This is a genomic window from Kribbella sp. CCNWLW201, assembly GCF_037203805.1.
Lineage (GTDB): Bacteria > Actinomycetota > Actinomycetes > Propionibacteriales > Kribbellaceae > Kribbella.
On sequence record NZ_JBBCBQ010000004.1, the window covers coordinates 225421 to 339015 of the forward strand.

The following is a 113595-nucleotide window of genomic DNA, read 5'->3' on the forward strand; positions in this document are numbered from 1 at the left end:
GTCGAACAGCCCGGTGCCGATCGAGGAGCCGGCCAACCCGTCGGACAGCTTCGACACCATGGTCGCGATCTTCGGTGGCGGCGAGCGCAAGGGCCGGTGGCGGGTCAAGCGCCGGACGAACGCGGTCGCGATCTTCGGCGGGCACGACCTGGACATGACGAACGCGGTCTTCGAGGGCCGTGAGGTGACGATCTGGGCGTTCGCCGTGTTCGGCGGGATCGACCTCACCGTGCCGGACGCGGTCACCGTCCGCAACGAGGGCGTCGGCATCTTCGGCGGCTTCGCGGCCCAGGGCGGCGACGACCCGGACCCGAACGCCCCGGTCGTGGTGGTCAAGGGCCTCGCCCTCTTCGGCGGCGTCGGCGGCCAAACCTCCTCCAAACGCCACAAGAAGAAAAACAAAGGCCACGGCCACCTCGGCCACTGACCCCCCCGTGTGGAGTAACTGGCCTCCGTCGGGGGTCGCCGGATGATCCGGCGGCGCGTGGTCAGATCCAGGATTTGAACCACATTCGGTTGAGCCAGTCGGGGTGGGGGAGGACCTGGTCGGTCAGGATCGGCCAGATGTAGGCGAAGTTCAGGACGACGAGTACGACGAACGCACCGACCACCGCGCTGCCGATCAGCCGGCGCGGGGTCGCCTGGCCGAGGGCCGTCCGGGCCGGGCCGAGGATCTTGCCGAGGACGAGGGCCACTGCCATCACCGTGAACGGGATCATCGTGACGGCGTAGAAGAAGAAGATCGGTCTGTCGTCGAACGCGAACCACGGCACCCAGCAGGTGACGTAGCCGACGATCGGGATGCCGAATCTCCAGTCGCGCTGACCTATCCAGAAGACCAGTGCGGCGATCAGCGCGAGTGCGCCACCCCACCACAGCAGGGGAGTCCCGAGCGCGGAGATGACCGACAGGCAGTTCGTCCCGGCCTGGGCGGTGCACCCCGCCGTGCCGGGCTTGATGTCGTTGACCGCGTCGAACCCGATCGGGCGGGCGATGATCGGCCAGCCGGCCGGGTTCGAGGAGTACGGGTGGGTGGCGTTCTTGATGTAGTCGCCGGTGTGGAAGGCGAGCACTTCCTGGTGGTAGTGGATCAGCGACCGGAAGTCGTCCGGGACGACCTTCATCACGCCGTGCGCCGGGTTCTTGGACGCGTAGTCGTGGTCGTAGGCGTTGTCGTGCAGCAGCCAGCCGGTCCAGGTCGCGGTGTAGGTGACCAGGGCGACCAGGACGATGCTGAAGAACGCCGGGATGCCGTCGATCAGCGCCGACTTGATGAACGGGCGGCGGACGCCGAGTGCGCGCCGGGCGCCGAAGTCCCAGGCGAAGACGAGGATGCCGAACCCGGCGATCACCCAAACCGCGGACCACTTGGTGCCGAGCGCCAGGCCGAAGCAGACGCCGGCCGCGATCCGCCACGGCCGGAAGAGCAGCCAGCGGCCGAAGGTACGGCGTTCGCCGTCCGGAGTCGGCTTGTCGAGGGAGTCGGCGTGCCGGCGGCGGGTCCAGTCGCGGTCGGCGACCAGGCAGGAGATCGCCGCGACCAGCCAGAACGCGAGGAAGATGTCGAGCAGCGCGACCCGGGACATGACGAAGTGCAGGCCGTCGACCGCGAGCATCAGGCCGGCGATGCACCCGATCAGGGTGGACCGGGTCATCCGCCGTACGGTCCGGATCACCAGCAGCACCGTCAGGGTGCCGAACAGGGCCGGCATGAACCGCCAGCCGAACGTGTTCATCCCGAACAGCTGCTCACCGGCCGCGATCATCCACTTGCCGACCTCGGGGTGCACGGTCAGGCTCGGGGTGTCCTTGAAGACGTCCAGGTTGCCGGCCAGGATCGCCTTGTCCGCGGCCCCCTCCGGCTGGTCGATGAACTGCCGCGCGTAGCCGAACTTGAGCAGGCTGAAGGCGTCCTTGGCGTAGTACGTCTCGTCGAAGACGAACTTCACCGGGTCGCCGAGGTTCCAGAACCGCAGGAACGCGGCCAGCCCGGTGATCAGCAGGGTCGCGATCCAGCCGCCCTCGAAGTCCTTCGGCATGGGCGGGTACAGCCGCTCTTTCAGCGGCGGCAGCCGTCTCCCGAGCACGTCCCGCCCGAGCGTTTCCCGCCCCTCGGCAGCGTCGGCCCGCCGAGCAGTCCCGTCCTCGATCACAGCAGTCACGCCCGCCATGGTACGGAGCCCCCAGTAGCACCGACCCCCGGCCGCCTGCCTGAGGCTGCGATGATGGGCCCCGTGACCGGGCGATTGGTGTTGGCGGGGACGCCTATTGGGGATGTGGGGGATGCGTCGGCCCGGTTGGGGAAGGTGCTGGGCGAGGCCGATGTGGTGGCGGCCGAGGACACGCGGCGCTTGCGACGGCTGACCGGTGAGCTCGGGATCGTGGTCGCGGGCCGGGTGGTCAGTTACTTCGAGGGGAACGAGCGGGAGCGGGCCCCGGAGCTGCTGGAGGCGTTGACCGCCGGGCAGACCGTGGTGGTGGTGACCGATGCGGGGATGCCGAGTGTTTCGGATCCCGGATATCGGTTGGTCGCGGCGGCGATCGAGGCCGGGGTGCACGTGACCGCGGTGCCGGGGCCCTCCGCCGTACTGACCGCGGTGGCGTTGAGTGGGCTGCCCGTGGACCGGTTCACCTTCGAGGGGTTCCTGCCGCGGAAGCCGGGGGAGCGGGCCCGGCGGCTGGCTGAGCTGGCCGACGAGCCGCGGACGATGGTGTTCTTCGAGGCGCCCCACCGGCTGGCCGCGTCGCTCGAGGCGATGGCGGAGGCCTTCGGTGCGGAGCGTCGTACGGCGGTCTGCCGCGAGCTCACCAAGACCTACGAAGAGGTCAAACGCGGCCCGATCGCGGAACTTGCGACGTGGGCTGCGGACGGCGTACGGGGCGAGATCACCGTGGTCGTCGCGGGCGCGGACCCGGACAAAGTGGTGACCCCGGAGGACCTCGCCCGCGAGGTCGCGACCGACGAGGAAGCCGGCACACCCCGCAAACAAGCCATCGCCGACGTCGCAAAACGCTTCAACGTCCCCAAACGGACGGTGTACGACGCCGTGCTCGCTGCCCGGGACCCTGGTAAATAGGACTGGCGCGCGGCACTACCCTTTTCCTATGTCCGAGAAGGCCTATTACGTCACCACCCCGATCTACTACGTCACGGCTCCGCCGCACATCGGCAGCGCCTACACGACGGTGGCCGGGGACGTCCTGACCCGTTGGCACGCCCAGCGCGGCGAGCAGAAGTGGTACCTGACCGGTACCGACGAGCACGGCGAGAAGGTGATGCGCAGCGCTGAGGCGCAGGGCATGTCCCCGCAGGCGTGGACGGACAAGCTGGTCGAGGAGTCCTGGAAGCCGGCCTGGGTCGACGTCGACATCGCGTACGACGACTTCATCCGGACCACCGAGCAGCGGCACACCGAGCGGGTCCGCGAGTTCTGGCAGACGCTCTACGACAAGGGCGACGTCTACAAGGGTGAGTACGAGGGCCTGTACTGCGTCGGCTGCGAGGAGTTCAAGCTCCCCGCGGACATCCGCACCGACGAGGACGGCACCCAGCGCTGCATGATCCACGGCACCGAGCTGGAGACGGTCTCGGAGACGAACTACTTCTTCCGGCTTTCGGCGTACGGCGACAAGCTGCTGGAACTGTACGAGTCGCAGCCGGACTTCGTCGCTCCCGCCAGCGCCCGGAACGAGGTGATCGCGTTCGTCAAGCAGGGCCTGCAGGACCTCTCGATCACCCGGTCGACCTTCGACTGGGGCATCCCGGTCCCGTGGGACGAGGACCACGTCCTCTACGTCTGGATCGACGCGTTGCTGAACTACGTGTCCGCGGCCGGCTACGGCACGGATCCGGAGCGGTTCGAGCAGCTGTGGCCGGTCGACGTACACCTGGTCGGCAAGGACATTCTCCGGTTTCATGCGGTGATCTGGCCGGCCATGCTGATGGCCGCGGAGGTCGCCGTACCCCGGCAGGTGTTCGCGCACGGCTGGCTGCTGGTCGGCGGCGAGAAGATGAGCAAGTCGAAGCTGACCGCGATCGCGCCGCACGAGATCACCGACCACTTCGGCTCGGACGCGTTCCGGTACTACTTCCTGCGCACGATCCAGTTCGGCTCGGACGGCTCCTTCTCCTGGGAGCACCTGAGCGCGGTCTACACCTCCGAGCTCGCCAACGGCCTGGGCAACCTGGCCAGCCGGATCGCGGCGATGGTCGGCAAGTACTACGACGGCGCCCTGCCCGAGCCGACCGACCACGGCCCGGCCGAGCAGGCGCTCGCGGACAAGCTGGCCCAGACCGTGGCGACCGCGGACAAGGCGATCGACACGCTCGCCTTCCACGACGCCCTGGCCGCGATCAACGACCTGGTCGGCGCGATCAACGGGTACGTCACCGAGCAGGAGCCGTGGAAGGTCGCGAAGGACGACTCCCAGCGCGACCGCCTCGCCACCATCCTCTACTCGTCCGCCGAGGCCCTCCGCGCGGTCGCCGTACTGCACAACCCGACGATGCCCAAGACGTCCGCCAAGCTCTGGACCCTCCTCGGCGCCGAAGAAAAGCTCGGCTCCCTCAAAGACCAGCGAATCCAAGACGCCGCCACCTGGGGCCAACTCCCCGCCGGCACCACCCTCACCAAGGGCGAAGCCTTGTTCCCCCGCCTCGAAGAGTCCTGAGGTTTGGTATCACTGAGGATAGTATCTTCGATGATACTATCCTCAGTGATACTTTCTTGGGAGGTGCCGGGTGCAGCGGTTCATCGGCCGGGTCCGCGAGTTGGATGTTCTGCGGGACGCACTGAACCGCATCTCGGCCGCGAACGCCGTGCAGCCAGGAGAGTGCATCCTGATCCGTGGCCGCCGCCGGGTCGGTAAGTCCAGCCTGGTCGAGGAGTTCCTTCGTACGGCGGAGGTGCCGTATGTCTTCTTCACGGCCGCCGGCCGGTCCGCCGCGGACGAGCTGACTGAGCTGGCGGAGGTGGTCGCCGCGTCGAGTCTGCCTGAACGCGGCCTCTTCGCCGAGGAGGCGCCAACCCAGTGGAGTGCCGCGCTGCGCCTGCTCGCCGAGTTGCTGCCGGATGATCAGCCCAGCGTCGTCGTGATCGACGAGGTTCCGTACCTGATGGATCGTGTGGACGCTTTCGAGGGGCTGCTGCAGCGGGCCTGGGACCGGTTGCTCAGCCGGAAGCCTGTCCTTCTGCTGCTCGTCGGCTCGGACCTGTCGATGATGGAGTCGCTGAACAGCTACGACCGGCCGTTCCATCAACGGGGCCGCGAGATGGTCGTCGGGCCGCTCACCCCGGCCGACCTGGCCGACATGCTCGGTCTCTCACCGGCTCTCGCGATCGACGCTGCCCTGGTCACCGGCGGGCTGCCGTTGATCTGTCGCGACTGGCGTCGGGGCGGAACGTTGCGTGAGTTCCTGAAGGCGTCGCTGGCCGATCCCACGTCTCCCTTGCTGGTGTCGGCTGAGCGTTCGCTGGCGGCGGAGTTTCCACCGCAAGCATTGAGCAGTCAAGTGCTGCGGGCGATCGGGAGCGGCGAGCGGACCTTCAGCAACATCGCCCGGGCGGCCGGCAGCGTCGCCCACACCAGCCTGACCAGAGCGATGCAGGTGCTGACGGACAAGGGGATCGTGGCGGCCGAATTGCCGGTCTCGCTCCGGTCGTCGAAGGAGCGCCGGTACCGGATCGCCGATCCTTACCTGAGGTTCTGGCTGACCTTCCTCGCCCCGCACATGGCGGAGATCGAGCGGATGCGCGGTGATCTGACGTTGCAGCGCATCCTGCAGAACTGGACCGGTTGGCGGGGCCGGGCAGTCGAGCCGCTCATCCGCGAGTCGCTGGCCCGGTTGCTGCCCGACGACCAACTGCCGGCGGCACCCGTCGTCGGCGGGTATTGGACCCGCAGCAACGACATCGAGATCGACCTGGTCGGTGCCGATCGAGGACCAGTGGCCAAGGAGTTGGTCTTCCTCGGGTCGATCAAGTGGCTGGAGAAGAGCAGCTTCGATGACCGTGACCTGGCCACTCTCCAGCGGCATCGTGCTGCCCTGACCGACGATACGGTCCGGCTGGTTGCTGTTTCCCGCAACGGGGTGACAGCCTCGGGCCTCGATGCCACCTACGGACCGGAGGAGTTGCTGCCCGCCTGGACCCGACCCTAGACCGCGGTTGCGTGGTAGAGGGCTGCGGCTTGGGTTCGGCTCGTGACTGCGAGTTTGGTGAGGATGTTGGCTACGTGGAACTTGACGGTGGATTCGCTGATGTGGAGGTCGTCGGCGATGGAGCGGTTGCGGGCGCCTTGGGCCAGGCGTTCGAGGACTTCGAGTTCGCGGGTGCCGAGGGCGGCCAGTGGGTCTGACGTGATGGTCTGAGGGGTCGAGGTCGCCTGGAGGGTGATCCGGGCGGTCAGGCCCCAGCCTGGTACGGCGTCCAGGTCGAGGTTGCCCTCGTGCAGGCGGAGACGTTCGGCCAGTTGACCGAGGTCGAGGACGTGCTCGAGCCGGCCGGGGCCGTCGTCGCGGACGGTGGCCTGGAGCTCCGTTCCGGTCCACTGCCAGCCGACGCGGATCCGCCGTACCTGGTCCTGGGTGAGCATCGCGAGTACGACGGACCGAACGGCGACCCGGGCTCGGTGGGCGACGCCGGCCGGGATCAGCCGGTCGTTGCCGGGGGCGTCCAGCTCGAGGTCGACCGGGCCGTGCCGGAGCAGCGCGCGGAGCGAGTCCGCGAGCCGGTCGAAGGCCTTGCCGGCCGGTTCCTCGCCGCTGCAGACCCGGTCGCGCTGGGTGTCGGTGCGGAGGTCCGCCAGGCCGTTCAGGGCCAGCTCCACCGCCATCGACCGAGCTGAGGCGTCGTCGATCCGCTGGTTCCGCAGTACGCCGAGAAGAGTGGCGAGTGTGGCCGCGTGGGCCTCGCCGAGCTCGGCGGAGACGTCTGCGCGGGCCTCCGCCACGGCCCGGTTCTGCGCGAGCGCACCGGGCTCCCGCTCGAGCGTGAGCCGGTACATGTGCGCGGTGACCAGGTCCCACAGCTGCTGGATCACCGCGTCGGCGGGTGTCGGCGTCTCGTCGTACCGGATGAAGACGACCACGGATCCGCGCGGCGCCCGGTCGCTGGAGACAGCCAGGACGGGGTGTTCCGAGCCCGCGATCGGTACGACGCCCTGCCACGGCTGACCGGCGGTGATGGTGCCGAGCAGTGCGGCCAGGTCGGCACCGGACACGGCCTCGGCTAGGGTCGGATCGCCGTACGCGGTGACCGGGGTCGACGCGCACTGGGAGGCGAGCTGGGCGACAGCTCGGTGCGGGACCAGTTCGGCGGTCGCGGTCGACAGTCGCTCGAGCAGCTCCGGCGTCGGTCCGTCGATGATCTGCGCCACCGACGCGAGCACCTCCGCCGCGTCGACGCTCTCGCCTGGCCTCAGCATGTCGACCAGGGTACGTCGGTTGACGCGTCCACCCGTGCCCGTCTTTCGGGCGGTGGACAACTGTCCTAACGGCCAGTCGGAGAACCGCCCGGCCGCGCCACCCTTGGTTGAAGCATCAATCAATCGATGGAGGCAGGATATGCAAGCGGTGGTATTCGAGGAATTCGGCGGTCCCGAGGTGTTGCAGACCCAAGACGTGACCGAGCCGCACGCCGGACCGGGCGAGGTGCGGGTCAGCGTCCGCGCCGCCGGGGTGAACCCGATCGACTTCAAGATCCGCCGCGGCTGGACCCAGGGCTTCATCGACGTCACGTTCCCGGCGACGCCCGGGATCGAGGTCGCGGGCGTGGTGGACGAGGTCGGCGAGGGTGCGGGGTTCGCGGTCGGCGACGAGGTCGTCGGCTGGTCCAAGACCGGCGCGTACGCCGAGCACGCGGTCGTCGCGAACGTCGTACCCAAGCCCGCCGGGGTGAGCTGGGACCAGGCGGTCGGGCTGCCGGTTGCCGGCGAGACGGCTCAGCGGGTCCTGGACGAGCTCGGGCTCAAGGCCGGCGAGACCCTGCTCCTGCACGGCGCCGCGGGTGGTGTCGGCTCGATCGCCGTCCAGCTCGCCAAGGCCGCGGGCGCCACGGTCATCGGTACGGCGTCGCCCGCGAACCACGACTTCCTGCGCGAGATCGGCGCGATCCCGGTCGCGTACGGCGAAGGGCTGCTGGACCGGGTTCGCGAGGCCGCACCGCAGGGCGTTGACGCCGTGTTCGACGCTGCCGGCCTGGGCGGGCTGCAGGAGTCGATCGAGCTCCGCGGCGGGACCGACCGCATCGTCACCATCGCCGACATGCAGGCCGCCGAGCTGGGCGTCGCGATGTCGATGGGCAGCTCGGCCTCGCCCGAGGAGATCGCCGCCGGACTGTCGAACCAGCTCCAGGCCGCGGCCGACGGCAACCTCCAGGTCCGCATCGCCGAGACCTTCGCCCTGGCCGACGCCGCCAAGGCCCAGGAACTGAGCGAATCCGGTCACGCCCCCGGCAAGGTCGTCGTACTGCTGTAAAGACATGGTCTTGCGGCCGGCCGGCTTCTACAGTCGGCCGCATGACCAGCATCTTGTCTGCCGTGGCGTGGCCGTATGCGAACGGTCCCAGGCATGTCGGCCATGTCTCCGGGTTCGGTGTGCCCTCCGATGTGTTCAGCCGGTACCTGCGGATGGCCGGTCATGACGTGCTGATGGTGTCGGGGACGGACGAGCACGGTACGCCGATCCTGGTCCAGGCCGAGCGGGAAGGCGTCAGCCCGCAGGAGCTCGCCGACCGCTACAACCGGGTGATTGTCGACGATCTCCAAGGGCTCGGGCTGTCGTACGACCTGTTCACCCGGACCACCACCCGCAACCACTACGCCGTCGCGCAGGAACTGTTCAAAACCGTTCACCGCAACGGATATCTCGTCCCCAGGACCACGATGGGCGCGATCTCCCCGTCGACCGGTCGCACCCTGCCGGACCGCTACATCGAGGGCACCTGCCCGATCTGCGGGTACGACGCCGCCCGCGGGGACCAATGTGACAACTGCGGCAACCAACTGGACGCGAACGACCTGCGCAACCCGCGCAGCCGGATCAACGGCGAGACTCCGGTCTTCGTCGAGACCGAGCACTTCTTCCTCGACCTCCCGGCCCTCGCCGACGCACTCGGCTCCTGGCTGCAGACCCGCACCGGCTGGCGGCCGAACGTGCTGAAGTTCGCCCTCAACCTCCTCGACGACGTCCGGCCGCGCGCGATGACCCGCGACATCGACTGGGGTATCCCGGTCCCGCTGCCGGGCTGGGACGACAACCCGAACAAACGGCTGTACGTGTGGTTCGACGCCGTCATCGGCTACCTGTCCGCCAGCATCGAGTGGGCCCGCCGGACCGGCGACCCGGATGCCTGGCGCAAGTGGTGGTGCGATCCCGAGGCGCAGTCGTACTACTTCATGGGCAAGGACAACATCACCTTCCACGCGCAGATCTGGCCGGCCGAGCTCCTCGGCTACAACAGTTCTCCCGGCCCGTACGGCGCTCTGAACCTGCCGACCGAGGTGGTGAGCAGCGAGTTCCTCACCATGGAGGGCCGGAAGTTCTCGTCGTCCCGGTCGGTGGTGATCTACGTCCGCGACGTACTCGAACGCTACGGACCGGACGCGCTGCGGTACTTCATCTCCGTCGCCGGACCGGAGACCCAGGACACCGACTTCACCTGGGCCGAGTTCGTCCGGCGCAACAACGACGAACTGGTCAGCACCTGGGGCAACCTGGTGAACCGGACCGCGTCGATGATCGCGAAGAACTTCGGCGCGATCCCGGCGGCCGGTCAGCTCACCCCGGCCGACCAGGCACTGCTTGCCGCCAGCAAGGAGGCGTTCAGCACGGTCGGCGATCATCTCCGGCACCAGCGACTCAAGCTCGGGATCGGTGCGGCGATGCACAACGCGGCCGAGGCCAACCAGTACCTCTCCCAGCAGGCGCCCTGGAAAGAGCCAGACCAGGAGCGAAAGGCAACGATCCTGCACGTCGCCGCGCAGGTGGTGGCCGACAGCAACCGACTCCTGGCGCCGTTCCTGCCGCACTCGGCCCAACGCGTGCACGAGGCACTCGGCGGGACTGGCACCTTCCTGCCGCAGCCGGAGATTCACGAGGTCGAGGATCTCGACGGCGGACCGGCGTACCCGATCATCACCGGCGACTACTCCGCGCAACCACGCTGGTCGCAGGAGTCCGTCGTACCAGGGACTCCGGTGCGGCCGCCGACGCCGATCTTCACGAAACTGCCGCCTGAAGTGGTCGACGAGGAGCTCGCGCGGCTCGGGTGACGCGTTTGTACAAGACGGTGAGGCGCGGTGGCCGTACGGTCGGGGTAGAGAGGAGTTGAGGGTCATGGCTGACTACCTGGCCACTGCGGAAACGGACATCAAGGCCTCACCCGAGCGGGTGTGGGACGTGCTGACCGATCCCGACGAGATCAAGAAGTTCATGTTCGGCGCCGACGTGAAGACGGACTGGAAGCAGGGGAGTCCGATCACGTGGAGCGGTGAGTACGAAGGCAAGGAGTACGAGGACAAGGGCGAGATCCTGGAGATCGACCCCGGCCGGATGCTGCGGGTGACGCACTACAGCCCGTTGAGCGGCCAGCCCGACGTACCGGAGAACTACCACACGCTCACCTATTCGCTGGACGGCAACGGTACGTCGACGCACCTGAAACTCACCCAGGACAACAACAACAGCGAGGAAGAGGCCGAGCACTCGAAGGGCATGTGGGAGATGCTCGTGACCAAGGTCAAGGAAGCCGCGGAGAAATAGTCAGTAACCTTGGCACTATGTCTGCTGACGGTGTGGAGGTTCACCGGCCCACTCGCGAGCGGGCCGCCATCGGGGAGGACGGTCGCTCGCGGGACCGGACCCGGCCGGCGGTGCCCGATCCGCTGCCGATGAGTGTGGTCGACGCGCACTGCCACCTCGACATCGCCGACGGCGAGGACGGTGCCTGGCTGAGCCCGGCCGACGCGATCAAGCTGGCGTCGTCGGTCGGGGTCACCCGGATCGTCCAGGTCGGCTGCGACCTGCCGGGTGCGATCTGGGCGGTCGAGGCCGCGGAGCAGTACAAGAGCGTGATCGCCGGCGTCGCGCTGCACCCGAACGAGGCCCCGAAGCTGAAGGCCGTCGGTGAGCTGGACAGCGCGCTGGCCGAGATCGAGCAGCTGGCGAAGAGTTCGGACAAGGTCCGGGTGATCGGTGAGACCGGGCTGGACTACTTCCGCACCGGTGAGGACGGTCGGGCCGCGCAGCACGAGTCGTTCGCCGCGCACATCGATATGGCCAAGCGGCTCGACAAGACGCTGATGATCCACGACCGGGACGCGCACGACGACATTCTGAAGATCCTGGACCGCGAGGGTGTGCCGGAGCGCCTGGTGATGCACTGTTTCTCCGGCGACACCGAGTTCGCCCGCGAGTGCGTGAACCGGGGCGCCTTCCTGAGCTTCGCCGGGGTGGTCACGTTCAAGAACGCCCAGTCGCTGCGGAACGCGCTGGCCGTGACTCCACTCGACCACGTGCTGGTCGAGACGGATGCGCCGTACCTGACGCCGTCGCCGCATCGCGGTCAGCCGAACGCGTCGTACCTGATCCCGCACACGGTCCGGAAGATGGCCGGCGTACTGAACATCTCGGTCGCGGAGCTCTGTGACGCCCTGAACACCAACGCGAACAGGGCGTTCGGCGGCGCATGGTGAGAGTCCTCACGGATGCCGACATAGCTGAGCAGTTGGCGCCGGCCGATGCAGTGAGATGGATCCGTGAGGCGGTCCTCGCCGCGCATGACGGGCGGTTGCACACGCCGCCGCGGGTCCACGCAGACCTGGGTGACGGCAACCTCGTCTTCACCACCGGCGCGTTGACCGGCGAGTGGTACGGCTACCGCTCGTACGACACCTTCGACACCGACCCGGGCAGCCAGCTCGTCGTCGTCCACGACTGGCACACCGGCGCCGTCCGTGGTGTTGCTGTGGGCAACGAGCTCGGCCCGCGCCGGGTCGGCGCGATCGGTGCGGTCGCGGTCGACGCACTGGCGAACCCGGATGCGACAACTGTCGGCCTGATCGGTACCGGCGCCCAGGCGTGGACCCAGCTGTGGGCGATCGCGACGGTCCGTCCGCTGGCGTCGGTCGCGGTCTTCAGTCGGGACCCGGTACGGCGGAACGCCTTTGCTGCAAGGGTTTCCGAGGAACTGGGGCTGAACGCGGTCCCGGTCGACTCGGCCCGGGCAGCCGTCGAAGGCCGCCACCTCGTGGTGCTGGCGACGAGTAGTCCGGAGCCGGTGATCGAGGCGGACTGGGTCGCACCTGGCGCCTATGTGACCACGCTCGGGCCGAAGCAGGTGGGGCGCGCCGAGTTCGGTCCGGACCTGGTTGCCCGTGCTGACGTCGCGGTGACGGACTCGGTCGCGCAGACGTCGGCGTACGATCCGCCGTTCATCCTGGCCGGGACACCGCAGCAGGCCCGGCTGACCAGCCTGGGCGCGGTGCTCGCCGGTGACGCGGCCGGCCGGACCAGCCCGGATCAGACCGTGATCTTCTGCTCGGTCGGGCTCGCGGGGACCGAGGCGTTCCTGCTGGCGCGGCTGATAGACAGTGCCTCATGGAGTTCAGTGAGGTAGTCCGGCGGCGCCGGATGGTCCGCAACTACGACCCCGACCGCCCGGTGCCGGCCGAGATCCGGGAACGCATCCTGGAGAACGGGCTGCACGCGCCGTCCGGCGGGTTCAGCCAGGGCTGGGCGTTCCTCACCCTCGAGGGCGACGACCGGGACCGGTACTGGGGAATCACGGCCGAAGACGTCGACGAGAAGTATGTGGAATGGATCACAGGACTGCGCCGGGCGCCGTTGCTGATCCTGGCCTTCGCGCACAAGGACGCGTACCTCGATCGCTACACCGAGCCGGACAAGGGCTGGACCGACCGCGACGAGTCCCGCTGGACCGCGCCGTACTGGTACGTCGACACCGGTATGGCGGTGTTGCTGATGCTGCAGACAGTCGTCGACGAAGGCCTGGGAGCCTGCTTTTTCGGGCCTCCCGCGGACAAGGTGGGCAAGCTCTACCAGGAGTTCGGGGTGCCGCCTGGGTTCGACCTGATCGGCCTGATGTCGGTCGGTTACCGGGCCCCGGACAAGCGGTCGCCGTCGCTCAAACGCGGCCGCCGGAGTACGGCGGAAGTGGTCCACCGGGGGCACTGGGGTCGTCACCAGGTGTGACGGCCTCATTACACCCTTTTGCGACTCGCCGACGAGAGGATTGGCGCTTCCGGGACATCTTCGTTACTGTCTCGTGATGTTGGCCGGGATCGGGGAAGATCCCGGGCAGCACGCCCCTCGGCGTAGACCGTGTTGACCAGGCCTCATTTCGCCCGGTCTGTGTGGCCTGCGCCTGTGCTGTCCGACCCCGTGCCCGGGTAGCCCTACCTGGGAGCGTTAGTGCGTAAGTCCATCATCGTGGCCGTCAGTTTGACGGCCGCGTTTGCTGTCGCGGGTGGCTCCGTGGCCTATGCCAGCAAGAGCAAAACCGTGAGTCTCTCCGTCGACGGCCAGGTGCAGAAGGTGCACACCTTCGGCTCCACCGTGGCAGACGCCCTGAAGGCCGAGAAAGTTCAGGTCGGCGAGCACGATGTCGTCGCCCCGTCGCTGGACACCAAGCTGAAGGACGGCCAGGAGATCGCGGTTCAGTACGGTCGCCAGTTGACCGTCACCACCGACGGCACCAAGAAGGCTTTCTGGACCACCGCCGACAGCGTCAACGAGGCGCTCGCGGATCTGGGCCTGCGCTACGACACCGCGGCTGTCTTCTCCACCAGCCGCAGCGCGCCGATCGGGCGCGAGGGCCTGGAGCTCATCGTCAAGACCCCGAAGACCGTGCAGATCGTGCGGCAGGGCAAGGTCGCGACCATCAAGTCGATGGCCTCGACCGTCGGCGAGGCGCTGACCGGCGCGAAGGTCGTCTGGGACAAGGACGACCGGATCACCCCGGCGGCGACGACCGTGCTGAAGCCCGGTGTGAACCGGATCGCCTACGTCAAGGTCGACCTGAAGCGGGTCACCAAGACCGAGGCGATCGCGTTCGGCACCGACGAGACCAAGTCGGCCACCCTGCTCGAGGGAACGAAGAAGACCACCGCCGCCGGTAAGGCCGGCGAGAAGTCGATCACGTACCTGTACACCTACCTGGACGGCAAGCTCGCCGCCACGAAGGTGGTCACGAGCAAGGTCGTCACCGCACCGGTCGACGCGAAGGTCACGGTCGGCACCAAGCCGAAGCCGGAGGCGCCGAGCACCGACACCGACCCGCCGGTCGGCGACACCAGCGTGTGGGACCGGATCGCCGAGTGCGAGTCGGGCGGCAACTGGGCGACCAACACCGGCAACGGGTACTACGGCGGCCTGCAGTTCAGCCACCAGACCTGGGTCGCGTACGGCGGCGACGCCTACGCGGAGAACGCCCACCTGGCCAGCAAGGCGCAGCAGATCGCGATCGCCGAGAAGGTCCGGGCGGCTCGCGGCGGCTACGGCGACTGGCCGGTCTGCGGCCAGCGCGCCTGACCGGGGCGGTGGGGTGGGATAAGCGGCCGCACTGCCACACTGACGAGGTGACCTCGTCTGATTCATCCACGTCCGCCGGACCGAGACTTCTCGGTCCGGCGGAAGTGCGTTCACTGGCCGCAGCCCTCGGGGTCCGCCCGACCAAGCAGCGCGGCCAGAACTTCGTCATCGACCCCAACACCGTCCGCCGGATCGTCCGGGCGGCCGACCTGTCCGCCGGTGGTGAGACGGTGCTGGAGGTCGGGCCGGGGCTGGGTTCGCTGACGCTGGCGTTGCTGGCCGAGGGGCATCGGGTCACCGCGGTCGAGATCGACCCGTTGCTGGCGTCCGCGCTGCCCTCGACGATCGCGTCGTACGCGCCGGATCAGGCCGATCGGCTGACTGTGGTCCAGGCGGACGCGATGGACGTCGGGCCGGCCGAGATCGGCGCGCCGACCGCGTGTGTGGCGAACCTGCCGTACAACGTCGCCGTACCGGTGCTGCTGCATCTGCTCCAGGTGTCCGACTCGCTGCGGCACGGGCTGGTGATGGTGCAGGCCGAGGTCGCCGACCGGCTCGCGGCCGGGCCGGGTTCGCGCACGTACGGCGTCCCGTCCGCGAAGGCCGCCTGGTACGCCGATGTCCGCCGGGCCGGTGCGATCGGGCGGAACGTCTTCTGGCCGGCTCCGAACGTCGACTCCGGGCTGGTCGCCTTCGAGCGGCGGGAGCCGCCGCCCACCGCGGCGAGTCGCGAGGAGGTCTTCGCGGTGATCGAGGCGGCCTTCTCGCAGCGGCGCAAGACCGTTCGGTCCGCCCTGGCCCGCTGGCTGCCGGACCGCGACCGGCTGGACGAGGTCTTCCGCCGTACGGGGATCGACCCGAAGTTGCGCGGCGAGATGCTCGGCATCACCGAGTTCGCCGCCCTCGCGGACGCCGCCAGGCACTAGCCTGTGCGGGTGCCACCTTCTGCTGAGGTCACGGTGCGGTCGCCGGCCAAGATCAATCTCGGTCTGTCGGTCGGCCCGCCGCGCCCCGACGGGTTCCACCCCGTCGCCACGGTCTACCAGGCCGTTGCCCTGTACGACGATGTCACCGCGGTCGTGCGGGACGACGACGCGTCGATCTCGGTCGAGGTGATCGGCGACTTCGCGGCCGACGTACCGACGGACGACACCAACCTTGCGGTGAAGGCGGCACGGCTGCTGCAGGCGGAGTACGACGTCGAGGAAGGCGTCGACCTGACCGTCCGGAAGACGATCCCGGTCGCGGGCGGGATGGCGGGTGGTTCGACTGACGCGGCAGCGACTCTGGTGGCGTGCAATCGGCTGTGGGGTCTGCAGCTGTCGCAGACCGAGTTGCAGCATCTCGCGGGGGAGCTGGGCAGCGACGTACCGTTCTGCCTGGTCGGGCACACGGCTCTCGGGCGGGGCCGGGGTGAGCAGGTCACTGAGGTGATGTCGCGCGGCACCTTCCACTGGGTGTTCGCGATCGCCGACGGAGGTCTGTCCACGCCGGCCGTGTACGGCGAGCTGGACCGACTGCGTCCGCTCCGCCGCGTCGAGGCCCCGCAGGTCCGGCCCGAACTCCTCTCCGCGCTCCTCACCGGCCAGCCCGGCGCCCTCGCGGTTGCCCTCAGCAACGATCTCCAGGCGGCCGCGCTGTCCCTGCGCCCCGAACTCGGCGACACCCTCCAGTTCGGCCTCGACCAAGGCGCCCTGGCCGCCCAGATCTCCGGCTCCGGCCCCACCTGCCTCTTCCTCGCCGCCGACAGCCGCAGCGCCGTCGACCTCGCCGTAGAACTCGCCGAATCCGGCCTCTGCCGAATGGTCCGCCAAGCCGAAGGCCCCGTCCCCGGCGCCCGAATCCTCCCCGCCACCGTCAACCGGTGAAAGCTGATGGACAGGCAGGCAGCACCTGACTCCGCGATGCGCCGATGCCTGCCCCCTCCGCCACGTCGGTCCCGCGACCGGGTCGGGGATCGCTCGCCGGACGGATCAACCGCACCGACGACTGGGATGCAGCCGACACCAGGGACGAGCTCGCCCAGGACTTCGGCCTTCTCCCGTAGCCCACACGCAGCGGACGCCCAGCACTCATTAAGGTCGTGGAGTGAGCTGGTGTCCGGCACCCCAAGCGTGGGTCTCCGGCAGCTGCGGGCGTTGGTGAGTGGTGGGCGTCCGGGATCAGCAGGTCTGCCCGGTCAGGATTGAGAGCAGTTGTCTGGCGCCGGGGGTGTTGGTGGGGAGGGCGGTCAGGGTTGAGCGGACGGCTAGGGGTGGGTCGAAGGCTTGGGGGCATAGGGCGGCGGTGCCTCGTCTGATCTCGGCCTCGGCCAGTACGGCGGGCAGCGTGGAGTGGGTCGCGCCGTTGAGGAGGGGGCGGACGTAGGACTCGAACTGGCGGTACGACGAGAGCGTGAAGTCGGTCGGGTGGCGGTCCGGGCGGTCCCAGGCGAGGTACAGCCGGACGATGTCGACGTCCTCGTCGTGCAGGAAGTCGTTCAGCCAGATCGCCGGGGCACGGCTGTCCGCGCCGAGGCTGGCGGACTCGTTGACCTGCGCGCCACCGATCGCCTCCGGCGGCACCCCGCAGGCGAGATACACCGCCGGCCAGAACAACGCGAAGGCGAACCCGTTGTCCATCCCGTTGAAATGCCACAGCGAGCCGACCTCGGACCACGCCTGTGCCGTCTCCTCCAGTCCGACGGCTCCCGGCCGGATCGACTGCGCAACGCCGTAGATTGTCGACAATCCGATCTCGGCGTCCACGTCCAGCCGTAGTCCCTCGTGCGGTCCGGTGCCGGCGAGTCCCCAGTCCGCCGGATACGCGATCGGTACGTCGGGCAGCCGTCGCTCGAGGTAGTACGTGACGAGCTGCCGCGCTCGATCCGGGAGCGCGGCCCGCAGCCAGATCTCGATCAGCTCCTGGCGATAGTCCTCCATCGAGAGCACCGGCACCTGCGCCTTCAACGGCCGCGGCCGACCACCGCACCGGTTGCACCTCGGATCGACCAGGTTCGCGGCCGAGGTATATCCGCCGCATCTCCCACAACCACCGCCCACGGCCTCCGAACCACAGCAGACGCAGGTGCCAACGACGTACGACTGATGCAACGTCCGACCGCAGTCCTCACAGGCGAGCAACGTCAACCTGCGCAGGGGGAACCGCCCGGCCTCGGTGAGGTCGGCGGCGAGGGTGGTGACGCCGTGCCGGTACGCCTCGCTCTGCGGGTCGAGGAAGACGTCGTACCGGATTCTGGCGGCATCCAGTGCGTCGACGAGCTCGTCCCGATACGCGGCGACCAACTTGTCGACGTCGACGCCCTCGCTGTCGGCGCGGGTCAGCACCGAGTTCTGATGGACGTCGACGCCGGCCGTCGTCACCACCCGCTCACCCCGTGCCCGCGCCGCCCGCGCCGCGATGTCCGCGGCCAGGTAGGGACCGGCCAGATGCCCCACATGCAACGGCCCGTTCGCCGTGGCGGGTGGAAGGATCACAGCGGTCACACCTGTCGACATGGGCACTCCTACCGTGGGCGGCGGTACGATGCCGACCCGGTAACTCTTCTCACCGAGTCGATCACAGGGCGCGACAATACTCTCTTGGCGGCCCGCCCACCAGCCCGAAAACCCTTCAAAACAAAGGGTTTCCGGCTGGCGGACCAAGCGATCGTTTGACTAGGCGGAACGGAAGAAGCAGCAGCTCCCGGTCGCCCCCATGGACATGTTGTGGATGCCGCCGTCGAGCTCCTGCGATCCGCGGACCCAGAACCCACCCAGGCCCTGCGTCACCAGGAAGGCTCCCCAGGTGAGCAGCCAGTCCTCCGCGCCGTCATCGGTCGGGAACGTCTCCGGCAGCGGCCGGACCCGGCGCTGCAGGACCCACGGGTTGTCCATCGCCTCGCCGAGCCGATCCGCCCAAGTCTCCGGATCAGTCCGCCAGCCGAGGAGCACTCCGTCGCCGCCATGCAGCGAGGTCGGCTTGAGGACCAGATCCTCGCGGGCGGCGACGGCGTACTCCAGCAAATCGACTTTGCGGCCGTCGACCGTCACCGGGCCGCCGCGGACCATCCGCGTCCAGGGCAGGATCCGATCCAGCGCCGCCAGCTCGTCGGCCGGGTAGAGATCCCGGTAGGCCTCGTCGGAGAGCAGTGCGAGTGAGCCCTTGCTGCCGTAGAGCTCGGCGTCGAGCGGCGTGAAGATCGCCACTTGGCCCCGCTCGGACGCTTGCAGAACCGGTTCGAGCATCTCGACCGCGCCGGGTTTGAGCAGGTCCTCGATCATGAACAGCCGGAACACGATGTCGATCGGCCGGTCGCCCAGCCACACGCGGTCGTCGGCGTAGCTCAGCGCGTCCACCGGGCAGGCGACCGCGTCGATCCCCATCGGCGCCAGCATCGCCGCGCTCTTGTGCAGCTGGCGTTCCAGCTCCGGATAGCTGTCCGGGAAGTCCGCGATGGCCATCGTCGGCCGTACGCCGGTCGGCACCTTGGCCTCGGCCAGGATCGTCCGGACGACCTCCTCCATCGTCTCGGTGTAGCTCAGCTCGTGCTGTCCGACGAAGTCCTGGATGAAGGGCAGCTCGAGCATCGCCCGGTTGAGGATCGGATTGTCGACACCACCGGCGGTGCTGCCCATGTTGATCTCGAGCAGCTGGAAGCCGTCTGCGTCCTTGTACAGGTCCGCCCGGGCGAACCGGCTGGGCGCCGTACCGCGGCCCCGGACGACCGCCGCGGCCTGCTGCTCGGTCAGGCCGACCGCCAGGGCGAACGCGGCCAGGTCGCCGCCGAACAGGCGCTCGGGAATGCGGGTCAGTGCAGAGTGCAGTAGCTCGAGGTCGTGCGTCAGTTGGTGGTACTCGGTCGCTTCCAGAAAGACCGGCCGGCTGAGGCAGCGGCCCATGTAGGCGGTGGCGTCGAGTTGCGGAGCCATGGCTGCGCGGATCGCGCTCGGCTTGGGACCCCGGGTGATGGCGGCGGCGAGATAATCGTCCGTCAATGACATGAGAACTCCTTGTCCTCCCCAACGGCCGCCCCAGATGTCTCGTTCCGCGAATGTACGAGACCCGGGCGGCCGTGGGCGGCAGGGTAATCGCCGCTGATCGGCTCCTGAAAGGGCTCAGGAAAAATCGGTCGCGGCAAACTCGCGGCGGCGTTAGCATCCAAGCGTTTGCCCTTGGAATCACTGACGAATGGGAGAACGGGATGCGCCGCGGTGTGATCGACCTCGATCGGACTGATCACTTCGACGCATTCGCGAGGACCCTTGAACTCATTGACGATGGGCATTGTGGCGCATGTCGACGCCGGTAAGACCAGCCTGACCGAGCGGCTGCTGCACGCCGCCGGTGTGATCGACCGGGTCGGCCGGGTCGACGACGGGAACACCCAGACCGACTCGATGGACCTCGAGCGGCGGCGGGGAATCACCATCCGCTCGGCGGTGGTCTCGTTCGAGCTGGGCGACCTGACCGTCAACCTGATCGACACCCCCGGACACTCGGACTTCATCGCCGAGGTCGAGCGCGCGCTGTCCGTGCTGGACGGCGCCGTCCTGGTGATCTCCGCCGTGGAGGGCGTCCAGGTCCAGACCCGCCTGCTGATGCGCACCCTCCAGCGCCTCCGCATCCCGACTCTGCTGTTCGTGAACAAGATCGACCGCCTCGGTGCCCGGTACGACGACCTGCTGGCTGATGTCGGACGCTTGCTGACCCCGGCCTGCGCGCCGATGGGTTCGGTGGCGGACCTCGGTACTCGGGCGGCACGTTTCGAGCCGTTCGACCTGCAGAACAAGGCCTTGTGCGAACTGCTTGCCGAACGCAACGACGACTTCCTGGCGCGCTACCTGGATGACTCGCTGGGGTCTTCCGAGGTTGAGGCCGAGCTGCGCCGGCAGGTCGATGGGGCGCAGGTGTATCCGGTGTACTTCGGGTCCGCGATGACCGGTGTCGGTGTGCCGGAGCTGATCACGGGCATCCGCACCTGGTTGCCACGCGCAACGGGGTCCGCTGCCGAAGCCTTGCAGGCAAGGGTTTTCAAGGTGGAGCGTGGTGCGGCCGGTCACAAGATCGCGTCCGCGCGGGTGTTCGCGGGATCACTCGCGGCACGTTCGTACGTCGACGTGCACCCTGCGTCAGGTCCGTCGTACCAGGCTCGTCCGAGTGGTGTCGAACTCTTCGAACGCGGATCCCGCCGTACCGTCGACCATGCCGAAGCCGGCCAGATCGTCGCGCTGCGGGGGTTGAAGGACGTCCGGATCGGAGACCATCTCGGCGTTCGGGTGGACGGCGTCGGACGGTTGTTCGCGCTGCCGACACTGGAGACGGTCGTCAGCGCGCGCGACCGGGTGAAGCTCTTCCAGGCGTTGACGCAACTCGCCGAGCAGGACCCGCTGATCCGGGTCCGCAAGGCCGACGACATCACAGTGTGTCTGTACGGCGAGGTGCAGAAAGAAGTCATCGCGTCGTTGCTGGAGAGCGAGTACGGGCTGGATGTCGCCTTCAGTGAGACGAGGCCGATCCATATCGAGCGGTTGAACGGCGTCGGTACGGCGTACCGGGAGATAGGTGCCCCCGACAACCTCTGGGCCGCGACGGTCGGCTTCCGTGTCGAGCCTGGCTTAGGTGTTGACTATCAAGTCGAGTCCGAAGTGGGCGCCCTTCCGCGAGCGTTCCACACCGCCATCGAGGAAACCGTCCACCTGACGTTGCAGCAGGGCCTCTACGGCTGGGAGATCCCGGACATTCAGGTCGCCGTCACCCACACGGGCTACAGCGCCCCGGTCACCGTCGCCGCCGACTTCCGCCGCCTCGTTCCGCTGGTCCTACTGCAGGCCATCGCCGCGGCTGGCACCACAGTCCACGAACCCGTTAACCACTTCGACCTGGACGTCCCACCCGACTCGCTCTCCAGGGTCCTGGCCCTGCTGGCCGAATCCCGAGCCTCGGTGGAACACACCGCCCTCCACCAAGACGTCGCGCACCTGGAGGGCACCATCCCCGCAGCCACCACCCACCCCTTCGAAACCCACCTCCCCAGCCAAACCCACGGCGAAGGCATCCTCACCACCACAACCACCACCTACACCCCAGCCCCGTCCCCCACCCCCACCCGCCCCCGCACCGACGGCAACCCCCTAGACCAAAAGCAATACCTCCTCCACCTCAACCAATCCTGATATGAGTGTGTGGTGATGAAACAAAGCATCTCGATCGAGAGTTTTGTGCGGGTCGGGGGCGGTGAGTTTGTGCCGATCCGTGAGGTACGGCGGTTTGCCGGGGACTGCTCGCATGTTCCGGGTGGGATCGTGCTGATCGTGGACGGTGTCGAGGTGTTGTCGCTCGATCTCTGGGACGACGTCAACTGGCTTTGGCCGTACGTCGTACAGGCTCTCGACGACTGCCGTCGTACTGGCACGGGGGAACGCTACTTTCCTGACCAGCCGATCCTGTTCCGCGCGAAGACCGTGGGCCGCCGGGGTGAGGTGCTGCTCTCGGTCACCGGCGAATCCATCACCCGAAAGGTTGTCGTCCCCGCCGACGAACTGTTTCCAGCGGTCGCCCTGGCCGGCCTGGAATTCTTTGCCGAGCTCGACCGACTCTGCGGGGCCGCCGCACCGGTCGAGCGCGCCGTTCTCGAAGCATGGAAGGATTTGTGAGGGTCGAGTGAAGTACGTGAGGATCGAGGCGATCGATGGTGGGTTCTTCCTCGATCCGTCCGCTTACATTGCTCAGCTCCCGGACCTCTCGGCGAGGTTGCCGGTTGGCGCTGCGGCGTTCGTGGGTGATCCGGAGCATTACGCCTTCTCCAGCCCTCGATGCGTCAAGGATCTCAAGGTCGGGTCGATGACTCTGACCGACCGCGACGGGTTGTCTCTGACGATGGTTCTGGAACCGAACCCGTTCAAGCATGAGGCCGGCCTGGTTGTCGAATACCTGAACGTGTCATCGGTCGGGCTCGAAGGCGCCGACCTCCGAGATCTGCAGCTGGATGAGATCCTTCCGCACGAGGACGGGTGCAGTCACGAGATCTCGTTCGTCGGCGGAAACCTGACTGTGGTCTGCGGGGACCTGTCCGCGAGATGGTTGGACCATGTTTGAGCGCATCTACGGGACGAGGCCGGACCTGCTGCCGCGGGCAATGGTTCGGGTGGTTCGAGCGGCCGAGACGGATGAGCGGCGGGTGCGTTGGAGTGGTCGAGCCGGCGTGGAGTTGCTGGAGCTGGACGAGCACCGCAGCCACGAACGTGACAGCCTCGGGCGTTTCCCGCGTTCTGGATCTATTCGCCTCGCGCGCAGATCCTGCTCGTGCAAACGTTCGCGGGTGTGGTGACCGTGGCACGGATCCCGGCACGTGCCTCGGAGGGATGAGCTGCGCCGACGGGTTCATGTCAGCTGCCCGGGCGGGTTAGGACGAAAGGGCTGATGAGAGTGCCTAGGGCGGCCATGAGTTTGGGGCCGGGTTTCATGGTGGTGGTTGGGACTTTGTAGCGGAGGAAGGTGTAGTTGAGGCGGTAGGCCAGGACGCCGTCGGTGGCCGTTTGGTCGCCGATCACCACGCCGGGGGTGGGGAGGTGGCGGAATGGCTTTGTGGAGAAGGGTTTCAGGGCTCGGGCGTGGTAGGTGACGCCTGGTCTGTCGGGCGACGTCGAGGGTTGCCGGAAGGAGTTGGTGGCGAAGGCGATGATCTCCAGCGACGGCAGGGACTCGACGTCCTGGAGGAATTGCGCGATGCCCTGGTCCAGGTCCTCGGTGCCGGTGTCCCAGTAGGCGATCAGGGGTTCGACGTCGACGATCGCCGTACGTGGGCCGATTGCTTCGAGGCAGGTGCGGATGTCGTCGAAGGTTCGGCACTCGTGGTGTGCGGCTCGCATCGGTGAACCCCTGTCAGTAGCGGCTGAGGGTGTCGTGGATCTTGGTCAGGGCGCTCTCGTCGGGTCCGAAGTGGGCGAGGACGGCGAGGTGTTCGCGGAGGTGGAGGAGGGGCATGCGGTCTCGCCAGCCCGGAGCCAGTGGGTGGAGTTCCTCGTAGGCGCTGAAGAAGTCGTCGGGGATGTTGCCGCAGCCGATGAGCATGGAGAGCTCGGCCTCGGGCCAGCCGTAGTAGACCGCCGGGTCGATCAGAGCCGGTCCCGGCAGGAGATTGCCGTGCCAGAGATCGCCGTGGACCAGCGCCGGGCCTTGCGAAGGGATCAGGTCGGGGAGGCGGGCGGCGACGCGCTCCAGCCGGCGGCGGTCCTCGGCGGGGACGGCGTCGTAGCAGCGCGGGACTTCCAGGAAGCGGAGGAGGCGGTGTTCGCCGAAGAATGTGTGACCGTCGTCCGTCCAGGGGTTTCGTTGCTGCACCAGGCCCAGGTAGTTGTCCTGGTGATAGCCGAACTTGTCCGACATTTGTTGGTGCTGAACGGCGAGCCGGCGCCCGGCGTCGCGCCAGAACTCCGCGGACTGGTCGGCAAGCTTGTCCGAGCCGAGGTCGGTGAGGACGAGGAAGCTCTCTGTCACCCGCAGCACCGAAGGTACGACGAACCCGCCCGGCACCTGCAGAGCGTTGAGGCCGTCCGCCTCCAACGCATACAGCCCGGGCGGCGGGTCGTCGTGGGTCTTCACGATCACCGACCGGCCCAGTGTCGTACGCACGCGGAAGGTCTTGTTGGCGACACCGCCTTCCAGCGGCGAAGCGGATTCGACGTCACCCAACTCGAGTCCGTCGAGCCATGGAGTAGTCAGCACATGGACGATCCTGGCACGCGGACGGTCGTCGGATACCCTGGTCCGCGATATGGCTGGTTCTCCTGCACCTAATCTGGTCAATCTGGAAGCCGTTTCCAAAGGCTTCGGGACCCGTACCCTGCTTGACTCGGTGAGCCTCGGCATCGGCCGGGGTGAACGCGTCGGCGTGGTCGGGCGCAATGGCGACGGCAAGTCGACGTTGCTGCGGCTCCTCGCGCGCCGCGAGGAGCCGGACAACGGCCGGATCACCCACAACCGCGACGTCCGGATCGGGTTCCTGGGGCAGACCGACGATCTCGACCCCGAGCACACCGTTCTGCACGCGGTGCTCGGCGATGTCGAGACCTACACCTGGGCGGCCGATCCACGCGCGCGTTCGGTGATGGAGCACCTGCTCGGCGGCGTGGACCACCAAGCCCTGGTCCGCACCCTGAGTGGTGGTGAACGCCGCCGGGCCTCACTAGCCAGGCTCCTGCTCACCGAGGTGGACCTGCTCATCCTCGACGAGCCGACGAACCACCTGGACATCGAGGCGGTCAACTGGCTGGCCGACCATGTGGTCGACCGGGCCAGCGCACTGCTCGTCGTCACCCACGACCGGTGGTTCCTCGACGCGGTGTGCACCGACACGTGGGAGGTGCAGGGCGGCAGCGTCACGTCGTACGACGGTGGGTACGCCGCCTACGTACTGGCCAAGGCGGAACGCGCCCGGAGCGCCCAGGTCAGCGAGGCCAAGCGGCAGAACCTGTTGAAGAAAGAGCTCGCCTGGCTGCGCCGCGGTGCGCCGGCCCGCACCAGCAAGCCGAAGTTCCGCATCGACGCCGCGAACGCCCTGATCGAGAACGAACCGCCGCCTCGCGACAAGCTCGCGCTGTCCCAGTTGGCGACCGCCCGGCTCGGCAAGGACGTGTTCGACGCCGAGGACGTGAGCCTCAGCTTCGGTGACCGGGTGATGCTCGACCACGTCACGTTCCGGCTCGGCCCGGCCGATCGGATCGGCCTGCTCGGTCCGAACGGTGCCGGCAAGACGACGTTCCTCCGAGTCCTCACCGGTCAGCTCCCGCCGGACCGCGGCCTGGTCAAGCAGGGCAAGACCGTCCGCGTGGCCAACCTGTCGCAGACCCTCGAGGAGATCGACGGTACGGCGACAGTGCTGCAGCACATCACCGACATCCGTCGTACAGCGGCACTCGCCGGCCGAGGCGGTGAGCTGACGTCGTCGCAGCTGCTGGAACGGTTCGGCTTCACCGGCGACAAGCTGACGACGCGGATCTCCGACCTGTCCGGTGGTGAACGCCGGCGGCTGCAGTTGCTGCGCATCCTGCTCGACGAGCCGAACGTGCTGATCCTCGACGAGCCGACCAACGACCTGGACGTCGAGACGCTGACTGTGCTCGAGGACTTCCTCGACAGCTGGCCGGGCGTCGTCGTCACCGTCACCCACGACCGGTACTTCCTCGAGCGCGTCAGCGACATGGTCTACGCGATCATGGGCGACGGCCGGGTCCGCCACCTGCCGCGCGGCGTCGACCAGTACATCGACGAGCTCAGCGGTGAGGCACCCCGCCGTCCAACGGTCAGCACTCCCGACGAAGGTACGGTGGAAGAGCCCGAAGTGCCGGTGGTTGACGCGGCAGCGGCCCGGGCGGCGAAGAAGGAGCTGAACCGGATCGAGCGCCAGCTCGCCAAGCTCACCGAGACCGAGGCCAAGTTGCACGACCAGCTGGCCGCCAACGCGAGCAACTACGAGCGGCTGGCAGAGCTCGACACCGAGCTGCGCAAGCTGGCCGAGGAACGGTCCGAACTGGAAACCGCCTGGTTCGACGCGGCCGAACGCGCCGAATGACGGCGAAATCCGCGCTGAATTGATCCCGCGGTTGTGAACAGCCGCACGATCAAAACCCGTCGGTAATATTGCATCGGCGCCTGTGGAAAACGTGTGGAAACAGAACTGAGTCGCGGCGCCCCCTCCGATCCCCTGTGATTCGGAGGGCGCGCCGCGACTACCGGGTGAGCGGGCCCCGTGCCGGCCGGCGTTGTTCGGGCCCCGAGCCCCGGACACCGCGCGGCCACTTTCGGCGGACCACCTCTTGCCGCCGAAGTCACCGTATTCTTGACGTTTCGTGGTCGGCCAAGCACCGACAGTGAGGACCCTAGTGTGCCCGCTCACTCAGTGTCGATAGTCGACCGCTACAGCAGTCTCACGATCTCGTTGCAACTAGCAACGATCGGAACCGGGTCGAAGTGACGGGTCGTCTTTTCGGATAATTCCGGCACAATTCCCGGGGTTTGTCCGGGGCCTGGAAAATGTCAGTGTTTTTCGAGGTCGAAGGGCCGGACCAGTTCGCGCAACACGCGCGCGATCTTCGCCTGGTCGCGATCGCTGATCGAGCCGAGCAGGGTGCGCTCGTGCGCCAGCAGGTCGGCCATCGCGGCGTCGACCGCGTCGCGCCCCGCGTCGGTGAGCTGGACCAGCACGCCGCGGCGGTCGGCCGGGTCCGGGAGGCGCTCGACCAGGCCGCGAGCGGCGAGGCGGTCGACCCGGTTCGTCATCGTGCCGGAGGTGACCAGGGTTTCCTTCAGCAGCTTGCCGGGGGAGAGCTGGTACGGCGCTCCGGCCCGGCGAAGGGCCGCGAGTACGTCGAACTCCCACGACTCCAGGCCGTGGGCCTCGAACGCCTGGCTGCGGGCGCGGTCCAGGTGCCGCGCCAGCCGGCTGACCCGGGACAGCACCTCCATCGGCGCCACGTCGAGGTCGGGGCGTTCTCTGCGCCAGGCCTCGAGCAGCCGGTCGACCTCGTCTTCCATGCCGTCGAGATTACGTCATCAAGACTCTTGACATCAAGACAACTCGCGTGCCTAGAGTATCTCGACATCAAGATAAATCCTCGGAGGAGGCGCAGCATGCGAAGGTCACCGGTCTGGAGCCCGAAGCAGTACGGCACCTACGCCGAGGAGCGTGGCCGCCCGTTCGCGGATCTGGTCCGCCAGGTGCGGGCGGACGACGTACGCACTGTGGTCGACCTCGGCTGCGGTCCGGGCAACCTGACCGTGACGCTGCGGGAGCTCTGGCCGGAGGCCACGATCCGCGGCATCGACAGCTCACCGCAGATGATCGAGGCAGCTCAGCAGTACGCCGACGACCGGTTGACCTTCGAGATCGGCGACCTGCTGGAGTGGACCGCCGAGCCGGGGTCGCTGGACGTGATCGTTACGAACGCAGTTCTGCAATGGATCCCGGAGCAGCTCGAACTGCTGCCCGGATTCGTTCGGGCACTGCGGCCGGGCGGGTGGCTGGCGATCCAGATCCCCGGCAACGGCAACGCGCCGTCGCACTCGATCCTGCGTGATCTGGCTGCGACCGAGCCCTATGCGCAGTACGCGAAGAACGCATCGCTGCGTGCCGAGGTGCCCGGCCCGGATACGTACGTCGATGCGCTCAGTGCGGAAGGTTGTGTCGTCGATGCGTGGGAGACGACGTACTTCCACCTCCTGCAGGGTGACAACGCCGTACTGGAGTGGGTGAAGGGCACGGGCGCGCGGCCGGTGTTGCAGTCCTTGCCGGACGATCTGCGGCAGCGGTTCGAGGACGAGTACGGCGCTCGGTTGGCTGAGGTCTACGAGCAGAAGGACTACGGGACGCTGCTGCCGTTCCGCCGGATCTTCGCCGTCGCGCAGAAGAAGGAGGCCTGAGGGTGCGGCTCGACCACGTGCAGGTGTCGTGTCCGCCTGGTGGTGAGGACATCGCGCGCGCGTTCTACCGCGATGCGCTCGGGATGACCGAGGTGGAGAAACCGCCTCTGCTGCAGGCTCGCGGCGGGTGCTGGTTCCGCGAGGGTACGGCGGAGGTCCACGTCGGGGTCGAGCAGGACTTCCAGCCCGCGCGGAAGGCGCATCCGGCGCTGGCCGTCGACGACCTGGACGCGCTGGCCGAGAAGCTCGAGAAACTGGGCTATCCGGTGACCTGGGACAACGAGACGATCCCGGGCCGCCGGCGATTCCACACCGCCGACGGCCACGGGAACAGGGTCGAGCTCGTCTGACCTACTCGGTCGCCAAGGCTCCGGCGGGTGCCACCTTGGCGGCCCGTCGAGCCGGGAGCACCGAGGCCAGCAGACCGGCCACGGCGGCGACCGCGGCGATCATCAGCAGCAGGCTCACCGGTACGGCGTACTCCACGCCGCCGTCGACCGTCTGGCCGCCCATCAACGCGCTGGTGCCGGTCCAGCCGTAGACCAGCCCGAGCGCGATCCCGAGGCCGGCGGCAACAAGTGCCATCAGCAACGATTCGACCGCGAGCATGCTGCGCAACTGACGTCGGGTCAGGCCCATTGCCCGCAGCAACGCGTTCTCCCGGGTCCGTTCGAGCACCGACAGACTGAGTGTGTTGCCGACCCCGACGAGGGCGATCAGGACCGATACGCCGAGCAGTCCGACACCGACGATCAGCAGGACATCGAAGATCTTGGTGTAGCTGCTCCGCTCGGCCAGACCACCGTCGACCGAGAGTTCCTTGACCGTCGGGATGGACTGCTCCACCGCGTCGATCACGGCCGAGCCGTCCGCCTTCGGATCCGACGCGAGCCAGAATCCGGTGGTCGGAGTGGTCGCGGACAGCTTGCGTAGGTCCGCCGAGGTGACCGTGATCGGATCCAGGCCCATCGCCCGGTGAGCCGTCAGCGTCAGCTTCTTCGCCCCGGCCACGACCGTCACCGGGTTGCCGTCCTCGAGACCGAGCATGTTCATCGTCGGCGAGTCCAGCAACGCGCTGCCCGGCTCGAGCTGCGCGGCCAGCGACGGGTTGTGGATGACGGACCCGGCCAAGGACGGGTCGATCCCGGTCACGGGTAGCGTCTGGCCACCCGTCTTCACGTTCACCTGGCTGACCGGAACAACCTGGGTGATGCCCTTGATGTCGCGCAGCTGCTGCTCGGCACCGGCAGGCATCTTCTCGTTGTAGGCGCCGACCTTGATGTCGACCGGGTACTGCCCGTCCATCGACACGTCGAACGTCTTCCGCACCGATGCGATCCCGACACACGTGAGGCTGATCAGCGTCACACCGATCAACAGTGCCGAAGTGGTGGCCGCCGTACGCTTCGGATTCCGAACCGCGTTCGCGACGGCGATCCGGGCCGGTACGCCGCCACCTCGCGCCGGCAACGCACCGAGCAGCCTGATCAACGCGGGCACCAGCAGCGAACCGACCGCCAATACGCCGAGGAACGAGAGAACCCCGCCGGCGACTCCGATGAGCACCTGATGCGACGACGCACCAGCGGCCAGGAGCAACCCGCCACCGGCCAGCAGCAGGAACCCGAGGATCAGTCGCACCACACCGGCCTTCGACGCAGCCGCCGGAGCAGCCTCGGGCCGCAGCGCGGCCAGCGGAGCCACCTTGGTCGCCCGACGAGCCGGTACGACGGCCGCCGCAATGGTGGCCACGGTGCCCAGGACCAACGGCAGGAACAGCGACAACAGATCCAGGTGCAGCGACACCCGCGGGAGGCCCCAGTCGAACTCGCGGGCCAATGCGAGCACCAGCGCGGACAACGCGACACCGAAGACCACCCCGATCGCCGAGGCGATCACCCCGACCACGGACGCTTCCGCGAGGACGGACGAGAACACCTGTTTGCGGGACGCCCCGACACAGCGCAGCAACGCCATCTCGCGGGTGCGCTGGGCGATCACGATGGTGAAGGTGTTGCCGATCACCAGGCACGCGACGAACAGCGCGATGACGGCGAACATGCCGAACACACCACCGAGTACGTCGATGCCGTTCGTGTAGTCCTCCACCTCGTGCTGGATCCACTCCTCGCCGGTGAAGACCTTCAGACCACCGGGGACGACGCCCTGGGCCGCGGCGGCGAGCGCTTGCTGATCGACGCCGGGCTTGGCAGCGATCGCGACTGCACGGATGAAGGCACCCGGTTCGAAGATCTTCAGCGCGGCCGGGGTCGCGACGGCCGACGCCGGTCCGACGCTCTTCGCGTCGTCGAGCAGGCCGACCACGGTGACGTTCCACGACTTGCCGGTGTACGCGTTCAGCCGCAGGGTCTGGCCAACGGAGACCTTGTGCTCGGCCGCGAGCTTGGCCGGCAGCGCGATCTCGTTCGTTGCGGTTGGCAACCGGCCGGACGACGTACCGGGGCCGGCGATCCGGGTGGTGTCGTAGAGCGCGTCGATGCCGAGCCCGGCCGGCCGGACCAGGTCGGGGAACGCGATCGTCAGGTAGGCGGTGGTGAGGGTGGCGACCGAGTCGGCCTGCGGGAGTTTCTGGAGCTTGGCGAGGGCGGCCGGGGTGATCTCCTCCCTCTCCGGGTAGACCACGGTGTCGACGCCGCGGTACTGCGCGCCGATCGTCTCGTCGATGCCGTTCGACGCGGAGGCGTGCGCGGTCAGTGCCAGGGTGCCGAAACCGACCCCGAGCACGATCGCCAGACAAGCGGCGATCAGGCGGCCCAGGTGGGCGCGCAGTGAGGACAGGACGGAGCGTCGCACCTCAGGCTCCCAGCTGCCGCAGGGCGTCGAGCACGGTCTCCGGGGTCGGCTCGAGCAGCTCACCGGCAAGCTTGCCGTCGGCAAGCATCACGACGCGGTCGGCGTACGACGCGGCGAGCGGGTCGTGGGTGACCATGACGACGGTCTGGCCGAACTCGCGGACCGAGCGGCGCAGGAAGCCGAGCACCTCCGCACCGGATCGGGAGTCCAGGTTGCCGGTCGGCTCGTCCGCGAACACGACCTCAGGCCGTCCGACGAGCGCCCGAGCCACCGCGACCCGCTGCTGCTGACCGCCGGACAGCTCCGACGGCCGGTGCGTGAGCCGGTCCTCCAGTCCGAGTACGTCGATCAGCGTCGAGAGCCACTGCTGATCAGGCTTGCGGTTGCCGAGCTCGAGCGGGAGCAGGATGTTGTCCTTCGCCGTCAGCATCGGCAGCAGGTTGAAGGACTGGAACACGAAACCGACCCGGTCCCGGCGGATCCTGGTCAGCCCGGCGTCGGGGAGCTGGGTGAGCTCGGTCTCGCCGAGCAGCACCTGACCGCTGGTCGGGGTGTCCAGGCCGGCGAGGCAATGCATCAGCGTCGACTTGCCCGAACCGGACGGGCCCATGATCGCGGTGAACCGGCCGACTCCGAAGTCGACCGACACGCCGTCGAGCGCGGCGACCGCGGTGTCGCCCTGTCCGTACACCTTGCGCAGTTCGTGCGCCCGGATCGCGGTCCGCGGCACGCCGTCCTGCGGCAGCCGCCCCACCGCAAGCTCACCGGTCTGCAAACTCATGTCACTCCTCAACTCAACGGAACGTCGTTGGTCAAGAAATTAGTGATGTCGCCCCGGGATCTCGTCGGACCGCAGACTGCAGTCGGTGTAGTACCTGGGTATTACTTGGTGGGTTTCACCAGGCCGGTCTCGTACCCCAGAACGACGAGCGCGACCCGGTCGCGGAGGCCGGTCTTGGCCAGGATCCGGCCGATGTGGGTCTTGACCGTTGCCTCGGACAACGTGAAGAGCCTGGCGATCTCGGTGTTCGACAGGCCGCGGGCGACCTCGACCAGGACCTCGCGTTCCCGGGCGGTCAGCTCGGCCAGGTCCGGGCGTTCCACCTCGCCGTCGGGCAGTGCTCCGGCGAAGTGCTCCAGCAGGCGCCTCGTCGTACTCGGGGAGACGACGGCATCACCGGAGTACACCTGCCGGATTGCTGACAGCAGGTCGGCCGGCGGCGTGTTCTTGAGCAGGAAGCCGGCCGCACCCGCCTTGATCGCGGCGAACGCGTACTCGTCCAGGTCGAAGGTGGTGAGCACGATCACCCTCGGTGCCTGGGGCAACGACTGCAGCCGGCGGGTTGCCTCCACGCCGTCCAGTCGCGGCATCCGGACGTCCATCAGTACGACGTCGCACGCGGTCACCTGGATCTTCTCGATCGCCTCGCCGCCGTCGCCGGCCTGACCGACCACCCGCATGTCCGGCTGCGAGTCCACCAGCATCGTGAAGCCGGCCCTGACCAGCTCCTGGTCGTCCACCAGGAAAACCCTGATCACGTCCGTCTCAGTCACTGTTGTCCTCCAGTCGGCAGGTGGTACGGGAGCTTGGCGATCACCTCGTAACCGCCGCCCGCCTTCGGTCCGGCGTTCACCGTACCGCCGGAGATCGAGGCGCGCTGCCGCATCCCCACCAGGCCGTGACCCGGATCCGGACTCGGCGCGACCCCGGCACCCCGGCCGTCGTCGGTGACCACCACGGTCAGCATCTCGCGCCCGAAGTCCAGCCGGACGGAGGTCCGCGCTCCCGGCCCGGCGTGTTTCAGCGTGTTGGTCAGCCCTTCCTGCACGATCCGGTACGCCGTCAGGCCGAGCAGCGCGGGCAGATCGCGCGGTGTGCCGGTCACCTGGTAGTCGACGGTGAGCCCGGCATCGCGGACGTTGTCGATCAGCTCGGGCAGGCTGGATACCCCGGGCTGGGGGCGAGGCTGGTTCGGGTCGAGGTCGAGTTGTTCGTCCTGCTTGAGCAGGCCGAGCATCTTGCGCATCTCAGTCAGACTCGCACGGCCTGTGTCGCCGATGGTGGCCAGCGCCTTCTTCGCCTGCTCGGGTGACTGGTCCGCGGCGTACAGACCGCCGTCGGCCTGGACGATCATGATCGACAGGCCGTGCGCGACCACGTCGTGGATCTCCCGGGCGATCCGGGTCCGCTCGTTGGACACGGCCAGCTTGGCCTCGCGGTCGCGGTCCCGCTCGAGCTGAGCGGCCCGCTCCTCGAGTTGAGCGACGTACAGGCGGCTGGTCCGGCGCCGTTCGCCGAACGCCCAGACGCCGAAGACCAATGCGCCGAGGGCAACCATCATGGTGACCTGCTGGCGCCAGTCCGAGTTCGACCAGTAGCGCGAGACCGCCATCAGGACGCCGAGGCCGCCGATCACCAGGGCGATGCGGCTGTAGCGGACCGCGCCGTACACGGAGATCGTGTAGAGGGCGACCAGCAGGCCGGCATTGGCCGGCATCAGGGCGGCGCCGCCGAGCCATTGGAGCGTGGCGACCGCGGAGACACCGAAGAGGACCAGTTCCGGATGGGTGCGGCGCCAGATCAGCGGCACCAGCATGCCGAAGCCCAGGACACCCACGAACCCGGCCTGCGCGATCGACAGGAGACCGAAGACCATGCAGAAACCGCCGGCGAGCAGCAGGTCGAACGCCTTGCTGCGGGCAGGCACGGGCCGCGCGGTCAGGATCCCCGTCATGCGGGCCAGGGTACGGCGAAGCGCGGCACGGGAGGTCATGCCACGGGCTGATGTCGCGGTACTACCGGAGTCTGGTGATCGCTTCGGCGGGTCGCCGTACCGGGGCTATTTGTGGGGGCGCGTGGACAGGACCGGCTTGGCCTCGAGGCCGGAGAGGCCGTTCCAGGCCAGGTTGACCAGGTGGGCGGCGACGTCCGGCTTCTTCGGCTTGCGGGCGTCCAGCCACCACTGACCGGTGAGCGCGACCATGCCGACCAGCATCTGCGCGTACATCGGCGCGTTCTTCGGGTCCAGGCCGCGGCGCTTGAACTCCTCGGCCAGGATGTGCTCGACCCGGGTGGCGACATCGCTGAGGATCGAGATGAACGAGCCGCTCGACGACCCGACCGGCGAGTCGCGCACCAGGATGCGGAAACCGTCGGAGTTGTTCTCGATGTAGTCCAGCAGTGCGAGCGCCGCCTGCTCGACCAGCTCGTGCGCACGCCCGGCCGTGAGCGACTGGGTGACGCCGTCGAGCAGAGCCCGGACCTCGCGGTCCACGACGACGGCGTACAGGCCTTCCTTGCCGCCGAAGTGCTCGTACACGACCGGCTTGGAGACCTCGGCGCGAGCCGCGATCTCCTCGACCGAGGTCGCCTCGTACCCCTTCTGGGCGAACAGGCCACGGGCGATGGTGATGAGTTGTTCGCGACGTTCGGCACTCGTCATCCGGATCCGGCCGGTCCGCCGCGGTTTGGGTTCCGTCACGTCGAGATCACGTCAGCATCATGCCGTACTCGGGTGTTGCCGGTGGGCGATTTACAGCTGATGATGCCTCAGGCCGCCGCTTTCAGCGGTGTCTTGGCTCCTGTGTCGGCCCGGCGGGCCTCCAGGCGCTCGCGGATCGGCCAGCGCACGTCGCTGACCCAGCCCATCTTCTCGAAGAACCAGATGCAGCGCGCCGACGTGTCGAGCTGGCCCTTGAGTACGCCGTGCCGCGCGCAGGTCGGGTCGGAGTGGTGCAGGTTGTGCCACGACTCGCCCTGGCTCAGGATCGCCAGCCACCACACGTTGCCGGACTTGTCCCGGCTCTTGAACGGCCGGTCGCCGATCGTGTGGCAGATCGAGTTGATCGACCAGGTGACGTGGTGGAGGAGCGCGATCCGGACCAGGCTGGCCCAGAAGAACGCGGTCAGCGCGCCCTCGATCGACCACGACCAGAGACCGCCGATGACGGCCGGCGCGAGCAGCGAGAACGTCACCAGCAGCGGGAACATCCGGGACACCTTGACGATGTCCTTGTCCTTCAGCAGGTCCGGCGCATACTGCCGCTGCGGGGTCTGCTCGGTGTCGAACAGCCAGCCGATGTGCGCGTGCAGGAAACCCTTGGTCAGCGCGCCGAGGCTGGTGCCGTACTTCCACGGGCTGTGCGGGTCGCCGTCGCGGTCGGAGAACTTGTGGTGCTTGCGGTGATCGGCCACCCAGCGGACCACCGGGCCCTCGATCGCCAGCGAGCCGGCGATGGCGAGCGCGTACTTCATCGGCCGGTTCGGCTTGAACGACTTGTGCGTGAACAGCCGGTGGAAACCGATCGAGATGCCGTGGCCGGCGATCGTGTAGAACACCACCGCGATGACGATGTCACGCCAGCCGAGGAACCCGCCCCAGGCGATCGGTACGGCGGCCAGCACGGCCAGGAATGGGATACCGATGAACAACGCCAGCGCCACCTGCTCCCACGGGCGCTTCTGCTCACCCCCGAGCGTTCCGGTGTCGACCTCGAGATCGTCGGCCTGGGCGCGGGTGGGCGCCTCCGGTGCGGCAACGGCGGGTGGAGTCATGGCGTGTTTCCCTCAGCTGGAAGACTGCTTACCTACGCTACCGTAACCTACGGAGGCGTAGGTAAGGAACCCCTCAGCGTGTTGTGCGCCCCACTCATGGCAAACTGTCCCGGCAACCACGATCCCCCGTGGGGTACTCGGCAGCCCGCGAGACTTTGAATCTCGAAGACCTGGATCGAAACCAGGCGGGGGAGCAAATGAGGACCCGCAGGCTCACCTGCGGGTCCTTCCCACGCACCGCTACGCTCGCCACCGGCCGCGTGCTATCGCCCGCGGTGTGCCCGCCATCATGGTTGCCATGCGACGGCGCGGACGGGTGAGGGTTCGAGACGTTGTGTGGTTCGACGGAACGCAGTCGCCACCCGCGAGGCGCCGAAGCCGCGAGGCTCCCGATCCGGCGTACGACGACAAGCTGTCCGCCTATCTGTACGTCATCTCCGTCGTGGCGACACCGGTCGCCCTCATCGCGGCGCTCCTTGACCCGTTCGACCTGCCCGAGGCCGTGTACGGCATCGCAATTGCGCTGGCGTCCCTCTTCCCCTGGGTCATGGTGTCGGAAGTCTGCGAGGAGCGCGGTCGACGGGCCTACAGCTGGTACGGGTTGAAGGCTCAGATCTGGCTTCAGCTAGGTGGCGCGCTAGCCCAGGCCATCCGCCACATCCGCCGCCCATCCGACCAAGCGAGCTGACCCGCGGGCTCCCGTTCATCCCACGCATTGCCAACTTTTTGCACGGTTCAGCCAACGAACGGCGCTCAAACTGGAAATCTGGTGCACGAACTACCCCGCCGCGAGCACTCCAACGGTCCGCCCCCAAAGGTGCGAGGCTCTTCGGGTGATTGATGAGTTCGCCAAGGGATGTCTGCACGATGTGTTGCGGTGGGGGCGGGCGGGTTTGGTGGGAAGGTGGAGGGGCTGTCCGAGTACGACGTACGACGGCCGCTCACCAGGACCGGGACCAATCTGCTCGGGCTGGTGAAGCACCTGACCTTGTCGGAGGCTCGGTATTTCGGGCTGATCTTCGATCGTCCGTATCCGGAACCGATCCCGAGCTTCGACGACCCGGGGTTCCAGAACCGGGACTCCCTGTGGGTCGGCGAAGGTGAGTCACGTGCGGACATCATCGACGCGTACAACAGGGCGTGCCGGCACGCGGACGCCACGGCGACACGACGATGCACACGACGGTCGGCCCTGTGACTCCGCGGGCTAGACGCAGGACCTCCGCCAACCACCACAACACGTGCCCCGCCAGATGCTCACCCCAGCCGAACGCGGCGGCCTCAGCTTCGATGAGCGCTCATTCGAGTAGCCGTGGCTCACTCGATGATGCAGAAGAGGGTGCCGTTGGGGTCGGCTAGTACTACGAAGTCGGCGTTGGGTGGGTAGGTCCATTCGACTCGGGTGGCGCCCAGGGCGAGGAGGCGTTCTACCTCGGTTTCGAGGGTGGAGGTGGTGCGGTCGACCCAGAGGTCGAGGTGGGTGCGGTCGGTTTCGTCGAGGTGGATGCGGGTGCCCGGGCCGTCCTTGGGGCCGAGGAACGCCGGGTTCTCCGGGCGGGCGTCGTACCCGAGGGCCTTGCTCCAGAACGATGCCGAGCGGTGGATGTCCGAGACGTTCAGTACGACGGCTCCGAGGGTGAGGGCCATGGGTTCTCCTTGGGTTATTCGCCGGTCCGGCCGTCTATTCGTTCGCGGATGAGGTCTGCGTGGCCGTTGTGGCGGGCGTATTCGCCGACGAGCTTGTTGAGGTTCCAGCGGACGCTCATGCCGCTGGCTGGTCCGATCGCGTCGAGCGTGGGGTGCTGACCGATTCGGTCGTCCGCCGCCTGCCGTTCACGCGCCCAGGCTGCCATCGAGTCGGCCATCATCGACGCGACTACGTCGAAGTCCCACTCCGGACCGTCGCTGGTGTATTGGCCCCAGACGAAGTGCAGTTCCGTCTCGGGTCCGAGCGCCCACGCCGCGTACACCCGCTCCATCTCCGCCATGTGCCGCACGATCCCGAGCAGCGACAACGCCGACGGTGCCACTGCCCGCATCACCAACTGGCCGGCATCCAACCCATCGCACTTGGCCGCCAGCGCGTCCCGATGAAACCGCAGCCACCCGAGCAGGATCTCCCGCTCATCCCCGTCCCCGGGCTGCGCCGCACGTTCCATTCCAATCGCTCCTCATTCCGCGGTGGATTGTTGCGCCGGTACGGCGTACTCCGGCTGGACGGTTTTGCGCATGACGGTGTGGTTTTTGCCTTTGGGGCGGGTGTGGGTGAGCCGGCTTGTTCGAAGAGGGTGCGGGTGCCCGCCCCTCGTTCACCAGCCGCTCCTTGATCGCGCGGTTCCCCTCGCTGGTCTGCCCGCGCTCGGCGCACGGCGGATGGAACCACGTACACCAGCACCCGTTCCACACCCGTTGTGCCGTTCCGCCAACCCCGCGAACGCCGCCCACGTCTCCGGCCCGAGCGGCTTGACCGTGTAGCTGCTCATACAGCCACCGTAGAACCCATTCCGGACGATCTACCTCCGGAACTTCCGAGCAGTACGACGATGGTTAGCGGAGCGGCGCTTGTTCGTCTGTGTGGTGGGTGGGCCTGCTGACGAGCGATGGGGCGATCGCCGGGCGGCGGGTTTCTGGATGATTGGTGTCACCCGGTGGCAGTGATCTTCCGGGAAGCGGCGTTCGGGGTGGGCGTGAGACCGGTCACGGTGTGGGGGTATGCGAGGGCGGTTGTGGGCGGGGATGGCGGGGTTGGGTGGGGACGGGGTGGGGGAGGTGGGTGGGGGAGCAAGTAGGCTTGCGCGGGCACCCCGGACGGTGAATACCGCGAGTGCCTGTGCTGATACTTGTTCCACCAACTCGCAGGGAACTCGAGGAGAAGACCGCGTGACTTCCCATCGTCCCGCGGCGGTCGTCATCATGGCCGCCGGTCTGGGAACCCGGATGAAATCGGCGACCCCGAAGGTGTTGCACGAGATCGGCGGGCGCAGTCTCGTCGGGCACGCCGTGGTCACCGCCCGTGCACTCGCGCCGGAGCACCTGGTAGTCGTGGTCGGCAACGGCCGCGAGCTGGTCGAGGCGCATCTGGCCGCCGTCGACCCCGAGGTGAAGACCGCCGTCCAGGAGCAGCAGTTGGGCACTGGTGACGCAGTCCGCGCCGGGCTGACCGCCGTACCGAAGGACTTCGACGGCTCGGTGATCGTCACGTCGGGTGACGTACCGCTGCTCGAGGCGGAGACCCTGCAGGAGCTGGTCGGTACGCACGACAAGCAGGGCAACGCGGTGACCGTGCTGACCGCGCGGGTGCCTGACCCGACCGGGTACGGGCGGATCATCCCGGGCGAGGACGGCACCGTCGCCGGAATCGTCGAGCACAAGGACGCGTCGCCGGAGCAGCGGCAGATCGACGAGATCAACGCCGGGATCTACGTGTTCGACGCGGCCACGCTGCGCGACGGCCTGAGCCGGATCACCACCGACAACGCGCAGGGGGAGCTGTACCTGACCGACGTACTGGCGATCGCCCGGCAGGACGGCAAGCGGGTCGGTGCGTATGTCACCGACGACGCGATGCAGACCGAGGGCGTGAACGACCGCGTCCAGCTGGCCGCGCTCCGGGCCGAGCTGAATCGCCGTACGCTCGACAAGCTGATGCGCGACGGGGTCACGATCGTCGACCCGAACACGACCTGGGTCGACCAGACGGTCCGGCTGGCCCGCGACGTCACCCTGCTGCCGAACACCCAGCTGCACGGCGCGACCACGGCTGGCAGCGGTACGACGATCGGCCCGGACACGACGCTGACAGACGTGGAGATCGGCGAGAACGCCACGATCATCCGGGCGCACGGCTCGAGCTCGGTCATCGGTGACGGAGCGTCCGTCGGCCCGTTCGCGTACCTGCGCCCCGGTACGTCGGTCGGCGTCAAGGGCAAGATCGGGACCTTCGTCGAGACCAAGAACACCAGCATCGGCGACGGCGCCAAGGTGCCGCACCTCACGTACGCCGGTGACGCGACGATCGGCGAGGGCGCGAACATCGGCGCCGGCACGATCTTCGCCAACTACGACGGGGTCGCGAAGCACCCGACGCATGTCGGCAAGCACTCGTTCATCGGCAGCAACTCGGTGCTGGTCGCGCCGCGGACGATCGCGGACGGCGCGTACCTGGCCGCCGGTACGGCGCTGACCGAGGACGTCGGCCCGGGTGAGATCGCGGTCGCGCGGGCCCGGCAGCGCAACATCAAGGGCTGGGTCGCTCGCAAGCGCGCCGGCACGAAGACCGCAAAGGCCGCGGAAGAGGCTTTGGCCGCACAGCAGACGGACGAGCGTGCTGTGGGCGACACTGGCGAGAAGGCGTAACAGGAGGCCGGCCATGAGCGGGATGAAGCGAACCACCGAGAAGAACCTGATGGTGTTCTCCGGCCGGGCTCACCCCGGTCTGGCCGAGGAGGTCGCCGAGCAGCTCGGCGCCGGCCTGGTCCCGACATCGGCGTACGACTTCGCCAACGGCGAGATCTACGTCCGGTTCGAGGAGTCGGTCCGGGGCAGCGACGCGTTCGTGATCCAGAGCCACACCTCGCCGATCAACGAGTGGATCATGGAGCAGCTGATCATGGTCGACGCGCTGAAGCGGGCGTCGGCCAAGCGGATCACCGTGGTGCTGCCGTTCTACGGGTACGCCCGGCAGGACAAGAAGCACCGCGGCCGGGAGCCGATCTCGGCCCGGCTGATGGCCGACCTGTTCAAGACCGCCGGCGCGAACCGGCTGATCTGCGTCGACCTGCACACCTCACAGATCCAGGGCTTCTTCGACGGCCCGGTGGACCACCTGATGGCGCTGCCGATCCTGAGCGAGTACGTGCAGAAGAAGTACGGCGACCAGCAGCTGGCCGTGGTCTCGCCGGACGCCGGCCGGATCAAGGTGGCCGAGCAGTGGTCGGCCCGGCTGAGCGGTGCGCCGCTGGCCTTCATCCACAAGACCCGCGACATCGAGCGGCCGAACGAGACGGTCGCCAACCGGGTCGTCGGTGAGGTGAAGAACCGGGTCTGCATCCTGGTCGACGACATGATCGACACGGCCGGCACCATCACCAAGGCAGCCGACGCGCTGTACGCCGACGGCGCGGCCGGCGTGGTGATCGCCGCGACCCACGCGATTCTGTCCGGTCCGGCGGTGGACCGGCTGAAGAACTGCCAGGCCAGCGAGGTGATCGTCACCAACACGCTGCCGATCGCCGAGGACCGCCGGTTCGACAAGCTCACCGAACTGTCCATCGCGCCCCTGATCAGCCGAGCCATCCGCGAGGTCTTCGAGGACGGCTCAGTCACCAGCCTGTTCGACGGCCGCGCCTGAGCCCGGCCCACGCCTGAGCACACCTGCGTAGTACGCGACACCCAGCGACGCCGCGGTCATGGGGAGTGCGGTGATCAGGCCGGCGATACCGTTGCCTGGTACGACGAACGTCGCCACGATCGTCAGCCAGAACAGCGGGATCCAGCGCGGCACGGCCCGGGAACGCCACAGGCCGACCGCCTGGATCACGGTGCCGACGGCAACCAGCAGTGCACCGGGGATCATCACGCCGAACAGGTGCGCGGAGTCGTCGTTGATCCGCTCGATCACGCTCGCGTCGACACCGGGCGCGGTCGCGAAGTAGTAGGCGGCGGCCCAGCCTGCGGCTCCGACGGCGTACAGCGCGGTGCCGATCCACATGACGACAGCACCCACGGTCGCCCAGGCAGATCCACGCCCGCGGACGAGGAGTGTGGTCAGCAACGCCTGGGCCGGCACGTTGAGGACCAGCAAGGTGCTGAGCACCACCAACAGACCCCACCACAGATCGCGGACAGGCTGGATGTCGCTATAGGCGTACGTCTCGCCGCCCCCAGCCGGCTCAGGCCACAGCAGCCCGCCCGGAACCGCTGCAACCGCAGTGAGCGCGAGCAACAACGCGACGATCCCAATCCGGCGCCGGAGCACGGGATCGGCAGTGATTGGACTGGAAACAGTCTGAGTGGCCATCGTGAGCCTCCGAGAGATGTGAGCTGACCTCCTCAGCAAACGCCGAGCCGGTTGCCTGCCACATCGGAGCCGGTACGGACCCGATCTCCGTGCTGGCTCGGAGCCGGATGGGGTACTGCGGACTTACTCTGACGACATGCGGTGGCCACGGTGGGTCGCGCTCGGTACCTTCCTGCTCGTCCTGGTGATGGTCGCGGGGAGTTGCTGGCTGCTGATCGCGTACCGCACCGGCCCGCACACGCTCCGGAACTTCGCAGCCCTCGCCACGATTGGGACCGCCGTCAACCTGCTCGGACTAGTGGTCAGTCGGCGCGAGGCCCTGGTCGGGGCGCTCCTTGGCTGGATCGGCGCCGTCACGGTCTTCCTGACTGCCCGCGACGTGTACTACAACGCCGACGGCCTGCCGCTGGATACCCGGGTCGTCGCCTGGCTCGACGAGAGCGGCTGGTGGCTGCTCGCCGCGATCAGCCTGTTGCTGCTGTACTTCCCGAACGGTCAGCTGGTCAGCCCACGCTGGCGACCCGTTCCACCGACATTGGTGCTGCTCTGCGCCGTGCAGCAGGCCTTTGGCGCGTTCGCCTCGCAACCATTCCTCCAACCGCTGCAGGACCTGCCACGCCCGTACGGCGCCCTGTCTCAGCCGCTCCAGGTGCTGAGCAACGTCGTGTTCGTCGGCTTCCTGGTGCTGTGTCTGGCAGCGGCTGTCTCAGTAGTGATCCGCTACCGCCGGTCGACCGGCAAGGTCCGGGACCAGGTCAAGTGGCTGTCGCTGGCCGGTCTCGCAGCCGTTCTCTACCCGGTCGTCTGTCTGGCCGAGATCGTCGTCACCGGTGACACCGGCATCGTCGCGACAGTCTTCGGTCTCGCCGCACTGGTGTCCCTGCCGGCTTCCGTCGCCGTGGCGATGCTCCGGCACGACCTGTACGACGTGGACCGCGTGCTGGCCGACACCGTCACGTACGGCACCGTGATGGTCGTCCTGCTGGGCACGTACGCGGTGGCGGCCGTGTCACTCGGGCTGGTGCTCGGCCGCGACTCCGCAGTCGTCGCTGCGGCCGCCACAGCTGTGTGCGCGCTAGTGCTCTCCCCACTGCGGACCAGGTTGCAGCGTGTGGTGGACAGAAGGCTCTATCCACCACGGCGTGCTGCGCTGCTGGCGATCGAGGACCTGCAACGGCGGATCCACACCGAGCAGGCCCAACCGGAGGAGCTGGAGGCCGCCCTGCGCACTGCACTCCGTGATCCGGGTCTGCGGGTCGGTCTGCTGATCCCTGGGGCGTCAGGCTTCGTCGACGCCGCTGGTACGCCGGTCGGCGGACCACAGTTGGTTCCGGTGATGCTGGGTGGCGCGCAGATCGGCGTACTCGGGTCAGATAGCACCAGTCCCGCCGTACTGAAGGCAGTGGCGGCTGGGGCGGCCAGTCTGGTTGAGGTGACGCGGTTGAGGGCCGAGTTGGCCGGGGCATTGCGAGAGGTGGAGGCGAGTCGGGCGCGACTCGTGCAGGCGGGTGATGCCGAGCGGCGGCGGCTCGAGCGGGATCTGCACGACGGAGCCCAGCAACGGCTCGTCTCGTTGGGGATGGCGATGCGGCTGGCGCAGCGGCACCTCGACGACGGGACGGTGGATGTTGACGGGCTGCTCGATCAAGGGGTGGCGGAGCTGGCCACGGCGGTGGCGGAGTTGCGGCAGATCGCGCACGGGTTGCGGCCGACGAGCCTGGACGACGGGCTGCACGCCGCCCTGAGTGCGATGACGCAGTCGCTGCCGATCCCGGTCCGCCTGCAGATCCCGGCGGACCTGCCGGAGGAATTGGCCACGACGGCGTACTTCGTGGCCGCCGAGGCGGTGACGAACGCGGCGAAGTACGCGAACGCGACGTCGATCGCGGTCCGGGTGTCGCACTCGGCGGAGAGGGTGACGGTGCTGATCGAGGACGACGGGTGTGGGGGCGCGGCGCCGCGTCCTGGCTCGGGACTGAGCGGACTGCTGGACCGGGTGGCGGCGGTCGGCGGTTCGCTCAACCTACGGAGCCCGGCCGGTCGCGGTACGACGATCGAGGCGGTGCTCCCGTGCGAGTCGTGAACGGGGGTGGACGATGCGGATCGTGATCGGGGAGGACTCGGCGTTGTTCCGGGAGGGGCTGGCGCGGTTGCTGGCCGATGCCGGGCACGAGATCGTCGGCCTCGCACCCGACGCCCCGACCCTGATGACGGTGGTCGCAGAGACCGCACCCGACCTGGCCGTGATCGATATCCGGATGCCGCCCGACCACACCGACGACGGTGCCCGGGCGGCTCGCAGGCTCCGGATGCTGCATCCCGGGCTGGCGATCGTGCTGCTGTCCCAGCACATCGAGACCCGGCACTCGGTCGAACTGGTGGCGACCGGCGGGTTCGGCTATCTGCTGAAGGATCGGGTGCTCGCGGTCGACCAGTTCCTCGACGCCCTGGACCGGGTCGCGGCCGGTGGGTCGGCACTCGATCCCGAGGTGGTCGCCCGGTTGCTTGGCCGCCAGCGGTCCGACGACCGGCTCACCCCGCTGACGCCGCGGGAGCGGGAGGTGCTCGCGTTGATGGCGGAGGGCTGCACCAATGTCGGCATCGGCCGCCGGCTGTTCCTGACCGAACGCACGGTGGAGACGCATGTCGGCAGCATCCTGGCCAAGCTCGGTCTGCTCACCAACGACGAACAGCACCGCCGCGTGCTCGCCGTACTGGCATATCTTGGGGAGCACTGACCGCTTCTGACGAGGATGGCTACATGCGGATCGCTGTGTTCCACCCCGGCGCGATGGGTTCGAAGCTGGCCGCGCAATTGGTTGCCGCAGGCCACGAAGTGCACTGGGTGCCGGACGGACGGAGCCCGGAGAGTACGGCGCGCGCCGAGGACGCGGGGTTGATCGGTACGTCGTTCGCCGAGGCGGTCGGTGCGGCCGAGGCGGTGTTGTGTTCGTGTGCACCACAGGGCGCGGTGGACATCGCCGTACAGGTCGGTCAGGCCGGGTTCGACGGGCTGTACATCGAGGCGAACCCGTTGTCGCCAAAGTCGTTGCGGGTAGCGCAGGCAGCGGTGGCACGGGCGACGTTCGTGGACGCCGGTGTCGTCGGTCCGCCGCCGACGGGTGGGCCGAGTCCGACGCACCTGATGCTCGCCGGCGCGGCCGCCCAGCAGGCGGCCGAGCTGTGGGCCGGGACCGCGGTGACCCCCATGGTGGTCGGTGACCAGCCCGGTGCGGCCAGCGCGGCGAAGTCGTCGTACGCCCTCTACAACAAGGGCAAGGCAGCCCTCGCGGTGCTCGCCTTCCAGCTCGCGGAGAAGCACGGCGTCACCGAGGCACTGACCGCACAACAGGTCCGCGGGGATGCCGGCTCGCTGCAGGATCCGTCGCTGCCCGACCAGCTCCGCCGAGTCGCGTGGCGCTGGGGCCCAGAGTTCGACGAACTCGCCGAGACTCTCGACGACGCCGGCCTGGAAGGCGACGCAGCCCGAGCCCTCCGCCAGGTCTGGACCAAACTCACCTGACCCCGTAGTCCGTCAGCACGAATGGCGGGATGCGTTCCAGTACGCCGACCAGCTCCGCGAACGCAAGGTCGACGAGCTCGACCGTCCACGGGACGTGGGCCCAGGTGACCAGGCTCTGCTGGTCGATCCGCCACTCGAGCCCGGGATGGGCCAGCATCCACTCCATCATCCGGGGATGCAGGACGGCCGAGGCGTACCGATCGTCGATGCAGTCGACCCGGAACAGCCGGTTGAACTCGGGGCTCTCCAGCTCCAGATCCAGCTGAGGTACGGCGGGATCGGCCCGCCGGAGCGTGAGCACGGGCAACTGCACCGGCAGGTCGAACGCGACGAGATGCGCGGTCAGACGGATGCCGTCCAGGCTCTGATAGGCGTAGTTCGCGAACCGTGCCGGCCGTCCGCCGTACTCCCCGACCATCACGTTGATCGCCTTCCCGTCGGCGCGACAGATCGCGTCGCCGACGTCGGTCAGCAGTACATCGCCGGGAGCGGGAACCCAGCCGCGCTCGCCGGCCTCGAGTTCGCGCAACTGCTCGCTGGTGCGGCGCTTCCGCCGGATGCTTCGGATGTGCCAGCGGTAGAGAACGATGCAGACGAACAGCGGTACGCCGAGGACCACCACGGTGATGACGAGGTCAGGCATCAGTACGTCGTTTGGCCGTAGTCGCGCAGGACGTATGGGGGGATGCGGTCGATCAGGCCGTTCATTGCCTCGAGTCGGGCGAGGACGTCGCGGACGGTGAAGGAGCCGTGGCCCCAGGAGACGAGGGCGTTGCCGGCGAACTGCCACTCCAGGCCGCGGTTGAACAGCATCCACTCCATCATCCGCGGGTGCAGGACGGCCGAGGCGTACCGTTCGTCGGCGCAACTGATCCGGAACGCGTCGTTGAACGCCTTGCTCTCCAGCTCCAGATCACGGCCGCCGAACATCCGCTTGAGCCCCGAGTCCTTGGTCAGCGTGAGCGGCGGCAGCGCGACGGGCAGGTTGAGCGCGACCACGTGCACCGTGTGGTTCTGCGTCTGCCCGTTCGAGCCGGAGCTGGTCGTGTAGGTGTACTCGAGCACGCACATGCCCCGGTCGCGGAAGTCGCCCGCGAACATCTCCGCGGGCCGGCCGCGCTGGAACAACCGGGCCGCGACCTCGATCAGCCAGGGGTTCGGCGGAACCGGAAACCAGCCGAGCTGCGCCGCCTCCGCGGCCCGCCGCCGGAGCTGGTCCTGGCGATGCCGCACCAGTACGACGATCAGTACGGCGAACGCCGCGATCACCACCGCGCCGGAGAGCAGGACGATGAACAGACTCGTGGCGAACACGGCAGCAAGGTAGCGGAGCGTCGGGGCCAGGTGAGGGACCGAAGGACAGGAGGTGTCGAGGGTGCCCACGCTCACGCCACCGTCGCGGGGCGCGAATTCGGGCACCACCTCCTGTCCTTCGGTACTGGAATTACGGCTGGACGGTGAAGGTGTACGTCTTCTGCCCGGTGGTGACCGCGGTGCCGCCTGCTGTGGTGGCGGTGACCTCGAAGACGACGGTGTAGGTGCCCGCCGCCTCGAAGGCCCAGTTCGCGTGGGCATGGGTGTTGATCGCGATCGACCGGGTGTCCGGCAGCCCGTTGCCGCTGTCGAACCAGACGGTCGGCGTACCGAGTGCGCTGGTGGTGTAGACGCTCACGTCGGCCGGTCCGCTCGCCGACACGAGTTTCACGCTGACCGTGTTCCCCGACAGCGCCCCGCTCGGCACGCCCTCGGTGTTGAACCCGGGCCAGACGATCCCACTCGCCTGCGTCTGCGGCAGGATCCACACCGCCGACCCCGGCGTACCCAAGAACGAGTACGCCGAGTTCGACGGCACTGTGGTCTTGCTGGCTGACACAGCGTTCAGTACGACGTCAGCCGGCTGCCGATCCACGGCCGGGGTGACCGTGCCATCGCGCAGGTCGAGAGTGAGCGCGGACCCGGTCCAGTCGACGTCGATCGCGTCCACATGACCGCTGGAGATGGTCGTGACCGCGTGCGCGGGAGCAACCGTGAGTACTGCTGCGACGAACCCGGCGATCACTGCGCCGGCGAGGGACTTCACGGCTGCGCCTTGAAGGTGTAGGTCTCCAGCGGCGAGTAGACCGTCTTGCCGTTGGCGGCCAGGGTGCCCTGGGCCCGAACCCAGACCTGGTACGTGCCGGCGGCCTCGAAGGCCCAGTTGGCGTGCTTGTGCCCACCGGCAGTTGCGGTGGTCCGGTCCGGCAGACCGTCGCCGCTGTCGGCCAGGACGGTCGGTGCACCGAGGCCGTCGACGGTGAAGATGCTGAAGTCCGCCGGGCCGCGGACGCCGACCACGTCGATCTTCAGGGTGTCGTCCTTGAACACACCGGGCGCGATCTCCTCGGCTGCGATCCCGGCGAACAGCAGCTCCGGGTCCTCCACCTGCGGCAGAACCCAGACCGGGGCGTCGGCCGCGCCGAGGAACGAGTAGGCCGGGTCGTCCGGCACTGCGGTCTTGGCGGCCGGCTTGGCCACCAGCTGGACCTCGGACGGGTCGTATTCGGCCTCGTGCGCCTCGTCGTGAACGTGCAGGTTGAGGGCGCCGTCCTCGTAGGCGATGCCGAACACGTCGACATGACCCTCGTCGAGGACGACGGGGGAAGCGGCCGAGGCCGGTGTAGCCAGGCCGGTCAGCGCGAGGACTGCCGCCAGCGGCAGTACCACGCGATAAGGCTTGCGCATGGAAATCCTTTCAGGGTTGGACGGCTGTATTCAGTTGTTGGGGCACCCGAGCCGCCGCTGGGCCGCGGCGGGAGAGCAGGCCGTGCCGGGGCGCGAACACCCAGCACGCGATGAACACCGCGGTCGCGGTGAGCACGATCAACCCGCCGGCGGCGAGGTTGAACGCGTAGGACAGATACAGCCCGGCGAGCCCGGAGAAGGCGCCGATCAGCGGCGCGATCAGCATCATCACGCCGATCCGGTCGGTCAGCAGCCGGGCGCACGCGGCCGGGGTGATCAGCAGGGCCAGCACCAGGATGTTGCCGACGGCCTGGATCGAGATGACGATCGCGACCGTCACCATGGCGTAGAGCGCGAGGTCCAGCCAGAAGATCGGCAGCCCGACCGACCGGGCGGTTTCCCGGTCCAGTCCGACGGTGACGAACTCCTTGTGCAACGCGCCGGTGATCAGCAGCAGTACGGCGCCCGCCACCGCGACCGTGATCACGTCCGCGCTGCTGATTCCGAGCACCGAGCCGAACAGGAACGATTCGAGTGAGCCGCCGTACCCGGGCGCCGTACTCATCACGACGATCCCCAAGCCGAACGCGGCCGCGAAGAACACACCGATGACGGTGTCCTCCTTGAGCCGGCGGTTCTGTGAGAACACCGCGATCGACAATGCGGTCACCAGCCCGGCGACGATGCCGCCGAGGACCAGGCTCGTCTTCAGCACGAACGCGATCGCGATACCGGGGAACACCGAGTGCGCCACCGCGTCGCCGATGAACGCCATCCCGCGCAGCGCCACGTGACTGCCGATCACCCCGCAGACGACGCCTGACATCAGCACGACGAGGAACGCGCGCTGCATGAACACGTGGTCCCAGGGTTCGGTGAAGAACTCGATCATCGGGTCACTCCCAGGCTGTGCAGCAACTGCTCGGACCTCGCGACGCCGAACGCGCGCAACCAGACGGCCGGGTCGCGCAGTTCGTCGGGGGAGCCGTCGGCGACGACCGTCCCGTTGAGCAGGCAGAGCCGGTGACAGGTGTCGGCCGCGGCCGGGAGGTCGTGGGTGGTCATCAGGATCGCGGTGCCCTCGGCGGTCAGGCTCTTGAACAACCGGGTGAGAATCTCTTGCGTCGGTACGTCGAGGCCGGTGAACGGCTCGTCCAGCAACAGCAGCTTCGGCTGCAGTGCGAGCGCCCGTGCCACCAGTACTCGTTGCCGTTGACCACCGGACAGCTCACCGATCGGACGGGTGGCGAGATCGGTGAGATCGACCCGTTCGAGAGCTTCCTGTACGGCGGTCCGGTCGGCGGCACCTGGTCGCCGGAGCCAGCCGATGCGGTGGGTCCGGCCGGTCATGACCGCGGTCCGTACCTGGACCGGGTAGTCCCAGACGAACTCGTGTCGCTGCGGGACGTAGCCGATGGTTCCGCGCGCCTCGGCCGGCGTACGGCCGTCGATGGTGATGCTGCCCCGGCGGTTGGGGATCAGGGCCAGCAGGGATCGCAGCAGCGTGGTCTTGCCGGCGCCGTTCGGGCCGATCAGCCCCACCTGCTCGGAGCCGGCGACCCGCAGGTTGACGTCGTGGAGCACCTCGCGTCCGGCGAGGTCGACAGTCAGATTGTCCACAATCAGCACGCTCATGCGGTGCGCCTCCTGACGAGGAAGATGACGGCGGCGAGGAGGGCCAGCAGGCCGGCGCCGCCCGCAACCCAGGGCAACGGGCTACCGGACCCCGCTGACGCCGTGCTGCCGGCCGATGCGGGTGCGGGGGTGCCAGCGGTCGGAGCCGGCGTCTCCGCGGCGAACGCCGTCCGGGCGTCACCGTCGCCGGCGTAGATGCGGAGAGTGCGGCGATCGGTGACGGTACTGCCGTCGGTGAGCCTGGCCGTCATCGAGACGTCGAGCAGATAGGTGCCCTCGGCATCGAAGGTCCAGTTGCCGTGGACGTGCGTGTTGACGTCGATCCCGGTGTCCTGCGGGAACGGCTTGCGGCTGTCGAACACCGGAGCCGGCTTGCCGAAGTCCGAGTTCAGGAACAACGTGAACGCCCCCGGGCCGCGGACCCCCTCGAGCCGCCACGTCACCTCGCGATCCACCCGGGTGGCGACCTCGCGATCCTGCGTGTTCCAGCCCGGCCAGATCACGCCGGCCTGCTGGACCTGGGGAATGACCCAGACCTGCTGGCCCGGCTTGCCCAGGAATGTGTAAGCCGGGTCGGCGGGGACAGCCACCCGGGCTTTGCTCGTTGCCTGCAGGACGACGTTCTCGAGCGGGCGCCAGACGGCCGGGTCAGTGGTGTCGTCGCGGAGCTGGATCGTCCAGGTCCCGTCGACGAACCGCGGCCCCAGGTCGACATGACCGTTGCTGATGACAACTTGTTCGGCAGGCGCTGTCGTCAGCGGGGCGACGAACAGCATCAACACGGCGAGAAGCTTCATCGGGTCTCTCCCAGGCAGCGCCGCAGTTCGTCGGCGTTGTGGCGCATCATCGCGACGTACGTCCGGGCGCGGTCGTCGAACGAATCGCCGTACAGCGAGCAGACCTGGACGCCCTGGTCGCGGGCGACCTGGATCAGTACGGAGGCGCGCTGGGCGAGGTTCGGTTCGGTGAAGACGGCCGGGACCTTCAGATTGCGGATCGTGTCGGACAGTTTGCGGACCTGCTCGACGCTCGGTTCCTGCGCCGGATTGGGTACGACGAAGCCCGCGACCGTCATCCCGTACGCAGAGGCGAGGTAGCCGAACGCGTCGTGAGTGGTGATCAGCTGGCGACGACTAGCCGGGATGGTGGCCAGCGTCGTACGGACATAGTCGTCGAGCTCGTTCAGTTGGCGCAGGTACGACGCGGTGTTGTCCTCGTACACCTGTCGGCCGTCGGGATCAGCGGTGATCAGGGTGTCGCGCATCAGCTGGACATAGGCCTTGGCGTTCGCGACGTCCTCCCACAGGTGTGGGTCGATCTCGCCGTGCACGTGCTTGCCGAGGACGGCCTGCGGGAGTTGGTGGACCTGAGTCCCGGCCGTGCCGAGGAAGGCGAAGCGCGGGTCGTCGGGGACCGCGACGAGTGCCTTGTTGGGTACGTCGATGACGACGCGATCTGCCGGCACCTTGGTCTGGGCGGCGCCGACCTTCTGTGCGTCGGAGTAGGCGTAGACCTGTCCGGTGTCGAGGTCGACGGTGAGGTCGGTGTGGCCGTCGCCGAGGACTGTCGCCGTACCGCCGGATGCTGGTTTCACCGTGTGCGGCTCGACTCCGGCGGCGAAGGTGAAGGTGCCTGACCCGAGCGGCCGGCCGTTGTCGAGCGCGCCGGTCAGGGTCAGGTGGTAGAGGCCGGGTTTGGTGAACGCCCAGTTGAGATGCGTGTGGGCGGCCGGTGGGAGCGTCGTACTGTCGGACTGGTTGAGGCCGTCGGTGGAGTCGAAGTAGCGGTCGGGTTGTCCGAGGGACTCGGTCAGGTAGGCCACCAGGTGGCCCGGTCCGTCGAGTTTGGTGGCGGCGAGCTTGATCGACGAGGTGCGGGTCGCGCCGCGGGCCTTGCCGGTGCCGCGGACCCGCAGCCCGAGCCACAGGACGTCGAGGCCGATGTTCTCCACCAGCGGGATGACGTGCGCGCCGTACGACTCGGCCGCCTCCGCCAGCGAGACGTTCGGTGCGTCCTCGGCCGCGTTGGCGTCGATCGTCTTGATCAGCGACTGCGGCTCCAGCAGCAGGTGGTTCGTGAACGTCACGTCCGCCTTGGCCACCCGCTTCGCGTCCGCGGGCGTCGGCTCGTACGAGTGCGGATCCCCGCCCGCCGGCACCAACGAGGAAGCAGTCACTCGATCCCCACCCACCTGCTGCGCGAGGTCGGCGAGGATCTCCGTGGTCGTGACGACGTTCAGCTTGTCGCCCCCGCCGGACGCCGCCGTACCCGAGCAGCCCGCGAGCACGAGCGCGGTGGCCGTCCCGGCCGCGATCAGCCGCTTCACCGCCCACTCCGTCGGGCCGCCGCGATCAGTACGACGCCGAGCACAAGGAGGACTGCGCCACCGACAACCCAGCCGAAGCCCAGCGACCCGCCGGTCATCGCCAGCCTGCAGTCACCCGCAAGGCTCGTCCCCCTTTGAGGGGTCAACCCCTGAGCTTGTGGGTTGGCACCTTGCACACGGGGAGGCGAACCCACCGACTGCGGGGTTGACCCCTGAAATGGTGTGGCTGCGGAGGCGGCGGCTGACCGGTCCGCGGGTAGTGACCGGGCTCCGCCGGACGGGCCGACGATGAAGGTGACCGTGGCGGTGTCGGCTGACTGTTTGCCGTTGGCGAGGGTGGCGGAGTGGGTGAAGGTCGCCTTGTACGTGCCGGCCTTCGTGAACGCCCAGTTGCCATGCGCATGCGTGCCCAGCGGGACGCGGTACGTGTCGGGGACGCCGTCAGCGGTGTTGAAGATGATCTTGGGCTGCCCGAAGGAGTCGAACTCGAAGACGGCCAGCGCGCCAGGACCGGTCACCTTGTCGAGGCGCCAGTCGACGCCTCCGCCGTACACCTGGGCAGCGGTCAGCTCCTCGGTGTTCCAGCCCAGCCAGACCACGCCAGCCTTCTGCGTCTGCGGGATCTGCCAGATCGGCGTACCGGCCGCACCAAGGAAGGAGAACGCTCCGCCGGGAGCCTTGGCCGCGGCGGCCGACGTCAGCCGAATCGTGACCGACCCCGGGTCACGCCAGACGGGATCGCCCGCCTTGGTGCCGTCCTTCAGGCGAGAGGTGAGTGATCCGCCTTCAAGGCGTACGGCGTAATCCGCGTGACCACTGGTGAGCGTCGTACCGGCTGGGGCTGCGGTCGTCGTACGGATCGAGGTGGGTGTCGCAGTCGGCGTGGTGATGCAGGGCTTGAGGGTTGGCGACGACCTCGGGCTGGTGGTTGGTGACGGTCGCGGTGTGGTTGTGGGTTGAGGAGCTGGCGTCGTAGGTGCCGACGTCGGCGCAGCGGTTGGGGGCGGCGTGGTGGTCGGGGGAGGGCTGCCCGGGCAGAGGATGCCGACGTCCGAGCCGACGACGACCGGGAGAGTGGCGGTGTCGGTCAGCATCCGGCCGCTCTTCGTTGTCGCCGAGTAGGTGAAGGTGAGCCGGTAGAGGCCGAGCTTCGTGAAAGCCCAGTTGCCGTGGGCGTGGGTCGGCGCGGCGAGCGTGATCGACTGCGGCAGCTTCTTGCCGCTGTCGAAGGAGATCAGCGGTTCTCCGAACTGGTCGAACTGGTAGACCGCGACCTTCCCCGGCCCAGCCACCTTGTCCAGCGACCAGCGCACCGGACCGGCCAGCGCGCTGTAGTCGACCGACTCCGTGTTCCAGCCGGCCCAGAGCAAGTCGTCCACCTGGGTCTGCGGGATCTGCCAGACCGTCGCCCCCGCGGGACCGAGGAACCGGTACGACGCCGACGCCGGGACCACCTCGTCCGCGGACGGCTTCACCTGGAACGCGACCGTCCCGGGATCGCGCCAGACCGTCGTACCCCGCGTGCCGTCCTTCACCTGGAACCGCAGCTTCTCACCGACGGTCCGGGCCGCCACGTCCACATGCCCGGCGGACAGTACGGCGCTCACACACGCAGGCGGATTCGTCGGAACGCTGGTCGGCGGCGTGCTGGGTGTGGTGGTAGGAGACGAAGTCGTTGGCGGCGGGGTCGTTGGTGGAGTGGAAGGCGGTGGAGTCGTCGGGGGAGTAGTTGTCGGCGGCTCGTACGGGCCGACCACGAAGGTGTACTCGACCGGACCTGACGTCACAGCCGTACCGCCGGCCGTTGTCGCCGACGCCTGGAAGGTCAGCTTGTAGGTCCCCAGACGGCTGAACGACCAGTTCGCGTGCACATGCCGCCCGACCGGCTGGCGCAGCGTCCGGTACGCCGGGTCGACCGAGCTGAACAACCGTGGCACCGCGCCGCTGAACTCGTCGTAGTTGAAGAACACCTCGACCGCACCCGGCCCCTGCGCATCGACCAGCGTCAGGTCGACGGCGTCATCCTTCAACGCCCCGGCGGGAATCGTCTCGGTGTCCCACCCCGGCCAGATCAGCTCCGGATCCTGTGACTCCGGTGCGATCCAGACGCTGTCACCGGGTGCACCGAGGAACCCGAACGCCGGCAGGTCCGGCAGTTCCACCCGGGCCGACCCACGGTCCTCCAGGTTGAAGACCAGGCCGGCCGGGTCCGCCTCCCGGTAGTCCCCGGTCCCGATCCGGGTCGCCAGCTTCAGCGACGTCCCGTCGTACGTCGTGTGCAGAACGTCGGTGTGCACGGCCCGCAGCACCTCGGGCGAGGCTGCGTCGGGTGCGGCGGACGCGTACGACGGGAGCCCTGCGACGAGCGCGATCAGGATCAGCGCGAGGGCTGTGGGCAGGGCGCAGCGTTTGCGTTGGTGAGTGGCGGTCACCCGGGGGTCCCCTCTGGCTGTGGCGGACAGGCAGCAGGACTGTAGCTGAATCGATAATCATTTTCATTAGGCTGTTCCGGATCAGGCCGGAACGGTGCGGGAAAGTCGTCTCCGCGGCGGCCGCCGGGAGCGGAGCAAATTCCCGCACGGAACGGATTTCCTGTCCGGGCGGAGTGATGGGTAGACTGTTTTGGTTGCCTCGGCGAGGGACGCCCCCCGGAAACTGTTGGGCGCGGCTCCGTGATCGACGCGGTGGTTCGTTGCCTGACGCCTTCTCCGGGGTCAAGAAGCGCCCGCTGAGGCCGCAGCCGAGTTCCATCTAGACAACTGATCACCGCAACGCATTTGAGGAGTTCATCTCGTGGCCGAGGTCAAGATCCAAGCCGAATCGCGCACGGAGTTCGGCAAGGGTGCTGCCCGCCGAATCCGCCGGGAAAACAAGGTTCCCGCAGTCCTGTACGGCCACGGCAGTGACCCGGTGCACATCACGCTGCCCGGTCACGACACCATGCTGGCCCTGAAGACCGCGAACGCCTTGCTGCTGATCGAGGTCGAGGGCGCCGAGAGCCACCTCGCGCTGCCGAAGCAGGTCCAGCGCGACCCGCTCAAGGGCTTCATCGAGCACGTCGACCTGGTCATCGTGAAGCGCGGCGAGAAGGTCCAGGTGGACATCGCCGTCCACCTCGAGGGCGAGGCCGTCAGCGACACGCTGGTCGTGCTGGAGCACCCGAGCATCCTGGTCGAGGCCGAGGCGACCCACATCCCGGACGGCGTCACGCTGTCCATCGAGGGCCTCGACGTCGGCGCCCAGCTGCACGCGTCCGACATCAACCTGCCGGCCGGGACCACGCTGGCCATCGAGCCGGACACCCTGATCGTGAACGTCACCGCCCAGCAGACCGCCGAGCAGGCCGAGGCCGAGCTGGCCGACGCCGAGGCCGAGGCGGGCATCGAGCGGGACGAGCCGGCTCCGGCCGAGGAGCCGGTGGCCGCCGCCGCGGAGTAATCTCCTCAGCACAGCAGAACTACAGGAGGGCCGGGATCCGTGGCGGACGACGTGTGGTTGGTCGTCGGACTGGGGAATCCCGGCCCTTCCTATGCCCGCACCCGGCACAACATCGGGCATCTGGTGGCCGACGAGCTCGCCGCCCGCACCGGCGGCAAGTGGAAGCAGCACAAGCAGGTCAAGGCCGAGGTGATCGAGACCCGGATCAGCGGCCTGCGGACCGTGCTGGCCAAGCCCCGGTCGTACATGAACGAGTCCGGCGGGCCGGTGTCCGGACTGCTCAAGTTCTTCAAGATCGAGCCGACCGGCCTGGTCGTGGTCCACGACGAGCTGGACATCGACTTCGGCGTCCTGCGGGCCAAGTTCGGCGGCGGCGACAACGGCCACAACGGGCTCAAGTCGCTGCGGAAATCGCTTGGCACCGGTGAGTACTATCGAGTCCGGTTCGGTGTGGGTCGTCCGCCGGGCCGGCAGAACCCCGCCGACTTCGTCCTGAACGAGTTCTCCTCGACCGAACGCAAGGACCTGCCGTTCGCGGTGGATCGGACGGCCGATGCGGTGGAGTCACTGCTCACCGACGGTCTGGAAGCGACGCAAGGGAAGTACAACTCGTGAACCTCAGCGGTCTGGTCGACACCCTGGTCACCGATCCGGTGGTGGCCGAGGCCGTGCGCGACGCCAAGACCGACGGCGTCACGACTCTGGATCTCAGTACGCCGGGCCCGGTGCGCCCGGTGCTGCTCGCGGCGCTCGCGTCCGAGCAGATCGGCGCCGACCGCCCGGTGCTCGCCGTGACGGCGACCTTCCGCGAGGCCGAGGAGCTCACCGAGGCCCTGCAGTGTCTGGTCGAGCCTTCCACGGTCGCCTACTACCCGGCCTGGGAGACCCTCCCGCATGAGCGGCTCTCGCCCCGTTCCGACACGGTCGGCCGGCGTCTCGCCGTACTGCGGCGTCTCGTGCATCCCGATCCGTTGGACGAGACCACCGGGCCGATCAAGATCCTGGTCGCGCCCGTGCGGTCCGTGCTGCAGCCGCAGGTCGCCGGTCTCGCGGACCTGAAGCCGGTGCAGCTGCATGTCGGCGACACGGTCGAGCTCGAGGACGTCGTCGAGCAGTTGGCCGGGGCGGCGTACCACCGGGTCGATCTGGTCGAGCGGCGTGGTGAGTTCGCGGTCCGCGGCGGGATCATCGACGTGTTCCCGCCGACCGAGGAGCACCCGCTGCGGGTCGACTTCTTCGGTGACGACGTGGAGGAGATCCGGTACTTCGCGGTCGCCGACCAGCGGTCGCTGGAGATCGCCGAGCACGGTCTGTGGGCACCTCCGTGCCGCGAGTTGCTGCTGACCGACGAGGTGCGTTCGCGGGCCGCTGTACTGGCGAAGGAGCACCCGGAGCTCTCCGAGCTGTTCGAGAAGCTGGCCGAGGGTCATGCGGTCGAGGGCATGGAGTCGCTGGCACCGGTTCTGGTCGACGAGATGGAGCTCCTCGTCGACCTGATGCCGGCCGGGACGCATGTCGTGGTCAGCGATCCCGAGCGGGTGCGGGCCCGGGCGCACGATCTGGTCGCGACCAGCCAGGAGTTCCTGGAGGCGTCGTGGGCGGCCGCCGCCGGTGGTGGCGAGGCCCCGATCGACCTGGGTGCGGCGGCGTACATCTCCCTCGGCGATGTCCGGTCGCACGCGCTGAGCAACGGCCTGGCCTGGTGGAGCATGTCGTCGTTCGCCGCGGCGCCGACCGACGACGCGCCGGAGTTGCGCGACTCGATGGGCGAGCGTGTCTCGGTGGACATCGACACGGACGCGGGTGCGGTCCGGAGCCGGGCGATCGCCGCGCACGAGGTCGATCCGTACCGCGGTGACACCGCGGCCGCCGTCGAGGACGTCCGCGGCTGGCTGCGGGACGGCTGGCGTGTGGTCTGCGTGACCGAGGGACACGGTCCCGCCCAGCGTCTGGCCGAGGTGTTCTCCGAGGCCGAGCTGCCGGCCCGTGCGGTCGAGGGCATCGAGGAGATCCCCGAGCCGGGCGTCGTACTGATCTCGCAGGGCCAGCTCGACCACGGCTTCGTTGCCGACGGCATCAAGTTCGCCGTGCTCACCGAGAACGACCTGGCCGGTCAGCGGTCGATGGCCGAACGGCGTTCCCAGCAACGGATGCCGAGCCGGCGGAAGAAGACGATCGACCCGCTCGAGCTGCAGCCCGGCGACTTCGTCGTGCACGAGCAGCACGGCGTCGGCCGGTACGTCGAGATGATGCAGCGGACCGTCGGCACGGGGACCCAGAAGGCCACCCGCGAGTACGTCGTCATCGAGTTCGCACCGGGCAAGCGCGGCCAGCCCGGCGACCGGCTGTACGTGCCGACCGACCAGCTCGACCAGGTCACCCGGTACGTCGGCGGCGAGCAGCCGACCCTGGACAAGATGGGCGGCGCCGACTGGGCCAAGCGCAAGGGCCGCGCCCGCAAGGCGGTCCGCCAGATCGCCGGCGAGCTGATCAAGCTGTACGCCGCCCGCCAGGCGACCAAGGGTCACGCGTTCGCGGCCGACACCCCGTGGCAGCGTGAGCTCGAGGACGCGTTCCCGTTCGTGGAGACGCCTGACCAGCTGGCCACCATCGACGACGTGAAGCGCGACATGGAGCGCGTCATGCCGATGGACCGGATCGTCTGCGGTGACGTCGGCTACGGCAAGACCGAGATCGCCGTCCGGGCCGCGTTCAAGGCCGTGCAGGACGGCAAGCAGGTCGCCGTACTGGTGCCGACGACGCTGCTCGTGCAGCAGCACTACGCGACCTTCGCCGAGCGGTACGCCGCCTTCCCGGTGAACGTGGCGCCGTTGTCGCGGTTCCAGACCGACAAGGAGGCCAAGGCCACCATCGACGGTCTCGCCGACGGGTCGGTCGACGTGGTGATCGGAACGCACCGGCTGTTCAGCGGCGAGGTCGCGTTCAAGGACCTCGGGCTGGTCGTGGTCGACGAGGAGCAGCGGTTCGGCGTCGAGCACAAGGAACAGCTGAAGCGGTTGCGGACCGCGGTCGACGTACTGACCATGTCGGCGACGCCGATCCCGCGGACGCTGGAGATGTCGATCACCGGTATCCGGGAGATGTCCACGATCGCCACCCCGCCGGAGGAGCGGCACCCGGTGCTGACCTTCGTCGGCGCGTACGAGGAAGGCCAGGTGACCGCCGCGATCCGGCGCGAGCTGCTTCGCGAGGGCCAGGTCTTCGTCGTCCACAACCGGGTGAACACGATCGAGAAGGCGGCCGCGCGGATCCGCCAGTTGGTCCCCGAGGCCCGGGTCAGCGTCGCGCACGGCCAGATGAACGAGCACACCCTCGAGAACGTGATCCAGGGGTTCTGGGAGAAGCAGTCCGACGTGATCGTGTGTACGACGATCGTCGAGTCCGGGATCGACATCTCGAACGCGAACACGATGATCGTGGAACGCTCCGACCTGCTCGGCCTGTCCCAGCTGCACCAGCTCCGCGGCCGGGTCGGCCGAGGCCGCGAGCGGGCGTACGCGTACTTCTTCTTCCCGCCGGAGAAGCCGCTCACAGAGACCGCGCACGACCGGCTCGCCACCATCGCGCAGCACGCGGATCTGGGCGGCGGTATGGCGGTCGCGATGAAGGACCTGGAGATCCGCGGCGCCGGCAACCTGCTCGGCGGCGAGCAGTCCGGTCACATCGCCGACGTCGGCTTCGACCTGTACGTCCGGCTGGTCGGCGAGGCGGTCGCGGAGTACCGCGGCGACACCCAGGCCGAGGAGCCCGAGGTCAAGATCGAGCTGCCGATCGACGCCCATCTGCCGCACGACTACATCCCGTCGCAGCGGCTGCGGCTGGAGATGTACCAGCGTTTGGCCGCCGTACGCGACGAGGACGGCATCGCCGAGCTGGTCGAGGAGTTGCACGACCGGTACGGCGACATCCCGCAGGCGGTGCTGAACCTGATCGAGGTGGCGAAGTTCCGCAACCACGCCCGCCGGGCCGGTCTGCACGACGTCACCCTGCAGGGCAATCTGATCCGGTTCGGGCCGGTCGACCTGCCCGATTCGAAGGTGCTCCGGCTGAACAGGTTGTACCCGAAGAGTCTGGTGAAGCCGCAACTGCGTACGATCCTGGTGCCGAGACCTGCCACCCGGCCGGTCGCCGGTCAGCCGCTCCGCGACCAGGAGCTGCTGCAGTGGTGCACCCGGCTGATCGACGACGTGATCGCCGAACCGGTCGGGGTGCCGGCGTGAACCTGAACTGGAACTGAGCTCGATTTTATGGCAGAGGAGATTCGGTGAGCACATCACGACGGCTTCGGGCGGTGGGTGCCGCAGTGGCTTCGGTGCTGCTGGTCGGCGGCTGCGCGGCGGGTACGCACCCGGGCGCGGCGGCCGTGGTCGGCAAGACCGAGATCACCGTCGGTGACGTCGACACCACCTCCCGTGCGGTCAGCACCGCGCTCGGGCAGGACTTCGCCAGCTCGGTGGCGCTGAGTGAACTGGTGAACAACGCGCTGGTGGCCGAGATCAGCAAGCAGCGGTCGGTCGCGGTCAGCGACGCCGAGACCGCCGAGGCGGCCAAGCTGGTGGTCAACGACCCGACGGCGTACGCGAAGTTCGAGGCGAACCCGGTGGCCCGCGACTTCCTGCACCAGGTGGCCGCGGCCGCGGTCGCGACCATCAAGCTCGGCGGCGGCACCGGGGTCAAGGACCCGAAGGTGCAGGCGGCGCAGCAGGCCGGTCTGCAGGTCGTCAAGGAAGCCTCGAAGAACGTCACCATCGACATCTCGCCGCGCTTCGGCCAGTGGTCCGACGGCCGGATCGACAGCAAGATCTCCGGTTCGCTGTCGGAGGAGTCCGCCCAGGCCAAGGCCAAGCGCGAAGCCGCCGAAGCGGCCGCCCAGCAGAACCAGCCCCAGGGCTGAGGTTCCTGAATGCCTGGTGACACCGCGGGTGGCGCGATCACGGTCGTCCTGACCAGCCCTCGGGTGGCACCAGGCCTGCTCACCCGCGCGGCCTGGCAGGCCTTCGCCGACGCTGACGTGATCGGCGCCGCGGACCTACGGCCGGACGTGCAGGCCGTGGTCGGATCTGGGCTGGTCGTCACCCAGGTCGAAGGCGGCGTCGGCGAGCACTGGGCCTGGATTTCGGCTGCGGCCACCGAGGGTCGACGAGTTGCCTGGCTGGTGGGTGAGGATGGCGAACCCGGGTTGCTGCGGGTGGTCGCCGACCAGGTGAGTCGTGAGCCGCGTCCGCCGTACCAGGTGGAGATCCTGCACGGGTCGTACGACGTACCTGGCGCGCGACTGATCGACCTGGTGCGAGTGATGGACCGGCTGCGCCGGAACTGCCCGTGGGACCAGGAGCAGACGCACGAGAGCCTGGCGAAGTACCTGCTCGAGGAGACCTACGAGACCCTCGAGGCGATCGACACCGGCGACCGCGCCCACCTCCGCGAGGAACTCGGCGACCTGTTGCTGCAGGTGGCGTTCCACTCCCGGATCGCCGAAGAGGACCCGGACGAGGGCTACTCGGTCGACGACGTGGCCGGCGACATCGTGGAGAAGCTGATCCGCCGCCACCCGCACGTCTTCGGCACCGTCGACGCGGCCGACGCCGCCGCCGTCGAAGCCAACTGGGAAACCATCAAAGCCGCCGAAAAACAACGCACCTCAGTCCTCGAAGGCATCCCCCTGGCCCTCCCCGCCCTGGCCCTGGCCGACAAGGTCCTGGGCCGAGCCGCCAAACTCCTCCCCACCGACGCGCCGACCCCCGAGCCGACCACCGACGCCGACCGCATCGGCGCCGACCTCCTCGCCCTGGTCCGCGAGGCCCGCACCCTAGGCATCGACCCAGAACAAGCCCTGCGCACCACCATCCACCACCTCGCCGCAGAGATCCGCACCACCGAATCCAACGGCGGCTGAGCGTCTCGGCACAGGGCGGAAGCTAGTCAGCTGTCCCTCGAGCGGGGCCATCGGCCGGCCACTCCGCCCGAGCCAGCGCCAACTCTTCCGCCGTCGCAGGAGTGGGTGGTATCCGAACTTGAGGCACTCACCAACCCGGCCCGCCGCGAGCGGCTCGCGCTCAGCCTCGGGGCAGCCACGGGTCTTCGCACGCGTTGATGAGTGAGCCAGGTCCGCGCTGGTCGTGCCCATGGAAAACCGGGTGCTCGGCTGGACCGCCGCTGGCAGGGTAGGGGTGGTGGATGTGGCTGAGGTGTTGGTGGAGCGGTGGGGGTTGGTGCCTGCGCGGGTGGAGGGGCTGGATGGGGGGATGGGGTCCAGGACCTGGCTTGCTGTGGGGGATGGGTGGCGGGTTGTGGTCAAGACGGTTGCTGCGAGGGATCAGGGGTTCGAGGCTGGGCTGGAGTTGGCGGTTCGGCTTGATGATGCGGGGCTGGCGACGGGGCGGCCGCGGCTGAGTCGGGCGGGGCGAGTTGTCGAGCGGGCTGGGGATCGCCGGGTCGGCGTACTGGAGTTTGTTGACGGGGTGCCGTTGACGGCGGCTGATGCGGCGATGGTGGGGGAGACGCTCGGGCGGGTGCATCAGCTGTCCGCGACTGCCGCGGGTGACGTGGAGGAATGGCTTCAATTTCTAAGGTTCTTTGACCCGTGGCTGGATCTGGAGGGCTGGATCCGGCCGGCGGTCGAGGGGGCGATGGATGGGGTACGGCGTCTTGGGCCGCTGAGCTGGGCGTGGTTGCACGGGGATCCGGCGCCGGAGGCGTTCCTGCGACAGCCCGCTGGCGCGATCGGCCTGATCGACTGGGGTGCGGCGATGCACGGTCCGGTGCTGTACGACGTGGCGTCGGCGGTCATGTACGTCAACGGGCCGGGCCAGGTCGTTCCGTCGTACCTGAAGCAGCGACCGGAGACGAGGGACGAGGTCGAGGTCGGGCTCGACGCGTTCCTGCAGCTGAGGTACGCCGTACAGGCCGGGTACTTCGCGTGGCGATGCTCAAACGACATCCGCACCGGCATCGCCGACCCCGCCGAGAACCGCAAAGGCCTCAACGACGCCCGCCGCGCCTTCGGCCTCTAGATCGCGCATGACCGCGGCCTCGGTATCCGCCCAATTCTTGAACAGGTATCGGTTGGCCACCACGCCCTCGATGGCCGCGATCACATCCGGCTTGTCGTCGACGAAGTGCGTGATACCCAACTCCGCGCAATGCAGAGCTTTCTCCGGCCGCTGCAGGCAGAAGCGGACGTTGCCCTCGGCAATGCCGGTCCGCTCGAAGAAGCGGTGATGCCGCAACCACTCCAGTGATCGCCGCTGCACCCGCGGGCCACACTTGGACACCAGCCACGCCTGCCCGTCGAACAACCGCACCAACCGCGCGATCGCCTCGAAAGCCCCTGGTACGGCGGGGGTCCGCAGCATCGCCGTGGTGTCGCCGGAGAAGAACGACGTGTCACCGGTCCCCGAGGACCCGTCGATGATCACCCGGCCGATGTCGATTCCCAATCTGTTCATGTCATCAGGCTGCCTCCATGAACTCTCCAGCAGAACTATCAATCATGCGAGCAGCTATAGTTTGAAGTAATGATCGGATTAGTCGCGGAGGATCTCGAGGCGTTCGCGGTGTTCGCCCGGCACCGCAACTTCACCCGCGCCGCCGCCGAGCTGCACGTCAGTCAACCGGCCCTGCACACCCGCATCCGCAAGCTCGAGCAACGTCTCGGCCGACCGCTCTACGCGCGGCACGGCCGGTTGCTCCGGCTGACCGAGGCCGGCGAACGGCTCGCCGCCTTCGCGAACGACACGAAGGACCGGGCGGCCGACTTCCTGAGCGAACTGGACGCCGCGCCACCGCGACCGCTGACGCTGGTCGCCGGCTCCGGTGCCTACCTGTACCTGCTCGGCGATCCGATCCGCCGGTTCCTCGCCAGGGGCCACCAGCTCCGGCTCCGCACCGGCGACGCGGCCGGCACGTTGGCCGCCGTACGCGACGCATCTGCCGACGTCGGAGTCACCGCGCTCACAGTCCCGCCGGACGACCTCGAGTGCGAACTGCTGGCGCAGTACCCGCAGACGCTGATCACCAAGGCCGATCACCGCCTGGCTGGTCGGCGGAGCATCAGGTTGAAGGATCTCCAGGACGAGGCGCTCGTCGTACCGCCGAAGGGGCGGCCGCACCGGGAGCAGCTGGAGCGGAGCATGCTGGATCAAGGCATCCGGTGGTCCGTCGCGGTGGAGGCGGAGGGATGGGAACTGCTGGTCCACTTCGTCCGTCTGGGAATAGGTCCGGCCGTCGTCAACGGTTCGGTCCGGGTGACGAGCGCCGTACGGCGGATTCTGGTGAAGGACCTGCCGCCGGTGCGGTATTACGTCGTCGCGCGTGCGGAGCACAGTGACCGGGTGGACGAGCTGAAGGGGATGTTGCGGTGAGCAGGGACAGCCGGCGGATCTCCAGACTGCTCAGGCACACAGCAGGTGAGCGAGGGCTCACGATGAGTGCGGACGGCTGGGCGTTGATCGACGATGTCGTGCGCCTGCTCGTGATGGACCGTACTGCGCTCGACCAGGCCGTCGAGGACAACGACAAGCAACGGTTGCAGGTTGACGGAGAGCGGATCCGGGCGTGTCAGGGACATTCGCTCGCCGGGATGCCGGTGACACGTGAAGCCTTGGAGAACAGTTGGGAACGGGTCTACCCCGACCACCTTCTCTGGCACGGGACCAACGCGGCCGCGCTGGACGGGATCCGCCTGCACGGTCTGCTGCCGGGACGGCGTACTCATGTTCATCTGGCCCCGTCCAAGGACAGTCATCTCGGCCGTCGATCGGCCGTAGATGTCTTGCTGGCGGTGGATTCCGGCAATCTCAGGGTCTTTCGGGCGCCCAACGGAGTGTTACTGACCCGCGAGGTACCTCCGGATGCGATCGTTAGGGCCGACGCGGTCCACCCTGCCTGCTGGTCTGGCGGCTAGGCTCAGGGCTGATTCGTCATCGAGAACTTGGGAGTCAATGTGGCCACCATCGAGGCCGTCGGCGCCCGCGAGATCCTCGACTCGCGCGGCAACCCCACTGTCGAGGTCGAGGTTCTGCTCGACGACGACACCGTAGCCCGGGCGGCCGTGCCGTCGGGCGCGTCCACCGGTCAGTTCGAGGCCGTCGAGCTCCGTGACGGCGACAAGTCCCGGTACGGCGGCAAGGGTGTCCAGAAGGCCGTCACCGCCATCCTGGAAGACATCGACAAGGAGATCGTCGGGTACGACGTCCACGAGCAGCGGCTGATCGACCACGCCCTGCTCGACCTGGACGGTACGCCGAACAAGGCCAAGCTGGGCGCGAACGCCATCCTCGGCGTCAGCCTCGCCGTCGCCAAGGCGGCCGCGGAGTCGGCCGGCCTCCCGCTGTTCCGGTACGTCGGCGGCCCGAACGCCCACGTGCTGCCGGTGCCGATGATGAACATCCTCAACGGCGGCGCGCACGCGGACAGCAACGTCGACGTGCAGGAGTTCATGATCGCCCCGATCGGCGCACCGACGTACGCCGAAGCCGTGATGCAGGGCGCCGGCGTCTACCACGCGCTGAAGGCGGTGCTGAAGGAGCGTGGCCTGTCCACCGGTCTCGGCGACGAGGGCGGTTTCGCGCCGAACCTGGCCAGCAACCGCGAGGCGCTGGACCTGATCCTGGTCGCGATCGAGAAGGCCGGCCTGGAGCCGGGCAAGGACATCGCGCTGGCGATGGACGTGGCCGCGAGCGAGTTCCACACCGACGGCGTGTACGCGTTCGAGGGTGGCAAGAAGTCGGCCGACGAGATGATCGCGTACTACACCGACCTGGTCGCGTCGTACCCGATCGTCTCGATCGAGGACCCGCTGAACGAGGAGGACTGGTCCGGCTGGATCAACTTGTCGTCCCAGCTCGGCGACAAGATCCAGATCGTCGGTGACGACCTGTTCGTCACCAACGTCGAGCGGCTGCAGCGCGGCATCACCGAGAAGGCGGCGAACTCGCTGCTGGTGAAGGTGAACCAGATCGGCTCGCTGACCGAGACCCTGGACGCGGTCGACCTGGCCCACCGCAGCGGCTTCACCTGCATGATGAGCCACCGCTCGGGCGAGACCGAGGACACCACCATCGCCGACCTGGCGGTCGCGACGAACTGCGGCCAGATCAAGTCCGGCGCCCCGGCCCGGTCCGACCGCACCGCGAAGTACAACCAGCTGCTCCGGATCGAGGAGGAGCTCGACGACGCGGCGGTCTACGCCGGCCGCTCGGCCTTCCCGCGGTTCAAGGGCTGATTGGATGGCTTCATCCCGTCGGGAATCCGGTGCACGCCCCGGCTCGCGTCCGTCGAGCCGGACCCAGTCGCGTCCACCGGCCCGGCGGGGCGACCAGCCCAAGCGCCGTACGACGGGAACCCCGGCCGACCCGGTCCGGACCAGAGGCTCCCGTAACCTGACCGGCCGGGCGGCCGTCGTACTGCTCGTACTCGGTGCGCTGATCGTGTCGTACGCGCAGAGCCTGCGGGTGTGGTTCGACCAGCACCAGCAGATCACCTCGCTGCAGCAGGAGATCCGCGACCGAGAGAAGCGGGTCGGCGAGCTGAACGACGAGATCGCCCGCTGGGACGACGACGCGTACGTGAAGGCGCAGGCGCGGCAGCGGCTCGGCTGGGTGATGCCGGGCGAGGTCGGCTACCGCGTGATCGGCGCGGACGGGAAGCCGGTCGGCGCCCCGCCGGAGCCGTCGACGCCGTCCGACGCGGCGGCCGAGGAGCAGAAGCCGACCTGGTACACCAAGCTGTGGGGGAGCGTCGAGGGAGCCGGGAAGCCCGCCGTCCCGTCGACCCCGAAGCCGGCCAAACCGACCCCGAAGCCGATTCTCACGCCGTCGCCTAAGGTGACCCGGTGAGCGTCAGTTCTGAAGACATCGAGGCGGTCAGCAAGCAGCTCGGCCGGACCGCGCGCGGCATCCGGTCCATCGCCCACCGGTGCAGCTGCGGCCTGCCCGATGTGGTGGAGACCGAGCCGCGGCTGCCGGACGGTACGCCGTTCCCGACCACGTACTACGTGACCTGCCCGCGACTCGCGTCCGCGATCGGCACGCTCGAGGCCGAAGGCATGATGAAGGAGATGACCGACCGGCTCGGCACCGACGAGGACCTGGCCGCGCGGTACCGCGCCGCCCACGAGTCCTACCTGGCGCACCGCGAGTCGATCGAACACGTGGAAGAGATCGCCGGCATCACCGCCGGCGGCATGCCCACCCGAGTCAAATGCCTCCACGTCCTCGCCGGCCACTCGTTGGCCGCAGGCCCAGGCGTCAACCCCCTGGGCGACGAAACCCTAGAAGCCCTGGACGACTGGGGCCGCCGGGGTCCGTGTGTCTGACGACCTCCTCGGTGCAGTCCGGGTTGCGGCGGTCGACTGCGGGACCAACTCTCTTCGGTTGCTGATCGCCGACCTCGTCGACGGTGAGCTCCGCGAGGTCGACCGGCGGATGACGATCGTGCGCCTCGGCCAAGGGGTGGATGCGACCGGAGCTTTCGCACCTGAAGCTTTGGCGCGGGTGTTCACGGCCTCCGACGAGTTTGCGGCGGCGATCCGCGCGGCTGGGGTGACGCGGACCCGGTTCGTGGCAACGTCGGCGGCGCGGGACGTGAGCAACCGGGACGAGTTCTTCGCCGGGATCTCCGAGCGTTTCGGCGTCGAGCCGGACATCATCTCGGGCGCCGAGGAAGCCGAACTGACGTTCCGGGGTGCGACCAGTGGGCTGGCCGCGCTCGACGTTCCCGGGCCTTACCTGGTGGCCGACATCGGTGGTGGATCGACCGAGCTGGTCCTGGGCGACGCCGCCGGCGTGCGCGCGGCCGAGTCGCTCGACATCGGCTCGGTACGCCTGACCGAGCGGCACGTCAGATCGGACCCGACGACACCGGACGAGCTCGCCGCCATGGGTAAGGACGTGGAGGCGTTGCTCGACGCCACGTCCGTGCCGATCGGCCAGGCTCGCGCGCTGGTCGGGGTCGCCGGGACGGTCACCACAGTCGCCGCCGTCGCGCTGAAGCTCCCCGAGTACGACCGGGAGCAAGTGCACCACGCGAGGATCTCGGGGCCGGTCTTGCGCGACACCACCAAATGGTTGACGAACTCCAGTCGCACCGAGCGTTCCGCCGTACGGTCGATTCATCCCGGACGGGTGGACGTGATCGGCGCGGGCGCGCTGATCCTGCAGCATCTGTACGACCGGCTGGCCGTCGATGAAGTGCTGGTCTCCGAGCACGACATCCTCGACGGTGTCGCACTCTCGCTCGGCTGAGCCGGATCTCCAGGCCATCACAATGGCGCCGGTTCCGCGTCGTCCAGCGTGCTGCCGGCCATAAGGCCCGATTGTGATGGCCTGGGCGTCCGTGGGTCAGCGGGTGCGGATGCCGTCCAGGGCGATCGCCAGGACGCGGTCGCGTTGGGCCTCGTCGACGTACCCGGCTGCGGTCAGGCCGCTGACCATCCGCAGTACGTCGTCGAAGGTCACGTCCGAGCGCGCGTCGCCGGACTTCTGCGCCTGCTCGAACAGCGGCGTGCCGGCCGCGTACATCGCCTCGCGGGCGAGCTGGAAGCTCTCGGACTCCCGGTTCAGCGACTCGTAGATCGCGCGCTTGGTCGCGGCGTACTGGACGAACCGCCGCAGCCACGTGGTCAACGCCTCCCACGGCGGCAGGTCGGCCACCTCATCGGCCGCGATGCACAATTCCTCGATCTCGCCGAGGTAGACCGCGTTCAGCAGGTCCTGCCGGGTCGGGAAGTTGCGATACAGCGTGCCGATGCCAACGCCGGCCTGGCGCGCGATCTCCTCCAGCGACGCCTCGACCCCCTTGGCCGCGAACGCATCCCGGGCGGCGGCAAGCAGGGCGTCGAAGTTCCGCCGCGCGTCCGCCCGCTGCGGCCGCCGTACGTCGACCCGCAGCGCCGGCCTGGTCTGATCCACACTTCACCCTATCGAGTTGGAACCGGAGGTATGCCTCCGTTATAGTGGAGGCATACCTCGACTTTACCAGGCCGGGGACTTCACGCGCCGCCGTCGGTGGCGCACTCACACCCTTTCGAAGGACTTCTGCATGCCTGGAAACAGCAGTTCACCGCGGCTGACGCTGGCGGTGCTGGCGACCGTCGTGGCCGCGTTCTCGATGCTGCAATCGCTGGTGAGTCCGGCTCTCCCGGTCATCCAGCACGACCTGGGTACGACGGCCAGCGCCGTCACCTGGGTGTTCACAGCACTCCTCCTGTCGGTCTCGGTGGCGACCCCACTGCTCGGTCGGATCGGCGACATGGTCGGCAAGGAGCGCACGCTGTTGATCGCGCTGACCGCCCTCGCGATCGGCTGTCTGCTCGCCGCGCTCGCCCCGAACATCGGCGTACTGATCGGAGCCCGGGTGGTCCAGGGTCTCGGCGGCGCGGTGTTCCCGCTCGCGTTCGGCATCATCCGGGACGAGTTCCCGCCGGAGCGGGTGCCGTCGGTGGTCGGCGTACTGTCCGCCGTCATCGCGGCCGGCGGCGGTCTCGGGATCGTGCTGGCCGGCCCGATCGTCGAGGCGCTCGGCTGGCGCTGGCTGTTCTGGATCCCGCTCGTCGTCGTCACGCTGGCCGCGCTGATGGCGCGCCGGTACGTTCCCGAGTCGCCCAACCGGGTGCCCGGCCGGATCGACTGGCTGGCGGCCGCCTTGCTGTCGGGCTGGCTGGTCGCGTTGCTGCTGCCGTTGAGTGCGGGGCGTTCGTGGGGCTGGAGTTCATTGTCGACAATCGGATTGTTCGTGATCGCCGCCGTACTGTTCGCCGGCTGGATCACGGTCGAACTGCGGTCGCGTCATCCGTTGATCGACATGCGGATGATGCGGTTGCCGGCGGTCTGGACGACCAACCTGGTGGCGCTGCTGTTCGGTGCGGCGATGTTCGCGGTGTACGCGTTCGTGCCGCAGTTCATGCAGATCCCGACGGTCGCGGGTTTCGGGTTCGGGTCGAGTGTCAGCCAGGCCGGGCTGCTGATGCTGCCGATGCTGGTGACAATGGCGGTCAGCGGTTCGCTGAGCGGGCCGATGGCGCCGTGGTTCAGCGTGAAGGCGCAGGTCGTCTGGGGCTCCGCACTCAGCCTGGTCGCGTCGCTCGCCTTCGCCGAGTTCCACGACCGGCCGTGGCAGGTGGCGATCTCGACCGCCGTCTTCGGCCTCGGCCTGGGCCTGGCCTACGCGTCGATGACCAGCCTGATCGTGCAGAACGTGCCGCGTGAACAGACCGGCGCCGCGACCGGCATGAACGCCAACATCCGCACCATCGGCGGTTCGATCGGTACGGCGCTGGCCAGCTCGATCATCACCGGCCACCTCCAGACCAACGGCCTCCCCACCGAATCCGGCTTCACCGACACGTTCCTCCTCCTGGCCGCCTTCTCCGCCGCCGCCGTACTCCTGGCCCTGGCAATCCCAAAGGCTCGCCGCACAACCACCGCCCCAACCCTCCAACCCTCGGAAGAACTAGTCGGCTAGCCGATCGGCGGCCTCGACTGACCGGCCCACGCGGGATGCCTCGCGTGGGCCGTCCCTAGTCTGAGGGGTATGAAGTTGCCGCATCCGTTGACGGGGGAGTTGTTCGAGAGCCCGGTGCCGCCGGGGTCCGGGTGGCCGGAGGATCCTGCCGTACGACGGACTCCGGTGGCGCGGTCGGCTGCCGAGGTGGTCGAGTTGGCGGGGACCGGGGAGCTGGCGGAGTTGGAGGCTCGGGTGTCGGTGTGCCGGGCGTGCTCGCGGTTGGTGGAGTGGCGGGAAGAAGTTGCCCTAGGCAAGCGGAAGTCGTTCGCCGACCAGCCGTACTGGGGCCGCCCGATCGCCGGGTGGGGTGCGGCCGAGCCGCGGATCCTGATCGCCGGCCTCGCTCCGGCGGCCCACGGCGGGAACCGGACCGGCCGGGTGTTCACCGGCGATCGGTCCGGCGACTGGCTGTTCGCCGCCCTGCACCGGGTCGGCCTCGCCAATCAGCCCACCAGCGAACACGCCGGCGACGGCCTCCACCTGACCGCCACCCGAATGATCGCCGCCGTCCGCTGCGCCCCACCCGCCAACAAGCCAACCCCCGCCGAACGCGACACCTGCGCCCCCTGGTTCCGCCACGAACTGGAGCTGGCCCTCCCCACCACCCGAGCCATCATCTGCCTAGGCAAATTCGGGTACGACGCCCTCCTCAACGCCCTCCAGTCCCTAGGCGCCCCCGTCCCCAAACCCCGCCCCAAATTCGGCCATGCGGTCGAGCACCCGATCGGCAACCTCACCGTCCTAGGCTGCTTCCACCCCAGCCAACAAAACACTTTCACCGGCAAACTCACAGAACCCATGCTCGACGCCGTCCTCTCCCGAGCTAAATCCCTGGCAGGCCTCGACTGAGTGACCGCAGTGGCGGCTGCGATCATGCACGGCATGCTGTCGCTGACGATGAACGACGCCGCGGTTCGGGCGCTGGGAGTCCTTGATGGGCTTGCCGCCGTAACGCCACCCGGAGGACTTGCACCGGGCCTGCGGGCGCAGCTTGCCCGCAGGATCAGCCGACGAGGAGAGACACTCACCTGGGCCGATTCGGTCGGCAACCCCGATGGCGCCCCCGCGTTCTTCAACGACCTCACCGCATGGGAATGCAACCAGGCCCGGTGCGCTGCATCGTCGGCGCGAACGAGACCAACGCGACGTTCAGGTTCCACCAGATCCGCCCCGGCGAATCCTGGAACCGGCCCGACCTCAACAGCTACCGGTTGGAGAGGATAGTCGTCGTCGACATCGACCCTGCCCGCCCCTGATACCTAGCGGTCTGTCTTGGGGTAGGCGTCTAGTTGTTCTAGGACTTCCAGCCAGCCCATTTCTACGTCGGCTTCGACCATGACGCCGTTGGCGAAGCGGTTCATGGCGGTGCCGGTGAAGGTCACTCGCCGGCCGGTCGGCGGCACGCCGAGCCACTCGCCTTTGTGGGTGCCGTGGTAGGTGAAGCGGACCGCCATCCGGTCGCCCTCCACGATCCGCAGGTCGGCACGACCGGCGTAGTCCGGGAAGGCCTGTCGGATCTGGCCGATCCCCTCCTTGAAGTCGGCCGCCAACTCCGGGCCCATCAGCTGGTCGAACGCGTCCAGATCACCCGCTGCGATCGCGTCGGTGATCGCCTCGTCGATGCGCACCATCTCGTCTCGGTCCACGACCGTCACCCCCTGCTCGACGCTAGAACGCGGCCGGAGGGCCAGCAAGGGTTCGCGAACCCGAAAGCCGAGTCAGGTGAGTTTGGCGCGGACGGAGGTGTCCAGGTCGCCCCAGCAGTCGGTGATCTTGCCGGCGGCCAGGCGGTAGAGGGCGAATTCTTGGGTGGTGATGGTGCGGCCTGTTGCGGGGATCGTGAGGAAGGGGCCGGTGTGGGTACCGGTGTCGATCAGGTGTGCGGAGAGCCAGTCGCCGTCGACCAGGAGGTGTTGCAGGTCCCAGTGGTAGTCGGGGAACGCGTCCACGACCGAACGGAGGCCGGCGGCGTACGCGTCGAGACCTGTTGCGACCCCGTTCACCCGGACGTCGGCGTCGACGAATTCGCCGAGCTCGTCGAATCGGTGCTGGTTGCAGCGCTCCAGGTAGCCCCGGTAGAAGGTCTCCATCGGCCCATCCTGTCAGCTCCGCCGGCTTGCGGTTGTGTGTCAACGCTCGTGGAGCGAGAGGTGTGGGAGCACCATGGATACATGACGAGATCCCTCTCGAGGGGGAGTGTTTCGATGGGTGAGATCACTCGCGAGAGGGTTTGTGAAAGTTTTCACGAATGCAGTAACCTGAAGTCGACATGAAGTCGGAGAACCACTCAGGGAGAGTGAACGCATGACAGCCCAGGTGCCGCACATCCTCGTTGTCGGAGGCGGTTACGTCGGGATGTACACCGCGTACGGACTGCGCCGCGCGGCCCGGAAAGGCAAGATCCGGGTGACCGTCGTCGACCCGCGGTCGGTGATGACGTACCAGCCGTTCCTGCCCGAGGCGGCGGCCGGCTCGGTGGAACCGCGGCACGTGGTGGTGCCGCTGCGCAAGACCCTCAAGGGCTGCCGGGTGGTGACCGGCCGGGTGACCGGGATCGACCACGAGAACAAGGTCGCCAAGGTGCTGCCCGAGGAGGGCCCGGAGTACGAGCTGGCCTACGACCAGGTCGTGGTCGCGCTCGGCTCGATCGCCCGGACGCTGCCGATCCCCGGTCTGGCCGAGGAGGCGACCGGGTTCAAGAACGTCGAGGAAGCGATCGCGCTGCGCAACAAGGTGCTGGACCGGCTGGACGTGGCGTCGTCGCAGCCCGACCCGGCGCTGCGCAAGTCTGCGCTGACCTTCGTCTTCGTCGGTGGTGGGTACGCCGGTGTCGAGGCGTTCGCCGAGCTGGAGGACATGGCCCGCTACGCCACCCGGTACTACGACAACATCAGCCCGGACGACATGCGCTGGGTGCTGGTCGAGGCGACCGGCCGGATCCTGCCGGAGGTCGGCGAGGAGCTCGGCAAGTACACGGTCGACCAGCTGCGCAAGCGCAACATGGACATCAAGCTGGAGACCCGGCTGGAGTCCTGCGAGAAGGGTCGCGTGATCCTCAGCGACGGCGAGGAGTTCGACGCCGACACGATCGTCTGGACCGCCGGCGTGAAGGCGAACCCGGCGCTCGCGGCGACCGACTTCCCGCTGGACGAGCGCGGCCGGGTCAAGTGCCTGGCGAACCTGCGGATCGAGGGTGTCACCGACGCGTGGTCGGCCGGCGACAACGCCGCCGTACCGGACCTGACCAGCGAAGAGCCTGGGGTGTACTGCGCCCCGAACGCGCAGCACGCGGTCCGGCAGGCGCGCCGGCTGGCCGAGAACATCCTGCTCGTCGTCGACGGCAAGGCGCCGGAGGACTACAAGCACAAGTACGTCGGCTCGGTCGCGAGCCTCGGCCTGCACAAGGGCGTCGCCCAGCTGTACGGCGTGAAGGTCAAGGGCTGGCCGGCCTGGTTCCTGCACCGGACGTACCACGTGTCCCGCGTCCCCACCGTCAACCGCAAGGCCCGCGTCATCCTCGACTGGACCCTCGCGCTGTTCTTCCGTCGCGAGGTCACCAGCCTCGGCAGCCTCCAGATGCCGAACGAGGAGTTCCGCCGCGCAACGCAGTCCTAGTGATCGACAGGAGCGGTGCCCCAATCAGTGGGCGCCGCTCCTAGTCGTACGACGATCTTGCCGCCGTGCGTGATGAATGACTCCGGCAGCCAGGACTCGGTGCGGTCGCGACCGTTCAGGGCCAGGGATTGCACGTACTGGTTGGTGTCTGACGTTGCCGGCGCTTCGACGGTCAGTCGTACGCCGTTGCTCCGCCGTACCTCGACTCGCGGGAACAGTGGGCTGCCGACGAGCAACTCCGCGCGTCCCGGGGTCTGTGGGAACAGGCCGATCGCGGCGAACACGTACCACGCGGACAACGTGCCCAGATCGTCGTTCCCGGGCAGACCTGCCGGACCCACGCCGTACACGGTGTCGACAATCTCTCGCGTTGTCGCCTGGGTCTTCCAGGCGACGCCGAGCCCGTTGTAGAGCCAAGGTGTGTGCAGTCCGGGCTCGTTGGTCGGGTCGTAGCGGAGTGCGCTGCCGCCCTTGACGGCCCAGTTGCCGTTCTCGTCGTGGAAGAACCCGTCGAGGCGCTGGACCGCCGAGCCGTTCATCATCGACGCCAGCCCGGAGACGTCCTGCGGGACCATCCAGGTGTACGTCGCACTGGAGCCCTGAGCGAACCCGACGTCGGTGGACGGGGTGAAGCCGGGCTGCCAGGTGCCGTCGGCCTTCCGGGCTCGTTGGTAGCCGACGGCCGGGTCGTAGGTGTTCTTCCACCAATCTCCGCGGTCGCGAAGTGCCTGTACGTCGGCGCCGAGCCGGGTACCCCACTGGGCCAGGGAGAAGTCGGCGAGCGAGTTCTCGAGCGTTTCCGCGGCGCCGCCCCAGCAGTGGCAGGCGTCCTGTGGTGCGTACTGCTTGGCCAGATAGGTGTTCAAGGCAGGTCGTTGCCCGGTGCATTGACCGGGGCAACCACCGTCGTTCTCCGCTTCGGCGTTCTGCACTGTTGCCTGGTGCACCAATGAGTCATAGGCGCCGCGGGCATCGAAGTTGCGGACTCCCATCGCCGCGAACGTCGCCAGCGTCGGCGCGGCCGGATCGCCGGTCATCACGTGCGTGGGCCCGTTGTTGTGCAGCCAGCGGTCCCAGATTCCCTTGTTCTGCTGGGCGAACTGGTACATCGACTGGGCGAAGTCACCCGCGATCTCCGGCTTCAAGAGGGCGAGCAGCTGGATGTGGGCGCGGTACTGGTCCCAGCCAGAGAAGGTGCCGTACTGCGCGCGTTGTCCCGGCGCGAGCCGATGGATCTGCCGGTCGCTGCCGAGGTAGCGGCCGTCCACGTCATTGAAGACGTTCGGCTGCAGCATCGCGTGGTAGAGCGCGGTGTAGAAGGTCGTCCGCTGTGTGTCGGTGCCGCCGGTGATGCGAACGTTCTCCAATTCGCGCCGCCATTCGCGATAACCATCGGCCGCGACCCGATCGACGGTCGTCTGCGGCCAGACCTCGGTCCGCAGGTTCTGCTCGGCGCCGGCCAGGCTGACGTAGGAGATGCCGATCCGCATCCGGACCTTCGCGCCGGGCGTGAAGGTCACGTAACCGCCGGACCCACGACCGGCCCGGTCCGCGCCGGTCGCGTAGCCCTCGCCGCCGGTCGTGTGGATGTTACCCGGAGCAAGTCCGCCGTCCTTCCAGGTGCCATTGGCAACGATCGGCTGGTCGAAGGATGCGGTGAAGTACAACCGGTAGTACGACATGCGGTTGTTGGTCCCGCCGTTCGCGCGCCGGCCGCAGAACGCGCCGGTCAGCACCGATCCGGTCACCTTGCGGCCGGCCGGGTCGATCGAGATCTCGGCGTCCTCGCTGCCGTTCAGCGAGTTCGACGTACGGAAGAGAAGGTTCGCGGCCTGGTCGGCGGGGAAGGTGAATTCGCCGACACCGGCGCGGGTGGTCACGGCGAGGTCGGTCTTCACGCCGGACGCCAGCGTCACCGTGTAGCGACCGGGCTTCGCGACCTCGTCGGCGTGGCTGAAGTTGCTCGCGTACTTGGCGTCGGTGGTGTCTGCTGTCGGCGAGGAGTCGACGGTTCCGACGTACGGCATGATCGGTACGTCGCCTGCCGCACCCGGGTTGCATCCGGCGCCGTTGACGTGGGTCAGGCTGAATCCGCGCACCCGCGTCACGTCGTACTGGTATCCGTTCGCCGCGCCGGTGCTGGTCTGGTCCCCGCGGGTGCTGGTCGGGCTCCACGAGATCATCCCGAACGGCCGCACCGCGCCCGGCCAGGTGTTCCCGTCCCGCGCGGATCCGATCAGTGGATCGACGTACGCCGCTGGATCCAGTGAGGCTTCGGCCGGTACGGCGGGGAGCAGCAGAACGACGGTGAGACCGGCGGCGAGCCAGCGCATGGGCGAACCTCCCGTGGGGCGGACGGACGGCTGCAACGTTAGAACGCCAAAGTGGCCAACGGGTGATTCAGGGATGTCGGTTAGTCGTGCAGCAGGCCGGCGTCGTGGACGAGGAGGGCGATCTGGACGCGGTTGTTCAGGTCGAGTTTGGTGAGGATGCGGGACACATGCGTCTTCACCGTCGGCACGCTCAGGTAGAGGGTCGCGCTGATCTCGGCGTTCGACTTGCCCTCGCCGACCGCGACGGCGATCTCGCGTTCGCGATCGTTCAGCTGCGCCAGCCGTTCGTGCGCCTTGGTCTTGCGCTGGTCGTCGCCGGATGCCGCGACCCGGGTGATCAGCCGCTTGGTCACGGCGGGCGAGAGGACGGATTGTCCGGCGGCCACCCGTCGTACCGAATCAACGATTTCTGCGGGCGGGGTGTCCTTGAGGATGAACCCGGCCGCGCCGGCGCGGAGTGCACGCAGTACGTGCTCGTCGGCGTCGAACGTGGTCAGGATGACGACCTCGGGCGCGCCCGGACGTCGCCGTACCGTCTCCGTCGCGGTCAGGCCGTCGGTGCCGGGCATCCGGATGTCCATCAGTACGACGTCCGGCGCGAGCCGCTCGATCAGGCCCGGCACGCCGCTGCCGTCGCCCGCCTCGCCGACCACCCGGATGTCCGGCGCGCCACCGAGCATCAGCTTCAGCCCGGCACGCAGCAACGGATCGTCGTCGACGATCAGAACCCGAACACTCATCCACGTCCTCGCTTCGCTCCGGGCGCGGATGAGGCACAAGATGGGCTGTACTTGACGATGACCTCGCTCCGCTCGCTCATGCAGGCCACGGTAGCCAAGCGAAGAGCCGGAACTCACCCTCGGGTGTCCGGCCGTGTTCCAGCCGGCCGTCGACAAGCGCGGCGCGTTCGCCGAGTCCCAGCAGACCTTTCCCATCGCCTCGGCGTCGGTTGGGTGCGGGGTTGCGCACCTCGACTGACAAACCGTTGCCGGGGGCACCGGTCACGCTGATCCGGACCGGTTCGCCGGGCGCGTGCTTGAGTGCGTTGGTCAGTCCCTCTTGGACGATCCGGTACGCCGTACGTCCGACGTGCTCCGGCAACGCGCCAGGGGCGTCGAGGATCAGCTCGACCGGGAGGCCGGCCTCTCGCGACCCTTCGACGAGGATGGGCAGGTCGGCGAACGTCGGCTGCGGGAGCTCTCCGACGGGCGCCCGCAGTACGCCGATCACCTCGCGAAGATCCTGCAAGGCCTGGTGCGCACTGGCCCGGATGATTTCGGCCGCCCCGGCGACCTCCTCGGTGGACGCGTCCGGACGGTACGCGAGCGCGCCGGCGTGCACGCTGAGCAGGGAAAGGCGATGACCGAGTACGTCGTGCATCTCGCGAGCGATCTCCTCGCGGGCTCTCAGTTGGGCCTGCTCCGCTTGGAGCTTGGCGACGATCTCGGCTCGCTCGGCCCGGTCGCGGAGGGTCTGGAGGAGTTGGCGGCGGGAGCGGATGTACAGACCCCAGCCGGCGACTGCGATGTAGATCGCCACCGCCGCCACGATGAGGGCTTCGGTCTCCGGTTTGTGCCTGACCTGCACGTAGATCGTCAGGCTCACCGCGTTCACCAGGAAGACGAGCAGGGTGGTACGCAGCCGGCAGTGGATGGCGACCGTGAGGATCAGGATCAGCCCGGCTCCACCGGCGCTGTCCGAGAAAGTGCCCACCACCGCCGAGGCCAGCGCGAGCTGGACCGGCCAGCGCCGCCGGAACCACAGGCTCAGGCAGAGCGCCATCCCGAAGTAGAAGTCGAAGGCGAGCAGGTCCGGGCTCACCGGGTCCTTGCGGCCGTCCTCGTACAGGATGAAGCCGGAGAACACCGCGACGACGAAGACGAGCGAATCCACGATCCAGTCGCGCGCGCTGCGGCGAGGACGGCGTTCGGACCCGGTCATGTCCTGAATGTAGCGGTGCGTAAGCGCTCTCCGGGGGCTTCACGGTTGTCCGGATACCGAAGTCGTTTCATCGGCTACTTAGGTCGGACGGTAGGTTTCCGGGCATGAGTCAGCTCGCAGTCACCGTCATCGGCCCGGACCGCCCGGGCATCATCGCGGACGTCACCGAGGCCCTGGCCGGCACCGGAGTCAACCTCGAGGACTCCACCATGACGCTGCTGCGCGGTCACTTCGCGATGATGATCGTCTGCTCCGGACCCTTCGAGGAGGTCAAGGCCGCGGTCGAGCCGCTGCGGGGCGAACTGGTGATCACGGTCCGTAAGGTCGGACCCGAACACGAGCACGCACCGATCGGGCCGTCGTACATCCTCAGCGTGCACGGCGCCGACCGGCCGGGGATCGTGGCCGCCGTGACCCGGATGATCGCGACCGCGGGCGGGACGATCACCGACCTCACCACGCGGCTGAGCGGCGAGCTGTACGTGCTGACCGCGGAGGTCGAGCTGCCGCTGACCGCTGAGCTCGAAATGCTCAACCGCGCGCTGGAGATCACCGCCGAGGAGCTCGGCGTCGGCGTCACCCTGCGCCCGGCGGAGAGCGACGAGCTGTGACCGTGATTACCGGCTGGTCCCCCTCTGACTTGGGCGTCGAAGGCGCCGTACTGGAGGTACTCCGCGCACCGCACCCCGTGCTCGCCACCGAGGGCGCGACCGTCGACCCGCTCGACCCGGCGATGATCCAGCTCGCCGCGGACCTGGTCGCGACGATGCGCGTGTCACCCGGCTGCGTCGGGCTGGCGGCGCCGCAGGTGGGAGTGGCGGCCCAGATGTTCTCGCTCGACGTGACCGAACACCCGAAGACGCGGACCTGTCACGGGGTCTTCGTGCTCTGCAACGCGGTCGTGGTCGAGGCTTCGCGGCAGGAGAAGGGTCGCGAGGGCTGCATGTCAGTCCCTGACTTCACCGGCGACGTGAAACGCGCCACCCGCCTGACGGTCACCGGCATCCTCCCCGGTACGACGGACCAGGTGACCATCACCACCGACGCGTTCGAGGCCCGGGCCCTCCAGCACGAGATCGACCACTGCAACGGCAAACTCTTCCTCGACCGGGTAGCCGGCGCCCACGCCATCTACCCCCGCAAGGTCTACAAGTAGATCCCCCTCGAAGTAGTCTGCCCTCGCAGCCTGCTCCGAGCGCTCCAGCCCCACCCGCCCTTCTCGCGCTCGCGCTGCTCGCTCAATCGACGGCGGGGTGGTCGGGGGCGACCCGGATGCGGAGTGTGCCCGTCCGATCTCGTAGCTTGTAAGGTCAGTGCGTGCCGCACGGCCCGGGTGGCGGAACGGCAGACGCAGCGAGCTTAAACCTCGCGGCCGAAAGGCATACGGGTTCGAATCCCGTCCCGGGCACCAGGCAAAGCCCCACGCCTGCTACGCAGTCGCTCCCTCGTCGCTCCGCTCCCACGTCGCTCCGCTCCTCATCGCGCCCGCTACGCCCGCTCCCACCCACCCCTCGGCTGTCGCCGGTGCATCCCTTCCGGCTATCGCCGGCGGTCGGGCTATCGCCCGCGTCTTCCGGGCTACCGCCCGCGATCGAGCAAGCTCGACCAGACCCCCACCGGTCCGAACCTGAGGTCGGCAGCTATCGGGGCGATGCGGTGGGCCGAGCCTTGAACGTAACCGTCAATTGTTGCTCGCCAGTTGAGGATCTGGAGTGGCCTCACTCTGACTGCTCCGCGCGACCTCTGAGCTCAGCCGAGCGGGACTGCCGTGACCTCGAAGTGTGCTTCGAAGGTCCCAGTCTCGTCGGTTTCGGAGACGTCTGAGGTGCAGGTGATGAGGTCAGGGCTGTTGGCGTCCTTGCCCCCGGCCCAGGTCTTGGACTCGCTGAACGGTTCGGGTGTTCCACCAGTCGGCGTGAAGGTGCCCTCAATGGAGAATGTCACGGCGTGGTATTTGGTGTCATCGATCCAGCCATTGCGGCCAGCGGTGACGATCAGCGTGTCCTCGCCATCGCAGACCCACTCCTCGGGGGACCTTTGCTGCGGTTGCGCAGCCGCCGGCACTGCTGTCCCAATAAGGGTGATCGTCGACACGACGCCCGCAATGAGCATCTTGCGCATGACACTGCCTCCCTTCCATAACTGTCGCATCTCTTTCGTCATGCCCACCGCCAGCGCCCGGCGCGGGAGCTGGCGGGGGTGAGTTCCCCAGGAGGGCCTAGTGGCAGTGGAAGAACTCGTTGACCGTGCCGTCGGGCCGGGCGTTGAAGTGATCAACTTGGTTGGTGCGGATCGTCGACCCGTCCGAGCCGGTGGCGTGGAGGTTGAACGTGAACGTTCCGTTCACGGTCGCCCCGTTGGCGTTGAAGCCTCCCCAGATCGTGACCTTGCCGGTGTAGCTCGGCAGAGTCGGATCCTCGAGCGGCACCGCGACGAAGGTGCCGGTCTGGGTGAAGGTTGCGTGCACGCGGCCGTCATCGAAGGTGGTCGTGTGCTCGATCAAGTTGGTAGTGGTGGTGATGGTGTAGAGCGGTCCTTCCTCCGAGCAGATGGGATCGGGAATCACATCGACGAAGGTTTCGACGAGGTTCTTCTGGGTGGTGGTCTCGGTGACCGGTGGCGCGCCGAACGCCGGCGCTCCGGTGAACAACAAGCCCGCGATCAGCAGGCCGACCATCAGTAGCAGGCGACGAAGCATTCCATGCCCCCCTTTGAGATGGAGCTCTGTGCGCCGGGCGATTGTGACGTTACTCGCGCCAGGCCGAGGGAACCAGGGCTGATCCGGGGCGACGCCGGCGACTCCCGACGAGCTGACCGACGCCCCTTGGGGTCAAGTAGTCAGCGCGTGATCGTAGTTGCACCAGTAGTTGCAGTTCACCCTGATCCGCGCATGTTCCTCGGGGATACAACAACCAGGTGCGAGCGCGGTGCGGACCGTGACGAACCTCGCTGGACACAGGCTGGTCGAACTTCAACCTCGCGGCCGAAAGGCATACGGGTTCGAATCCCGTCCCGCCACCCGGCAAGCCCATGCGTGCTACGCATCCGCTCCATCGTGGCTACGCTCATGCCTGTTGTTCTGCGCTTTCGGGGTCGGGGTCTCTCGTTGTCTGTGCGGTCAGGGCGCGGGGCTCCGGGGATGAACCCATGAGTCGCCAGCGGCGGTATGGGGTGACTGGGCGGTGGTGCTCGGTGTAGCCGCCGTTTGGGAGGCGGAGTAGTTGGCCGGTTTCGATGCCGTGCTGCGCGATCTGTGTGTCCTGTTGTTGCAGGCCGAGGCAGATGCGGCGGGTGATCAGGAATGCGGCGGGTGGGCCCAGGATCAGGAGGGCCTGGAAAACGTGCAGGAGTGCGTTGACCGATAGGTGGAACAGCACAGCCATGGTGTCGGCGCCGGCTGCGGCCCAGAGGACGCCGTAGAAGGTCATGCCGGCGACGCCGATGCCGGTTCGGGTCGGGTTGGTGCGTGGGCGCTCGAGGAGGTGGTGCTGCCTGTGGTCGCCGGTCAGTCGCTCCTCGATGAACGGGTAGGCGGCGACGAGCGCAAGGAACAGCGTGCAGATCGCGACTGGCAGCAGTACGGCGACGGTGAAAGTCTTGCCCCACAAGACGAACTCCCAGCCTGGCGCCAGCCGAAGGGAGCCGTCGAGGAAGGCGAGATACCACGCTGGGCCGACACCGGCCGAGGCGTTCGCCGGATCCGCGGGACCGTACAGCCACACCGGGTTGATGGTCGCCGTCGCGCCCATGAAGATCGCAACCCCCGCGACGATGCAGAACAGGCCGGCGCCCTTGACCGCGGCCACAGATGCCGGGCGTCCCACCACGTTGTCTTCCGTTCGTCCGGGGCCTGCGGGCTGCGCGGGCTTGTGCCGGAGCGCGAGTACTGCGCTGGCAACGAAGAGAGCGACTAGTACGGCGGGCAGGACGACGATGTGCAGCGGGTAGAACCACGAGATCACGTCGCCCGGAAAGTGTCCCCCGAACAGCAGGGCCGAGAGGTCAGAGCCGATGAGCGGAGTCGCCTGCAGGACACCGTCGAGTACGGCGAGGCTCATGCCGGACGCCATGTCGTCCGGGAGCGAGGTGCCGGTCAGGCTCGCGGCCAGCATGACGACGAGCAGGCCGAAGACAACGAGCCAGTTCAGGCGCCGTGGCCGACGGAACCCGGCGGTGAAGAACAGCCGCAACAAGTGGAGCGTGATCGCCGCCACCATGATCAGCGTGGACCAGTGATGAACCTGGCGGATCAGCAGCCCACCGCGGACCTCGAAGGTGATCGCCATGGTCGAATCCAGTGCCCGGGACATCTCTACGCCCTGCAGCGGTGCGTACGGTCCGTCGTACACAACGTGCTCGACCGATGGTTCGTAGTACGCCGTCAGGACTACGCCGGTGAGCACGATCATGACGAAGCTGTAGAACGCGATCTGGCCGAACAGCAGCGACCAGTGGTCGGGGAATACCCTCTTTCGCAGGTTGCTCCATGGGCGGTGCATGCCTCGACCTCCTTGGTCCTCCTCCACGCCGGCCGCAATCCGCGGTCATACATACGACTCCGCACCCCTCGCGTCTGTGACGTCCCGTGTCGCACGTCACGCGCGCGTCACCGCTGGATCGACCGGTGCGGTGGTTGGCGACCTACGATTCGGCGGTGGGTTCTTCGCTGACGGTTCGCCCGGCTCGGGTCGAGGACGTCGCGCAGGTGGCGCTCGTGAATGTGCGGTGCTGGCAGGAGGCGGCCATCGCGAGAACCGCGTGGCTGTCGCGGAGCGCGACGGCGAGCTGGTCGGGATCGCCATGTCAGGCCCGCCTCTGGACGCCGGCGCGGCCTGGGCAGGGCAGCTATGGTCCGCGGCGTGCGGCACAGCCGGTAATCCAGTCACGGGCAAGCATCGGCCTGGGCCATCATGGTCATGGTGCTGAGCGACTGGGGAGGGTGCGATGCTCGTTGAGTTGGCTGTGGGTGATGCCTATGGCGCCGGGTTCGAGTATGCAGATCCGGAATTCGTGACCGCGCACAACACCTTGGCGGGGTACGTTCAGCATCCAACCCACTCGGGTATTCGGCCTGGCGCGTACACCGACGACACGCAAATGACGATCGCCATCGCCGAATTGCTGATTTCTGATGGGCCGTGGACGGTTGAGCGGATCGCCGAGCAGTTCGTACGGGTCTTCCACCGGGACCAGCGCGAGGGATACGCCGGCCGCTTCTATCAGCTGCTGCGCGCGGTTCGTGATGGCGAGGAGTTGCTGTCCCGGATCAAGCCGGACAGCGACAAGAGCGGGGCGGCCATGCGGGCAGGGCCGTTAGGGCTGCTGCCGGATGTGTCCGACGTACTGTGCTATGCCGCCGTACAGGCGCGTGTCACGCACGATACGTCGGCCGGCATCGAGGCCGCGCAGGCCGCCGCGCTGGCTGTGCACTATTGCCACTTCGAGCTGGGGCCGGTGTCGGAGGTGGGGCGTTGGGTCGACCGGGAATTGGTGCCGAGTGGTGGTCGCGGCGGCTGGGCACGGCCTTGGCGCGGCAAGGTAGGTCCGCGGGGCTGGATGAGTGTTCGGGCTGCCCTGACCGCGATGACGACGAGCAGCAGCCTGAGCGAGGTTCTACGGACCTGCGTAGCCTTTACCGGCGATGTCGATACCGTCGCCACCGTGGCGCTCGCCGCGGCGTCGCGCTCGCCCGAGATGACTCCCGATCTACCTCGCGTACTGCGACGCGACTTGGAGAACGGGCCATACGGCCGGGGTTACCTGTCGCAGCTCGACGCCCGATTGCTGTCTCACCTGTCCCCAGTCGTGGTGGCCGGTGCGGGCGGCCCGTCCCTGCTCGGCCTGTGGAGCGACGATTCCCTCTACCTGGGAGGAATGGAGGGGAATCGAGTCGCCTTCCTGGACGGAGGTGTTGGCTGGTTCGAACACGCCAATGCGCTCGCCACGGAAACGCAGCGCTTCACGTGGGAGCACGAGCCGACCGGGGGCATCCGAATCCGCTTCGTCCGGTACCTGTACCGCGAGAACGGCCAACCAGCAAAGGTCAAGGAGCACTGGCAATCCGAGCCGCTGGTCATGACCGCGCGGGTTGGCCGGGGCACAGACGCACTCGACGGCGAGGCGACAGTGCTAACCCTGGCAGAGCCCACTGGACCCCCTCGCCGATACGCGCTCGTCCGCCGCGACATTCGAGACACCGACGCTCCAGCCGGCAACCTGGATTGAGTCCCGGCATCGGCCCGATCGGTGGCAATCCCATCCGCATACCCCACGGACACTCGGTCCGCCGGCAGTTGACCGTTGCCGGAACCCAACCGCCTCAACGGCACACATCGGACCCGCGAGTCCCTATGGCTTCAGGTACGCGTTGACCTTCGGAAGGAGTTCGGGCAGGGGGCGGTGCATGTCTAGCTGGAGGTAGTTGTCCGAGGGGCGTTGGATGCGGGTCATCCCGTCGCGGAAGAAGGCCTCGCCGTCTACCAGGTCGTCGCCGAGGTCTACTGGTGGATAGTTGACGCCGCGGCGGTGGGTTCTCAGGCGCGGTCGGCGAGCGAGCCTCTCGTCGAGGAGCTTCAGGTCATGGATCTGGCACTCGATGTATCTGTAGGTCGCGTCGTGCTGCCTGGCGATTTCCATGCCTTCGGTCAGGATCCTTGGCCAGAAACACGGGCTGTCCATGATCACGTCATGGCCTTGGGCGAGCGCGTGACGCGCCAGCGCGTACATGACCTCGTACGCCGGTTTGGCGCTACCGGCGAGGTCGACGCCCGCGTCGAGAAGCGCGGTCTTGATGACGTCGTAGTCGACGGCAACCGCACCAAATGTATCGACGACGTGGGCGGCGATGGTGGACTTCCCGGAACCTGGAACGCCCGACATCTGAAGCAGGAACATCGCTCCCCAACTCTTCAAGCGGACGGCGGGACCGAGGTCCACAGGCCGCACCACTGGTTGGCGCCGTACTTTCGAATCGGTCTACCTCGGTGAAGCCTAGCTTGCTGCGAGGCGCGTCGAGCGCGGGTCAGACCGCGCAGGCCGTGCGAGTTGGTTCAGGCGGTTGACCATTGCGGGTAGGGCGGTGAGGTCGTCGGTTGTTGTTGTGTCGAGGTCCTCGCCGTTCATCCAGCCGGGGGGTGTGTCGCCGTCGAGCATTACGCCGATTCGCTCGGCTATGTGGCACAGCTTCAGGGAATCGCTGCGTAGGAAGAGGTTTTCGCCGGTTGCGGCGAGCTGGCCGCCGCTGTCGACGTACGCCTGGAGGATGCGGCTGATCTGTTCGATCTGCTCGCCGCCGAAGGTCAGTGCGGTGCGGCCGATCTCCAGCGTCGCGCTCTCGCAAGCCACGCTCTCCCAATCAATCAAGATCGGGCCCTGAACCCGCGTTGCTGTCCAGCCCGAATCCACTCGACCCAGTCGTGCACGCGCAGAGTGCCCAGCTCGTTGATACGAGCCGCATATCCGAAGGCCGGCCTGACCGGGGTCACCGGGCGTGCGATCGGCAGGCCACGAGCCAAGGCATCAGCCTCCAGCGTCATGGCATCCGCGATCCTCGGCTGCCAGGCTGGGTCGTCCATGCCCCAGAGCTGCTTGACCAGAAAGTCAGCCGACTCTGTTCGCAGCCTCCACGTCTTGAAACTCGTGTGTTGCACGGGCTTCAACGAGTCGACCGGACGATCGAGGCCGAAGGCTGCCGCGATCGCCTCTTCGGACCGGAGCATCATGGGGCTAGGCGGTAGACCGAGACGTGCGAGGGGGAGTCGGCGGTGAAGTCGGAACCCGTCCAGTCGGCGTGGCGGGATTCGAGGGTGAAGCCGGCTAGTTGGGCCATCAGGTCCAGTTCCGATGGCCAGATGTAGCGGTGCGGGGTGCGCGCGAGTTCGGCCTGGGCGCTTCCGCTGACGGCTTCGGGGAAGTGGAAGTGGTGGGAGACGACGTGCTGGTTCAGGACGTCGTACGTGTCCATGAGGATGTACCCGGGTTCGGCGATACCGACGGTGGCCGGGAGGCCGGGTGGGAGGCGGCGGAGTTCGGGGACCCAGAGTTCGATCACGAAGCTACCGCCGGGGGAGAGGTGGCGAGCCGCGTTGCGGAAGCACTCGACCTGCTCGGCTTGCGTCAGCAGGTTGGAGATCGTATTGAAAACCAGGTAGACGAGGGAGAACTCACCGGGAACGCGGGTGGTGGCCATGTCTCCGATGACGACCGGGATCGTCTCCTCGTCGGCCTTTGCGCGTAGCTGATCGACCATCGCCGTGGACAGCTCGATGCCGCTCACCGGTACCCGTTCGGACAGCGGTACGGCGACCCGACCGGTGCCGATCGCGAACTCGAGCGCCCGGCCGTCACCCGCAAGCGCGGCCAGCCGGTCCACGGTCGGCCCCAGCACCTCGGGTGCGAACATCCCGGTGCCAGGTGTGTCGTACCGCCGCGCGATGTCCGCGCCCCAGAGGTTGTCCTGCACGTCAGCCACCTTTCGATCGGTCCAGCGCAGCTTGTCCTCGTCGCCCGATTCGCCGACCTTCCGGAATCCCAGGCGTTCGTACAGTCGGCGGGCGTTGGTGTTGGTCTTCTCCACCCCGAGATCGAGTGGTACGGCGTTCGTCGCCGCCTCGACCTGGAGATCGGTGATGATCGCCGTACCGATGCCGCGGTTCTGCACCTCCGGGAGGAGCTGGATACCGCACAGTTCCACGGATTCCGGGGTGCGGCTGATCCGCAGTCGGCCGACGCGTTCGCCGTACAGCTCGATGACGGAGGTGTCCGCGAGCGTCTCGATCGTCCATTCGGCGAACCCGGCCCGCCACTCCACCTCGTCGAAGTCGGCCGGCAGACGGGTCGCGGCAATGGACACGTCGGTGAGGAAGCCGACGTCATCGGCGGTGGCCGGGCGGATCCGGTACGGCGCTGCCATGACTGGCCAACCTACGCAGCCGACCCGTGATCCTCCACGGGTTTTCCGGGGGATCCGCTGATAGACGTCTGTGAGAAACGTTGATCGGTGCGGATCGGCGAGGGTGAATAGGGATGTGGAGAGTTACCGCAATCCGGTGCTGGCGGCGGCTGTGTTTGCGCCCCCGGCCGTGTGTGCGCTGCTGATCCCGTTCCGGGACACCTTCGACAACGCCAATCTCGCGCTCCTGCTGGTGGTGGTGATCGTTGCGATCGCCGCCTGCGGGGTGCGGCCGGCCGGCATCCTGGCGGCGGTGTCGAGCGCGTTGTGGTTCGACTTCTTCCTGACCGTGCCGTACAACTCGTTCGACATCCGGCACCGCGACGACATCGAGACCACCGTCCTGCTGGTGGTGATCGGTGCCGCGGTCACCGAAATCGCGATCTGGGGCCGTCGGCAACAAGCCCGCGCGTCGCGGCATCGCGGCTACCTGGACGGCGTGATCACCACCTCGCAGGCGGTCGCGGCCGGTGGCTCCACCGACGAGCTGATAGACCACGTCCGCGCCGAACTCACCGCCGTACTGGGGATCGACGGCGCGAAGTTCACCACTGGAGGTAAGCGTGGAGCCGCCGCGGTACTGAACGCGGACGGCACCGTGACCCGGGCCGGCCGGGCGCTCAAGGTCGAACGCGACGGCCTACCGACGAACACCGAGATCGAGCTCGCCGTACAGCATGCCGGCGAGGTCCGCGGCCGGTTCCTGCTCACCGCCGCGGCGCGGATCGCCCGGCCCGATCTCGAACAGCGCCTGGTCGCCGTTGCCCTGGCCGACCAGGTCGGCGCCGCACTCTCCTCCCGGGAAGCCTTGCGTCCCCACCTCTGACTGGCCTGCGGGAGCACCTCGTCCCGGGTGGCCACGGCCCCGGCGTCGTACCTGCCCACCCAGGTACGACGCCGCACCGCAACCAGCCGCGTTCGATCGGTAAGCGATTGGTTTGTGCAACCGTTTGCCGGCTGGGCGGTTGCGGTTGGGGAACAGGGGAGTCATTCTCAGACGTTGTTAAGGGTGTGACCGTAGTATCGCTGTACGGCCCCGGATGTGGGTCACCAGGAGGATGACAATGCAGAGCAGTAACCCGGTCCTGAACCGGTCGAGTGCGTTCGCGCCTGGCCATGGCCAGGCATATCCGGGGGCCGCTCCGTACGGCCAGCCTGGGCAGTACGGCTACGGCGGGCCGGGCGAGCCGCCGCAGCAGTACCAGGGCGCGCCGGCCGACAGCCGCCCCATGACGTTGGACGACGTCATCGTCAAGACCAGCCTGACCCTGGGTGTGGTCGTCCTGGCCGCCGCGCTCGCGTGGTGGCGGACGCCGGACAACCTCGTCGGTCCGGTGTTCCTGGGCGGTGCGTTGCTCGCCTTCGCGCTCGCGATGGTGCTGAGCTTCTCCCGCCGGGTGAACCCGGTGCTGGTGATGGTCTTCGCCGCCGCCGAGGGCGTGTTCCTCGGGATCGGCAGCAAGTTCATCGCGAACTGGGTCGATGACCCGGGCATCGTCGTGCAGGCTGTGCTCGCGACGATGGTGACGGCCGGTCTGACCCTGGCGACGTACAAATACTTCGCGATCAAGGTGACACCGCGGTTCACCAAGATGGTCATCATCGCCACCATGGGCTTCGCCGGCGTGATCCTGATCAACTTCATCGCCAGCCTGTTCGGCTTCAACTCCGGGATCGGCGGCATGGGCCCGCTGGGGCTGCTGTTCGCCGCACTCGGTGCCGGCCTGGCGGTGTTCAACCTGATCCTCGACTTCGACATGATCGAGCAGGGTGTCCGCCACGGCGCCCCGCAGAGCGAGGCCTGGCGGGCCGCGTTCGGCCTGACCGTCACCCTGGTCTGGCTGTACTGGAACCTGCTCCGCATCCTCGCCATCCTGCGTGGCGGTGACTGACCGCACGACCTGACACCCGAAGGGCCGGCCCAGGTGGGCCGGCCCTTCGGCGATTTCCACCAATTCAGGAATCCGGACGGGGATCGTCCGGATGTCGTTCTAGCGTGGGGCCATGACGACGACCGAGTTCCAGCAAGCTGACGGGGTCGAGGACTGGCGTGTCCTCGATGGTGACGCGACGGCGTGGTTCGACGCGCCGTCGCAGAGTGCGGGGGCCGCGCTGGTCGCTCGGATGGGGGAGTTGACCGACGGTCTGCCCGACGTGGATCTGCGGGCCGGCGGACTGCGGGTGCGGATCGGCGCGGCGTCGGACGCCGACGTGGTGCTCGCTCGTGCGGTGTCGACGGCGGCTCGGGAGCTGGGCTTGGCGGCCGATCCGGGCGGACTGCAGCTGATGCGCTTGGCGATTGATGCCGCGGACACGCTTTCGGTGAAGACTTTCTGGCAGACCGTACTCGCCTACGAGCCGATTGGCGCCGACAGCCTCGGGGATCCGTTGCGGCGAGATCCGGCGATCTCGTTCCGTCGGCGGGATGATCCGCGCCCGCTCCGCAATCGGATCCACGTCGACGTCGTCCGGGGACCGGAGGCGGTGGATGCGGTCAAGACCGGCCTGGGCCAGGAGGCGTACGGCGCTAATCAGCTCACGATCGCCGATGACGAAGGGAACGAGATCGACCTGGTCCCGGGTCGTCAGCTCTCGACGGAGACCACCGACTGGCGGACGAACTTCGGCGCGATGACGTTCTATCCCACCACGTCACCGGAACAGGCCACCCGTTTGGCCACGGCTGTCGCCACGCTGGCCGACGATGCTGGTGTGCCGGTCCTGGTCGATCTGCGGCCGGACGGCGTCACGATCGATAGTGGAAAGGATCAGTGGGAGGACGAGGCGGGGGCGGCCAGGCCAGACTTCGTTGACTTGGCCGGTCGGATCCAGGCCGCGGCGCGCGACCTGGATCTCTCCGCCGAAACCACCCACCTGCGCTTCGTCCAACTCGGCTTCGACGCGCTCGACGTCGCCGCCGTACGGGCGTTCTGGACAACCGTCCTCGGCTACCAGCATGACCCGCGACTGTTCTTGAGTGACATCTACGACCCGCGCCGCCTGAACCCGGTCCTCTTCTTCCAGCCGCTCGACCCAGCAGACGAGGCCCGCCGCCGCCAACGCAACCGCCTCCACCTCGAGCTGGCCGTCCCCCACGACCAACTCCGGTCCCGCGTTGACGCCGCCCTCGCCGCCGGCGGCCGAATCCTCACCGACGGCTCTCCGGAGCGTTGCCTACTAACCGACCCCGAAGGCAACGAGCTCACCCTCATCACTCAGCCCTGAGGAGCCGGGCACAACAAGAAGACCCGCCCCTCCACCTGAAAGGGCAGGTCTTCTGTTCTTAGACTCCTGTTCGGCTCGTCAGCCCATTCGCCGGTGCGCCTTGACCAGGTCGTACTCGTGGACGATGGCGGTTGCGTGCCCGTGCGCGAGGGCGTACTCGCTGGAAAGCCATCTCACTCTGTCGTCGAAGCGCAGGAACGACGGTCCGTCGTTCATCAGCTGGAACCACTCGGTCATCTCGCGTCCGGTGCACCTGGGCACCTTCTCCACCAAACGCTGGTGCGTCTCCTCGGAGTGGTTCAAGCCCATCTTCGCCTCCCGTCATCGGGGTACCGCGTAGTTATCGACTGTGCACCACACAGACGCCGCTAGGCAAGACTCACTCCATCAAAATGCAACCACAGAGCATGAAAGTCGCCGCTCAGCGGACGCGCTATTGCCCAACAGGTACGGCGGTGACGTCCTCGTCGACCCGCTCGACCTCGGCCTTCGGGTGCCGGCGCCGATGCCGCAGCTCCGCCCAGCGACCCCGCGGACCGCGCTCGCGCCCGGCGACCTCGGTGGCCGCGACCTCCGTGCCGGCCGTCCGGGCAGCCTGTACGGCGGCCTCCGCGATCGGCAGGATCGCCTCGCCCCGGAACGGCTCCGGATGGACGAACGACTCCGGCCCGACCCCCACCGCGGCCGCGACCGAGGGGAGCAGCGCGGCGGAGGCGGCGGCGTACCCGGTGGCCGAGGGGTGGAAGTTGTCCCGTCCCCACATGGTCGGGTTGGTCCGGAACACCTCGCCGAGCAGCGACCCGAGGGACACAGTTCGGCCGCCTGCCTCGACCACTGCGATGGTCTGAGCGGCGGCCAGCCGGTGGGACCAGGACCGGGCGACCTGCCGCAGTGGCGGCATGATCGGCCGGACCACGCCGAGGTCCGGGCAGGTACCCACCACCACCTCACAGTGCGCGGCCCGCAACCTGCGGACCGCGGCCGAGAGCAGCCGAACCGAGGTCGACGGTGGCATCTTGGCCTTCACGTCGTTGACGCCGATCAGGATGACCGCCACCTGCGGCCCCGCCTGCAGGGCGGCATCGACCTGCGCGGCCAGATCGGTCGACTTCGCGCCGGTCTTCGCCACGTCGATCAGGCGCACCGGGCGCTTGGCCAACTCGGCGAGACCGGACGCCAGCAGGACGCCGGGCGTCTCCTCGGGTGACTCGGTGCCGTAACCGGCGGCACTGGAGTCGCCGAGGATGGCGAACGTGATCGGATGTCCTGGATACCGGCCGAACAGGCCGTCGCCCGGAGTCGGGTAGTAACGCATCGGTCCGATCACGCGCTTGGCATACTCGGCCTCAGCGGTCAGTACGCCGTACAACGTGGCACCGATGAGTCCGAGTCCCCCGCCCCCCAAGGCTGCGGCCTGGGCCAGTCGCTTCGCGGCCCGGGCTCTACTCATAGGTCCAGGATTACACGCTGTGACAGCCGCGCAAGTGAAAATAGGGGAACGACGCGCAGATCACTACAGTAAAGATGTGCGCTACGCAGAATCTCTCCTGGACCTGGTCGGCAACACCCCGCTCGTGAAGCTGGGCAAGACGACCGACGGTGCCAAGCCCCTCGTGCTCGCCAAGGTCGAGTACTTCAACCCCGGCGGCTCCGTGAAGGACCGGATCGCGGTCCGGATGATCGAGGCGGCCGAGGCCTCCGGCGAGCTCAAGCCGGGCGGCACGATCGTCGAGCCGACCTCCGGCAACACCGGTGTCGGGCTGGCGATGGTGGCCCAGCAGAAGGGCTACAAGTGCGTCTTCGTCTGCCCGGACAAGGTGAGCGAGGACAAGCGCAACGTGCTCAAGGCGTACGGCGCCGAGGTCGTCGTCTGCCCCACCGCCGTGGCACCGGAGCACCCGGACTCGTACTACAACGTCTCCGACCGCCTGGTCCGCGAGATCGAGGGCGCCTGGAAGCCGAACCAGTACGCCAACCAGAACAACCCGCGCTCGCACTACGAGACCACCGGGCCCGAGCTCTGGGAGCAGACCGAGGGCAAGATCACCCATTTCGTCGCGGGCGTCGGCACCGGCGGCACGATCACCGGCACCGGCAAGTACCTGAAGGAGGTCTCCGGCGGCAAGGTGCAGATCATCGGCGCCGACCCGGAGGGCTCGGTGTACTCCGGCGGCACCGGCCGGCCGTACCTGGTCGAGGGCGTCGGCGAGGACTTCTGGCCGGAGACGTACGACCGGGAGATCTGTGACCGGATCATCGAGGTGTCGGACGCGGACTCGTTCGCGTTGACCCGGCGGCTGGCCCGCGAGGAGGCCATGCTGGTCGGCGGCTCGGCCGGAATGGCGGCCGCGGCCGCCATCCGGCTCGCGCACGAACTCGATGACCCCGAAGCCGTCATCGTCGTCCTGTTGCCGGACGGCGGCCGCGGCTACCTGACCAAGGTGTTCAACGACGACTGGCTGGCGCAGTACGGCTTCCTCGCCGGGGCCCGGCAGGGTACGACGCTCGGCGACATCCTGGCCCGCAAGGACGGCAGCATGCCGCCGCTGGTCCACACCCACCCGCACGAGACGATCGCCGAGGCGGTCGCCATCCTGCGCGAGTACGGCGTCTCGCAGATGCCCGTGGTCCGGGCCGAGCCGCCGGTGATGGCGGCCGAGGTGGCCGGCGCGGTGTCGGAGCGGACGTTGATGGACGCCCTGTACTCCGGCAAGGCGCGGCTGGCCGACATGGTCGAGCAGCACATGGACCCGGCGCTGCCGTCCCTGGGCGCCGGCGAACCGGTCACCAAGGCGGTTCAGCTGCTCGAGGATCGGGACGCCCTGATGGTGCTGGACGACGGCAAGCCGGTGGGCGTTCTGACCCGGCAGGACCTGCTGGTCCACCTGTCCGTCGACTGACTGTCCCCGCGGCGCGGGAGAGACTTATCGGTCTACGACCGAGGGCACGATGGCGAGCAGAGCCGTGACCACGATGCCGATCACGATGGCCGCCGCTCCGGCGAGCTGAAGGATTTCCATACCTCAAGAATCCTTCAGCGCGGCCGTCCGGACATCGGTCCGAGGAGTGGTCTTGCCGTCATCCCAAGGTCGCACGAAGGACGCACCGCACTCCTACTTCAGGAGTGCGGGTAAACCCCTAATGGACCAGCACGAAGTCAGCCGGATCCAGGCGGCGGGTACGGCGCCAATAAGACACGGTGAACTCGGGCCAGATGGTCGAGTTCCGCCCCTGGGCGTCGAGGTACCAGCTGTTGCAGCCGGACTGCCAGACCGTGTCGCCGAGCTCTCCCTGGATCCCGCCGACGAACCGTTCCTGGGCCTCCTCGCGGACCTCGACGTACGACGCTCCACGCCGCCGGAGCAGGTGCAGAGCCTGCATCACGTAGCGGACCTGGGCCTCGATCATGAACACCATCGAGGAGTGGCCGAGCACGGTGTTCGGGCCGACCAGCAGGAACAGGTTCGGGTAGCCGGCGACGGTGATGCCGAGGTGTGCGCCGATGCCGTTGCGCTTCCAGTGGTCGGCCAGGTCGACGCCGTCCTTGCCGAGGATCGGCATCCGGGTCAGGTTGGCCGACACCTCGAACCCGGTGCCGAGCACGATCGTGTCGCAGAGCCGTTCGACCCCGTCCGAGGTGACCACGCCTGTCCGGGTGACCCGGGTGATCGGGGTGGTGACGACGTTCACGTTCGGGCGGGCCAGCGCAGGATAGTAGTCGTTCGAGATCAGGATCCGCTTGCAGCCGATCTGGTAGTCCGGGGTCAGCTTGGCCCGCAGGTCGGGGTCGGTCACCTGCTTGTGAAGGTGCCGTTTCGCCTGTAGTTCAAGGCCTTTCATCAACTTCGGGTTGCCCGCGAAGCCGAGACCACGGCCCTCGAGTCCCCAGTAGATCGCGTTGCGGATCGCGCGCTGACCGGCCGGGAACCGCTCGTGCAGTCGTCGTTCGAGCGGGCCGATCGCGCGGTCCGGCTTCGGCGTGATCCACGGTGGCGTCCGCTGGTACACGTCCAGGTGCGCGACGTCGGTAGCGATCTTCGGGACGAACTGGATCGCCGATGCGCCCGTGCCGATCACGGCGACGTTGCGGCCGCGCAGGTCTTCTGAGTGATCCCATTGGGCCGAGTGGAACGTCGTACCGGCGAAGGAGTCGAGGCCTGGGATGTCCGGGAGCTTGGGCTGGTGCAGGCTGCCGACACCCGCGACCAGGGCCTGCGCCTCGATCGTCTCGGACCCGTTGACCGTGACGGTCCATTGGCCGGTCGCCTCGTCGAACACGGCCTCGGTGACCTCGGCGCCGTACCGGATCTTCTCGGCGACGCCGTACTTGTCCGCACAGTGCTTGAGGTAGGCAAGGATCTCGTCCCAGGGCGCGAACATCCGGGTCCAGTGCGGGTTCTGCTCGAACGAGAACGAGTACAGGTACGACGGGATGTCGCAGGCGCAGCCGGGATAGGTGTTGTCCCGCCAGGTGCCGCCGAGTTCACCGGCCTTCTCCAGGATGACGAAGTTCTCGCACCCGGCCTGCCGCAACTTGATCCCCATGCACAACCCGGCGAACCCCGACCCGACGATGACGACCTCGGCCTGTGTCATAGCAGCGAAGGTTACCGGCGAGTCACGTCACCGGGCTAGTGCTTCAGGCGGTACAGGGTCTCGCCGGCGTTCGGGATGACGAGCGTGTCGGGGTCGTTCTCGTACGCCGTCAGGTCGAAGTCGGCCGGATCCAGATAGGCGAGGTTGGCCCGCTGTACGACTTCCTCCGGGATGCCGGTCGCGAGGGTGACATGGACGCGGAGGTGCTCGCCCGTCGCGGGGTCCCAGGTGCCGGCGCCGCGGAGGTGGGTGGAGTGCGCGAGGACGCCCCAGTGGAGGTCGCGGAACTGCTCCCACTGGCCGAGGAAGTAGTCGCGGCAGTGGTAGCCGATCTCCTCGATCTCCGGGTGCATCGCGGCGAGCTCGGTGACGTGCGGGGCGTAGAGGATGACCTCGCCGCCGTCGGCGACGACCGGCTCGACCTTGTAGAAGCCCTTGGCCGCGGTCCAGATGTCCTGGTACTTGGCCGGCATCAGCGACACGACCCGCCGGACCGGGTGGTCGAGGTAGCGGACATGGGTCTGGGCGGAGATCTCGGCAGCCGCGCGCCAGGACGAGATCGTGTCGCCGAAGGCCACCGCGTGCAGGGCGTTCGTGCCCGACTGGGCGACCACCGACAGGGCCAGCTTCTCCGCCGGGATCAGCGCGGCGGCCTCGTCGATCAACGCCCGGACCGGCGTGATGCCCGGCGTACCGATGACGTTCGCGCTGGTGATCAGGGCGCCGAGCCAGTGGGAGAAGTCGATGACCTCCTGACCGGCGACACCGGGGAAGAAGTACTTGTTGCCGCCGGAGAAGCCGACCACCTCGTGCGGGAAGACCGGGCCGACGACCAGCGCGACGTCGTGCTCGACCACGGCCCGGTTGAGTTTCACCGGTACTTCGTCGCGCAGCATCTCGTCGGAGATCTCACCGACCCGGTCCGCGTGGATCGTGCCGAGGTCGGCGAAGGTGTCGGGTTTCCACCACTCGTGGTTGAACACGCCGTCGTACTCGCCGCCGAGGTGGGTGCGCAGCTGGTCGGGTGTCATCTCCGCGTGGGTGCCTAGGGCAACCAAGATGGTCAGCTTGCTGACCCGGCCGTCGAGGGCCTGGTGGACAGCCTTCAGCAGCAGCGGGAGCGGGCAGCTGCGGGTGGCGTCCGGGACGATCACGCAGACACTGCGGCCCTCCAGCCCGGCACCGCTCAGGGAGTCGCCGACGAAGCTCGTCACCTCGTCCTCGGTCAGCACCTGGCCCGGTCCACCGATCACCGCCGCATCCATACCGACCACCCTAGGGCACATCGAACCGCTCCGAGCCGTGATCGGCAGTGAACCCTTGGTAGACAACGGGATCACGTCATCGGCAGGTAAGGCGCCGAGCCGTTGACCGGCTGCGGTGGTCGGCGCACGATCGGCGGTGTCAGCTGGGGAGCCGACGGCGCTCAAGGGGGAGTTGCAGCATGTCTGACACGATCGAACGGCCGGCAGGGGCGAGACCGGAGGGGTTCGGGGGAGTGGTGCTGCAGGCGGGCGACGCCGCGTACGACGAGGCCCGGACGGTCTTCAACGCGATGATCGACAAGCGGCCGGCGATGATCGCGCAGTGCGAGTCGGCGGCTGACGTGGTGGCGGCGGTGAGGTACGGCGTCGCGCGGGAGCTGGAGATCGCGGTCCGGGGAGGCGGTCACAGCGTGGCTGGGGCCGGGGTGAGCGACGGTGGTCTGGTGGTGGACCTGCGCCGGATGAACAGTGTGCAGGTCGACCCGTCGGGGCGGATCGCCCGGGTCGGCGGGGGTGCGACGTGGGGCGACTTCGACCGGGCCTGCCAGCCGTACGGCCTGGCGACGACCGGCGGCCGGGTATCGACGACCGGGGTCGCGGGTCTGACGTTGGGCGGCGGTTCGGGGTGGCTGGAGCGGAAGTTCGGGCTGGCCTGCGACAACCTGATCTCGGTCGAGCTCGTCACCGCGGACGGGCGGCTGCTGATCGCGGACGAGACGAAGAACACCGAGCTGTTCTGGGCGCTGCACGGAGGCGGCGGCAACTTCGGGGTCGCGACGTCGCTGACGTTCCGGCTGGAGGAGGTGCCGACGAGCACGCTGGCGATGCTGCTGTGGCCGGCCGAGGCCGGCCCTGCCGTGGTCCGCGCGTACCGGGACATGATCGAGGCGGGCGTCTCCGAGAACCTCGGCGGTGGCGTGCTGTTCCTGACCGGGCCGCCGGAGCCGTTCGTCCCCGAGCACCTGCAGGGTCAGCGGGTGGTGGCGGCCGGCGCGATCTACGCCGGGCCGGAGGCAGAGGCGCGGGACGCCTTCGCGCCGATGTTCGCGCTCGACCCGGCGGGCGAGTTCGTCGCCGAGATGCCGTACGCCGATCTGAACTCGGCGCTCGACGATCCGCCGGGGTACCGCAACTACTGGTCGGCCGAACACCTGTCGTCGTTCCCCGATGCCGCCGTACAGGTGTTCAGCGACCGGGCTCTCGAGATGCCGTCGCCCTCGCCGTCACAGCAGATCGCCATCCCGTGGGGTGGCGCAGTACTGCGGAACGCCGAGAAGTGGCCGCTTCCGCATCGGCGGGCCGCCTGGGTGGTGCACCCGTTCGGGCTGTGGTCGGATCCCGCGGACGACGCGCGGGGGCGGCAGTGGTCGCGGGATCTGTGCGCTGATCTGCAGGAGTGGGCGACCGGGTACGTGTATCTGAACTTCATCGGCAACGAGGGGCAGAACCGGGTGATCGCCGGGTTCGGGCAGGAGAACTACGACCGGCTCTCGCGGGTCAAGTGCGAGTTCGACCCCGAGAACGTGTTCCACCTCAACCAGAACATCCTCCCCGGCTGGCCGTCAGCGGGTTGACGGGTGCGTCGCCTGGTGGTCCCGCACGGAGTGGGGTAGGCGGGACCACTGGACGGCGGCGACGACGGCGTACGTGATCGCGGCCAGCGGTACGGACCAGAGCCGGAAGAAGGGCAGCTGCCCGGTGACCGCCGTGGCCGCGAAGATCACGCCGAAGACGGTCAGCCCGGCCCTGGTGCCTCGTCGTCGGCTGTCGAGCGTGGTGGCGGGCAGCGGGCCCATGTGCCGATCCAGTACGACGGACAGCGCTGACAACCCGACCACGGCCGCGACGGCGAAGATGATTCCGCCGGGAGGACCGCCGAGGACGATCATGAAGGCATTGGCCGCGGTCAGGACGGCGACCGCGACCGCCATGTCCAGCGCGCCGAACGTCAATTGACTCATCCGCCGCTTCCCCAGGTCGACGCCGTCCGCCGTCTTCACCGGGCCTCGTTCGCCGGCCAACCGCCGTACGGTGAGGATCAATCCGGCGATCAGCACGATGAGGATCAGTACGCCGACCACGGACAGGACCGCGGACCTCGTCGGCGAGATGAAGTCCCGGACGTCCCCGTTCCCGAAGTCGCAGGTCGCCGACGGCGGGAACCAACCGGTGTGCACCTCGACGCTCGCGCTGTCACTCCCACCGAACCGCAACGCACACGCCTCAGCCGAATCCAACCACCCAGGCATCGAGGTAACGACCGCAACCGTCCACCCCAACCCCAAAACCAGCCCGACCCCGAGCAACGTCCCCGCAAGCCGTTTGATCCACTCCACGCCCCCAACCCTCTCATTGGGTGCAGAACGACAGGAGGTATCCCAGCCCCAGGGCTCCCCTCCCGCTCGACCGCCACCCAGACCGTCCCGCCACAGCCAACACCTCCTGTCCGTCTGCATCCATAGTTGAGAGATGACGGCGTACGAGGGGTCCTACCTGTGGGAGATCCGCCAGCAGGTCGGCTCCCGGTTGCTGCTGATGCCGGGCGCCCAGGTCCTGGTGGTGGACGAGGCCGAGCGGGTGCTGTTCCAACGGAGCCGGGACTCCGGCTTATGGGAACTCCCCGCCGGAGCCGCTGAACCAGGCGGAAGCTTCCGCACCACCGCAGCACGCGAACTCCTCGAGGAAACCGGCCTGAAGGTAGCGGAGGAGGATCTGGTCCCGTTCGCCTCGCTGTCCGAGGCGGACCTTCACACCCTCACCTACCTCAACGGAGACGTCCTCCACTGCTTCGCCCTGTGCTTCGAGGCCCGCCACTGGACGGGCGACCTAACGCCGGCGACGGACGAGGTGCTGGAGTCAAGCTTCTTCGACGAACCCCCGGCCGACTCACATCCGCCCACCCAACTGGTGTTGAAGCTGTACGACGCGTATCGCGCGTCCGGGCGGTTTCAGGCTCGGTAGTAGCAGCCCGGCCCCGGCCAGGTGGCAGCACGGTGGCTTCAGCCGCGGCCAGTAGAGCGCCGTCGTGTCGTCGACTGTGGGGAGATGGTTGCGGGCAAACGATTGCCGGCGACACGGTGCTCACAGTCGATGACGCACTCGGGCCTTGCCTGACGCGGCACTAGATGTTTGCCCCGCTGCCGGCTTGGATCTCCCGGCTGGTTCCCTGGGTCGTCTGGAAGGTGATCCCTGGTGGTTCGCTCGCTGACGAACTTCAATCGAAGGACGGGAGGGGAGGGATCATGAGCGAACGAGACGACTTCCTGGAGTGGGTGGGGACACGGCTTCGGGATGCGGAGGTGGCTCTGCACAACGGGGACGCCGATCCGCGGCGGGTGATCTGGTCTGCGACGGATCCGGTCACCATCTTCGGCGCGTGGAGAGCTGCGAACGGCCCGGCGGAGGCGCGGGAGGTGTTCGGGCGACTCGAGGAGAACTTCGCCGACTGCACGTCGTACACCCTTGAAGTGATCTCGGCCGATGTGAGCGGCGATCTCGCGTACACCGTCGGGTACGAGCACACCGCCGACAGTTGGCAGGGCGAGCCGCAGAAGTACACGCTGCGGGTCACTCAGCTGTATCGGCGCGAGCAAGGCGAGTGGAAGGTCTTCCATCGCCACGCGGACACCGTGCAGACAATCGACTCGTCTGCTTAGCGAACAGGGGTGTCGAAGGGACACCAAGGTCTGGTACGGGGGTCGGTGCGGGGGCCGCAGACGATGTTCTGGGTGGGGACCGGCTGGCCGTTGCGGAAGGTGACGATGGTGATGGGTTTGTCGACCGGGACACGGCGGCCGATGGTTCCGCCGAAGTCGATGTTGCCGGTGACACCGCGATAGCCGCGTTGCGCGCCGCCGGCGTCGGTCACCGACTGCAGCGCGGTCCACACGGTGCCGCCGTTGATGGCGATGTGGTCGCGGCGTAGGTAGCTGACCGCGACGATCGCTGTGTACGCCGCGTCGTAGTTGAGCGCGGCGTGTCCGTCCAGGGTGCGTCCCCGCCCGGTCTTCTCGTACGGGAAGAGCTCGTTCAGCTGCGCGTAGAAGTCACTCGCCTCGGCCGGTCCGTCGCCGACCAGCTCGGGCGCCAGCGCGAGTGACAGGTATTGGAACGGGATCGATCGGTTCGCGCTGCTGACCGCCCGATCGGCGACGTACGTCGTCGTGTCGTCACCCGCGAGCACGTACGGCGCCTTGTCCCGGCAACGATCGGCGAGACCGCCGACGAACGCCTGGAAGTCGACTCGTCCACGGGCCGCGTACAGCACCACACCGTCCGCGTCGCACGCGTCGCGCCCCGCGGTTCCGGCGTCCATCGTGGCGGTCTCTTGGCCGCTCGGCGTGAACGAAACAGTCTCGACCGGAATGCGGCGGGCGGTGAAGCTCGCCTTGAGATCCGCGGCCAGGTTCTGGCTGTAGGTGTCGGTCGGGTCGTCGGACTTGTAGATCCGGGCTCGTCGCGCCAGCGGCCGGCCGAACGGATCCTTGCCCTTGGCCAGCAGTTGGTCGACGTTGGCCGCGGCGACGGCGGCCTCCCGCGCGTTCTGCGGGCTGATCTGGAAGTACAGCTTGCTGACGTTGACCATCGAGTCCGCGGTCAGCGTGGCCGCGATCGTGGGCAACCCGACTTCGGCCAGCGCCTTGATCGTCGTCGCGGTGGACTCCCGGCTCTCGACCATGCCGACCACCGCGACGATGCTCGGGTCGGCCGCCGCCAGCTCACCGAGCTGCCGGGCGACGCGCTGACCGTGCTGCAGCCGGGGCCCGGCGTTCGCGATCAGCACTCGTACCAGCGGTTCGTAGCTCTGCGTCGGCTTGGCCAGCTGCACCGCCTGGGCGACCGCCATACCGGCCAGCTGCTCGCGTTGGGCGGTCTGCTCGTTCTCGCTCTGGCGCTCGTCGGCGACCGCGGCCATGAACACGAGGGTGATCAGCGGCCGCTCCGGCTGTTGCTTGCTGAGCTCCAGCGCCCGATCGTTCTGCGAGCGGATCGTCGTACGCACCTCGTCGAAGGACTTGCTGGGCAGCAGGAGCGCGTTGCTGCCATACGTGACGCCGACGCAGGTCCCGTCGATCCTGATCACCGAGGTCGCGGCGGGCTCGATACCAGGCCAGCTGAAACCGTCACCACAATGCCGGTAGTCATCCACCAACCCGAACCCGGCATATCCGCCGAACACGATGCTCAGTACGGCGACCGCGATCACCGCACCGCCTCGACGGGTACGCCACCACGGACGCCGTACCCGGTCCAGTCGCTCGACCGGCCGTGCACCGTCGGAGGACGTCCTACCGCCGGTGTCGGACGGGGGCGCCGGCGGTTTGGGCGGGACGATCCGAGGCAGGCGTGACGGGCCCTTCGACGACGCCGGCGCTTGGGTGTTCGCCGAGGCGCCGATGGTGAGCGGGATGAGCCACGCCTCGATCTGGCGTTGCCGGCTCTCGCGCTGCATCCGGTTCCGCCAGGCCTTGACCAGGCTGTTCGACCGGACGTCGTACGACGTGGCCGGCGGGGGCGCGGCCAGTGGCGGGACTCTGTTGCCGACGGTTACCAGCAGGAGAGGGTCGAAGAGCCGGGTGTCGTTCCGGACCTCGGCAACCGTCCGCAGCAGCGTGTAGCCGCCGTTGCGCCGGCTGATCCCGCTGAGCAGCACGACCGGGAACGTGGTGTGGTAGCCGTGGATCCAGCCGGCCCCACGGAAGTCTTCGCGAAGATCCTCGAGGAACGCGTTCACCAGCAGCCGGGCCACCTGGCCGGGCTTCTCACCCTGCCACTCGTCCTTGCTCAGCCGCAGGCCCAGCTCGAAGAACGTATCGTTGCCGGGAGCAACATCAGCCTGGCGGAGGAACCAGCGGTAGGTCCGGCCGACCAGCGGGAGCTTGCCGCTGTGCCGGCCGCGCAGGAACAGCGGCAGGAAGATGATCCACAGCAGCCGGCCCCAGAGCGGAAGATCCGCCTTGATCTCGCCGGCCTGGGTGCCGCCCTCGCTGGCCCGGGTGACGGTCCGCTGGTAGAGCCGTTCGCGCAGATTCGAGCGACGATCCTTGACCGTGTCACCCGTGACCACCGTCGACATCAACCACACGGCCAGCCAGAATCTCGGGAAGCGGTACGAGCCACCGTTGCCCGTGGCCAGTCCGTCGGCGATCAGCTTGAGGACCTTCACCAGCTCTTCGACGTCGCCGGTGGTGACGGGTGCGAGCTTCGCGTCCGCCGGTGGCGAGACGGCGGCGGCCGGAAGATCGATCTTGACGTGCGGCACCTGCGGTCGCCCGTCCGCGGCCTTCAGGCGCGCGGAGATCGCGTCGACCAGGCGCGTTCCGGCTGCCGGATCCGGCCTCCGGCGGACGGTCGTCGATGGGTCCATGGTCGGCTGGACACATCCCAGGATCGGCGGTGTCTCGTCCAGCGAGCACCGCCGATGCCGTCGCCGGTAGAGCTCGCGAACTGTGTCGATGAGTGCCTTGAACCCCTCGACAGAGTCGAAACCGTCGTTCACCCCAGCTCCTTGCGGATCGCCTCATCTCGCAAGCGCCGACGGTCAAGCCCGGCGCGAGCCAGTTAGCCTAGCCTTCGCGCAGGGTAGCTGTCGCGTCACCTAGCAGAGCTATCGCAGCTGACTCGCCTGGGTACGGAGGAAGTCGGTGGCGGAGCGAGGCGTGATTCCCCTTTGGCGTAAGGGTTCGTCGTCCCAGTCAGCCGCGCGCAGATCCTGCAGCAGGCCGCCCCCGAACGCGGACGCGAGCCCCGCAACCCCTCACACGTCCGATTCGTTCAATACCTGAGGAGGGTGCGGCGCCTACGTTCTCTGGTGGAAGGTTGACGAGAGGAGTGGGTGATGAGGATCGGGATCGGGTTGCCGGCTGCGGTTCCCGGTGCGGATATGCGACTGCTGGGGGACTGGGCTGCGGAGGCCGAGGCGGCCGGGTTCGACTCCGTCGGGGTGATCGACCGGCTGGCGTACGACAACCTGGAACCACTGACCGCACTGGCCGCGGCGGCCGCCCGTACGACGAGGGTCGAGCTGCTCACCACCGTGCTCAACGTCGGCTGGCGGCGTAACGCCGTACTGCTCGCCAAACAGATGGCCTCGGTCGACCTGCTGTCCGGAGGGAGACTCACGGCCGGGCTCGGCCTCGGTGGTTGGCCGGACGACTACACCGCGAGCGGAGCGCCGAGCGACGGATTCCGCGAGCTGTGGGACGCGACGCTGGACACTTGGCGCGAGGCTTGGGGAGGCAAGCTGACCGGTCAGGGTGGGCCGATGACGCAGCTCCCCGAAGGCCGGCCGGCCCTTCTGTTCGGCGGTCTGGTGCCCGCCGCGTACCGCCGGGCCGCTACCCACGGCGAAGGCTGGGTGGCGCCCCTCTTCGGCACGGCCACGCTGGAGCAGGGTGCGAACGACGTACGAGAGGCTTGGCAAGACGCGGGACGGGCCGGTGAGCCGCGGATAGCCACCGGCCGCTACTTCGCCTTGGGGGCCGACGCCGATTCTGTTGCCGATGACTACATTCGCCACTACTACGGCGATGCCTACTTCGACTTCGCTCGCGCCGACACGCTCACCACGCCGGCCCAACTCCACGATCATCTGGCCGGCCTGCGCGCCGCCGGCGCCACTGATCTCGTGCTCTATCCCGCCTCCGCCAAGCCCGACCAGGTAGCCCTGCTCGCGGACGCCCTCGCCGCGGCCTAGCTGCGGCCGGGTGTGCGGCCGAGTGTTGTTCGGGTCAGCGGTGGCGTCGGTCATCTGGTACTCCGCGAGCGGCTGGAGACCGTTGGGTGCGGCAACATCCGAGCGAGTCGACCAGGTCCAACTGCCGATCACCGACGCCTGCGCGGTGGTAAATGCGAGGCGAAGAGCGTGGGTGGGCTGGGATTATTCGGCGATGGTCAGTGTGGAGGAGATCGGAGACGGGCTCAGGCGGTTGGGGTTGGGGTCGTCGTCGAAGGTGATCGTGCATTCGTCGTTGAAGTCCTTCGGGTACGTCGACGGTGGCGCCGAGGCAGTGTGTGACGCGCTGACAGAGACCTGCGGGACCGTGTTGGCGCCGGCCGGGACCTGGGACCTCACCGGGATCGGCCCGCCGCCCGGGACCCCCCGTCCGCACAACGGCTACGCCCCCGCGCCGACGTGGGAAGCCTTCGACGAAGAACTCGACCGAGCGACCGCTTTCAGCCTGGAGCTCCCGATCGACCGCGAACTCGGCCGCATCCCCGAAACCCTCCGGCTGACGCGCACACCGACACGCACCGCACACCCGTTGTTCTCGTACCAAGCCGTCGGTCCCGCGGCCGATCAGCTCCTGGCAGCCCAACGCTCCGACTGGCCACTCGGCCCGATCGAGGAACTCGGAAGGCTCGACGGTGACGTACTCCTGCTAGGCGTCGGCCACACCGCCAACACCACCATCCACCTGGCTGAACAACTCCTCGGCCGCTCCCGCTTCTACCGCTACGCGAAGACCGGAGAGCGCGTCTGGTCCGAGCTCCCGAACGTCCCCGGCGCCAGCCACGAGTTCGACGCCATCGAGCCCGCCCTGCGATCCGCAACCCGCGAAACCACCATCGGCGCCTGCCGAGCCCGCAAGATCCCAGTCGCCGACGTATTGGCTGCCGCTCGCCGGCTCATCCTCGACGACCCGACCGCCCTCCTCTGCTCCAGCGCCGACTGCAGATGCGCAGCCGCCCGCGACCAACGCCTGGCTACGCTTCGAGGGCGTTGAGATCGCGTTCGGCGTACAACCGGTGTTGCCATTCCTCGTTGAGGATGATGAGGAGGCAGTCGCGGACGGGATAGCTGACGGACGCGGGCCAGCCGGGTTCGGCGACCGGGGTGGTGTCGGCGTCGAGTCGCTCGTCGGTGAGCTCGTCGACGTACCGTCGTACCATCGCCATCCGATCCTTGCGCAGGGCAAGCACTTCGTCCAGTGACGGGCGTACGGCGCGATCCCGCGGAATGCCCGGTACGTCGCCCATCCCGTCGAACGGGAGGTCGAGTGGGTCCCACGGATGCGGATCGCCGAGGATCACTCGCCCGAGCCAGGCGTCGGTCGCGAACACCAGGTGTCGCAGCGTCTGGATGAACGACCACTCGCCGTCGACCGACTCGTGCAGCAGCTCCGGCCGCATCGCCCGTGCCCGCGCGACCGTCCCGTCCCACAGGCGTTCGAGGATGTCCCACGCCGCCCGGAATCCGGCCGGATCGGTCGGCCGCATCTTGGCCCGATCCGGGTAGCGGCGGTCCAGCTCGGCCTCCACCAGCGGCGCGACGTCCACTCCGTTGATGACCACGCCCTCGACGTCGCCGTCGATCGTCGCGTGGCCGAGCTCGACCCCGCGCATCTTCGTCCCGGTCAGCCTCACTTGCTCGAGCCGGGCGTCGCTCAAATCGACGTGCCGGAACAGCGTGCCACTCAGATCCACCCGCTCGATCCGCTTCCCCGACAACCCGTCCGTGAACCCCATGGCCCCCACGGTAGAACAGGTTCCGGACATTCCACTTCCGGAAAGCTGACCTCTGGCTGCGTCGTGCCGGGCGGGTTACATTGCCAGGGCGTGAGGCCTGGGGGAACTGGTCTATCCGCTTGTGGGGGAACAATGCGTGTGTTCCGTCGTGGCGCCATCGGCGCCGTCAGTCTCGCCGCGGCCATCTCTCTGGTCGCCGTCCAACAGGTCCCGGCCGGGGCCGTTCCGATCGAGGATACGTACGCCGATCTGCTGGTCAAGAAGGTCTCCGGACCGAACGTCCAGAAGCACATGGTCGCGTTGCAGGCGATCGCCGACGCCAACGGCGGCACCCGCGCAGCCGGGACGTCCGGGTACGACGCCTCCCGCGACTACATGGCCGAGAAGCTGCGCGCCGCCGGGTACAGCGTCACGCTCGACCCGATCAACTTCGTCGAAGGCTGGGTGGAGAACAGCCCACCCGTCCTGGATCTGGTCGCGCCGACGACCAAGAGCTACGTGCCCAACGAGGACTACTTCACCTTCCAGCCGTCACCCCCGGGTGACGTGACCGCGCAGGTGCAGGGCGTGGATCTGACGCTGCCGCCGACACCGACGCCGACGTCGACAAGCGGCTGCGAGATGTCCGACTTCGCCGGGTTCGTGGCCGGCCGGATCGCGCTCATCCAGCGCGGCACCTGCCCGTTCGCCACCAAGATCCGCAACGCCGGGTTCGCCGGCGCCGGCGGCATCATCGTCTTCAACGAGGGCCAGCCGGGCCGGACTGACGCGTTCCCGCTCAACATCGGCGAGTGGCGGGCCGGCGTCCCGATGGTCTTCGCCGACTTCGCCGTCGGCAACGAGCTGGCCGCGACGCCGGGCGCGACCGTCCGGCTGAAGGTCGACTCCACGCTGACCCTCGGTACCGACCACAACGTCATCGCCGAGACCCGCAAGGGTGACCCGAACAACGTCGTCATGGTCGGCGCCCACCTCGACAGCGTCCCGGCCGGACCGGGTATCAACGACAACGGCTCGGGCACCGCGGCGATCCTCGAGACCGCACTGCAGATCGGGAACTTCCCGGTGAAGAACAAGGTCCGCTTCGCCTTCTGGGCCGCCGAGGAGATCGGCCTGCTCGGGTCCGACCAGTACGTCGAGGGCCTGTCCGCCGCCGAGCGGGACCGGATCAGGCTGTACCTCAACTTCGACATGATCGCCTCACCGAACTACGCCTACAAGCTGTACGACGGCGACAACTCCGACGGGGTCGGCTTCCCGGCCGGTCCGCCCGGATCGGCGCAGATCGAGAGCCAGCTGGCGAGCTTCTTCACCAGCCGCAACCTGGCCACCGTCGGCACCGACTTCGACGGCCGCTCCGACTACGGCCCGTTCATCGCGGTCGGCATCCCGGCCGGCGGCATCTTCACCGGCGCCGAAGGCATCAAGACACCGGAGGAAGCAGCCCTGTTCGGCGGTACGGCGGGAGTCGCGTACGACGCCTGCTACCACCAGGCCTGCGACACCATCGCCAACCCCAACCTCACCGCCCTCGACATCAACTCCGACGCGATAGCGGACTCCACCGCCCGCTACGCCTTCAACCTCACCTCCATCCCGTAACGCAGGTGACCGTGCCTTGGGCCGTCAAGGCCCAAGGCACGGCGCAGGTCGGGGACTAGGCCTAGGATCACGGGCCCGCTGACCTCGGGGTGTGGCACGCTGCCTGGCCAGAGGCGCCCACCTTCGGAGGAGTTGCCGGATGCAAACCGACACGGTTTCGGCCGGCGGTCGTCGTACGACTGGCAGGTCTTTCGCTGTCGTCTGCGCCTGGCATCTGGCGGTGATCGCGGCGTTCGCCCTCTGGGTATGGACCTGGCCCGAGGAGGTCAGCGCCGGCGGCGATCTGGGGATCACCACATCGCGCATGGCCCTCGCCGTGATCCTGACCGTCTTCATCGTGGTCCCAGGCACCAGCCTCAGCTTCGCCATCGGCTGCGGAGTGCTGTTCGTCCTGCGCCGCCGTTGGCCGCGGTCGGGCCTGGTCGTCGGCACCGTCGCCGCGCTGACCGGCATCGCCACTGTCGCCGCAGTGCTGGCGATCTACGCGGTCACCCGCCACTAGCGCCGCCTGGAAATGCGTCGAGGTAGAGGTCACAATCTGGCCGCTATGGCTCTTATTGTCTGAGTATGACGACGAACGAGCAGACCGTGACCGGTGAGCGTGCGGACATTCTCGACTTCCTCACCAAGCACCGCTACTTCCTGCGCTACACCGCGCAAGGCCTCACCGACGAGCAGGCGAACACTCGAAGCACCGTCAGCGCGCTGACCGTCGGCGGTCTGATCAAACACGTCACCGCGGTCGAGCGGTCGTGGGCCGAGTTCGCTCAGGCGGGCGGTGGCAAGGAGGTGCCCGAGGAGACCGAGTACACCCCGGAAATGATCGCCGAGTGGGAGAACCAGTTCCGCCTCACCGAGGGCGAGACGCTGGCCGGCGTACTGGCCGAGTACGAGAAGGTTGCCGCCGCCACCGACGACCTGGTGCGCACCCTCGACCTCGACACCAGCTACGAACTCCCGGCCGCCCCTTGGCAGCCACCGGGCGTGTTCTGGACGGTCCGCCGCGTCTTCCTCCACATCACCGCCGAGACCGCCCAGCACGCCGGCCACGCCGACATCATCCGGGAAACGATCGACGGCCAGAAATCCATGGGCTGACCAACACTCTGCCGTCAAGCCGGACGGATGTTCTTGTTGTGGTGGAAGGCGTTGTCGGGGTCGTACTTGGCTTTGACCTCGGCGAGCCGCCGGTGCGTGTGATCGCCGTACGCCTCTCGAATCCGCCCGGCGTCGTCGTCGGCGTCAAGGAAGTTGACGTAAACGCCCGTGCGGTCCGGTTCGAGGGCGTGGAGGAAACGCCGCGCCCACGCGGTCTCGGCAGCGGAGTGCTCGCCGGACTCCTCGGGCAGCCACACGGCGTCGATGATGATGTTCTGGGCGACGTCGCGACCGGCGAAGGCGGTGGCGTCGCGGGGGACTCGGGCGACGGCGCCACCCATGTGAAACATCGCCGCGTACGACCGAGGCGACGTGGCGGTGTAAGCATGATCGGCGATCGCGGCAATGGCGTTGTCGGACAGGCCGGCCAGGCTCGTGGCTTTCCAGTAGTAGTGCCATCCGTGGAGGACGGTGTCGTCGGTGGCCGTTTGATGGGCGACGTACGGCGTGGGTGCGAGCAGATCCACGAGCGGCGTTCCGTGCCGACGGACGGCCCGCACCGCACGCTCGCCGTCTGCCACGGCGCCGGCGTAACAGCAAATGACGGCGATGGCCGGCCGCCAATGCAGCTCTTCGGGGATGGCTGGTAGCGGGGGCACAGTGCCGACCCTGACCACGCTGCCGAGCTCGTCGGGGGCGTCGGCGGCGAAGTCGCGATAGAAGCGCAGTACGTCGACGGTGTCGTCGGCCGCCCAGAAGACGGGACCGGCGACGACGTCCGGGCCGAGCGGGTGCAGCGCGAACTGGAATGACGAGACGACGCCGAAGTTGCCGCCGCCGCCTCGCAGCGCCCAGAACAGCTCGGGGTGTTCGTCTCTGGACGCCTGTACGACGCTGCCCTCTGCGGTGACCACTTCGGCGGCAAGCAGATTGTCGACACTCAGACCGTGTTTGCGCATGAGGAAGCCGATGCCACCGCCGAGGGTGAGCCCGGCGACGCCGGTGTGGCCCACGATGCCGCCGGTGGTGGCCAGACCGTGGGCCTGGGTCGCGGGGTCGACGTCGCCCCACAGGGCACCACCCCGCACCCGGGCCGTGCGGCGGGCGGGGTCGACCGACACGGCCCGCATCGCTGAGAGATCGATGACGATCCCGTCGTCGCACACCGCCGTACCGGCGACGTTGTGGCCTCCGCCCCGTACGGCGATCTCCAGGTCCTGCTCGCGGGCGAAGCGCACAGCCGCGGCCACGTCGGCGGTCCCGCTGCACCGGGCGATCAGCCGCGGGCGCCGATCGATGGCACCGTTCCACACGGCTCGGGCGGTGTCGTAGTCGGCTTGGTCAGCAGTGATCAGGCGACCCCGGAACCCCTTGATCTCCATGGCGGATACCTCCTCGCTCAGGCCGACGGACTCGGTAGTCGACGGCTCCATCGCATCGCCATCGGCCGCGGCCGTGAAGACAAGAATCTGGACTTCACCACCGAGGGCCGCGGCGCGACACTGGCGTCGTGAGGACATACGGCCAGTACTGCCCCATCTCGCGTGGGGCCGAGATCTTCGCCGAGCGCTGGACGCCGCTGATCATCCGCAACCTGCATTTGGGGTGCGGCAGCTTCAGCGAGATCCTGGAGGGCGCGCCCGGGCTCTCCCGCACACTGCTCGCGCAGCGGCTCAGGCAGCTCGAACGGCTCGGCATCGTCGAGTCAGCACCCAAGGCTGAGGGGCGCGGGCGCCACTACGAGCTCGCGCCGGCGGGTCGAGACCTGTTCAAGGTCTGCGTGTCGCTCGGGGAGTGGGGTGCCGCCTGGCTCGAGATCGCTCCCGAGCACCTCGATCCCTTCGTGGCCCTGTGGTCGATGTGCAACCTGCTCCGGCGCGACCGGCTCCCGGATCGGCGCGTCGTCATCCGCTTCGACTTCACCGGCCGCCGGCGTCCCGAGCGGTACTGGCTGCTGATCGAGCATGGCGACTCCGAGATCTGCAAGACGTACCCCGGCCTCGACGAGGACCTCTACATCACCGCGGAAGCCGAAGCCTTCGTCAAATGGCACGCCGGCCAACTCAGCTGGGCCGAAGCCACCCGCAACCACCGAATCCAACTCCACGGCCCCGCACCACTCGTCCGAGCCTTCCCCACCTGGAACCCCCGCAGCGCCTTCGCCCACATCAAGCCCCTCTCCCACCCCACCCCAACCTCAGCGGCCTGACCCAAGAGTCGGAGGCGGCTGACTGATTGCACCTGGTACGGCGGTGGTGCACCTTGGGAGCTGTGGGGGACAGGTTTCAGGTTTCATGTGGTCGAGGGGGACGGTAGCTGATGGCCGGCCGGCGGCGGGCGTTGATCGTTGCCAACGACGTCTACGAGAACGAAGGGCTCACGCATCTGCTGGCTCCCGGAGCGGATGCGGAGGCGCTGGCCGCGGTTCTCGGTGATCCGGAGATCGGCGGCTTCGACGTACACGTGGTGCGTAACGAGCCGTCGTACGTCATCCAAGGTCAGATCGAGGACCTGTTCTCCGACAGCCGGCCTGAGGACGTACTGCTGCTGCATTTCTCCTGCCACGGGCTGAAGAACGAGTCCGGCGAACTGTTCTTCGCCGCCCCCAACACCCGCCCGAACCGGCTCGGATCCTCGGCGATCTCCGCGGACTTCGTCCAGCGGTGCATGCGGGCGAGCCGGTCGCGCAGCATCGTGCTGCTGCTGGATTGCTGCTACGGCGGTGCCTTCAGCCGCGGCGTGACGGTACGGGCGGCCGGGGACATCAACGTGTTGGACAGTTTCCCCGGCGGAAGGCTGGGCGGCGGGCGCGGGCGGGCAGTGATCACGGCGTCCAGTGCGGTGGAGTACGCCTTCGAGGGAGACCGGCTCGCCGACGACCAGGAGCGGCGGCCGTCGGTCTTCACTTCCGCGCTGGTGGACGGCCTGGCCACGGGTGACGCGGACCGCGACCAGGACGGCTGGGTCTCGCTCAACGAGCTCTACGACTACGTCTTCGACCGAGTCCGGGAATTGAATCCGCACCAGACTCCCAGCCGTGACGTGGAAATGCAGGGTGAGCTGTACCTGGCCCGACGCAGCCGCCCGGTCACCACGCCCTCGCCTCTACCTCCCGACCTGCAAGGCGTGATCGACAACCCGCTCGCCAACGTCCGGGCGGGCGCCGTACAGGAGCTTGCGCGACTGGAGCGCGGAAGCCACGCAGGGCTCGCCCTGGCCGCAAGGCAGGCTCTCGAATCCCTCGCCAACGACGACAGCCGCATGGTGGCGGCCGCGGCTGCGGAAGCTCTCGCCTCGATCCCTTCGTCTCCAGCGGCACCGGCACGGGGACCGGCACAGGCACCGGCACCGGCACCGGCGCCCAGCCCGAGCGGAACGTCGGCCGGTGGTTCTCCGCCGCGACGCCCGACCGGTCAATGGGTCTCCCATGCGTTCCGGCAGCACCGTCGTCTGATCTACGCTGCCGCGGCCGCCGCGGTGCTCGCGATCGCAGCTGTGACTGCCGTCGTCCTGCTCAAGGATCCCGACGCCCCGACAGCAGAGCTACTTCGGCCAGGGGAAGAGTTCACGGCGACTTCCCCGTGGCGGCTCGTCATCCGCGACAACCGCTCAGGCCCTGATGGCTGCGACGTCACCGTGACGAAGGCTGACGGCGGCGAGGAGGTCGCGACACGGACAGACGTCTACGGGGGCAAGTCGTTCCAGTTACGCCTGTCCGGCAAGTTCCGCTGGGAGGCGAACAGCCCAGAGTGCATGGTGTCTCTGAATCCCGGCTTTGGAGAGGCGGAACTGCCTTTCACCCACTACGGCGGCGCCGACACCGACGCCTTCGAAGCCAACGGTCCCGTCGCGGTGGAAGTCCTGCGGTTCTCCCCAGACCCCGAATGCAAGTTCAGCCTGTACGACGCCGAGGACGGCCGGCAATTGGACTCCGGCTCGCTCGCCGAGGGCGGCGGCCGACTGCTCCTGAAGCCCGGTGGGGAGTCCAAGGTCTACATCAACAACTACCACCACTGCGACGCCCGCCTCTCCGCCGGCTGATTCCGTTGTCGACAGCTCGAGGCCACTCTGGACACGACCGCGACCAGCCCAGGGCGGTTAGGGTAGCCTTTCCTGTGTGATCGTCTGCCACTGTGAGGTCGTCAGCGACCGGGAGGTCCTCGAGAGCATCGAGGACGGCGCTCGCACGCTCTCGCAAGTCTGCGGGGCGACCGGGGCCGGGCGGAATTGTGGTGGCTGCGTCTTCTCGTTGAAGCGGTTGTTGTGCCAGCATGGGAGGTCGGTCTCGGCAGCCTCGTTCACGGAGGTGGCAGGTGCAACCGGTTAGCCCACGCGTCGTCGTACTGCTCAACGAGGCGCTCACGCTCGAGTTGACGGTGATCAACGGGTATTTCCTGGAAGCCAGGATGCTCGACAACTGGGGATTCGGCCGGCTGGGAAAGGCCTTCTACGACCTGTCCATCGACGAGATGAACGACGCCGATGCGCTGATCAACCGCATCCTGTTGTTCGACGGTCACCCGAATCTGCAGAAGCTCGGTGCCGTGACAGTCGGTGAGGACGCCCAGGAGATGCTCCGGCTGGGGCTCGAGAGCGAGCATTCCGCGGTGGCGAAGTTCAACGCGGCCGCGAAGGAGTGCCACGACCTCGGCGACCACGGCACCGCCGCCGTGTTCGAGGAGATGGTCCGCGACGAGGAGAAGCACGCGGACTGGTTCGAGAGCCAACTCGACGCGATCGAGCGAATCGGCGCCCAGCAATACCTCGCCCAGCACCTCGAGCCGTCGAAGTCACCAGGCTGAACCGCGAGCTTCCCGGTACGGCGGTGTGAGTACGCCGTACCGGATCAGGCAAGCGCGTCAGGACTGCAGGAAGTCCAGGAGATCGGCGTTGATCACGTCGGCGTGCGTGGTCGGCATGCCGTGCGGGAGGTCCTTGTAGGTCTTGAGGACGCCGTTCTTCAGCAGCTCCGCCGATCGAGGGCCGGAGGCGACATATGGAACGATCTGGTCGTCCTCGGAGTGCATGACCAGCACCGGGATGGTGATCGACTTCAGGTCCTCGGTGAAGTCGGTCTGGGAGAACGCGACGACGCCGTCGTAGTGGGCCTTTGCGCCGCCCATCATGCCCTGGCGCCACCAGTTCGCGATGATCGCCTCGGAGGGCTCCACGCCTGGCCGGTTGAATCCGTAGAACGGTCCCGACGGCAGCGCGCGGTAGAACTCCGAGCGGTTGGCTGCCAGTTGGGCCTGCAGGTCGTCGAAGACCTCCTTGGGCAGGCCGTCCGGGTTGGCGTCGGTCTTGACCATCAACGGCGGTACCGCGCACAGCAGCGCGGCCTTGGCAGCACGGCTCTCGCCGTGCCGGGCGAGGTAATGCGCAACCTCACCGCCACCGGTCGAATGGCCGACATGGATCGCGTCGTGCAGATCGAGATGCTCGACCACCGCGGCCAGGTCGTCGGCGTAGTGGTCCATGTCGTGACCATCGCCGGTCTGCGTCGACCGCCCGTGACCGCGGCGATCATGGGCGACCACGCGATACCCACGCTGCACGAAGAACAGCATCTGATTGTCCCAGTCATCACTCGACAACGGCCACCCATGACTGAAAACGATCGGCTGCCCCTCACCCCAGTCCTTGTAGAAGATCTCGATACCGTCGCTGGTCGTGACAGTTCCCACAGCGGTGCCCCCTTGAAGCACATCCAGTTATAACTCGAACGGCCCAGGGCGCACCCAGGCCCAGATCCCTCCCCAGCGAAACCCTTTGTCAGCAACGGGTTTGGTAGTTCACCACCCCCACGTCACCTTAGCTTCCAGCAGTCGATCTGAGGACCCCCTGGAGTCGAGGTGATCAGCAGGCTCGGCTCATCAGGGCATTGGCGGCTGCGTCGACCTGCTCGGCGGATGCTGTCAAAAGCTTCACCGTCGCGGTCGCGTTCGTCTTCGTCGTGGCTGCGTTCCGAAGCACTTGCCTCGCCCCTGAGAGGCCAG

110 protein-coding genes and 1 tRNA gene (2 of these 111 cut by a window edge) are annotated in these 113595 nt (G+C 68.1%); 62 read left to right on the plus strand and 49 right to left on the minus strand.

What is annotated here, in order from left to right:
* Positions 1-427 carry the 3' portion of a DUF1707 SHOCT-like domain-containing protein gene (locus tag V9K99_RS19680; protein WP_337001138.1) on the plus strand. Its footprint begins 236 nt before the window's first position, so only the last 427 of its 663 coding nucleotides appear in the window; the start codon falls outside the window, past its left edge; the stop codon is at positions 425-427.
* A 61-nt stretch (positions 428-488) separates the two neighbouring features.
* Here the strand turns inward: V9K99_RS19680 and V9K99_RS19685 are convergent, their stop codons facing one another.
* On the minus strand, positions 489-2039 hold the full coding sequence (locus V9K99_RS19685) for a dolichyl-phosphate-mannose--protein mannosyltransferase (protein ID WP_337001369.1): 1551 nt from the start codon (positions 2037-2039) through the stop codon (positions 489-491).
* A 186-nt stretch (positions 2040-2225) separates the two neighbouring features.
* On the opposite strand from V9K99_RS19685, the gene rsmI reads away from it, so the two are divergent.
* The 3 genes from rsmI to V9K99_RS19700 all read left to right on the plus strand — a co-directional run bounded on the left by rsmI (position 2226) and on the right by V9K99_RS19700 (position 6160).
* On the plus strand, positions 2226-3077 hold the full coding sequence (rsmI, locus tag V9K99_RS19690) for a 16S rRNA (cytidine(1402)-2'-O)-methyltransferase (protein WP_337001140.1): 852 nt from the start codon (positions 2226-2228) through the stop codon (positions 3075-3077).
* Between the two features lie 28 nt (positions 3078-3105).
* Positions 3106-4671 carry a methionine--tRNA ligase gene (metG, locus tag V9K99_RS19695; RefSeq protein WP_337001142.1) on the plus strand — a complete coding sequence of 522 codons (1566 nt, stop codon included), beginning with the start codon at positions 3106-3108 and terminating at the stop codon, positions 4669-4671.
* A 70-nt stretch (positions 4672-4741) separates the two neighbouring features.
* On the plus strand, positions 4742-6160 hold the full coding sequence (locus V9K99_RS19700) for an ATP-binding protein (protein ID WP_337001144.1): 1419 nt from the start codon (positions 4742-4744) through the stop codon (positions 6158-6160).
* On the opposite strand, the gene V9K99_RS19705 is transcribed toward V9K99_RS19700, so the two are convergent.
* On the minus strand, positions 6157-7425 hold the full coding sequence (locus V9K99_RS19705; RefSeq protein WP_337001146.1) for a helix-turn-helix transcriptional regulator: 1269 nt from the start codon (positions 7423-7425) through the stop codon (positions 6157-6159). The two genes, V9K99_RS19700 and V9K99_RS19705, sit on opposite strands and share 4 nt — an antisense overlap.
* 139 nt (positions 7426-7564) lie before the next feature.
* Here V9K99_RS19705 and V9K99_RS19710 point away from each other — a divergent pair, with 139 nt between their 5' ends.
* The 9 genes from V9K99_RS19710 to V9K99_RS19750 all read left to right on the plus strand — a co-directional run bounded on the left by V9K99_RS19710 (position 7565) and on the right by V9K99_RS19750 (position 16419).
* On the plus strand, positions 7565-8476 hold the full coding sequence (locus tag V9K99_RS19710) for an NADP-dependent oxidoreductase (protein WP_337001148.1): 912 nt from the start codon (positions 7565-7567) through the stop codon (positions 8474-8476).
* Positions 8477-8517: 41 nt separating this feature from the next.
* Positions 8518-10272 (plus strand): methionine--tRNA ligase, encoded by a 1755-nt coding sequence (gene metG / locus V9K99_RS19715; protein ID WP_337001150.1) that lies wholly within the window; start codon positions 8518-8520, stop codon positions 10270-10272.
* Between the two features lie 64 nt (positions 10273-10336).
* On the plus strand, positions 10337-10762 hold the full coding sequence (locus V9K99_RS19720; protein ID WP_337001152.1) for an SRPBCC domain-containing protein: 426 nt from the start codon (positions 10337-10339) through the stop codon (positions 10760-10762).
* A 17-nt stretch (positions 10763-10779) separates the two neighbouring features.
* Positions 10780-11694 (plus strand): TatD family hydrolase, encoded by a 915-nt coding sequence (locus V9K99_RS19725; RefSeq protein ID WP_337001154.1) that lies wholly within the window; start codon positions 10780-10782, stop codon positions 11692-11694.
* Positions 11688-12617: an ornithine cyclodeaminase family protein gene (locus tag V9K99_RS19730; protein ID WP_337001156.1), complete on the plus strand. Its 930-nt coding sequence runs from the start codon at positions 11688-11690 to the stop codon at positions 12615-12617. Before V9K99_RS19725 ends, V9K99_RS19730 begins: the two co-directional genes overlap by 7 nt.
* Positions 12599-13213 carry a nitroreductase family protein gene (locus V9K99_RS19735; RefSeq protein ID WP_337001158.1) on the plus strand — a complete coding sequence of 205 codons (615 nt, stop codon included), beginning with the start codon at positions 12599-12601 and terminating at the stop codon, positions 13211-13213. The genes V9K99_RS19730 and V9K99_RS19735 overlap by 19 nt, the downstream gene beginning before the upstream one ends.
* A gap of 309 nt (positions 13214-13522) precedes the next feature.
* Positions 13523-14551 (plus strand): transglycosylase family protein, encoded by a 1029-nt coding sequence (locus V9K99_RS19740; RefSeq protein ID WP_337322857.1) that lies wholly within the window; start codon positions 13523-13525, stop codon positions 14549-14551.
* Positions 14552-14598: 47 nt separating this feature from the next.
* Positions 14599-15477 (plus strand): 16S rRNA (adenine(1518)-N(6)/adenine(1519)-N(6))-dimethyltransferase RsmA, encoded by an 879-nt coding sequence (gene rsmA, locus V9K99_RS19745; RefSeq protein WP_337001162.1) that lies wholly within the window; start codon positions 14599-14601, stop codon positions 15475-15477.
* Positions 15478-15480: 3 nt separating this feature from the next.
* Positions 15481-16419 carry a 4-(cytidine 5'-diphospho)-2-C-methyl-D-erythritol kinase gene (locus tag V9K99_RS19750; protein ID WP_337001164.1) on the plus strand — a complete coding sequence of 313 codons (939 nt, stop codon included), beginning with the start codon at positions 15481-15483 and terminating at the stop codon, positions 16417-16419.
* A 294-nt stretch (positions 16420-16713) separates the two neighbouring features.
* On the opposite strand, the gene V9K99_RS19755 is transcribed toward V9K99_RS19750, so the two are convergent.
* The gene (locus V9K99_RS19755) at positions 16714-18048 is read right to left on the minus strand and encodes a class I tRNA ligase family protein (protein WP_337001166.1); all 1335 of its coding nucleotides are present in this window, start codon (positions 18046-18048) and stop codon (positions 16714-16716) included.
* Positions 18049-18207: 159 nt separating this feature from the next.
* The gene (locus V9K99_RS19760) at positions 18208-19533 is read right to left on the minus strand and encodes a hypothetical protein (protein WP_337001168.1); all 1326 of its coding nucleotides are present in this window, start codon (positions 19531-19533) and stop codon (positions 18208-18210) included.
* Between the two features lie 276 nt (positions 19534-19809).
* On the opposite strand from V9K99_RS19760, the gene V9K99_RS19765 reads away from it, so the two are divergent.
* The 3 genes from V9K99_RS19765 (at position 19810) to V9K99_RS19775 (ending at position 22627) form a co-directional block, all read left to right on the plus strand.
* Positions 19810-21705, plus strand: coding sequence for a translation factor GTPase family protein (locus V9K99_RS19765; RefSeq protein ID WP_337001170.1), 1896 nt, complete (start codon positions 19810-19812; stop codon positions 21703-21705).
* A gap of 129 nt (positions 21706-21834) precedes the next feature.
* Entirely contained in the window at positions 21835-22185 is a 351-nt protein-coding gene (locus V9K99_RS19770; RefSeq protein WP_337001172.1) for a hypothetical protein, read from the plus strand.
* 7 nt (positions 22186-22192) lie between these two features.
* Entirely contained in the window at positions 22193-22627 is a 435-nt protein-coding gene (locus tag V9K99_RS19775; RefSeq protein ID WP_337001173.1) for a hypothetical protein, read from the plus strand.
* A gap of 290 nt (positions 22628-22917) precedes the next feature.
* Here V9K99_RS19775 and V9K99_RS19780 read toward each other — a convergent pair whose 3' ends face one another.
* Both V9K99_RS19780 and V9K99_RS19785 read right to left on the minus strand, forming a co-directional pair.
* Positions 22918-23400 (minus strand): hypothetical protein, encoded by a 483-nt coding sequence (locus V9K99_RS19780; RefSeq protein ID WP_337001175.1) that lies wholly within the window; start codon positions 23398-23400, stop codon positions 22918-22920.
* Between the two features lie 13 nt (positions 23401-23413).
* Positions 23414-24256: a fructosamine kinase family protein gene (locus tag V9K99_RS19785; protein WP_337001177.1), complete on the minus strand. Its 843-nt coding sequence runs from the start codon at positions 24254-24256 to the stop codon at positions 23414-23416.
* A 49-nt stretch (positions 24257-24305) separates the two neighbouring features.
* Between V9K99_RS19785 and V9K99_RS19790 the strand changes: the two genes are divergently transcribed.
* The gene (locus tag V9K99_RS19790; protein WP_337001179.1) at positions 24306-26102 is read left to right on the plus strand and encodes an ABC-F family ATP-binding cassette domain-containing protein; all 1797 of its coding nucleotides are present in this window, start codon (positions 24306-24308) and stop codon (positions 26100-26102) included.
* 464 nt (positions 26103-26566) lie between these two features.
* Here V9K99_RS19790 and V9K99_RS19795 read toward each other — a convergent pair whose 3' ends face one another.
* Complete coding sequence (locus V9K99_RS19795; RefSeq protein WP_337001181.1) at positions 26567-27064, minus strand: MarR family winged helix-turn-helix transcriptional regulator; 498 nt, start codon at positions 27062-27064, stop codon at positions 26567-26569.
* Positions 27065-27160: 96 nt separating this feature from the next.
* Between V9K99_RS19795 and V9K99_RS19800 the strand changes: the two genes are divergently transcribed.
* Together V9K99_RS19800 and V9K99_RS19805 are read left to right on the plus strand one after the other, a co-directional pair.
* The gene (locus V9K99_RS19800; protein ID WP_337001183.1) at positions 27161-27949 is read left to right on the plus strand and encodes a methyltransferase domain-containing protein; all 789 of its coding nucleotides are present in this window, start codon (positions 27161-27163) and stop codon (positions 27947-27949) included.
* 2 nt (positions 27950-27951) lie between these two features.
* Positions 27952-28299: a VOC family protein gene (locus V9K99_RS19805; protein ID WP_337001185.1), complete on the plus strand. Its 348-nt coding sequence runs from the start codon at positions 27952-27954 to the stop codon at positions 28297-28299.
* 1 nt (position 28300) lies between these two features.
* On the opposite strand, the gene V9K99_RS19810 is transcribed toward V9K99_RS19805, so the two are convergent.
* The 6 genes from V9K99_RS19810 to V9K99_RS19835 form a co-directional block, all read right to left on the minus strand.
* Positions 28301-30763, minus strand: a complete 2463-nt coding sequence (locus V9K99_RS19810) for an ABC transporter permease (RefSeq protein WP_337001187.1) — start codon at positions 30761-30763, stop codon at positions 28301-28303.
* Position 30764: 1 nt separating this feature from the next.
* Positions 30765-31544: an ABC transporter ATP-binding protein gene (locus V9K99_RS19815; RefSeq protein ID WP_337001189.1), complete on the minus strand. Its 780-nt coding sequence runs from the start codon at positions 31542-31544 to the stop codon at positions 30765-30767.
* Between the two features lie 101 nt (positions 31545-31645).
* The gene (locus V9K99_RS19820) at positions 31646-32317 is read right to left on the minus strand and encodes a response regulator transcription factor (RefSeq protein WP_337001191.1); all 672 of its coding nucleotides are present in this window, start codon (positions 32315-32317) and stop codon (positions 31646-31648) included.
* Entirely contained in the window at positions 32314-33498 is a 1185-nt protein-coding gene (locus V9K99_RS19825; protein WP_337001193.1) for a sensor histidine kinase, read from the minus strand. Before V9K99_RS19825 ends, V9K99_RS19820 begins: the two co-directional genes overlap by 4 nt.
* 105 nt (positions 33499-33603) lie before the next feature.
* Complete coding sequence (locus V9K99_RS19830; RefSeq protein ID WP_337001195.1) at positions 33604-34245, minus strand: TetR/AcrR family transcriptional regulator; 642 nt, start codon at positions 34243-34245, stop codon at positions 33604-33606.
* 68 nt (positions 34246-34313) lie between these two features.
* Positions 34314-35318, minus strand: coding sequence for an acyl-CoA desaturase (locus V9K99_RS19835; protein WP_337001197.1), 1005 nt, complete (start codon positions 35316-35318; stop codon positions 34314-34316).
* A 298-nt stretch (positions 35319-35616) separates the two neighbouring features.
* On the opposite strand from V9K99_RS19835, the gene V9K99_RS19840 reads away from it, so the two are divergent.
* Positions 35617-36006 carry a hypothetical protein gene (locus V9K99_RS19840; RefSeq protein WP_337001199.1) on the plus strand — a complete coding sequence of 130 codons (390 nt, stop codon included), beginning with the start codon at positions 35617-35619 and terminating at the stop codon, positions 36004-36006.
* A gap of 216 nt (positions 36007-36222) precedes the next feature.
* Positions 36223-36516 (plus strand): mycothiol transferase, encoded by a 294-nt coding sequence (locus tag V9K99_RS19845; protein WP_337001201.1) that lies wholly within the window; start codon positions 36223-36225, stop codon positions 36514-36516.
* Positions 36517-36635: 119 nt separating this feature from the next.
* Here the strand turns inward: V9K99_RS19845 and V9K99_RS19850 are convergent, their stop codons facing one another.
* Together V9K99_RS19850 and V9K99_RS19855 are read right to left on the minus strand one after the other, a co-directional pair.
* Positions 36636-36965, minus strand: a complete 330-nt coding sequence (locus tag V9K99_RS19850; protein ID WP_337001203.1) for a VOC family protein — start codon at positions 36963-36965, stop codon at positions 36636-36638.
* Between the two features lie 14 nt (positions 36966-36979).
* Positions 36980-37477, minus strand: coding sequence for a mycothiol transferase (locus V9K99_RS19855; protein WP_337001205.1), 498 nt, complete (start codon positions 37475-37477; stop codon positions 36980-36982).
* Positions 37478-38198: 721 nt separating this feature from the next.
* Between V9K99_RS19855 and glmU the strand changes: the two genes are divergently transcribed.
* Both glmU and V9K99_RS19865 read left to right on the plus strand, forming a co-directional pair.
* Positions 38199-39674 (plus strand): bifunctional UDP-N-acetylglucosamine diphosphorylase/glucosamine-1-phosphate N-acetyltransferase GlmU, encoded by a 1476-nt coding sequence (glmU, locus tag V9K99_RS19860; protein ID WP_337001207.1) that lies wholly within the window; start codon positions 38199-38201, stop codon positions 39672-39674.
* Positions 39675-39687: 13 nt separating this feature from the next.
* Complete coding sequence (locus V9K99_RS19865) at positions 39688-40668, plus strand: ribose-phosphate diphosphokinase (RefSeq protein ID WP_337001209.1); 981 nt, start codon at positions 39688-39690, stop codon at positions 40666-40668.
* Here the strand turns inward: V9K99_RS19865 and V9K99_RS19870 are convergent.
* Complete coding sequence (locus V9K99_RS19870) at positions 40636-41337, minus strand: hypothetical protein (RefSeq protein WP_337001211.1); 702 nt, start codon at positions 41335-41337, stop codon at positions 40636-40638. The two genes, V9K99_RS19865 and V9K99_RS19870, sit on opposite strands and share 33 nt — an antisense overlap.
* Positions 41338-41473: 136 nt before the next feature.
* Between V9K99_RS19870 and V9K99_RS19875 the strand changes: the two genes are divergently transcribed.
* The 3 genes from V9K99_RS19875 to V9K99_RS19885 are packed head-to-tail and all read left to right on the plus strand — an operon-like array spanning position 41474 to position 44860.
* Positions 41474-43420 carry a histidine kinase gene (locus tag V9K99_RS19875; protein WP_337001214.1) on the plus strand — a complete coding sequence of 649 codons (1947 nt, stop codon included), beginning with the start codon at positions 41474-41476 and terminating at the stop codon, positions 43418-43420.
* 13 nt (positions 43421-43433) lie between these two features.
* Positions 43434-44075 carry a response regulator transcription factor gene (locus tag V9K99_RS19880; RefSeq protein WP_337001216.1) on the plus strand — a complete coding sequence of 214 codons (642 nt, stop codon included), beginning with the start codon at positions 43434-43436 and terminating at the stop codon, positions 44073-44075.
* Positions 44076-44098: 23 nt separating this feature from the next.
* A complete protein-coding gene (locus V9K99_RS19885) occupies positions 44099-44860 on the plus strand; it encodes a DUF1932 domain-containing protein (RefSeq protein ID WP_337001218.1) in 762 nt (253 codons plus the stop codon).
* Here V9K99_RS19885 and V9K99_RS19890 read toward each other — a convergent pair.
* From V9K99_RS19890 to V9K99_RS19930, 9 genes are all read right to left on the minus strand, one after another.
* The gene (locus V9K99_RS19890) at positions 44853-45503 is read right to left on the minus strand and encodes a hypothetical protein (protein WP_337001220.1); all 651 of its coding nucleotides are present in this window, start codon (positions 45501-45503) and stop codon (positions 44853-44855) included. The two genes, V9K99_RS19885 and V9K99_RS19890, sit on opposite strands and share 8 nt — an antisense overlap.
* Entirely contained in the window at positions 45503-46174 is a 672-nt protein-coding gene (locus V9K99_RS19895) for a hypothetical protein (protein WP_337001222.1), read from the minus strand. Before V9K99_RS19895 ends, V9K99_RS19890 begins: the two co-directional genes overlap by 1 nt.
* Positions 46175-46304: 130 nt before the next feature.
* Positions 46305-46940: a choice-of-anchor M domain-containing protein gene (locus V9K99_RS19900; RefSeq protein WP_337001224.1), complete on the minus strand. Its 636-nt coding sequence runs from the start codon at positions 46938-46940 to the stop codon at positions 46305-46307.
* The gene (locus V9K99_RS19905) at positions 46937-47581 is read right to left on the minus strand and encodes a choice-of-anchor M domain-containing protein (protein ID WP_337001226.1); all 645 of its coding nucleotides are present in this window, start codon (positions 47579-47581) and stop codon (positions 46937-46939) included. The genes V9K99_RS19900 and V9K99_RS19905 overlap by 4 nt, the downstream gene beginning before the upstream one ends.
* Positions 47582-47591: 10 nt before the next feature.
* Positions 47592-48473 (minus strand): anchored repeat-type ABC transporter permease subunit, encoded by an 882-nt coding sequence (locus V9K99_RS19910; protein ID WP_337001228.1) that lies wholly within the window; start codon positions 48471-48473, stop codon positions 47592-47594.
* The gene (locus V9K99_RS19915; RefSeq protein ID WP_337001230.1) at positions 48470-49216 is read right to left on the minus strand and encodes an anchored repeat-type ABC transporter ATP-binding subunit; all 747 of its coding nucleotides are present in this window, start codon (positions 49214-49216) and stop codon (positions 48470-48472) included. Before V9K99_RS19915 ends, V9K99_RS19910 begins: the two co-directional genes overlap by 4 nt.
* A complete protein-coding gene (locus V9K99_RS19920; protein ID WP_337001232.1) occupies positions 49213-50013 on the minus strand; it encodes a choice-of-anchor M domain-containing protein in 801 nt (266 codons plus the stop codon). The genes V9K99_RS19915 and V9K99_RS19920 overlap by 4 nt, the downstream gene beginning before the upstream one ends.
* Positions 50010-51542, minus strand: coding sequence for an anchored repeat ABC transporter, substrate-binding protein (locus V9K99_RS19925; protein WP_337001234.1), 1533 nt, complete (start codon positions 51540-51542; stop codon positions 50010-50012). Before V9K99_RS19925 ends, V9K99_RS19920 begins: the two co-directional genes overlap by 4 nt.
* Complete coding sequence (locus V9K99_RS19930; RefSeq protein WP_337001236.1) at positions 51539-53974, minus strand: TIGR03773 family transporter-associated surface protein; 2436 nt, start codon at positions 53972-53974, stop codon at positions 51539-51541. Before V9K99_RS19930 ends, V9K99_RS19925 begins: the two co-directional genes overlap by 4 nt.
* A 361-nt stretch (positions 53975-54335) precedes the next feature.
* Between V9K99_RS19930 and V9K99_RS19935 the strand changes: the two genes are divergently transcribed.
* The 6 genes from V9K99_RS19935 (at position 54336) to V9K99_RS19960 (ending at position 62014) form a co-directional block, all read left to right on the plus strand.
* Positions 54336-54980 carry a 50S ribosomal protein L25/general stress protein Ctc gene (locus V9K99_RS19935; RefSeq protein ID WP_337001238.1) on the plus strand — a complete coding sequence of 215 codons (645 nt, stop codon included), beginning with the start codon at positions 54336-54338 and terminating at the stop codon, positions 54978-54980.
* 39 nt (positions 54981-55019) lie between these two features.
* Positions 55020-55595 carry an aminoacyl-tRNA hydrolase gene (gene pth / locus V9K99_RS19940; RefSeq protein ID WP_337001240.1) on the plus strand — a complete coding sequence of 192 codons (576 nt, stop codon included), beginning with the start codon at positions 55020-55022 and terminating at the stop codon, positions 55593-55595.
* Positions 55592-59221 (plus strand): transcription-repair coupling factor, encoded by a 3630-nt coding sequence (mfd, locus tag V9K99_RS19945; protein WP_337001242.1) that lies wholly within the window; start codon positions 55592-55594, stop codon positions 59219-59221. Before pth ends, mfd begins: the two co-directional genes overlap by 4 nt.
* A 44-nt stretch (positions 59222-59265) precedes the next feature.
* The gene (locus tag V9K99_RS19950; protein WP_337001245.1) at positions 59266-59895 is read left to right on the plus strand and encodes a hypothetical protein; all 630 of its coding nucleotides are present in this window, start codon (positions 59266-59268) and stop codon (positions 59893-59895) included.
* Positions 59896-59904: 9 nt separating this feature from the next.
* The gene (locus tag V9K99_RS19955; protein ID WP_337001247.1) at positions 59905-60897 is read left to right on the plus strand and encodes a MazG family protein; all 993 of its coding nucleotides are present in this window, start codon (positions 59905-59907) and stop codon (positions 60895-60897) included.
* Positions 60898-61126: 229 nt separating this feature from the next.
* Entirely contained in the window at positions 61127-62014 is an 888-nt protein-coding gene (locus V9K99_RS19960; RefSeq protein WP_337001249.1) for a phosphotransferase enzyme family protein, read from the plus strand.
* Here the strand turns inward: V9K99_RS19960 and V9K99_RS19965 are convergent.
* On the minus strand, positions 61931-62449 hold the full coding sequence (locus tag V9K99_RS19965) for a hypothetical protein (protein WP_337001250.1): 519 nt from the start codon (positions 62447-62449) through the stop codon (positions 61931-61933). The genes V9K99_RS19960 and V9K99_RS19965 overlap by 84 nt on opposite strands.
* Positions 62450-62518: 69 nt before the next feature.
* Here V9K99_RS19965 and V9K99_RS19970 point away from each other — a divergent pair, with 69 nt between their 5' ends.
* Genes V9K99_RS19970 through V9K99_RS19995 form a run of 6 tightly spaced genes read left to right on the plus strand, consistent with a single transcriptional unit; the run spans position 62519 to position 67246 of the window.
* A complete protein-coding gene (locus V9K99_RS19970) occupies positions 62519-63364 on the plus strand; it encodes a LysR family transcriptional regulator (RefSeq protein WP_337001252.1) in 846 nt (281 codons plus the stop codon).
* Positions 63361-63906, plus strand: coding sequence for an RNA 2'-phosphotransferase (locus V9K99_RS19975; RefSeq protein WP_337001254.1), 546 nt, complete (start codon positions 63361-63363; stop codon positions 63904-63906). Before V9K99_RS19970 ends, V9K99_RS19975 begins: the two co-directional genes overlap by 4 nt.
* Positions 63907-63945: 39 nt before the next feature.
* Positions 63946-65226, plus strand: a complete 1281-nt coding sequence (eno, locus tag V9K99_RS19980) for a phosphopyruvate hydratase (RefSeq protein ID WP_337001256.1) — start codon at positions 63946-63948, stop codon at positions 65224-65226.
* Positions 65227-65230: 4 nt separating this feature from the next.
* Positions 65231-65839, plus strand: coding sequence for an FtsB family cell division protein (locus V9K99_RS19985; protein ID WP_337001257.1), 609 nt, complete (start codon positions 65231-65233; stop codon positions 65837-65839).
* Positions 65836-66318 (plus strand): DUF501 domain-containing protein, encoded by a 483-nt coding sequence (locus V9K99_RS19990; RefSeq protein WP_337001259.1) that lies wholly within the window; start codon positions 65836-65838, stop codon positions 66316-66318. The genes V9K99_RS19985 and V9K99_RS19990 overlap by 4 nt, the downstream gene beginning before the upstream one ends.
* Positions 66311-67246: a Ppx/GppA phosphatase family protein gene (locus V9K99_RS19995; protein ID WP_337001261.1), complete on the plus strand. Its 936-nt coding sequence runs from the start codon at positions 66311-66313 to the stop codon at positions 67244-67246. The genes V9K99_RS19990 and V9K99_RS19995 overlap by 8 nt, the downstream gene beginning before the upstream one ends.
* A gap of 96 nt (positions 67247-67342) precedes the next feature.
* Here the strand turns inward: V9K99_RS19995 and V9K99_RS20000 are convergent, their stop codons facing one another.
* Positions 67343-67912: a TetR/AcrR family transcriptional regulator gene (locus V9K99_RS20000; RefSeq protein ID WP_337001263.1), complete on the minus strand. Its 570-nt coding sequence runs from the start codon at positions 67910-67912 to the stop codon at positions 67343-67345.
* A gap of 130 nt (positions 67913-68042) precedes the next feature.
* Here V9K99_RS20000 and V9K99_RS20005 point away from each other — a divergent pair, with 130 nt between their 5' ends.
* The 3 genes from V9K99_RS20005 to V9K99_RS20015 all read left to right on the plus strand — a co-directional run bounded on the left by V9K99_RS20005 (position 68043) and on the right by V9K99_RS20015 (position 70762).
* Positions 68043-69464 carry an MFS transporter gene (locus V9K99_RS20005; RefSeq protein WP_337001265.1) on the plus strand — a complete coding sequence of 474 codons (1422 nt, stop codon included), beginning with the start codon at positions 68043-68045 and terminating at the stop codon, positions 69462-69464.
* 69 nt (positions 69465-69533) lie between these two features.
* On the plus strand, positions 69534-70355 hold the full coding sequence (locus V9K99_RS20010) for a uracil-DNA glycosylase (RefSeq protein ID WP_337001268.1): 822 nt from the start codon (positions 69534-69536) through the stop codon (positions 70353-70355).
* A gap of 239 nt (positions 70356-70594) precedes the next feature.
* Positions 70595-70762 carry a hypothetical protein gene (locus V9K99_RS20015; RefSeq protein WP_337001270.1) on the plus strand — a complete coding sequence of 56 codons (168 nt, stop codon included), beginning with the start codon at positions 70595-70597 and terminating at the stop codon, positions 70760-70762.
* 3 nt (positions 70763-70765) lie between these two features.
* Here V9K99_RS20015 and V9K99_RS20020 read toward each other — a convergent pair whose 3' ends face one another.
* The gene (locus V9K99_RS20020) at positions 70766-71152 is read right to left on the minus strand and encodes an ester cyclase (RefSeq protein ID WP_337001272.1); all 387 of its coding nucleotides are present in this window, start codon (positions 71150-71152) and stop codon (positions 70766-70768) included.
* 72 nt (positions 71153-71224) lie between these two features.
* Complete coding sequence (locus tag V9K99_RS20025; RefSeq protein WP_337001274.1) at positions 71225-71596, minus strand: ester cyclase; 372 nt, start codon at positions 71594-71596, stop codon at positions 71225-71227.
* Positions 71597-71810: 214 nt separating this feature from the next.
* Here V9K99_RS20025 and V9K99_RS20030 point away from each other — a divergent pair, with 214 nt between their 5' ends.
* Positions 71811-73121: an NAD(P)/FAD-dependent oxidoreductase gene (locus V9K99_RS20030; RefSeq protein ID WP_337001276.1), complete on the plus strand. Its 1311-nt coding sequence runs from the start codon at positions 71811-71813 to the stop codon at positions 73119-73121.
* On the opposite strand, the gene V9K99_RS20035 is transcribed toward V9K99_RS20030, so the two are convergent.
* From V9K99_RS20035 to V9K99_RS20045, 3 genes are all read right to left on the minus strand, one after another.
* Positions 73118-75454, minus strand: coding sequence for a GH92 family glycosyl hydrolase (locus V9K99_RS20035; RefSeq protein WP_337001278.1), 2337 nt, complete (start codon positions 75452-75454; stop codon positions 73118-73120). The two genes, V9K99_RS20030 and V9K99_RS20035, sit on opposite strands and share 4 nt — an antisense overlap.
* 80 nt (positions 75455-75534) lie before the next feature.
* Positions 75535-76194, minus strand: coding sequence for a response regulator transcription factor (locus V9K99_RS20040; RefSeq protein WP_337001280.1), 660 nt, complete (start codon positions 76192-76194; stop codon positions 75535-75537).
* Positions 76195-76270: 76 nt separating this feature from the next.
* Positions 76271-77395 (minus strand): sensor histidine kinase, encoded by a 1125-nt coding sequence (locus V9K99_RS20045; RefSeq protein WP_337001282.1) that lies wholly within the window; start codon positions 77393-77395, stop codon positions 76271-76273.
* A gap of 104 nt (positions 77396-77499) precedes the next feature.
* Between V9K99_RS20045 and V9K99_RS20050 the strand changes: the two genes are divergently transcribed.
* The 3 genes from V9K99_RS20050 to V9K99_RS20060 all read left to right on the plus strand — a co-directional run bounded on the left by V9K99_RS20050 (position 77500) and on the right by V9K99_RS20060 (position 78806).
* On the plus strand, positions 77500-78006 hold the full coding sequence (locus V9K99_RS20050; protein ID WP_337001284.1) for a glycine cleavage system protein R: 507 nt from the start codon (positions 77500-77502) through the stop codon (positions 78004-78006).
* Positions 78003-78551, plus strand: a complete 549-nt coding sequence (def, locus tag V9K99_RS20055; RefSeq protein WP_337001286.1) for a peptide deformylase — start codon at positions 78003-78005, stop codon at positions 78549-78551. The genes V9K99_RS20050 and def overlap by 4 nt, the downstream gene beginning before the upstream one ends.
* A gap of 171 nt (positions 78552-78722) precedes the next feature.
* Positions 78723-78806: transfer RNA gene (locus V9K99_RS20060), tRNA-Leu, on the plus strand.
* Between the two features lie 338 nt (positions 78807-79144).
* Here the strand turns inward: V9K99_RS20060 and V9K99_RS20065 are convergent.
* From V9K99_RS20065 to qcrB, 3 genes are all read right to left on the minus strand, one after another.
* Positions 79145-79516 carry a hypothetical protein gene (locus V9K99_RS20065; protein WP_337001288.1) on the minus strand — a complete coding sequence of 124 codons (372 nt, stop codon included), beginning with the start codon at positions 79514-79516 and terminating at the stop codon, positions 79145-79147.
* Between the two features lie 97 nt (positions 79517-79613).
* Entirely contained in the window at positions 79614-80093 is a 480-nt protein-coding gene (locus tag V9K99_RS20070; protein WP_337001290.1) for a hypothetical protein, read from the minus strand.
* A gap of 367 nt (positions 80094-80460) precedes the next feature.
* Entirely contained in the window at positions 80461-81894 is a 1434-nt protein-coding gene (gene qcrB, locus V9K99_RS20075; RefSeq protein ID WP_337001292.1) for a cytochrome bc1 complex cytochrome b subunit, read from the minus strand.
* 445 nt (positions 81895-82339) lie between these two features.
* Here qcrB and V9K99_RS20080 point away from each other — a divergent pair, with 445 nt between their 5' ends.
* Positions 82340-83620 (plus strand): ADP-ribosylglycohydrolase family protein, encoded by a 1281-nt coding sequence (locus V9K99_RS20080; protein WP_337001294.1) that lies wholly within the window; start codon positions 82340-82342, stop codon positions 83618-83620.
* Positions 83621-83743: 123 nt separating this feature from the next.
* On the opposite strand, the gene V9K99_RS20085 is transcribed toward V9K99_RS20080, so the two are convergent.
* The 4 genes from V9K99_RS20085 to V9K99_RS20100 form a co-directional block, all read right to left on the minus strand.
* Positions 83744-84289: an AAA family ATPase gene (locus tag V9K99_RS20085; protein WP_337001296.1), complete on the minus strand. Its 546-nt coding sequence runs from the start codon at positions 84287-84289 to the stop codon at positions 83744-83746.
* A 96-nt stretch (positions 84290-84385) separates the two neighbouring features.
* On the minus strand, positions 84386-84757 hold the full coding sequence (locus tag V9K99_RS20090; RefSeq protein ID WP_337001298.1) for a hypothetical protein: 372 nt from the start codon (positions 84755-84757) through the stop codon (positions 84386-84388).
* On the minus strand, positions 84754-85116 hold the full coding sequence (locus V9K99_RS20095) for a hypothetical protein (RefSeq protein WP_337001300.1): 363 nt from the start codon (positions 85114-85116) through the stop codon (positions 84754-84756). Before V9K99_RS20095 ends, V9K99_RS20090 begins: the two co-directional genes overlap by 4 nt.
* Positions 85113-86306: a GNAT family N-acetyltransferase gene (locus tag V9K99_RS20100; protein WP_337001302.1), complete on the minus strand. Its 1194-nt coding sequence runs from the start codon at positions 86304-86306 to the stop codon at positions 85113-85115. The genes V9K99_RS20095 and V9K99_RS20100 overlap by 4 nt, the downstream gene beginning before the upstream one ends.
* A 115-nt stretch (positions 86307-86421) precedes the next feature.
* Here V9K99_RS20100 and V9K99_RS20105 point away from each other — a divergent pair, with 115 nt between their 5' ends.
* The 3 genes from V9K99_RS20105 (at position 86422) to V9K99_RS20115 (ending at position 89570) form a co-directional block, all read left to right on the plus strand.
* A complete protein-coding gene (locus V9K99_RS20105) occupies positions 86422-87171 on the plus strand; it encodes a DUF4118 domain-containing protein (protein ID WP_337001304.1) in 750 nt (249 codons plus the stop codon).
* Between the two features lie 238 nt (positions 87172-87409).
* Positions 87410-88237 carry a Bax inhibitor-1/YccA family protein gene (locus tag V9K99_RS20110; protein WP_337001306.1) on the plus strand — a complete coding sequence of 276 codons (828 nt, stop codon included), beginning with the start codon at positions 87410-87412 and terminating at the stop codon, positions 88235-88237.
* A gap of 112 nt (positions 88238-88349) precedes the next feature.
* Complete coding sequence (locus V9K99_RS20115) at positions 88350-89570, plus strand: VOC family protein (protein ID WP_337001308.1); 1221 nt, start codon at positions 88350-88352, stop codon at positions 89568-89570.
* 78 nt (positions 89571-89648) lie between these two features.
* Here the strand turns inward: V9K99_RS20115 and V9K99_RS20120 are convergent, their stop codons facing one another.
* Both V9K99_RS20120 and V9K99_RS20125 read right to left on the minus strand, forming a co-directional pair.
* Complete coding sequence (locus tag V9K99_RS20120; RefSeq protein WP_337001310.1) at positions 89649-89879, minus strand: DUF4287 domain-containing protein; 231 nt, start codon at positions 89877-89879, stop codon at positions 89649-89651.
* A 124-nt stretch (positions 89880-90003) separates the two neighbouring features.
* Positions 90004-91020 carry an SGNH/GDSL hydrolase family protein gene (locus tag V9K99_RS20125; protein WP_337001312.1) on the minus strand — a complete coding sequence of 339 codons (1017 nt, stop codon included), beginning with the start codon at positions 91018-91020 and terminating at the stop codon, positions 90004-90006.
* 76 nt (positions 91021-91096) lie between these two features.
* On the opposite strand from V9K99_RS20125, the gene V9K99_RS20130 reads away from it, so the two are divergent.
* Complete coding sequence (locus V9K99_RS20130; protein ID WP_337001314.1) at positions 91097-92470, plus strand: cystathionine beta-synthase; 1374 nt, start codon at positions 91097-91099, stop codon at positions 92468-92470.
* Between the two features lie 238 nt (positions 92471-92708).
* Here V9K99_RS20130 and V9K99_RS20135 read toward each other — a convergent pair whose 3' ends face one another.
* On the minus strand, positions 92709-94166 hold the full coding sequence (locus V9K99_RS20135; protein ID WP_337001316.1) for a flavin-containing monooxygenase: 1458 nt from the start codon (positions 94164-94166) through the stop codon (positions 92709-92711).
* Between the two features lie 35 nt (positions 94167-94201).
* Positions 94202-95431, minus strand: a complete 1230-nt coding sequence (locus tag V9K99_RS20140; protein WP_337001318.1) for a lactate racemase domain-containing protein — start codon at positions 95429-95431, stop codon at positions 94202-94204.
* Between the two features lie 179 nt (positions 95432-95610).
* Between V9K99_RS20140 and V9K99_RS20145 the strand changes: the two genes are divergently transcribed.
* On the plus strand, positions 95611-97005 hold the full coding sequence (locus tag V9K99_RS20145) for an FAD-binding oxidoreductase (protein ID WP_337001320.1): 1395 nt from the start codon (positions 95611-95613) through the stop codon (positions 97003-97005).
* Here the strand turns inward: V9K99_RS20145 and V9K99_RS20150 are convergent.
* Positions 96994-97767, minus strand: coding sequence for a hypothetical protein (locus tag V9K99_RS20150; protein WP_337001322.1), 774 nt, complete (start codon positions 97765-97767; stop codon positions 96994-96996). The two genes, V9K99_RS20145 and V9K99_RS20150, sit on opposite strands and share 12 nt — an antisense overlap.
* 133 nt (positions 97768-97900) lie before the next feature.
* Between V9K99_RS20150 and V9K99_RS20155 the strand changes: the two genes are divergently transcribed.
* The gene (locus V9K99_RS20155; RefSeq protein ID WP_337001324.1) at positions 97901-98392 is read left to right on the plus strand and encodes an NUDIX domain-containing protein; all 492 of its coding nucleotides are present in this window, start codon (positions 97901-97903) and stop codon (positions 98390-98392) included.
* A 281-nt stretch (positions 98393-98673) separates the two neighbouring features.
* Positions 98674-99087 carry a YybH family protein gene (locus V9K99_RS20160; protein WP_337001326.1) on the plus strand — a complete coding sequence of 138 codons (414 nt, stop codon included), beginning with the start codon at positions 98674-98676 and terminating at the stop codon, positions 99085-99087.
* Here V9K99_RS20160 and V9K99_RS20165 read toward each other — a convergent pair.
* Positions 99084-101930, minus strand: coding sequence for a hypothetical protein (locus tag V9K99_RS20165; RefSeq protein WP_337001328.1), 2847 nt, complete (start codon positions 101928-101930; stop codon positions 99084-99086). The two genes, V9K99_RS20160 and V9K99_RS20165, sit on opposite strands and share 4 nt — an antisense overlap.
* A gap of 339 nt (positions 101931-102269) precedes the next feature.
* Between V9K99_RS20165 and V9K99_RS20170 the strand changes: the two genes are divergently transcribed.
* Positions 102270-103127, plus strand: coding sequence for an LLM class flavin-dependent oxidoreductase (locus V9K99_RS20170; protein ID WP_337001330.1), 858 nt, complete (start codon positions 102270-102272; stop codon positions 103125-103127).
* A gap of 172 nt (positions 103128-103299) precedes the next feature.
* Positions 103300-104157, plus strand: coding sequence for an AAC(3) family N-acetyltransferase (locus V9K99_RS20175; RefSeq protein ID WP_337001331.1), 858 nt, complete (start codon positions 103300-103302; stop codon positions 104155-104157).
* Here V9K99_RS20175 and V9K99_RS20180 read toward each other — a convergent pair.
* Complete coding sequence (locus tag V9K99_RS20180; protein WP_337001333.1) at positions 104138-104899, minus strand: DinB family protein; 762 nt, start codon at positions 104897-104899, stop codon at positions 104138-104140. The genes V9K99_RS20175 and V9K99_RS20180 overlap by 20 nt on opposite strands.
* Before the next feature lie 132 nt (positions 104900-105031).
* Between V9K99_RS20180 and V9K99_RS20185 the strand changes: the two genes are divergently transcribed.
* From V9K99_RS20185 to V9K99_RS20195, 3 genes are all read left to right on the plus strand, one after another.
* Positions 105032-106501 carry a M28 family metallopeptidase gene (locus V9K99_RS20185; RefSeq protein WP_337001335.1) on the plus strand — a complete coding sequence of 490 codons (1470 nt, stop codon included), beginning with the start codon at positions 105032-105034 and terminating at the stop codon, positions 106499-106501.
* A gap of 139 nt (positions 106502-106640) precedes the next feature.
* Positions 106641-107003 carry a hypothetical protein gene (locus V9K99_RS20190; protein WP_337012660.1) on the plus strand — a complete coding sequence of 121 codons (363 nt, stop codon included), beginning with the start codon at positions 106641-106643 and terminating at the stop codon, positions 107001-107003.
* A gap of 65 nt (positions 107004-107068) precedes the next feature.
* On the plus strand, positions 107069-107599 hold the full coding sequence (locus tag V9K99_RS20195; RefSeq protein WP_337012658.1) for a DinB family protein: 531 nt from the start codon (positions 107069-107071) through the stop codon (positions 107597-107599).
* Positions 107600-107613: 14 nt separating this feature from the next.
* Here the strand turns inward: V9K99_RS20195 and V9K99_RS20200 are convergent, their stop codons facing one another.
* Positions 107614-109032 (minus strand): FAD-binding oxidoreductase, encoded by a 1419-nt coding sequence (locus V9K99_RS20200; RefSeq protein ID WP_337012656.1) that lies wholly within the window; start codon positions 109030-109032, stop codon positions 107614-107616.
* 77 nt (positions 109033-109109) lie between these two features.
* Here V9K99_RS20200 and V9K99_RS20205 point away from each other — a divergent pair, with 77 nt between their 5' ends.
* From V9K99_RS20205 to bfr, 4 genes are all read left to right on the plus strand, one after another.
* Positions 109110-109808, plus strand: coding sequence for a winged helix-turn-helix transcriptional regulator (locus V9K99_RS20205; protein WP_337012654.1), 699 nt, complete (start codon positions 109110-109112; stop codon positions 109806-109808).
* Between the two features lie 110 nt (positions 109809-109918).
* Positions 109919-111640 carry a caspase family protein gene (locus V9K99_RS20210; protein WP_337012652.1) on the plus strand — a complete coding sequence of 574 codons (1722 nt, stop codon included), beginning with the start codon at positions 109919-109921 and terminating at the stop codon, positions 111638-111640.
* Between the two features lie 76 nt (positions 111641-111716).
* The gene (locus V9K99_RS20215; RefSeq protein ID WP_337012650.1) at positions 111717-111926 is read left to right on the plus strand and encodes a (2Fe-2S)-binding protein; all 210 of its coding nucleotides are present in this window, start codon (positions 111717-111719) and stop codon (positions 111924-111926) included.
* Positions 111913-112401, plus strand: coding sequence for a bacterioferritin (gene bfr, locus V9K99_RS20220; protein ID WP_337012648.1), 489 nt, complete (start codon positions 111913-111915; stop codon positions 112399-112401). Before V9K99_RS20215 ends, bfr begins: the two co-directional genes overlap by 14 nt.
* Before the next feature lie 57 nt (positions 112402-112458).
* Here the strand turns inward: bfr and V9K99_RS20225 are convergent, their stop codons facing one another.
* Both V9K99_RS20225 and V9K99_RS20230 read right to left on the minus strand, forming a co-directional pair.
* Positions 112459-113283: an alpha/beta fold hydrolase gene (locus V9K99_RS20225; RefSeq protein ID WP_337012646.1), complete on the minus strand. Its 825-nt coding sequence runs from the start codon at positions 113281-113283 to the stop codon at positions 112459-112461.
* Positions 113284-113455: 172 nt separating this feature from the next.
* Positions 113456-113595: the final stretch of a hypothetical protein gene (locus V9K99_RS20230; RefSeq protein ID WP_337012644.1), read on the minus strand. The gene runs 820 nt beyond the window's last position; the window shows 140 of its 960 coding nt (coding positions 821-960); its start codon lies beyond the right edge, outside the window; it ends in the stop codon at positions 113456-113458.

Excerpts from the sequence above, each read along its gene's own strand:
- V9K99_RS19685 (WP_337001369.1), bottom strand. The coding sequence starts at position 2,039 with ATGCCGAAGGACTTCGAGGGCGGCTGGATCGCGACCCTGCTGATCACC.
- rsmI (WP_337001140.1), top strand. The coding sequence starts at position 2,226 with ATGGGCCCCGTGACCGGGCGATTGGTGTTGGCGGGGACGCCTATTGGG.
- metG (WP_337001142.1), top strand. The coding sequence starts at position 3,106 with ATGTCCGAGAAGGCCTATTACGTCACCACCCCGATCTACTACGTCACG.
- V9K99_RS19705 (WP_337001146.1), bottom strand. The coding sequence starts at position 7,425 with ATGCTGAGGCCAGGCGAGAGCGTCGACGCGGCGGAGGTGCTCGCGTCG.
- V9K99_RS19710 (WP_337001148.1), top strand. The coding sequence starts at position 7,565 with ATGCAAGCGGTGGTATTCGAGGAATTCGGCGGTCCCGAGGTGTTGCAG.
- metG (WP_337001150.1), top strand. The coding sequence starts at position 8,518 with ATGACCAGCATCTTGTCTGCCGTGGCGTGGCCGTATGCGAACGGTCCC.
- V9K99_RS19720 (WP_337001152.1), top strand. The coding sequence starts at position 10,337 with ATGGCTGACTACCTGGCCACTGCGGAAACGGACATCAAGGCCTCACCC.
- V9K99_RS19725 (WP_337001154.1), top strand. The coding sequence starts at position 10,780 with ATGTCTGCTGACGGTGTGGAGGTTCACCGGCCCACTCGCGAGCGGGCC.
- V9K99_RS19730 (WP_337001156.1), top strand. The coding sequence starts at position 11,688 with ATGGTGAGAGTCCTCACGGATGCCGACATAGCTGAGCAGTTGGCGCCG.
- V9K99_RS19735 (WP_337001158.1), top strand. The coding sequence starts at position 12,599 with ATGGAGTTCAGTGAGGTAGTCCGGCGGCGCCGGATGGTCCGCAACTAC.
- V9K99_RS19755 (WP_337001166.1), bottom strand. The coding sequence starts at position 18,048 with ATGTCGACAGGTGTGACCGCTGTGATCCTTCCACCCGCCACGGCGAAC.
- V9K99_RS19760 (WP_337001168.1), bottom strand. The coding sequence starts at position 19,533 with ATGTCATTGACGGACGATTATCTCGCCGCCGCCATCACCCGGGGTCCC.
- V9K99_RS19765 (WP_337001170.1), top strand. The coding sequence starts at position 19,810 with ATGGGCATTGTGGCGCATGTCGACGCCGGTAAGACCAGCCTGACCGAG.
- V9K99_RS19780 (WP_337001175.1), bottom strand. The coding sequence starts at position 23,400 with ATGCGAGCCGCACACCACGAGTGCCGAACCTTCGACGACATCCGCACC.
- V9K99_RS19790 (WP_337001179.1), top strand. The coding sequence starts at position 24,306 with ATGGCTGGTTCTCCTGCACCTAATCTGGTCAATCTGGAAGCCGTTTCC.
- V9K99_RS19795 (WP_337001181.1), bottom strand. The coding sequence starts at position 27,064 with ATGGAAGACGAGGTCGACCGGCTGCTCGAGGCCTGGCGCAGAGAACGC.
- V9K99_RS19800 (WP_337001183.1), top strand. The coding sequence starts at position 27,161 with ATGCGAAGGTCACCGGTCTGGAGCCCGAAGCAGTACGGCACCTACGCC.
- V9K99_RS19815 (WP_337001189.1), bottom strand. The coding sequence starts at position 31,544 with ATGAGTTTGCAGACCGGTGAGCTTGCGGTGGGGCGGCTGCCGCAGGAC.
- V9K99_RS19825 (WP_337001193.1), bottom strand. The coding sequence starts at position 33,498 with ATGACGGGGATCCTGACCGCGCGGCCCGTGCCTGCCCGCAGCAAGGCG.
- V9K99_RS19835 (WP_337001197.1), bottom strand. The coding sequence starts at position 35,318 with ATGACTCCACCCGCCGTTGCCGCACCGGAGGCGCCCACCCGCGCCCAG.
- V9K99_RS19840 (WP_337001199.1), top strand. The coding sequence starts at position 35,617 with ATGCGACGGCGCGGACGGGTGAGGGTTCGAGACGTTGTGTGGTTCGAC.
- V9K99_RS19850 (WP_337001203.1), bottom strand. The coding sequence starts at position 36,965 with ATGGCCCTCACCCTCGGAGCCGTCGTACTGAACGTCTCGGACATCCAC.
- V9K99_RS19855 (WP_337001205.1), bottom strand. The coding sequence starts at position 37,477 with ATGGAACGTGCGGCGCAGCCCGGGGACGGGGATGAGCGGGAGATCCTG.
- V9K99_RS19865 (WP_337001209.1), top strand. The coding sequence starts at position 39,688 with ATGAGCGGGATGAAGCGAACCACCGAGAAGAACCTGATGGTGTTCTCC.
- V9K99_RS19870 (WP_337001211.1), bottom strand. The coding sequence starts at position 41,337 with ATGGCCACTCAGACTGTTTCCAGTCCAATCACTGCCGATCCCGTGCTC.
- V9K99_RS19875 (WP_337001214.1), top strand. The coding sequence starts at position 41,474 with ATGCGGTGGCCACGGTGGGTCGCGCTCGGTACCTTCCTGCTCGTCCTG.
- V9K99_RS19880 (WP_337001216.1), top strand. The coding sequence starts at position 43,434 with ATGCGGATCGTGATCGGGGAGGACTCGGCGTTGTTCCGGGAGGGGCTG.
- V9K99_RS19885 (WP_337001218.1), top strand. The coding sequence starts at position 44,099 with ATGCGGATCGCTGTGTTCCACCCCGGCGCGATGGGTTCGAAGCTGGCC.
- V9K99_RS19890 (WP_337001220.1), bottom strand. The coding sequence starts at position 45,503 with ATGCCTGACCTCGTCATCACCGTGGTGGTCCTCGGCGTACCGCTGTTC.
- V9K99_RS19905 (WP_337001226.1), bottom strand. The coding sequence starts at position 47,581 with ATGCGCAAGCCTTATCGCGTGGTACTGCCGCTGGCGGCAGTCCTCGCG.
- V9K99_RS19910 (WP_337001228.1), bottom strand. The coding sequence starts at position 48,473 with ATGATCGAGTTCTTCACCGAACCCTGGGACCACGTGTTCATGCAGCGC.
- V9K99_RS19915 (WP_337001230.1), bottom strand. The coding sequence starts at position 49,216 with ATGAGCGTGCTGATTGTGGACAATCTGACTGTCGACCTCGCCGGACGC.
- V9K99_RS19920 (WP_337001232.1), bottom strand. The coding sequence starts at position 50,013 with ATGAAGCTTCTCGCCGTGTTGATGCTGTTCGTCGCCCCGCTGACGACA.
- V9K99_RS19955 (WP_337001247.1), top strand. The coding sequence starts at position 59,905 with ATGCCTGGTGACACCGCGGGTGGCGCGATCACGGTCGTCCTGACCAGC.
- V9K99_RS19960 (WP_337001249.1), top strand. The coding sequence starts at position 61,127 with ATGGAAAACCGGGTGCTCGGCTGGACCGCCGCTGGCAGGGTAGGGGTG.
- V9K99_RS19965 (WP_337001250.1), bottom strand. The coding sequence starts at position 62,449 with ATGAACAGATTGGGAATCGACATCGGCCGGGTGATCATCGACGGGTCC.
- V9K99_RS19970 (WP_337001252.1), top strand. The coding sequence starts at position 62,519 with ATGATCGGATTAGTCGCGGAGGATCTCGAGGCGTTCGCGGTGTTCGCC.
- V9K99_RS19985 (WP_337001257.1), top strand. The coding sequence starts at position 65,231 with ATGGCTTCATCCCGTCGGGAATCCGGTGCACGCCCCGGCTCGCGTCCG.
- V9K99_RS20005 (WP_337001265.1), top strand. The coding sequence starts at position 68,043 with ATGCCTGGAAACAGCAGTTCACCGCGGCTGACGCTGGCGGTGCTGGCG.
- V9K99_RS20010 (WP_337001268.1), top strand. The coding sequence starts at position 69,534 with ATGAAGTTGCCGCATCCGTTGACGGGGGAGTTGTTCGAGAGCCCGGTG.
- V9K99_RS20015 (WP_337001270.1), top strand. The coding sequence starts at position 70,595 with ATGGGAATGCAACCAGGCCCGGTGCGCTGCATCGTCGGCGCGAACGAG.
- V9K99_RS20025 (WP_337001274.1), bottom strand. The coding sequence starts at position 71,596 with ATGGAGACCTTCTACCGGGGCTACCTGGAGCGCTGCAACCAGCACCGA.
- V9K99_RS20030 (WP_337001276.1), top strand. The coding sequence starts at position 71,811 with ATGACAGCCCAGGTGCCGCACATCCTCGTTGTCGGAGGCGGTTACGTC.
- V9K99_RS20035 (WP_337001278.1), bottom strand. The coding sequence starts at position 75,454 with ATGCGCTGGCTCGCCGCCGGTCTCACCGTCGTTCTGCTGCTCCCCGCC.
- V9K99_RS20040 (WP_337001280.1), bottom strand. The coding sequence starts at position 76,194 with ATGAGTGTTCGGGTTCTGATCGTCGACGACGATCCGTTGCTGCGTGCC.
- V9K99_RS20045 (WP_337001282.1), bottom strand. The coding sequence starts at position 77,395 with ATGACCGGGTCCGAACGCCGTCCTCGCCGCAGCGCGCGCGACTGGATC.
- V9K99_RS20050 (WP_337001284.1), top strand. The coding sequence starts at position 77,500 with ATGAGTCAGCTCGCAGTCACCGTCATCGGCCCGGACCGCCCGGGCATC.
- V9K99_RS20065 (WP_337001288.1), bottom strand. The coding sequence starts at position 79,516 with ATGCGCAAGATGCTCATTGCGGGCGTCGTGTCGACGATCACCCTTATT.
- V9K99_RS20070 (WP_337001290.1), bottom strand. The coding sequence starts at position 80,093 with ATGCTTCGTCGCCTGCTACTGATGGTCGGCCTGCTGATCGCGGGCTTG.
- qcrB (WP_337001292.1), bottom strand. The coding sequence starts at position 81,894 with ATGCACCGCCCATGGAGCAACCTGCGAAAGAGGGTATTCCCCGACCAC.
- V9K99_RS20080 (WP_337001294.1), top strand. The coding sequence starts at position 82,340 with ATGCTCGTTGAGTTGGCTGTGGGTGATGCCTATGGCGCCGGGTTCGAG.
- V9K99_RS20085 (WP_337001296.1), bottom strand. The coding sequence starts at position 84,289 with ATGTTCCTGCTTCAGATGTCGGGCGTTCCAGGTTCCGGGAAGTCCACC.
- V9K99_RS20095 (WP_337001300.1), bottom strand. The coding sequence starts at position 85,116 with ATGATGCTCCGGTCCGAAGAGGCGATCGCGGCAGCCTTCGGCCTCGAT.
- V9K99_RS20100 (WP_337001302.1), bottom strand. The coding sequence starts at position 86,306 with ATGGCAGCGCCGTACCGGATCCGCCCGGCCACCGCCGATGACGTCGGC.
- V9K99_RS20110 (WP_337001306.1), top strand. The coding sequence starts at position 87,410 with ATGCAGAGCAGTAACCCGGTCCTGAACCGGTCGAGTGCGTTCGCGCCT.
- V9K99_RS20115 (WP_337001308.1), top strand. The coding sequence starts at position 88,350 with ATGACGACGACCGAGTTCCAGCAAGCTGACGGGGTCGAGGACTGGCGT.
- V9K99_RS20120 (WP_337001310.1), bottom strand. The coding sequence starts at position 89,879 with ATGGGCTTGAACCACTCCGAGGAGACGCACCAGCGTTTGGTGGAGAAG.
- V9K99_RS20125 (WP_337001312.1), bottom strand. The coding sequence starts at position 91,020 with ATGAGTAGAGCCCGGGCCGCGAAGCGACTGGCCCAGGCCGCAGCCTTG.
- V9K99_RS20135 (WP_337001316.1), bottom strand. The coding sequence starts at position 94,166 with ATGACACAGGCCGAGGTCGTCATCGTCGGGTCGGGGTTCGCCGGGTTG.
- V9K99_RS20140 (WP_337001318.1), bottom strand. The coding sequence starts at position 95,431 with ATGGATGCGGCGGTGATCGGTGGACCGGGCCAGGTGCTGACCGAGGAC.
- V9K99_RS20145 (WP_337001320.1), top strand. The coding sequence starts at position 95,611 with ATGTCTGACACGATCGAACGGCCGGCAGGGGCGAGACCGGAGGGGTTC.
- V9K99_RS20155 (WP_337001324.1), top strand. The coding sequence starts at position 97,901 with ATGACGGCGTACGAGGGGTCCTACCTGTGGGAGATCCGCCAGCAGGTC.
- V9K99_RS20160 (WP_337001326.1), top strand. The coding sequence starts at position 98,674 with ATGAGCGAACGAGACGACTTCCTGGAGTGGGTGGGGACACGGCTTCGG.
- V9K99_RS20170 (WP_337001330.1), top strand. The coding sequence starts at position 102,270 with ATGAGGATCGGGATCGGGTTGCCGGCTGCGGTTCCCGGTGCGGATATG.
- V9K99_RS20180 (WP_337001333.1), bottom strand. The coding sequence starts at position 104,899 with ATGGGGTTCACGGACGGGTTGTCGGGGAAGCGGATCGAGCGGGTGGAT.
- V9K99_RS20185 (WP_337001335.1), top strand. The coding sequence starts at position 105,032 with ATGCGTGTGTTCCGTCGTGGCGCCATCGGCGCCGTCAGTCTCGCCGCG.
- V9K99_RS20190 (WP_337012660.1), top strand. The coding sequence starts at position 106,641 with ATGCAAACCGACACGGTTTCGGCCGGCGGTCGTCGTACGACTGGCAGG.
- V9K99_RS20195 (WP_337012658.1), top strand. The coding sequence starts at position 107,069 with ATGACGACGAACGAGCAGACCGTGACCGGTGAGCGTGCGGACATTCTC.
- V9K99_RS20200 (WP_337012656.1), bottom strand. The coding sequence starts at position 109,032 with ATGGAGCCGTCGACTACCGAGTCCGTCGGCCTGAGCGAGGAGGTATCC.
- V9K99_RS20210 (WP_337012652.1), top strand. The coding sequence starts at position 109,919 with ATGGCCGGCCGGCGGCGGGCGTTGATCGTTGCCAACGACGTCTACGAG.